Genomic DNA, 114,596 nt, shown 5'->3' with positions numbered 1-114,596 from the left:
ACAACGTCCTCGGCTCGGCCTCGGCTTCGGCGGGCTCGCGCCGCGAGGAGCCCGCGGCCCGGCCGAGCGAGCCCAGTCGTCCGTCCTTCGGCTCGCTGGGCAGCGTCAAGCCCAAGGAGGAGCCGGAGCCCGTGCCCGAGCCGGTGGCCGACATCCCGGCCGCCCCGCCGGTCCCCCCGGCACAGCGGACCGCCTACGCGGACAGCGCGGCCGAGGAGCTGGACGTCCCGGACTTCCTGAAGTGATAGGACGGCGCGAGAGCGTGAGCGGCGCGCACTTCGCCTTCACCGACCGGTGGGGCGGGGTGAGCGCCGCTCCGTATGAGGAGCTCAACCTCGGCGGCGCGGTCGGCGACGCCCCCGAGGCGGTACGGGCCAACCGGGACATCGTGGCCAAGTCGCTCGGCATCGACCCGGACCGGGTCGTCTGGATGAACCAGGTGCACGGCGCCGATGTGGCCGTGGTGGACGAGCCCTGGGGAGAGCTCCCGGTGCCGGAGGTCGACGCGATCGTCACCGCGCGCCGCGGACTCGCCCTCGCCGTCCTCACCGCCGACTGTGTGCCGGTGCTGCTCGCCGATCCCGTCGCCGGGGTCGCCGCGGCGGCGCACGCGGGCCGGCCCGGCATGGTCAAGGGGGTCGTCCCCGCCGCCGTACGGGCCATGGTCGAACTCGGCGCCGAGCCGGGCCGGATCCTCGCCCGCACCGGACCGGCCGTCTGCGGGCGCTGCTACGAGGTGCCGGAGGCGATGCGCGCCGAGGTGGCGGCCGTCGAGCCGGCGGCGCACGCTGAGACGAGCTGGGGTACGCCGGCGGTCGACGTGAGCGCCGGGGTGCACGCGCAGCTCGACCGGCTCGGGGTGTGCGACCGGGCGCAGTCGCCGGAGTGCACGCTGGAGTCGGGCGACCACTTCTCGTACCGCCGTGACCGCACCACCGGGCGGCTCGCGGGCTATGTCTGGCTGGACTGATGGGGCATGACGGACCGTAAGACCCAACTCGCCGCGAACCTGGCGAAAGTGGAGGAGCGCATCACCGCCGCGTGCGTGGCGGCCGGGCGCAAGCGGGAGGAGGTGACCCTGATCGTGGTCACCAAGACCTACCCGGCCGGTGATGTGCGGATTCTGTCGGAACTCGGTGTGCGTCACGTCGCCGAGAACCGCGACCAGGACGCCGCGCCGAAGGCCGCGGCTTGCGCCGATCTGCCGCTGAAATGGCATTTTGTCGGTCAATTGCAGACCAATAAAGTCCGTTCCGTGGTCGGTTACGCCGATGTCGTGCAGTCCGTGGATCGTTCCAAGCTCGTCACAGCTCTGTCGAAGGAGGCCGTGCGGGCCGGGCGCGAAGTCGGCTGTCTCGTTCAGGTCGCGCTGGACGCGGGAGAGAACGGCCGCGGCGAGCGCGGAGGCGTCGCGCCGGGCGGAATCGAAGAGTTGGCCGACCTCATCGGTGAAGCACCGGGACTGCGGCTCGACGGGCTGATGACGGTCGCTCCGCTCACCGGCGAGTACGCGGGACGCGAACGGGCGGCGTTTGAACGGCTCATGGATTTGTCGACCGACCTGCGCCGAGCCCATCCGGCTGCAACCATGGTGTCGGCAGGGATGAGTGCGGACCTCGAACAGGCCGTGGCCGCCGGGGCGACACATGTGCGCGTCGGCACTGCGGTACTCGGAGTCCGCCCCGGGCTCGGGTAACGTCGCCAGGAAGTCGGACCACAGCAGAAAATATGGTCAATGCCTGTGAAGACGGGCACAACGACCTCGTGGATCGCGGGCACTTGGCAGTCGTCAGTCGATCCACCACAGAGCGGAGGACTCAGAGCATGGCCGGCGCGATGCGCAAGATGGCGGTCTACCTCGGCCTCGTGGAGGACGATGGGTACGACGGCCGCGGATTCGACCCCGACGACGACTTCGAGCCCGAGTTGGACCCGGAGCCCGAGCGGGATCATCGACGGCACGAATCGTCACACCAATCGCACAGAGATCAGTCCCAAAGGGACGAAGAGGTGCGAATCGTGCAACCGCCCGCGCCGCGCGAGCCGGTGGTCCGATCGACTTCGCTCGCCGCGGAATCCGGGCGTCCGGCGCGCATCGCGCCCGTGGCGTCCATCACACCAGAACGTCAGTCCCTGGAGAAGAACGCACCGGTGATCATGCCCAAGGTTGTGTCCGAGCGAGAGCCTTACCGGATCACCACGCTGCACCCGCGGACTTACAACGAGGCCCGTACCATCGGGGAACACTTCCGTGAGGGCACCCCGGTGATCATGAATCTGACTGAGATGGATGACACAGACGCGAAGCGACTTGTCGACTTTGCGGCCGGTTTGGTGTTTGGTCTTCACGGCAGCATCGAGCGGGTGACGCAGAAGGTGTTCCTGTTGTCTCCTGCTAACGTCGATGTCACGGCGGAGGACAAGGCCCGCATCGCAGAGGGCGGGTTCTTCAACCAGAGCTGAGACACAGGCAACCGGATCGAGGCTCGGAAGAGCATGGAACAGGGGAGAGGGAAGCGCAGACCATGAGCGTGTTCGTCACGGTGGTCCACACCGCGCTGCTGGTGTTCCTCGCCGTGCTCATCTTCCGGCTCGTGATGGATTATGTGTTCCAGTTCGCCCGCTCGTGGCAACCCGGCAAGGCGATGGTGGTCGTACTGGAGGCCACCTACACTGTCACCGATCCACCGCTGAAGCTTCTGCGGCGGTTCATCCCGCCGTTGCGTCTCGGGGGCGTGGCGCTCGACCTGTCCTTCTTCGTACTGATGATCATCGTCTACATCCTCCTCTCCATCACGGGGAGCTTCATGTGATGAGGGTGGACGATACGGTCTTGCCGACTGCCGATGACTACGTTGAGGTGAAGAGATGCCGTTGACCCCCGAGGACGTGCGGAACAAGCAGTTCACGACCGTCCGCCTCCGAGAAGGCTATGACGAGGACGAGGTCGATGCCTTCCTCGACGAGGTCGAAGCCGAACTGACCCGCCTGCTCCGCGAGAACGAGGACCTGCGCGCCAAGCTGGCCGCGGCGACCCGTGCGGCCGCGCAGAACCAGCAGAACATGCGCAAGGGCCCGCCGGAGCAGGACCAGCAGCCGCACCCGCAGCAGCAGGGCATGCCCCAGCAGGGCATGCCTCAGCAGGGCATGCCTCAGCAGGGCATGCCTCAGCAGGGCATGCGAGGTCCCGGCGCTCCGGTGCCCGCCGGCATATCGGGCCCGCCGCAGCAGCAGATGGGTGGCCCCATGGGTGGCCCGCCCCAGCTGCCGAGCGGCGCCCCGCAGCTGCCCGCCGGTCCCGGCGGTCAGGGCGGCCCGCAGGGTCCCGGTCCGATGGGCCAGGGTCCGATGGGTCAGGGCCCGATGGGCGGCCAGCCGCCCATGCAGCAGATGGGTGGCCCGATGGGCGGCCCCATGGGCGGCCCCATGGGCGGCCCGATGGGCGGCCCCGGGCAGGGCCCGGGTGGCGACAGTGCCGCCCGTGTCCTCTCGCTGGCCCAGCAGACCGCCGACCAGGCGATCGCCGAGGCCCGCTCCGAGGCCAACAAGATCGTCGGCGAGGCCCGCAGCCGTGCCGAGGGTCTGGAGCGTGACGCCCGTGCCAAGGCCGACGCCCTGGAGCGGGACGCGCAGGAGAAGCACCGCGTCGCGATGGGCTCCCTGGAGTCCGCCCGCGCCACGCTGGAGCGCAAGGTCGAGGACCTGCGCGGCTTCGAGCGCGAGTACCGCACGCGCCTGAAGTCGTACCTCGAGTCCCAGCTGCGCCAGCTGGAGACCCAGGCCGACGACTCCCTGGCCCCGCCGCGCACCCCGGCGACCGCGTCGCTGCCGCCGTCCCCGGCGCCTTCCATGGCTCCGGCCGGCGCCCCGTCCTACGGTGGCAACCAGACGATGGGCGGCAACCCCGGTCCGTCCGCCCCGTCCTACGGCGGCCAGCAGCAGATGACCCCGGCCATGACCCAGCCCATGGCCCCGGTCCGCCCGCAGGGCCCGTCCCCGATGGGTCAGGCACCCTCGCCGATGCGCGGGTTCCTGATCGACGAGGACGACAACTGAGCATCGGGCACTAGTACGACAACGGCGTCGGCAGCGCTCAATAGGGCGGGCTCCCAGGACTTCGGTCCCGGGGGCCCGCCCTTTTTACGCGGGTTGAGTGAAGAAACAGCAGGGCCCGGCCTCCGAGACGGAGACCGGGCCCTTCGCAGCGGGTTCGGCGCTTACGCCTTCCGCAGCCGGAACGTGAGAGACAGCCCCTCGTCGGCGAACGGCTCACCAAAGCTGTCGTCGCCCTCGCCCTGCTGGAAGTCCGTCGACAGAACCTCCTCGGCGATCAGCTCACTGTGCTCGGCCAGCGCAGCGACCACCGCGGGGTCGGTCGACACCCAGCGCAGAGCGATCCGGTCGGCCACATCCAGGCCGCTGTTCTTCCGGGCCTCCTGGATCAGCCGGATCGCGTCACGGGCCAGGCCCGCCTGCCGCAGCTCCTCGGTGATCTCCAGGTCCAGCGCCACCGTGGCGCCCGAGTCGGAGGCCACGGACCAGCCCTCACGCGGGGTCTCGGTGATGATCACCTCGTCGGGAGCGAGGGTCACCGTCTCACCGTCGACCTCCACCGAGGCCGTGCCCTCCCGCAGCGCGAGGGAGAGCGCGGCCGCGTCGGCGGCGGCGATCGCCTTGGCCACGTCCTGCACCCGCTTGCCGAACCGCTTGCCCAGCGCGCGGAAGTTGGCCTTGGCGGTGGTGTCCACCAGGCTGCCGCCGACCTCGGACAGCGACGCCAGTGAGGAGACGTTCAGCTCCTCGGTGATCTGCGCGTGCAGCTCCGGGTCCAGGGACTCGAAGCCGGTCGCGGCGATCAGCGCGCGGGACAGCGGCTGACGCGTCTTGACGCCCGACTCCGCGCGCGTGGCCCGGCCCAGCTCCACCAGCCGGCGGACCAGGACCATCTGCTTCGACAGCTCCGGGTCGATCGCCGCCAGGTCCGCCTCCGGCCAGGAAGCCAGATGCACGGACTCCGGCGCGCCCGGGGTCACGGGCGCGATCAGGTCCTGCCACACCCGCTCGGTGATGAACGGCGTGATCGGCGCCAGCAGCTTGGTGACCGTCTCCAGCACCTCGTGCAGCGTGCGCAGCGCGGCCTTGTCGCCCTGCCAGAAGCGGCGGCGCGAACGGCGGACGTACCAGTTCGAGAGGTCGTCGACGAACGCGGACAGCAGCTTGCCGGCCCGCTGGGTGTCGTACGCCTCCAGGGACTGCGTCACCTGGTCGGTGAGCGCGTGCAGCTCGGACAGCAGCCAGCGGTCCAGCAGCGGGCGCTCGGCCGGGGCCGGGTCGGCCGCGCTGGGCGCCCAGTCCGACGTACGGGCGTACAGCGCCTGGAAGGCCACCGTGTTCCAGTACGTCAGCAGGGTCTTGCGGACGACTTCCTGGATGGTGCCGTGGCCGACACGCCGTGCCGCCCAGGGGGAGCCGCCCGCCGCCATGAACCAGCGCACAGCGTCCGCGCCGTGCTGGTCCATGAGCGGGATCGGCTGCAGGATGTTGCCCAGGTGCTTGGACATCTTGCGGCCGTCCTCGGCCAGGATGTGGCCCAGGCAGACGACGTTCTCGTACGACGACTTGTCGAAGACCAGCGTGCCGACGGCCATCAGCGTGTAGAACCAGCCGCGGGTCTGGTCGATCGCCTCGGAGATGAACTGCGCCGGGTAGCGGCTCTCGAACAGCTCCTTGTTCTTGTACGGGTAGCCCCACTGCGCGAACGGCATCGAGCCCGAGTCGTACCAGGCGTCGATGACCTCGGGCACGCGCGTGGCCCTCTTGCCGCAGCCGTCGTGGCGGCAGGCGAAGGTGACCTCGTCGATGTACGGCCGGTGCGGGTCCAGGCCCGACTGGTCGGTGCCCGTCAGCTCGGTCAGCTCCGCGCGGGAGCCGACGCAGGTGAGGTGGTCGTCCTCGCAGCGCCAGATCGGCAGCGGGGTGCCCCAGTAGCGGTTGCGGGACAGCGCCCAGTCGATGTTGTTGCTCAGCCAGTCGCCGTACCGGCCGTGCTTGACCGTGTCCGGGAACCAGTTGGTCTTCTCGTTCTCCTGGATCAGGCGGTCCTTGATCGCCGTCGTGCGGATGTACCAGGACGGCTGCGCGTAGTAGAGCAGCGCGGTGTGGCAGCGCCAGCAGTGCGGGTAGCTGTGCTCGTACGCGACGTGCTTGAAGAGGAGGCCGCGCTGCTGCAGGTCCGCGGTGAGCTTTTCGTCCGCCTTCTTGAAGAAGACGCCGCCGACCAGCGGGACATTCTCCTCGAAGGTGCCGTCCGGGCGGACCGGGTTCACGACGGGCAGGCCGTAGGCGCGGCAGACCTTGAGGTCGTCCTCACCGAAGGCGGGGGACTGGTGGACCAGACCCGTACCGTCCTCGGTGGTGACGTAGTCGGCGTTCACCACGTAGTGGGCCGGCTCCGGGAACTCCACGAGCTCGAACGGACGTTGATACGTCCAGCGCTCCATCTCGGCGCCGGTGAAGGTCTGGCCCGTGCTCTCCCAGCCCTCGCCGAGTGCCTTGGCGAGCAGCGGCTCGGCGACGACGAGCCTCTCCTCGCCGTCGGTGGCGACGACGTAGGTGACATCCGGGTGCGCGGCGACCGCCGTGTTGGACACCAGGGTCCAGGGGGTCGTCGTCCACACCAGGAGGGCGGCCTCGCCGGCGAGCGGACCGGAGGTGAGCGGGAAACGGACGTAGACGGACGGGTCGACGACCGTCTCGTAGCCCTGCGCCAGCTCGTGGTCCGACAGGCCGGTGCCGCAGCGCGGGCACCAGGGGGCGACGCGGTGGTCCTGGACCAGCAGGCCCTTGGTGAAGATCTCCTTCAGCGACCACCAGACCGACTCCACGTACTCGGGGTCCATGGTCCGGTACGCGTCGTCCAGGTCGACCCAGTAGCCCATGCGGGTCGTGAGCTCGGCGAAGGCGTCCGTGTGCCGGGTCACGGACTCACGGCACTTGGCGTTGAACTCGGCGATGCCGTACGCCTCGATGTCCTGCTTGCCGGAGAAGCCCAGCTCCTTCTCGACGGCCAGCTCCACGGGCAGGCCGTGGCAGTCCCAGCCGGCCTTGCGGGCCACGTGGTAGCCGCGCATGGTGCGGAAGCGCGGGAAGACGTCCTTGAAGACGCGCGCCTCGATGTGGTGGGCGCCGGGCATGCCGTTGGCGGTGGGCGGGCCTTCGTAGAACACCCATTCCGGGCGGCCCTCGGACTGCTCCAGGCTCTTGGCGAAGATCTTCTGCTCGCGCCAGAAGTCGAGCACGGCGTGCTCAAGAGCGGGCAGGTCGACCTGTGCGGGCACCTGGCGGTACGTCGGCGCTGTCATCTGCGAGCATCCTCCAACGGACTTGCTGCCTTCCGTCGGAGGGACGAGAGCCTTCGATCCTGCCTACGCCGTCTGCGGCGCGCTCCCGCGGTACCACCCTCCTTGGCCCTCCGCCACGCCCTACGCGTCGGTGAGCCCCCTCATTGGGGTCGCGAAGCCGGCTCTACTCGCCGTGGCCTGCTGGCTGCGGCTTTCTTCCGGCGGCTCCGGGGTGATCTTCACGTCGCGCTCGCCCCCGGGCTCTCACCGTCCCCGGGTCGCTCTGGGCTGCGTACGCCGCTACTCGTCCCCATCCACGCTTTTCGCTCCGCCCAGTGTACGGCGCCGCGCGGACAGCGGCCGACCGGTTTTCCGCGCGGTGCGGCCGCCGGCCGAGTGACGGTCCGGGATGACCCGAATGGCCAGGTGGCGGGCGCCCGGGTCCGGGCGGGCCCGGGCCGGCGGATTACCCGGCGGGGAGTTGGGCACAACGGATGCAGGCCCGCTGCGCGGGGAGTGCGGGCGGGCGAATCGGGCGGTGTGCCCCGTTGCCGCGGGACTCAAGTCGATTTATCGTCCCAGAACGATTCGCGAGCAACATCACAGTATGTGAAGGGGTCGCGGCCATGGTGGCGAAAAGGACCGCCGTACAGCAGCCGGCGACCGGCCGGCGCGGGGGCGCGATTGCCTCCGGCGGCGAGGCCAGGGCAGTGGACGGCAGGAAGCGGCCGACCGCGGAGAGGGGCGCGCAGCCGGCCGCGAGGAAGACGGCGCTGAGGGCGACGGCCGTGAAGGAGCCGGCCGCCGGGAAGACGGCCGCGCGGAAGACCGCGGCGAGGGATCCGGCCTCCGAGGAGAAGGCGCCCAGAAAGTCCGTGGACAAGGCGCTGACGGCCGAGGACGAGACCGCCGTCAAGAAGACGGCCGCCAGGAAAACTGCCGCCAAGAGGACGGCCGCCGAGAAGTTGGCCGCCGAGGAGTCGGCTGCCGAGAAGGGGGCCGCTGAGAAGGTGGCCGCCGGGAAGCCGGCGGGCAAGGAGGCGGCTGTCGAGAAGGTGGCTGCCGGAAAGTCGGCGGGCAAGGGGGCGGCTGTCGAGGAGGTGGCTGCCGGGAAGGCGGCTGCCGGGAAGTCCGCGGGCAAGGAGGTGGCTGCCGGAAAGTCGGCGGGCAAGGGGGCGGCTGTCGAGGAGGTGGCTGCCGGGAAGGCGGCGGGCAAGGAGGCGGCTGTCGAGGAGGTGGCTGCCAGGAGGTCCGCTGGCAAGGAGGCAGGCGCCAAGAAGGCGGCCGGGAAGATGGCGGCCGGGTCGGCCAAGAAGGCGACCGGAAAGGAGACCGCCGACAGGAAAACCGCCGCCAGGGAGAGGCCGGCCAAGAAGGCGGTTGGCAAGAAGGCCGGCGGCGAGAAGACGTCGGCCCGGAAGGCGGTCGCCGCAGACGGGGTGGCGGTGGCGGCCGAGGCGGCCCCGAAGAAGCCAGTGGCAGAGAAGTCCGGTGGAAAGAAGCCGGCGGCGAAGGGAGCGGCGCAGGAGACGGCCGTCAAGAAGGCGCCGGCCCGGAAGGCCGGCGGCAGGAAGGTGGCCGCGAAAGGCGTCTCCACGGAGGCGGCCGACACGAGCAGGGCCAAGAAAGCGGGCGCGGCGCGGGCCGCGGAGCAGACGGGAGCCACGACAGTGGTTGCGAAGAAGACTCCTGGCACGGCCACGGCGGAGACCGCCCTTCCGAAGGCGCGGGTCGGCGCGGCGGAGCCCGGCGAGCTGGCGGTGCGCCCCGGTGAGGACCCCTGGACCCCGGAAGAGGTCGCCGAGGCCCGTGCCGAGCTGCTGTCCGAGGTGGAGCGGTTGCGCACCGAGATCAGCTCCTCCGAGGCCTCCCTCGCGGGCCTGATGCGGGACTCCGGGGACGGCGCCGGAGACGATCAGGCCGACACCGGCACCAAGAACATCACCCGCGAGCACGAGCTGGCGCTCGCCGCCAACGCGCGCGAGATGCTGGTCCAGAACGAGCACGCCCTGGAGCGGCTGGACGCGGGCACCTACGGCCTGTGCGAGAACTGCGGCAACCCCATCGGCAAGGCCCGGATGCAGGCCTTCCCCCGGGCCACGCTGTGCGTCGAGTGCAAACAGAAGCAAGAACGCCGCTCCTGACTGTGCGGGGCCGTGCCGTAGTCTCGTCCTCAGTCAGGCACCTAGGTTGAGGGACTCACGTGGCAGAGGCGGAGCGCATCATCGGTACGCCGGACACCCCGGACGACGGCGGCGAGCGGACGGCTGCGGCCGGCTCCGGTGCGTCCACCCCGGCCGCCGCGTCCGGCGCGGGCGGGCAGGAGGCCCCGGCCGAGGCCCGGAGTGGTCGTGGGCGCCGGATCGCCCTCCTGTTCGCGGTGGCCGCGTTCGCGTACGCCCTCGATCTGATCAGCAAGCTGCTCGTGGTCGCCAAGCTGGAGGGCCATGAGCCGATCAGGCTGGTCGGGGACTGGCTGGAGCTGAACGCCACCCGCAACCCGGGTGCGGCCTTCGGCTTCGGCGCGGCCTTCACGATCATCTTCACCCTGATCGCCGCGGCCGTGATCGTGGTGATCATGCGCCTGGCCCGCAAGCTCTACAGCTATCCCTGGGCCATCGCGCTCGGCCTGCTGCTCGGCGGCGCCCTCGGCAACCTGACCGACCGGATCTTCCGGTCGCCCGGCGTCTTCGAGGGCAAGGTCGTGGACTTCATCGCGCCCAAGGGCTTCGCCGTGTTCAACCTGGCCGACTCGGCGATCGTGTGCGGCGGCATCCTGATCGTCCTGCTGTCCTTCCGGGGCCTGGACCCGGACGGCACCATCCACAAGGACTGAGGCCGGGGCGTCCGCAGGCGGTTTTCCACAGGCTCGTGCGGGCCGCTGCCACCCGTCCGGCATACTCGACGGGTGAGCACGATTCCCGAGATCCGCACCCTGCCCGTGCCCGACGGCCTGGAGGGCGAGCGCGTCGACGCCGCCATCTCCCGCATGTTCGGCTTCTCCCGCACCAAGGCGGCGGAGCTGGCCGCGGCCGGCAAGGTCCAGGTCGACGGCACGGTGGCCGGCAAGTCCGATCGGGTGAGCGGCGGCGCCTGGCTGGAGGTCGAGATGCCGCAGGCGCCCGCGCCGGTGCAGGTGGTCGCCGAGCCGGTCGAGGGCATGGAGATCGTGCACGACGACGAGGACGTGGTCGTGATCGTCAAGCCGGTCGGCGTGGCCGCGCATCCGTCGCCGGGCTGGAGCGGCCCGACCGTCATCGGCGGTCTCGCCGCCGCCGGGTATCGGATCTCCACCTCCGGCGCGGCCGAGCGCCAGGGCATCGTGCACCGCCTGGACGTGGGCACCTCGGGCCTGATGGTGGTCGCCAAGTCGGAGCGGGCGTACACCTCGCTCAAGCGCCAGTTCAAGGAGCGCACGGTCGACAAGCGCTACCACACCCTGGTCCAGGGCCACCCGGACCCGACGAGCGGCACGATCGACGCGCCCATCGGCCGCCACCCGAACCACGACTACAAGTGGGCGGTCACGGCCGACGGCAAGCCCTCGGTGACGCACTACGACCTCATCGAGGCCTTTCGCGCCGCCTCCCTGCTGGACGTGAAGCTGGAGACCGGCCGCACCCACCAGATCCGCGTCCACATGTCCGCCCACCGCCACCCCTGCGTCGGCGACCTCACCTACGGCGCCGACCCCACCCTGGCCAAGCGGCTGCACCTGACCCGCCAGTGGCTGCACGCCGTGCGCCTCGGCTTCGAGCACCCCGGGGACGGCCAGTGGGTGGAGTTCGAGAGCGTCTATCCCGCGGACCTGCAGAAGGCACTCGACCAGGTCCGCGAGGAGACGTACGCGTGAGCGCGCCGTACACCGTCCGGGTCGCCGAGGACCGCGCCGACCGCGAGGCCTGCTTCGCGGTCCGCAAGGAGGTCTTCGTCCGAGAGCAGGGCGTCGACGAGACCATCGAGTACGACGCCTACGACGCGGTCGCCGTGCATGTCCTCGCGGTCCGCGAGGACGGTGTGCCGCTCGGCACCGGGCGGCTGCTGCACGGCGAGGCCGCGGCGGCGAAGACCGGCGGGGATGCCTCGGTGGGCTCCCTGGGGCGGCTCGCAGTCGCCCGTGAGGCCCGCGGGCTGGGCGTCGGCGTGGCCCTGGTGCGGGCCATCGAGGAGGCGGCACGCGCGCGTGGCCTCACCGCGGTGGACCTGCACGCACAGACCCACGCGCTGGGCTTCTACGAGTGCCTCGGCTACGCGGCGTACGGCCCGGAGTTCCCCGACGCCGGCATCCCGCACCGGGCGATGCGCCGGGAGCTGTAGAAGCCCGCGCAGCGCCCTGCGGCGGCAGGCGTTCGGGCGGGTCGGATGGCAGGCTTGAGGCTTGCCGTGTGACCGTCGACCCCCGGAGCGCCGGCCGTGGACCAGTTGGCTCTGCTGTTCGTCCTGCTGCTCGGGGCCCTGGTGAGCGTCCCGGTGGGGGACCGGTTCGGGGTGCCGGCGCCGGTGCTGATGACCCTGTTCGGCGGCGTCCTCGCGGTGGCCGACTTCGTGCCGAACGTGAACATCCCGCCGGAGCTGATCCTGCCCGGGCTGCTTCCGCCGCTGCTCTACGCCGCGGTGCGGCGCACCTCCTGGCGGCAGTTCGCGGCCAACGTCCGCCCGATCCTCCTGCTGGCCGTCGCGCTGGTGTTCGTCACGATGGTGTGCGTGGCGTTCGTCGCCGGCGCGATCGTGCCGGGACTGCCCATCGCCGCCGCCTTCGCGCTCGGCGCGCTGATCGCCCCGCCCGACCCGGTCGCCGCGACCAGCGTCGCCGGGCAGCTCGGGCTGCCGCGCCGGCTGGTGTCGATCCTGGAGGGCGAGGGGCTCTTCAACGACGTCACCGCCATCGTGCTGTACCACGTGGCGATCGCCGCCGTCGTGAGCGGCTCGTTCTCGGCGTGGCGGGCCGGGGTGGACCTCGTGCTGTCCGCCGTCGTCGCGGTGGCCGTGGGCCTGGTGCTCGGCTGGGGCGCGAACAGGCTCATGGACCTGCTGGGTGATCCGACCCTGCAGATCGGCATGACCCTGCTGGTGCCGTACGCCTCCTACGTGCTCGCGGAGAAGCTGCACGGCTCCGGGGTGCTCGCGGTGCTCACCACCGCGCTGTTCCTCGCCGAGTACGCCACCGACGCCGACGACGTGATGACCCGGCTGGCCGGGCACACCTTCTGGGACATCATCGACACCCTGGTCACCGGTGTGGCGTTCGGGCTCATCGGCCTCGAACTGCACAACGCCATCCGCACGGCCCAGGGGCGCTGGGGCGAGCTGCTGGGCTGGGCCGCCGCCGTGGTGGGCGTGGTGATCGTCGTACGGCTGGTGTGGCTGCTGCCGGCGACCTGGCTGACCAAGCGGCTGCACGCGCGGCGGGACTACGACGAGGAGATCCCGGTCAGCTGGCGGGAGACCGTCGTGATGTGGTGGTCCGGAATGCGCGGGGTGGCCTCGGTGGCGCTGGCGCTGGCCATCCCGCTGAAGACCGACGCCGGCTCCCCGTTCCCCGACCGCGACGAGATCGTCTTCATCGCCTTCGGGGTCATCATCGTCACGCTGGTCCTGCAGGGGCTCACGCTGCCGTCCCTCGTGCGGTGGCTCGGGGTGCGGGCCGACTCCGAGCGGGAGAAGGAGTTCGAGAAGGAGCTGGCGGTGCGGGCCGCGAGGGCGGCCAAGCGCAGACTCCGGGAGATCGAACAGGTGGAGGACCTGCCCGAGGAGCTGTCCGAGCAGATGCTGCGGCGTGCCTTCGACATCGGGATCCGGATCAGTCCCGACATGGGGGAGGAGGAGCGGCGGGAGGCGCAGCACCAGCGGGCCAGGCGGCTGAGGCGGGTACGGAACATCCAGAACGAGATGCTGAGCGCGGCGCGGCACGAGGTGCTGGCGGCGCGGAGCGAGCCGGGGGCGGATCCGGAGATCGTGGACCGGGTGCTCAGGCATCTCGACGTGCGCAGTCTGCGGTGAGCTGAGCCCTGTGCAGGAAAAGTCATATGAACATGGCGTACCTGTGGATAAATACCGGCATCGTCGGCCGATCACTCCTACTCTCGGATCATGACTCGCAACATCGTGATCAGTGGTGGCGGTACGGGCATCGGGCTGGCGACGGCGCAGACGTTCGCGGCGGACGGCGACCGGGTGCTGTTGCTGGGGCGGCGCGCGGAGGTGCTGGAGAAGGCCGCGGTGCCCGGCTCCCTCACCTATGCGGCCGACCTGACGCAGCCGGCGGACGTACGGGGCGCAGCAGAGTTCGTCGCCCGGGAACTCGGCACCGTGGACGTGCTCGTGCACAGCGCCGGAGGCGCCGGGGGCCAGCATCCGCCGACCGGTGGTGAGGACCCTCTGGAGCGGGTGGCCCACGCCTGGACCGACAACTTCCGGCTCAATACCCTGACCGCCGCTCTGCTCACGGAAGCCCTGAAGGACCGGCTCGCCGAACCGGGCGGGCGGGTGCTGTTCATCTCGTCCATCGCCGCCTACCGGGGTTCGGGCAGCGGCGCCTACGCGGCGTCCAAGGCCGCGCTGCACCCGTACGCACACGATCTGGCCCGGCAGCTGGGACCGCACGGCATCACCGTGAACGTGGTCGCGCCGGGCTTTGTCGAGGACACCGAGTTCTTCGGTGACTCGATGGACGAGGCCCGGCGGGCGCAGCTCATCGCGGAGACCTCGACCGGACGTGCCGGGATACCGGGAGACGTGGCCGCGACGCTGCACTGGCTGGCCTCGCCCGGCGCCGCGCACGTCACCTCACAGGTCATCCAGGTCAACGGCGGTGCGGAACGCGGACACTGACGGGCTCCGTGGGAGGCCGCACCGCATCGGCGGTGTTGACCCGGGGCAGCGCGTAGGGGTGCTCCGCCGCCAGCCAGGTGATCATCTGCTCGCGGACCGTGACCCGCACCGTCCAGATGTCGTCGGCGTCCTTCGCGGTCATCAGGGCCCGCACCTGGACGGTGTTGGGCGTGCTGTCCGTCATCACGAGCCCGTAGGCGCGGCCGTCCCAGGCGGGGCTCTCACGCAGGATGTCGCGCAGCTTCTCGCGCATCGCCTCGATGGGCGCGCAGTGGTCCAGGTGCCAGAAGACGGTGCCGGTCATCTGCGGGGTGCCCCGCGACCAGTTCTCGAAGGGTTTGGAGGTGAAGTACGACACCGGCATGGTGATCCGGCGCTCGTCCCAGGTCCGTACCGTCAGAAAGGTCAGGGTGATCTCCTCGACCGTGCCCCACTCGCCGTCCACGACCACCGTGTCACCGATGCGCACCATGTCCCCGAAGGCGATCTGCAGTCCGGCGAACATGTTGGACAGGGTCGACTGGGCGGCGACACCGGCCACGATGCCGAGGAGACCCGCCGAGGCCAGCAGCGAGGCACCGGCCGCGCGCATCGCCGGGAAGGTCAGCAGCATGGCGGCGATCGCCACGACGATGACGATCGCCGACACCACCCGCATGATCAGCTCCACCTGCGTGCGCACGCGGCGCACCCGGGCCGGATCCCGGTGCGCGCGGGCGTAGCGGCTGTAGGTGGTCTCGACGATCGCCGCGGCGATGCGGATCACCAGCCAGGCGGCGGAGCCGATCAGCACCAGTGTCAGGGCCCGGCCGATGCCGACCTGGTGCCGCTCAAGCAGCTTCGCCTGGTCGTAGGACCCGCGGAGCAGGGCTGCGCAGAGCACGAGCTGGTAGGGGATGCGGCCGCGGCGCAGCAGCTCCCACAGCGGTGAGTCGTGGTCGCGTTCGTCGGCCTTGCGCAGCAGCCGGTCGGTGGCCCAGCCGACGGCCAGCGTGAGCAGCACCGAGCCGCCGATCACGATCACGGGGCGGACTAGGTTCTCCATGCCCCCGCTTCTAACCGGTGTCCGGCGGGCATGAACATGTGAGTTTGGCGTGTTCCCGGCTCCGGCGGCTCCGGCGATCTCGCACCGGCTGGCACCATGGCCTCATGAACATCATGCTTTTTCACTCGACCTACGGCCTCAGGCCCGCGGTGCGCGAGGCCGCGGACCGGCTGCGCGCGGCCGGCCACGAGGTGTGGACGCCGGACCTCTTCGAGGGGCGCACGTTCGACACCGTCGAGGAGGGCATGGAGTTCAAGGAGTCGCTCGGCAAGGAGGAAGTGCTGAAGCGGGCCGTGCTGGCGGCGGCCCCCTACTCGGACCGCGGACTGGTGTACGCCGGGTTCTCGCTCGGCGCCTCGATCGCCCAGACCCTCGCCCTCGGCGACGACAAGGCGCGCGGGCTGCTGCTTCTGCACGGCACGTCGGACATCGCGCCGACGGCGCAGGTGGACGAGCTGCCGGTGCAGCTGCATGTGGCCGAGCCGGATCCGTTCGAGACGGACGACTGGCTGACCGCCTGGTATCTGCAGATGGGCCGCGCCGGAGCCGACGTGGAGGTCTACCGCTACGCCGGCGCCGGGCACCTCTACACCGACCCCGGGCTGCCCGACTACGACGCCGAGGCCGCCGAGGCCACCTGGCGGGTGGCGCTCGGCTTCCTCGACGGCGTGCAGTCCGGATAGCCGCCCGCTACACCGGGTCGTAGGTCCGCTCGACCTTCTGCGTGCCGCTGCGGGTGCGGTAGGAGCGCACCCACTGGGAGGTCGCGTTCTGTTCGGTGCGGTCGGACAGGACGTAGTAGTCCATCTGCGCGCGGTCGGCGGTGATGTCCAGCACGCCGTAGCCGTGCCGGTCGGTGTCCACCCAGTGGACGTGCCGGTTGGCGACCTCGATGAGCGGCGCGGCGACGGCGGAGACCGTGCCCTCGCGGACCTTGACCATGTCGTCGAGGTTGTCGGAGGTCACCGAGGTGATCACGAACTCGGTGGCCGCCGACGGCGACAGCGGATAGGTGCCCGCGTCCACCGGCACGTCGTTGGCCCAGGACATGTGGATGTCACCGGTGAGGAAGACGGTGTTGCCGATGCCGTTCGAGCGCAGGTGGTCGAGGAGTTCGCGGCGGTCGTGGGTGTAGCCGTCCCACTGGTCGGTGTTGACGCCGATGCCGTCCTGCGGCAGATCGAGCAGCTTGGCGAGCGGCTTGAGGAGGTCGGCGGTGAGGGAGCCGATGACGAACGGCGCGATCATCACAGAGTTGCCGACCAGCCGCCACTTGGTGTCCGAGGCCTTCAGCCCGGCCTTCAGCCAGTCGAGTTGGGCGCGCCCGGTGATCGTGCGGTTCGGGTCGTCCACCGAGCCGCTGCCCGCGGACGCCTGCTGGGAGCGGAAGGAGCGCAGGTCCAGCAGGGACAGGTCGGCGAGCTTGCCGAAGCGCAGCCGCCGGTAGGTGGTGCCCTCGATCGCGGGGCGGACCGGCATCCACTCGAAGTAGGCCTGCTTGGCGGCCGCCTTGCGGGCGGTCCAGGTGCCCTCGGCGCCCTCGGTGTGGTTGACCGCGCCGCCCGACCAGGCGTTGTCGGCGAACTCGTGGTCGTCCCAGATGGCGACGACCGGCACCTTCAGATGCAGGGCCTGGAGGTCGGGGTCGGTCTTGTACTCCGCGTGCCGGATCCGGTAGTCGGCGAGCGTGATGATCTCGTTGACCGGTGCGTGCGGGCGGACGACCGTGCCGCGCGCCGCGTACTCGCCGGACTTGTACTCGTAGATGTAGTCGCCGAGGTGCAGCCAGGCGTCCAGGTCGCTCCGGGCCGCGAGGTGGCGGTAGGCGGCGAAGTAGCCGGCCTCCCAGTTGGCGCAGGTGACCACGCCGAAGCGGAGGTTCGCCACGGTCGCGTCCGTCGCCGGCGCGGTGCGGGTGCGCGCCACCGGGGAGTCGGTGCCGCCGGCCGAGAAGCGGAACCAGTAGTCGGTGGCCGGCTGCAGGCCGCGGACGTCGGCCTTCACGGTGTGGTCGGAGGCGGCGGTCGCGGTCACCGAGCCCTTGGCGACGATGCCGGTGAACGCCTTGTCCCTGGCGACGACCCAGCTCACCTCGGTGTCCGGGCCCACCCCGGAGCCGGGTACGGCGTCGGGGGTCGGGGTCACCCGGGTCCACAGCAGGACGCCGTCGGGCAGCGGGTCACCGGAGGCGACACCGTGCAGGAAGGCGGGGGCCTGGTCGGCGGCGCGCGCCGGAAGGGAGGCGGCGAGCGGGCCGGCCAGCACAGCGGTTGCCGCCGCGGCCTTGACGATTGTACGGCGGCGGGGCGAGAGGGAGTTGAGGCCTTCGGCGGCCGAAAGTGATCTTTTTCGACTGGTCACGACCGGTCAGGTTACTGACCGGTACGCACACAAGAGCGGGCGAACTCGAATGTTCGCCCGCTCTTCACGGGAAGGACGGATTCCGCCCGGGGTGTCAGCCCTTGAGCGCCGCGTCGACGGCCTTGTCGAATTCGGCCACGGTCATGGGCGGGTTCTTGCCGTCGGCGCCCGTCAGCGTCTTGCCGTCCATCTTCAGGGTCGGGGTGCCCTGGATGCCGTCCTTGTCGAAGATCTTGGACTCCTCCAGCGCCCACCGGTCGTAGGTGCCGTCCTTCACGGCCTTCTGGAACGCCGCGTTGCCCTTCAGGGCGGGGACCGTGTCGGCGATCTTGATCAGATAGGCGTCGTCCTTGAACTTGTCGTCGTTCTCGTCGGGGTGCCACTTCGTCGAGTACATGGCGGACTTGTACTCGAGGAACGCCTCCGGGCTGACGTTGAGCGCGGCGCCGAGGGCGCTGAGCCCGTTCTTGGAGCCCACACCGGGCAGGTTCTTGTCGAGGAAGGTGGCACCGACGTACCGGAGCTTGAACTTGCCGTCGTCTATGTCCTTCTTCACGGTCGAACCGACCGTCTGCTCGAACTGCGCGCAGACCGGGCAGCGCGGGTCCTCGTAGATGGTGAGGGTCTTCTGGGCGGTGCTCTTGCCGATGACGACGGTCGTGCCGTCCGCGCCCGAGGTGTTGGCCGGCTTCACGAGCGGCTTGGTCTTCGCGGCGTCCCACCCGGTGGGCGTGTTCGCCTGGACCACCGCATAGCCGATGCCGCCGGCCGCGGCCAGCACGGCCACGACCGAGGCGGCCACGATGACCTGCCGCTTCGCCTTGTCGCGCTTGGCCTGCCGCTCGCGCTCCTCGCGCAGCCGCTCCCGCGCCGCCGTCTTCGCCGACTGACTGTTCCGCTTGCTCATGTCGATGTTCTCCGTGTGGGACGCGCACATGCCGTACGCGGGATACGTGTGGGGGACTGGGTGTGCTCAGATGCCGTCGCGCGGACGCACTCGATGGGCGCTGCCCGGTCGGCGTCGCTCAGGTGGTGCCGCTCAGCCGGCGGCGAGAGCGGGCGAGCACGGCGGTCCACGCCGTCCCAGAGAGTGCACGAGAAGCCGGTCGCGGGCGGCGGCCCGGCGCGGGGCCGGGCGCGGCAGCCGGCGCGCCGGGGTCAGCCGGACGGCGACCGCGGCGACCGCGAGCAGCAGCGGCCGGAAGGTGGTGGCGGCGACCGCGCGCAGCAACTGCATCAGCGCCCGCTCGCCCCGGCGCAGCCAGGCGGCGGCGAGCAGACCCACGCCGACGTGCGCGGCGAGCAGCAGCCAGGCCGCCGCCGGGCTGGCGTGCGCGAGCAGCGCCGCGGGACGGCCGTGGGCCCCGGTCATCTGGGCCAGCGGGGAGCCGACGGCACCGCCCTGGCACAGCACGTCGAAGCCGAACGCGTGCAGGGGGCCGGTGACCGGGCCGCCCGCCCTGCCGTAACAGGTGTTCTGGCCGGTGGTGAACACCGTGTCGGCGGCCAGTTCCAGCGGGATCAGCAGGGCCGCGATCCGGCCGAAGCCGCGCTCGCGGCCCGCCAGCGCATACGCGGTGGCGAACACCGCGGTGGCGACCGCGAGCACGGTCGCCACCGGCAGCGGGGCCCGGGACAGCAGCACGTGCGACGCGGTGCTGAGCGTCACGACGACAGCCGTGAACAGCGCCGCGCGCACGGTTCTGAGCTGGATCCCGGATATGTCCATAGCGAGAGAAAGTCTGGCACGTAGCCGAGTAAGGGACCCTTAAAGGGTGCCTGTGAGTACGGGAAGGTTACAGCCCCGGAATCCGGCCGTTGCGGAACAGGTCGACGAAGATCTGGTGGTCGGCACGCGCGCGTGCGCCGTAGCCGTGCGCGAAGTCCACCAGGAGGGGCGCGAAGCCCTCCTCGTCGGCGGCGATGGCCGCGTCGATGGCCCGCTCGGTGGAGAACGGCACCAGGGACTCGCCGGAGGTGTCGTCCGCCGCCGCGTGCATCGTCGCCGTGGCCCGGCCCAGGTCGGCGACGACCTGCGCGATCTCCTCCAGGTCGTCGATGTCGCCCCAGTCCAGGTCGACGGCGTACGGTGAGACCTCGGCCACCAGCTGGCCCGCGCCGTCCAGCTCGGTCCAGCCCAGCCACGGGTCGGCGTGCGCCTGCAGGGCGCGCTGGGAGATCACCGTGCGGTGGCCCTCGTGCTGGAAGTAGCCGGCGATGACCGGGTCCGTGATGTGCCGGGAGACGGCCGGGGTCTGGGCCTGCTTGATGTAGATCACGACGTCGTTCTCCAGGGCGTCGCTGTGGCCCTCCAGCAGGATGTTGTACGACGGCAGGCCCGCCGAGCCGATGCCGATGCCGCGGCGGCCGACGACGTCCTTCACGCGGTAGGAGTCCGGGCGGGCCAGGGAGGAGTCCGGCAGCGTCTCCAGGTAGCCGTCGAAGGCCGCGAGGACCTTGTAGCGAGTGGCCGCGTCCAGCTCGATGGAGCCGCCGCCCGGCGCGAAACGGCGCTCGAAGTCCCGGATCTCCGTCATCGAGTCCAGCAGCTCGAAACGGGTCAGCGAGCGGGCGGCGCGCAGGGCGCCCAGCAGCGGGCCCTCGGCGGTGTCCAGGGTGAACGGCGGCACCTCGTCGCTCTTTGCGCCGGTGGCCAGGGCGTGGATCCGCTCGCGGTACGCGCCCGCGTAGACGCGCACCAGCTCGGTGATCTGTTCGTCGCTGAGCGCCTTCGCGTACCCGATGAGCGCGATCGACGCCGAGAAGCGCTTCAGGTCCCAGGTGAAGGGGCCGACGTAGGCCTCGTCGAAGTCGTTGACGTTGAAGACCAGGCGGCCGTTGGAGTCCATGTACGTGCCGAAGTTCTCCGCGTGCAGATCGCCGTGGATCCACACGCGCGAGGTGCGGTCGTCCAGGAATGGACCACCGCGCTTGTCGGCGTCCAGGTCGTGGTAGAAGAGGCACGCCGTGCCCCGGTAGAACGCGAACGCCGAGGCCGCCATCTTCCGGAACTTCACCCGGAACGCGGCCGGGTCGGCGGCCAGGAGCCGGCCGAAGGCGGTGTCGAAGACGGCGAGGATCTCCTCGCCGCGCTGCTCGTCGTTGAGCTGGGGGAACGACATCGCTGGGTGCCTCCTGGTGCTTTCCGTGCATACCTGTACGACAGCGTTTCTGCCGTCTCCAACGGGCGACGCCATGCAGGAGTGCCCGGTTCCCGCATGAAGGTACGCAGGGATCCCCCGCCTGTGTCAGTCCCGGGGCATAGACTTCGACGCTGACCCCAGAACTGTCCGCCCGCCCGCCACCCACCGTTTCCGTTGGAGGCCATACCGTGTCAAAGCCGCCCTTCACGCACCTGCACGTCCACACCCAGTACTCGCTGCTGGACGGTGCCGCGCGGCTCAAGGACATGTTCAACGCCTGCAACGAGATGGGCATGACGCACATCGCCATGTCCGACCACGGCAACCTGCACGGGGCGTACGATTTCTTCCATTCCGCGAAGAAGGCCGGAGTCACCCCGATCATCGGGATCGAGGCATATGTCGCCCCCGAGTCCCGGCGCAACAAGCGCAAGATCCTCTGGGGCCAGCCGCACCAGAAGCGGGACGACATCTCCGGTTCCGGTGGTTACACCCACAAGACGATGTGGGCCGTGAACAAGACCGGTCTGCACAACCTGTTCCGCCTCTCCTCCGACGCCTACGCCGAGGGCTGGCTGCAGAAGTGGCCCCGGATGGACAAGGAGACCATCGCCCAGTGGTCCGAGGGCATCGTCGCCTCCACCGGCTGCCCCTCCGGCGAAGTGCAGACCCGGCTGCGCCTCGGCCACTTCGACGAGGCCCTGAAGGCCGCCGCCGACTACCAGGACATCTTCGGCAAGGACCGGTACTTCCTGGAGCTGATGGACCACGGCATCGAGATCGAGCGCCGGGTCCGCGACGGCCTGCTGGAGATCGGCAAGAAGCTCGGCATCCCCCCGCTGGTCACCAACGACTCGCACTACACCTACGCGCACGAGGCGGGTGCCCACGACGCCCTGCTGTGCATCCAGACCGGCAAGAACCTCTCCGACCCGGACCGCTTCAAGTTCGACGGCACCGGCTACTACCTGAAGTCCACGGACGAGATGTACGCCATCGACTCCTCGGACGCCTGGCAGGAAGGCTGCGCCAACACGCTCCTCGTCGCCGAGATGGTCGACACGGACGGCATGTTCGAGAAGCGCGACCTCATGCCCAAGTTCGACATCCCGGAGGGCTACACCGAGGTCACCTGGTTCAAGGAGGAGGTCCGCCGCGGCATGGAGCGCCGCTACCCGGGCGGCATCCCCGAGGACCGCCAGAAGCAGGCCGACTACGAGATGGACGTCATCATCTCGATGGGCTTCCCCGGCTACTTCCTCGTGGTCGCCGACTTCATCATGTGGGCCAAGAACAACGGCATCGCCGTCGGCCCCGGCCGAGGCTCCGCGGCCGGCTCGATCGTCGCCTACGCCATGGGCATCACCGACCTCGACCCGATCCCGCACGGCCTGATCTTCGAGCGGTTCCTCAACCCCGAGCGCATCTCGATGCCCGATGTCGACATCGACTTCGACGAGCGCCGGCGCGTCGAGGTGATCCGGTACGTGACCGAGAAGTACGGCGCCGACAAGGTCGCCATGATCGGCACCTACGGCACCATCAAGGCCAAGAACGCGATCAAGGACTCCGCGCGCGTGCTGGGCTACCCGTACGCGATGGGCGACCGCATCACCAAGGCCATGCCCGCCGACGTCCTCGGCAAGGGCATCCCGCTGTCCGGCATCACCGACCCCAGCCACCCCCGCTACAGCGAGGCGGGCGAGGTCCGCGGGATGTACGAGAACGAGCCGGACGTGAAGAAGGTCATCGACACCGCGCGCGGCGTGGAGGGCCTGGTCCGGCAGATGGGTGTGCACGCCGCCGGCGTGATCATGTCCAGTGAGACCATCACCGAGCACGTCCCGGTGTGGGTCAGGCACACCGACGGCGTGACCATCACCCAGTGGGACTACCCGAGCTGTGAGTCGCTCGGCCTGCTGAAGATGGACTTCCTGGGCCTGCGCAACCTCACGATCATGGACGACGCGGTCAAGATGGTGAAGGCCAACAAGGGCCTCGACATCGACCTGCTGTCCCTGCCGCTCGACGATCCCACGACCTTCGACCTGCTCCAGCGCGGCGACACCCTCGGCGTCTTCCAGTTCGACGGCGGCCCCATGCGGTCCCTGCTGCGGCTGATGAAGCCCGACAACTTCGAAGACATCTCCGCCGTGTCGGCCCTGTACCGCCCGGGCCCGATGGGCATGAACTCCCACACCAACTACGCCCTGCGCAAGAACGGGCAGCAGGAGATCACGCCGATCCACCCCGAGCTGGAGGCGCCGCTCAAGGAGGTCCTGGACGTCACCTACGGCCTGATCGTCTACCAGGAGCAGGTGCAGAAGGCCGCCCAGATCATCGCGGGTTACTCGCTCGGCGAGGCCGACATCCTCCGCCGAGTGATGGGTAAGAAGAAGCCCGAGGAACTGGCGAAGAACTTCACCATCTTCCAGGCCGGCGCCCGCAAGAACGGCTACAGCGACGAGGCCATCCAGGCCCTGTGGGACGTGCTGGTCCCCTTCGCCGGCTACGCCTTCAACAAGGCGCACTCCGCCGCGTACGGCCTGGTCTCCTACTGGACCGCCTACCTCAAGGCGAACCACCCCGCCGAGTACATGGCCGCGCTCCTGACCTCCGTCAAGGACGACAAGGACAAGTCGGCGGTCTACCTGAACGAGTGCCGCCGCATGGGCATCCGCGTGCTGCCGCCGAACGTCAACGAGTCCGAGTCCAACTTCGCCGCCCAGGGCGACGACGTGATCCTCTTCGGCCTCTCCGCCGTCCGCAACGTCGGCACCAACGTCGTCGAGTCGATCATCAAGTGCCGCAAGGCGAAGGGGAAGTACGCCTCCTTCCCCGACTACCTCGACAAGGTGGAGGCGGTGGTCTGCAACAAGCGCACCACGGAATCGCTCATCAAGGCCGGCGCCTTCGACACCATGGGGCACACCCGCAAGGGCCTCATCGCGCAGTACGAGCCGATGATCGACAACGTGGTCGCGGTCAAACGCAAGGAGGCCGAGGGGCAGTTCGACCTCTTCGGCGGCATGGGGGAGGACACCAGCAGCGAGCCCGGCTTCGGACTCGACGTGGAGTTCGCCACCGACGAGTGGGACAAGACCTATCTGCTCGCCCAGGAGCGGGAGATGCTCGGTCTGTACGTCTCCGACCATCCGCTCTTCGGCCTGGAACACGTCCTCGCCGACAAGGCCGACGCGGGCATCGCCCAGCTCACCGGCGGCGAGCACGCCGACGGCGCGGTCGTCACCATCGGCGGCATCATCTCCGGTCTGCAGCGCAAGATGACCAAGCAGGGCAACGCCTGGGCGATCGCCACCGTCGAGGACCTCGCCGGCTCCATCGAGTGCATGTTCTTCCCGGCGACCTACCAGCTGGTGTCCACCCAACTCGTCGAGGACGCCGTGGTGTTCGTCAAGGGACGCCTCGACAAGCGCGAGGACGTGCCCCGGCTCGTCGCCATGGAGCTGATGGTCCCGGACCTGTCCAACGCGGGCACCAACGCGCCGGTGATCCTCACCATCCCGGCCGTGAAGGTCACTCCGCCCATGGTCAGCCGCCTCGGCGAGATCCTCAGCCACCACAAGGGCGACAGCGAGGTCCGCATCAAGCTCCAGGGCCCGCGCAAGACCACCGTGCTGCGCCTGGACCGGCACCGGGTCAAGCCCGACCCCGCGCTCTTCGGCGACTTGAAGGTGCTGCTCGGCCCCTCCTGCCTGGCCGGCTGACGCCGTACCCGACGCCGGCACGCACGAAGGGGCGCACCCGCCAAGGGTGCGCCCCTCCTGCGTGCCTGGGCTTCAACTGCCCTTTAGTTGTGGCCGAAGCTCTTTCGCTTCTTGCCTGCAACATCCGCGGGACTGCCCTGGATGTGCGACACCGGTGACTCGTGAGCCTCCGTCTGCCGCTGCGCGTGCTCCTGGCTCTGCTCGGCGTGCGACGCGCGGTTCTGCGGGCCGGCCTGCTTGCGGTTCTTGTTCTTGGCCATGGTGATCTGCCTCCTGTGGGGGATCTAGGGGCCAGGGCCGGGACCAGATTCACATACGCTGACATCAAGCGCATGTCGGATAATTACCGTGTGTGACAGGGCGGGTGGGCGAGCGGGATCCGGAAACGCCACGCCGAAGATCGAGTTCGGGCCGTTAACCCCCGCGCCGTCGGGCAGACTCGAAGGAAGTCCGAAGCAAAACCTCCCGGGAAGAGGGTGAGTCGCGTGGACCGCTGCATCGTCCTGGTGGACGCCGGGTACCTGCTGGGAGCCGCCGCCAGCCTCCTCGCCGGTGAGCCCTCGCGGTCCCGGATCACCGTCGATCACACCGCGCTGATCCAGGCCTTGCGGGTGCGCGCGGAGTCCGACACCGAGCGTCCCCTGCTGCGCATCTACTGGTTCGACGGCGCCCCCGACCGTGTCCCCCAACCGGAGCATCGCCGGCTGCGCGTGATGCCCCGGGTCACCGTCCGGCTCGGCGCCCTCACCCGCAGCGACGGGCGCTGGGCGCAGAAGGGCGTGGACGCGGCCATGCACGCCGAGCTGACCGAGCTGGCCCGCAACCGCGCCTGCTCCGACATCGTCCTCGTCACCGGTGACGGCGATCTGCTGCCCGGCATGATGGCCGCCAAGGAGCATGGCGTCGCCGTCCACCTGTGGGCCGTACAGGCCGCCGACGGCGACTACAACCAGTCCGAGGACCTGGTCGCCGAGGCCGACGAGCGGCGTGTGCTGGACCGTGCCTGGATCACCCAGGCCGTCCGCGCCAAGGAACTGACCGGCGTCTGCGCCCCGCCGCCCGTGCCCCGGCCCGAGATCGCCGCTATCCTCTCCGCGCCGCTGCCCGAGTCCGCGCTCGGCACGGCGGGCGAGCGGCCGGCCGAACAGGGCGCGCCCCAGTCGGCCGCCGCGGTGACGGAGAACGGCACCCAGGAGCGGGCCACCGGCCACAAGGGCGTCCCCACCCCGAAGGACCTCGCCGCGCTGCGCGCCCCCGGCGCCCCGTCCGCCCAGCACCCCGCGACCGCGACCCTGCGCTGGTCCTCCGACAAGGGCTGGGTGGACCGGCCGGGCGCGGTCGAGCCGCCCGAGGTCGCCGCCATGCCGACGCTCGCCCAGCTCACCACGGCCGAGCAGCGGTGGGCCGACCGTGAGGAGGACATCACCACCGTCGGCGGCGACCCCTACGAGGTGGGACAGGTCTTCGCCCGCCGCTGGATGTCCCGGCTCGGCGACCAGGGCCAGCTGCAGAGGCTCTCGCAGCTGTATCCGCGCATCCCCCACCGCATCGACGGCGAGCTGCTGCGGTACGCCGCGCGGTTCGGGCTGCTCGCCCACAAGGACGACCAGATCGACGAGCACGACCGTTACGCCATTCGGGCGGGGTTCTGGCGGGAGATCGATGTTCCGGCGGCGGCGGAGAGCGCGACGGGGGAGTGACGGCGGGGATTTCTTACCGGTCGCGTACGGAACCGGCCCCAAAGACGAGTAAAGCGGTCCGACCCCGTACTCTCGTCCCTTGTGAGTACGCGCGCGGCACAGGCACCTCCTCGGTATGACGAGGTCGTACGCGTGCGCGGGCTCGGCAAGACCTATCCGGCCGTGAAGGGCCGGCGGGGTGCGCCCGGCACCCCCGAGGTCCGGGCTACCGACGGGGTCGACCTGGACGTGCGGCGCGGCGAGGTGTTCGGGCTGCTCGGGCCGAACGGCGCCGGCAAGTCCACGCTCGTACGGCAGCTCACCGGGCTGCTCCGGCCGGACACCGGCAGCATCCAGATCCTCGGGCACGACATCGTCCGGCACCCCGAGCGGGCCGCGCGCCTCCTCGCCTACCTGGGGCAGGAGTCCTCCGCGCTGGACGAGCTGACCGTCTCCCTCGCCGCCGAGACCACCGGACGCCTGCGCGGCCTGGACGTGACACGGGCCCGGGCCGAGCGCGACGCCGTCCTGGAGGAGCTGGGGCTCACGCCGATCGCCGGGCGGGCGCTGAAGAAGCTGTCCGGCGGGCAGCGGCGGCTCGCCTGCCTCGCCGCCGCCCTCGTCGGCGAGCGCCCGCTGCTCGTGCTGGACGAGCCGACCACCGGCATGGACCCGGTGGCCCGGCGCGCGGTCTGGGCGGCCGTGGACCGGCGGCGCGCCGAGCGTGGTACGACCGTGCTGCTGGTCACCCACAACGTCATCGAGGCCGAGACCGTGCTGGACCGGGTCGCCGTCATCGACCAGGGCCGGGTGATCGCCTGTGACACCCCGGCCGGGCTGAAGGAACGGGTCGCCGGAGAGGTGCGGGTCGAGCTGGTGTGGCGGGACCGGGCGCCGCTCCAGGTGCCCGAGGTCGCCGCGCTGCGCGAGCGCGCCGTGGAGTCCGGCCGGCGCTGGACGCTGCGGCTCGCGCCCGAGGAGGCCCGGGCCGCCGTCGCCACCGTGACCGGTGGGGCCGCCTTCGCCGCCCTGGACGACTTCACGCTCGCCACGCCCAGCCTGGAGGACGTCTACCTGGCGCTCGGCGGCGCGGCCCGGAAGGGGTTGGTGAAGGCGTGAGCGCGGCGGACGTGCGGTGCGTATGGGTCTGTACGCCGGTCTACGCGACTGCGGTAGGGAAGAGGGGCAGCTCGACGTGAGTGTCGTACCCGCGGAGGTTCTGCCGGGCGGTGCCCCGGCCGTGCCGGAGACGGCACCGGGCGCGGCCGAACTCGGGCCGGCCGCCCGGCTGTGGCCGTCGCTGGCGGCCGTCTACCGGGCGCAGCTGTCCCGGGCCCGGGTGGCCCGGATTCCGCTGCTGTTCGTGGCGACCTTCCAGTCCGTCGGCATCACCGTGATGATGCGGGGCGTCGTCGACAGCGGCAGTGAGGCCCAGTCCGTGGTGGCGGGGTCGTCGGTGCTGGTCGTCGCGTATGTGGCGCTGAATCTGCTGGCGCAGTACTTCGGGCAGTTGCGGGCGAGTGGCGGGCTCGACCACTACGCGACCCTGCCGGTGCCACCCGCGGCCGTGGTGCTGGGCGCGGCGGCGGCGTACGCCTCCTTCACCGTGCCGGGGACGCTGGTGACGGCCGTCTTCGGGTGCGTCCTGTTCGGGCTGCCGCTGGGCAATCTGTGGATTCTCCTGGCCGTGATCCCGCTCGCCGGGGCCGCGCTGTCCGGACTCGGCGCCGCCTGCGGGCTGCTCGCGCCGCGGCCCGAGTTGGCCACGCTGCTCGGGCAACTGGGCATGTCGGCGGCGCTGCTGCTGGGTGTGCTGCCGGCCGACCGGATGCCGGAGGTCGTACGGCTGGCGCGGGACCTGTTGCCGTCGACGTACGGTGTGGAGGCGTACGCCCGCACCTTCGGGGCCCATCCGGATTGGGCCGTCGTGCTGATCGACCTGGGAGTGTGCGCCGGTGTCGGAGTCGTCTCGCTGGCCGTGGCGGCCCGGGCGTACCGCAGGGCCGCCGTCCGGTGACGCGGCGCACAGCGCGACCTGGCACGATGTCAGGGTGACCGCACCGTTGACTCCGCCTACGCCGCCGCACAACCAGTCCCCGGACGATGTCTGGCAGGCGCCGCCGCCTGCCGGGATGTCCGGGGGCGTGTACGAACAGGACGGCCCCGGGATGAAGACCGAACTGCGGGATGCCGCCGTGATCACGGTGGCGGTGGCGCTGGGCGGGGTGTTGCTGGGGCTGCTGTGGTGGTGGCTGGCGCCGCATGTGCCGCTGGTCGGCGATGTGGTCGACGGCAGCTGGGTCGTCTACCTCAAGGACAGCGAGGGCGAGCAGGCGGCCGGCGTGGACGGCACCTTCACCCTGCTGGGGCTGGGCTTCGGGCTCGTCAGCGCGGTGGTGGTCTTCCTGCTGCGGCGGCGTGGGGGTGTGCCGGTCGTGGTGGCGCTCGGGCTGGGCGCGCTGCTCGGGTCGGTGCTGGCGTGGCGGTTGGGGGTGTGGCTCGGGCCCATGTCCGACGTGCTCGCGCATGCCAAGGCGGTGGGGAAGGGCGTCACCTTCTCGGCGCCGCTGAAGCTGAACGCCAAGGGGGCGTTGCTGGCCTGGCCGCTGGGCGCGTTGCTGGTCCACCTTGGCCTCACGGCACTGTTCGGCCCCCGAGACCCCGAGTTCGGCCCCGGCGATCCCGAGTTCGGCCCCGGCGACCCCGGGACGCCGACCCCGTGACCAGGGGGGCTCCGCCCCCCGGGGCCGCCCGCTTCCCACCCAGCCGACTCGGTCGGCCCCCGGCAGACGGCGGAATTCCGCCCTCCGTCAGCCCCGCCCGATAGGTGCCAGCACCGCGTTCGTCAGTTCGGTCAGGGCCGCTGGGGACAGTTCCACCTCGAGGCCCCGGCGGCCTGCTGAGATGCAGATCGTTTCGTGGGTCCCGGCGGAGTCGTCCAGGACCGTCGGGAGTTTCTTGCGCTGGCCCAGGGGTGAGATGCCGCCGCGGACATAGCCCGTGGTGCGCTCCGCCAGGGTCGGGTCGGCCATCGTGGCTCGTTTGCCGCCGACCGCCGCCGCGAGCGCTTTCAGGTCCAGGGAGCCGGACACCGGGACCACCGCAACGGTCAGGGTGCCGTCGACGTCGGCCACCAGGGTCTTGAAGACGCGGTCGGGGGAGACGCCCATCGCCTCCGCCGCCTCCTCGCCGTAGGAGGGGTGGGAGGGGTCGTGGGCGTAGGAGTGGACCGTGAAGTCCACGCCGGCCGAGGACAGGGCGACCGTCGCGGGGGTGCCGCCGGACTGCTGCTGTTGCTTCTTCGACTTCTTCGCCATCCGTCCTGCTCCGCGGTTCTTCCTCGTCTCGGGCCCGTCCCGCCGTCGTCGTCAGTTCAAGCTCGTCGGCGCCCGCGTCAGCTCGAAGGCGGGCAGAGACGGAAGACTACGGATGATGGCCGTCTCGGCGCGAAGGAGTTTCAGCTCGTCGCGCAGGCGGGACGCGGTGTCGGGGGCCTGGAGCAGTCGCTGTTTCGTCGGCGTGTCGTGCACCATCGCCGCCGCCACCAGGTAGGACACCACCGAAGGGTCGTCCGGGAGCTCCGCGCCGGTCGACAGCGAGCGCTCCCGCGCGCCCGCCAGTCGCTTCTGGTACTGGCGGAAGGAGCGCAGCACCCCCTCGGCCAGCGCGCCCGCCTCGTCGCCCGGCTCCTCCGGCAGCTCCTCCAGCTCCGCCGTCAGGAACGGGCCCGACGCGTCGACGGAGAGCAGCCGCACGCGGGTCGTGCCCGTCGCCAGCACCTCGAACGTGCCGTCGGCCCGCTCCCGGACGGTCGCCGCGTCCGCCACACACCCCACCCCGTGGAAGGACTTCAGGGGGTCCGGGCCGAAGCCGGCGGCCGGCCCCCGGTCGGGCTGCGCCGTGGGGTCCGGCATGCCGGGGGCGCTCGGCGCCACCTCGTAGCCGTCGCGGATGGCCACGACGGCGAACCGGCGCGGCTCGTCCTCTGGTGTCTTGAGCAGCTCGCGCATCATGGCGCGATAGCGCTCCTCGAAGACGTTCAGCGGCAGCACGAGCCCCGGGAACAGCACCGTGTTCAGCGGGAAGAGCGGGAGACGGACGGTGGTCACGACGCCCCAGCCTAGTGGTCACCGGCGGGCGCGTGTCCGCCGCGCTCGTCGAGGGTGGCTTCAGACGCGCTCATCAGGGCCATGAGGCCGGCTGGGGCGGGGCGGGATCCCGCCGTCAGCAGGTGCTCGCGCAGCCGCAGGAAGTGGCCGAGCGGGTCCTCGGAGAACCGTTCCCAGGGGAAGGACGTGGCGTAGGGGCCGATCCGGCTGAGCTCGGCGCGCGCGTCCTCCCAGCGGTGCAGGCGCAGCAGGACGTACAAGAGCTTGTTGCGGACCTGTGCGGCCCACGGGTCGGCCGTGGGGAAGCGGGCGGAGAGCGTGAGCGCCCGGTCGGCAGCGGCGTTCAGCCGGGGGCGCGGGATCTCCTGGCCGCTGCCGTCGATCAGGTAGCCGAAGGCGGCCCGGGCCGGCAGGGCCTGGACGAGCGAGTCGGCCGGGGCGTCCTGCGCGGCCAGCTCGGCGAAGTCGAAGCAGGCGCCGTGGGAACCGCGCCGGAAGCTGGCCAGGTAGCGCAGGGCGGCCACGTGGCAGCCGTAGTGGTGCGGGGCGCGGCGGACGGCCGCCTCCCACAGCTCCTCGAAGTACCGGTGACCGGCCCGCGAGCCGCGGGCGTGGTCGAGCGCGATCCGCCAGGGCACCGGGTCTCGGTCGTCGGCGCGGGCGGCGGCGGTGATCAGCGGGCTCACCTCGCGCAGCAGCTCGGCGCGGGCCGGCGAGGGCCAGGCGCGGTCCACGGCCAGCTGTGCCTCGACCAGCAGCGCGTCGGGCTTCGCCGGGGCGGCCGCCCGCCAGGACTCGAACCACTCGGGACGCGAACGGGCGAAGGCGGCCAGATGCCGGACGTACCGGTCGCGGTTCTCCCACTCGCCGCCGGTGCGGGTGGTCGCGAGCAGTGCGGCCGCGGCCTGGTACTCGCCCCGGCCGGCCGCGACCAGCGCGGGCGAGAGACGGTCGTCGGGTGCGTCGAGTACGACCTCGTCCCCGGTCGGCGGTCGGCCGGCCGGGCGCGCGGAGCGTTTGGTCATCCGGGTGGGGCGGATGAACGAGGGGAGCAGAACCATGGTGCCGACCATTCAAAGACCGCAGGTCGGCCGCGCGCCAGAGGCTTTGGGCAAGTCATGGAAAGTTGTATGGGGGACGGTCAAGGACCGGTAAAGGTGATTGTTCAACCTTTGAGACGTGTGTGGCTTTCGCGTCACCCGCGAACCCTGGGAGGCCCGGCCCGCCGCCGTCGCACGCCCCGGGGCGGCAGTCCTCAGCGCTGCCCGCGCTCCGGGTGGCCGTCGTCTATGCGCCCCGCGCTCCTCGGGTGGCGGTCCTCTGTGTCGCACGCCCGACGGCAGGCGTTCACGCCCCGCGGGCAGCCCGCCTCAGCGCTGCCCGCGCAACCCGGTTGCTCGCCGCCGCGGCGCCCGCGCTCTTCGGATGGCCGTCCGCTGTGTCGCACGCCCGACGGCAGGCGTTCACGCCCCGCGGGCAGCCCGCCTCAGCGCTGCCCGCGCAACCCGGTTGCTCGCCGCCGCGGCGCCCGCGCTCTTCGGATGGCCGTCCGCTGTGTCGCGCGCCCCCGGCGGGCCGCCTCAGCGATGCCCGCGGATTCCCGGGTGGTCCGCCTTCGTCCGGCCTGCGCCCCGGCGGCCTCCTCTGCGGCGCCCGCGCTCGCTGGCGGCCTCCTCCGCGCCGTTCGTGCAGTCCCGGGTGGTCCGCCTTCGTCCCGCGCTCCGGGCGGCCTCCTCCGCGGCGCCCTGGGCGGCTGGCCTCCGCGCCGCGCCCCGTACCCCCGCGGCCTGCCTCCGCCCCAGCGGCCGTCCTCCGCGCGCCCCGGCGCTCAGCTGCGTCGCAGCAGCCGGGTCGCGCCCGCTGCCACCGTCGTCGCCAGGATCCAGCCGAGGAGGATCATCACGGACGCCAGCCACTGCCAGCCGCCCCGCAGTTGCCACTGGCCGACCTGGCCCAGGTCGATCACCGGCAGCAGCAGGTCCAGGGTGAACAGGGCCGGGCTCCAGTAGGGGTGAGCGTCGTGGCTCGTCGGCGGATGGTCCGCATGGGCGAACGCCAGCGTGCCCGCCGCCCACAGCACCGCCATCCACACCGCGGCCCGGCCGGGGCGGTAGCCGTAGGCGACGGTCCAGTCCTGGACGTACCCCCAGAACTTCCCGGCCAGCGGCAGCGTCTCGCGGCGCCGGCGCTGCTTGGCGAGCAGCACCTCGCGCGCGTCCTCGTCCTCCCCGGCCGCCCGCAGCACCGCCGCCAGCCGCTCGTACGGCTCCGGGGCGTACTCCGCGGTGGCCGCCGCCACCCAGTCCAGCCGGCCGGCCAGCGGGAACGGGCCGCGCGGGACGAGGTTCTCGTACACGAAGCCGCCCATGTGCAGATTGCCGGGCCCCGGCCAGCTCGCCGCCCGGTCCACCAGGCTGACGATCCGCGCGCCGGACAGCACCACCTTGCCGAGCTGCGGCCCGTCCCCGAGGAAGCGCAGCTCCGACGCGTGCACCCGGCGCAGCGACAGCTCCTGGTCGTCGGTCAGGGTGAACCGGGCCCGTTCGAAGTCGACGGCGTCCCCGAACCGCCCGTCGTCCAGCCGTATCCCGCCCCGGCAGTCGAAGCGCTGGATCCGCGTCCCGCGCGCCGGTGTCGTGCCGCTCAGCAGCGGGCTGCCGACGCCGGCCGGGGTCAGGTACAGGGTGCGCTCGACGGTCAGCTGAGGGGCGTTCAGGGCGTAGCGGGAGTACGGGTTGTCCAGGTTCGCGCCGCGCAGGCTGAGGGAGACGCCCACCTTGGCGCCGCGCAGCCGCAGCTCGCCGTGCGACTGCAGCATCTCCGCCTGGAGGTCCTGGCCGACGGTCATGCCGTCCGCCGAGATCGACCGCCCGCTGCGGTCGCGGTACACCACCGCCTCGTTGAGCATCAGATCGGTGCCGATGTGCGCGTCCGTCAGCCGGGCCCCGTTCTGGAACCGGCAGCGCGGCAGGTGCAGATCGCCCTCGGTGTGCACCCGGGCCGCCTCCAGCCGGGGCACCGCGCAGTCCACCATGCGCAGGGTCGTGAACCGGGCCTCCGGCAGCAGGACCTCCTCGTCGAAGCGGCAGCCGCGCAGCTCGACGTACGGCCGTACCGTGCCGCCCGAGAGGTCCAGCGTGCCGGTGATCCGCACGCCGGTCAGCTTCAGCGAGGACACCCGGCCCGCGAGCGCCGGCGGGCCGTCCAGCAGCAGCCACGCCACGATCCGCGCCCGCACCGTGCGCTCCGGACCCCAGGGGTGTCCGCCGTGCGGATCGTCCACCACGGTGTCCCCGCAGCTCAGGTCGTACACACTGCCGTTGCGGAAGCCCTGCCACATGCCCGCCTCGGCCGCGGTCAGCTCGTCCGGCAGGTCCCCGGCGACGACGCCGGTCCCCTCGGTCACCTTCGTCCTCTCCTGGTCCAGTGCTCGCGTACAGCCGTTCATGCCCGCTGAGTGACGCCCGGAACACTAGACGTGAAGACGATCTTCCAAGTTCCGCCACGTTCTGTATCAGCCATTGATACGCGTCCACGGCCCGCGACGGCGGTCTGAGAGAATTGGGGCTGTGATTTCCCGAATCGATCTGCGCGGCGACGCCCTTCCCGAGGGCCCCGCCCTGCGCGACCTGCTGCCCCGAGCCGACTTCGATGTTCAGGCCGCCCTGGAGAAGGTGCGTCCGATCTGCGAGGCCGTGCATCATCGTGGCGACGCGGCGCTGATCGACTTCGCCGAGAAGTTCGACGGAGTACGGCTGGAATCCGTCCGTGTTCCGGCAGAGGCGCTCACCGAAGCGTTGGACGCCCTCGACCCGGCCGTGCGCGCCGCGCTGGAGGAGTCCATCCGCCGCGCCCGCCTGGTCCACCGCGAGCAGCGCCGCAGCACCCACACCACCCAGGTGGTGCCGGGCGGCTCCGTGACCGAGAAGTGGGTGCCGGTCGAGCGCGTCGGGCTGTACGCGCCGGGCGGCCGGTCCGTCTACCCGTCCTCCGTGATCATGAACGCCGTGCCGGCCCAGGAGGCCGGGGTCGAGTCGATCGCGCTCGCTTCCCCGCCCCAGGCCGAGTTCGGCGGCCTCCCGCACCCGACGATCCTCGCCGCCTGCGCGCTGCTCGGCGTGGACGAGGTGTATGCGGCCGGTGGCGCCACCGCCGTCGCGATGTTCGCCTACGGCACCGAGTCCTGCCCGCCCGCCAACATGGTCACCGGGCCCGGCAACATCTGGGTCGCCGCCGCCAAGCGCTTCTTCACCGGCAGGATCGGCATCGACGCCGAGGCCGGCCCGACCGAGATCGCCATCCTCGCCGACGACACCGCCGACCCGGTGCACGTGGCCTCCGACCTGATCAGCCAGGCCGAGCACGACCCGCTCGCGGCGGCCGTCCTGGTCACCGACTCCGTCGAGCTGGCCGAGGCGGTGGAGAAGGAGCTTGAGCCACAGGTCGCGGCCACCCGGCACGTCCAGGACCGGATCGTGCCCGCCCTCAAGGGCCGGCAGTCCGCGATCGTGCTGGTCGACGGCATCGAGGAGGGCCTCAGGGTCGTCGACGCGTACGGCGCCGAGCACCTGGAGATCCAGACCGCTCGGGCTTCCGAGGTCGCCGACCGGGTCAAGAACGCGGGCGCGATCTTCATCGGCCCCTGGGCCCCGGTCTCGCTCGGCGACTACGCGGCCGGGTCCAACCACGTCCTGCCCACCGGCGGCTGCGCCTGCCACTCCTCGGGCCTGTCCGTCCAGTCCTTCCTGCGCGGTATCCACATCGTGGACTACACGAAGGACGCGCTCGCCGAGGTCGCCCATCACGTGGTGACGCTGGCGGAGGCGGAGGACCTGCCGGCGCACGGCGCGGCGATCAAGGCGAGGTTCGGCTGGAAGGTACCCGAGAGCAAGTGAGCGACGTGAGGATCGACGATCTTCCCGTACGGGACGAGCTGCGCGGCAAGTCCCCCTACGGCGCGCCCCAGTTGGACGTCCCCGTACGGCTGAACACCAACGAGAACCCCTACCCGCTGCCCGAGCCGCTGGTCGAGCGGATCGCGGAGCGGGTGCGGGATGCCGCCCGCGACCTGAACCGCTACCCGGACCGGGACGCGGTCCAGCTGCGCACCGAGCTGGCCAAGTACCTGACGAAGACGGGCAGGTACCCGCTCGGCATCGAGAACGTGTGGGCCGCCAACGGCTCCAACGAGGTCATCCAGCAGCTGCTGCAGACCTTCGGCGGGCCGGGCCGTACGGCGATCGGCTTCGAGCCGTCGTACTCGATGCACGCGCTCATCGCACGCGGCACCGGCACCGGCTGGATCTCGGGTCCGCGCAACGAGGACTTCACGATCGACGTCGCGGCGGCCGTCGAGGCGATCGCCGAGCACAAGCCGGACGTCGTCTTCATCACCACCCCCAACAACCCCACGGGCAACGCGGTCCCGCCCGAGACGGTCCTCGCGCTGTTCGAGGCGGCGCAGGCGGCCAAGCCGTCGATGGTGATCGTGGACGAGGCGTACATCGAGTTCAGCCACGGCGACTCGCTGCTGCCCCTGCTGGAGGGCCGCCCGCACCTCGTCGTCTCCCGCACGATGTCGAAGGCGTTCGGCGCGGCGGGCCTGCGCCTCGGCTATCTCGCCGCCGACCCGGCGGTCGTGGACGCCGTCCAGCTCGTCCGGCTGCCGTACCACCTGTCGGCGATCACCCAGGCGACCGCGCTGGCCGCCCTGGAGCACACCGACACCCTGCTCGGATACGTCGAGCAGCTGAAGGCGGAGCGGGACCGGCTGGTCGCCGAGCTGCGCGCGATCGGCTACGAGGTCACCGAGTCCGACGCGAACTTCGTGCAGTTCGGCCGGTTCGCGAGCGCCCACGAGGCCTGGCAGAAGATCCTCGACCGGGGCGTCCTGGTCCGGGACAACGGCGTACCGGGATGGCTGCGGGTGTCCGCCGGCACCCCGGAGGAGAACGACGCGTTCCTCGACGCGGTACGGGAACTGAAGAAGGAGCTTGAGGCATGAGCCGCGTTGGACGCGTGGAGCGCACCACCAAGGAGACCTCGGTCCTCGTCGAGATAGACCTCGACGGCACCGGCAGGACCGACATCGCCACCGGCGTCGGCTTCTACGACCACATGCTCGACCAGCTCGGCCGGCACGGGCTGTTCGACCTGACCGTGAAGACCGACGGCGACCTGCACATCGACTCCCACCACACCATCGAGGACACCGCCCTCGCGCTCGGCGCCGCCTTCAAGCAGGCGCTCGGCGACAAGGTGGGGATCTACCGCTTCGGCAACTGCACGGTGCCGCTGGACGAGTCCCTCGCCCAGGTGACCGTCGACCTGTCCGGCCGCCCCTACCTCGTGCACACCGAGCCCGAGAACATGGCGCCGATGATCGGCGAGTACGACACCACGATGACCCGGCACATCCTGGAGTCCTTCGTCGCCCAGGCGCAGATCGCGCTGCACGTGCACGTGCCGTACGGGCGCAACGCGCACCACATCGTGGAGTGCCAGTTCAAGGCGCTGGCCCGGGCGCTGCGTTACGCCTCCGAGCGCGACCCGCGCGCGGCCGGCATCCTCCCCTCCACGAAGGGCGCGCTGTAAACCCATGAACAGCCTCTCGTCCCTGCTGATCGTCGTCGGTCTGTTCCTGGTCGGCGGCATCGTCTCCTTCGTCAAGCAGAAGATGCCCGCGAGCCTGATCGTGCTGCTCTCCATCGGCGCGGGCCTGTGCCTGGTCGCGGGCGTCATGCGGCTGGGGGTGTGGAATTGACCGACTCCAAGAAGGTCGTGGTCTTCGACTACGGCTTCGGCAACGTCCGGTCCGCCGAGCGCGCCCTCGCGCGCGTGGGCGCCGATGTCGAGATCACGCGCGACTTCGACAAGGCGATGAACGCCGACGGACTGCTCGTGCCGGGCGTGGGCGCCTTCGCCGCCTGTATGCAGGGCCTGCGCGCCGCGCGCGGTGACTGGGTGGTGGACCGGCGGCTGTCCGGCGGACGACCCGTGATGGGCATCTGCGTCGGCATGCAGATCCTGTTCGCGCGCGGCATCGAGCACGGCGTGGAGGCCGAGGGCCTGGACGAGTGGCCCGGCACGGTCGCACCCCTCCAGGCCGAGATCGTGCCCCACATGGGCTGGAACACCGTCGACGCCCCCGCCGACTCCGAGCTGTTCGCCGGCCTCGACGCCGACGCCCGCTTCTACTTCGTGCACTCCTACGCCGTCCACGACTGGGCTCTGGAGTCGCACAACCCACTGATCGCCGCCCCCAAGGTGACCTGGTCGACGCACGGCAAGCCGTTCGTGGCCGCCGTGGAGAACGGCGCCCTGTGGGCCACCCAGTTCCACCCCGAGAAGTCCGGCGACGCCGGCGCCCAGCTCCTCACCAACTGGATCGGAACCCTGTAGACCATGGCCAAGCTCGAACTCCTCCCCGCCGTCGACGTCCGCGACGGCCAGGCCGTCCGCCTCGTGCACGGCGAGTCCGGGACCGAGACCTCCTACGGCTCCCCGCTGGAGGCCGCCCTCGCCTGGCAGCGCTCCGGCGCCGAGTGGCTGCACCTGGTCGACCTGGACGCGGCCTTCGGCACCGGCGACAACCGTGAGCTGATCGCCGAGGTCGCGGGGGCGATGGACATCAAGGTGGAGCTGTCGGGCGGCATCCGCGACGACGCCTCGCTGGCCGCCGCCCTGGCCACCGGCTGCACCCGGGTGAACCTCGGCACGGCCGCCCTGGAGACCCCCGAGTGGGTCGCCAAGGTCATCGCCGAGCACGGCGACAAGATCGCGGTCGGCCTGGACGTGCGCGGTACGACCCTGCGCGGCCGCGGCTGGACCCGTGACGGCGGCGACCTCTACGAGACGCTGGAGCGCCTCAACAAGGAGGGCTGCGCCCGCTACGTCGTCACCGACATCGCCAAGGACGGCACCCTCCAGGGCCCCAACCTGGAGCTGCTGAAGAACGTGTGCGCCGCGACGGACCGCCCGGTCGTGGCCTCCGGCGGCGTGTCGTCCCTGGACGACCTGCGCGCCATCGCCGGGCTGGTACCCCTCGGTGTCGAGGGCTCCATCGTCGGGAAGGCCCTGTACGCGAAGGCATTCACCCTGGAAGAGGCCTTGGAGGCTGTGTCGTCATGACGTCCGAAGCCGTGCGGCGTGTGCAGAGCGGAAGTCCCTGGGAAGAGAGTTTCGGTTTCGCACGTGCCGTCGCGGCGGGGGACCGCGTGCTGGTCGCCGGCACGACGGCCTTCCGGGGCGATGTCCTGTACGGCGAGGGCGACCCGTACGAACAGGCCAAGGTGGCGTTCACCAGCGCCATCGAGGCGATCGGCGAGTTCGGGCTCGGCATCGGGTCCGTGATCCGTACGCGGATGTACCTGACCCATGTGCGGGACGTGGACGCCGTCGGCCGGGCGCACAAGGAGCTGTTCGACTCCGTGCGCCCGGTGTCGACCCTGCTGGTCGTCGAGGGGTTCGTCGATCCGCGCATCCTGGTGGAAGTGGAACTTGAAGCATTCAGAGGAGCCTGAGCAGTCATGACCCTGGCGGTCCGAGTCATCCCCTGCCTGGACGTGGACAACGGCCGGGTCGTCAAGGGCGTCAACTTCCAGAACCTGCGCGACGCGGGCGACCCCGTCGAGATGGCCAAGGTGTACGACGCCGAGGGCGCCGACGAGCTGACGTTCCTGGACATCACCGCGTCCTCGGGCGACCGGGAGACGACGTACGACGTGGTGCGGCGCACCGCGGAGCAGGTGTTCATCCCGCTGACGGTCGGCGGCGGCGTCCGTACGGCCGAGGACGTGGACAAGCTGCTGCGGGCGGGCGCCGACAAGGTGGGCGTGAACACGGCGGCGATCGCGCGTCCCGACCTGATTAGGGAGATCGCGGAGCGCTTCGGCCGCCAGGTGCTGGTGCTGTCGGTGGACGCGCGCCGCTCCGAGTCGGGTTCCTTCGAGGTGACGACGCACGGCGGCCGGCGCGGCACCGGCATCGACGCCGTCGAATGGGCGCACCGGGCGGCCGAGCTGGGCGCCGGGGAGATCCTGCTGAACTCCATGGACGCGGACGGCACCAAGGACGGCTACGACCTGGAGATGATCGCGGCGGTGCGCAAGCACGTGACCGTCCCGGTGATCGCCTCGGGTGGCGCGGGCAGGCTGGCCGACTTCCCGCCGGCGATCGAGGCGGGCGCGGACGCCGTGCTGGCCGCGTCGGTGTTCCACTTCGGGGATCTGCGGATCGGCGAGGTGAAGGAGACGCTGCGGGCGGCGGGGCACCCCGTGCGCTGACGCTGCGCCGGGCTTGGGCAGATACGAAAGAGAGGTTGCGCAAAATCTGTTGTGCAACCTTTCTTTCGTATCTACGGTCGGGGTATGCCTCGTGAACAGGAGCGCCGGATCACGGACGTGGGCACGCTCAAGGCCCTCGCGCACCCGTTGCGCGCCCATCTGTACCGGCTGCTGTGTATGGAGCGGGTGGCCACCGCCTCCCAGTTGGCCGAACACGTCGATGAGGCGGTGTCCCTGGTCAGCTACCACCTGCGCAAGCTCGCCGACCACGGGCTGATCGAGGAGGCCGAGCCGCAGACGGCGGACGGGCGGGAGCGCTGGTGGCAGCCGGCGTCCGACGGGGTGCGCATCCGGGACGAGGACTTCCGGGGAGAGCCGGGAAAGGCCGCCGCACACCTCGCGGCCACGCGTCTCTTCCACGATCAGCGGGCCGACCAGTACCGCCGCTACCTGGACGAACGCCCCACCTGGGGGCCCGAGTGGAACACCGCGTCGGTGGACACCGAGTCCTGGATGCGGCTGACCCCGGCGGAGCTCACCGCGCTGAAGGACGAGCTGGATGCGGTCCTGCGCAAGTTCGACGAGCGGGGCCGGGCCGCCGAGGCCGCGGGCGAGACCGAGGGACGCGAGCACGTGGCGCTCTACCTGTACGGCTTCCCGTTCCGCATCTGAGAGGCCCCCTCTCCCGTGACCGCCACACTCACCCCGTCGGCGACCGCGCCACAGGCCCACCGCGACCCCGACGTCCTGCGCTGGCTCACCGCCTACACCTCCTCGATGCTCGGCGACAGCGTGTACTACCTCGCCCTGTCCTGGGCCGCCGTACAGGCCGGAACGCCCGCACAGGCCGGTCTCGTGATGTCCGCAAGCGCGCTGCCCAGGGCCGTACTGATGCTGGGCGGCGGAGTGATCGCCGACCGGTTCGGGCCGCGTCTCGTCGTCATCGGCAGCGACGCCGTGCGCTGCGCGGCCGTCCTCGCCGTGGCCGCCCTGCTGTTCCTCACCAGCCCGGGACTGTGGCCGCTCGCCGTGCTGGCACTGGTCTTCGGCACGGTCGACGCCGTGTTCATGCCCGCCGTGGGCGCCCTGCCCGCCCGCCTCACCGAGAAGGGCCAGCTCGCCCGGGTCCAGGGGATGCGCGGCCTCGCGATCCGGTTCGCCGGCGTGGCCGGGGCCCCGCTCGGCGGGCTCGGTGTGGCCGTCGGCGGTGCCGCGACCGCGTTCGCCCTCGCCGGGCTGCTCATCGCCGTCTCGGTGCCCCTGCTGCTCTCGGTGCGGGTACGGGACCTGCCGAAGGACGACAGGCCCGAGGCGTCGGGAAGCGCCTGGGGTGACCTCGGCGCCGGACTGCGCCACATCCGCCGCCACCGCGTCCTCGCCCCGCTGATGCTGGCCATCGCCCTCGGCGACCTCGGTTTCGTCGGCCCGCTGAACGTCGGGCTGACCCTGCTCGCCGAGCGGCGCGGCTGGGGTGCCTCCGGCATGGGCTGGGTGCTGGCCGGATTCGGGACCGGCGCGGGAGCGGCCTCGCTGCTGCTGGCGGTCCGGGGGCGGCTGCCGCGCGCCGGGCTGGTCACCGGGTGGGCGTGTGCCGTGGGGGCCGTGGCCGTGGGCGCCCTCGCGTTCGTACCCACCCTGGCCGCGGCCGTCGGTACGGCCCTGCTCGTCGGCCTGCTCACCGGGCTCAGCGGCGCCCTCTGCGGGGCCCTGCTGCAGACCCAGTCCGACCCCGCCCATCTGGGCCGGGTCACCGCCGTCTCCAGCATGATCAGCCTCGGCCTCACCCCGCTGTCCATGCCGCTCGCGGCGGCCGCGATCGGCGCCTTCGGGCTCGGGCCGGTCTACGCCGTCAGCGCCGGCGTCTGCGCCCTGGGCGGGGTCGTCGCCCTCGCCGTACCGTCCCTGCGCCGCGCGGAACTCCCGGGCTGAACTCCTTGAAGACGCTCAGATGCCCAGCTGCCTGGACTCGGTCAGCTTGGTGATCGCGTCCGTCTCGCCCTCGACCTCCACCTCGGCCGCGTTCTGCCGCCCGAACACGAACATCAGCAGCTCCGACGGCTCGCCGGTCACCGTGACCACCGGCGCGCCCCGGTGTGCCACGGCGGTCTGCCCGTCCGGGCGGCGCAGCACCAGGCCCGTCGGCACACCTCGGGCCACCAGCCGCGCGGTGCGCTCCAGCCGGGACCACAGGGCGTCCTGGAAGACGGGGTCCAGCTCGCGCGGGCTCCAGTCCGGCTGGGCCCTGCGGACGTCCTCGGTGTGGACGTAGAACTCGACGATGTTGGCCGCCTCGTCGACCTGCTTGAGCTGGAAGGGGGAGAAGCGCGGCGGGCCGGTACGGATCAGCTGGATCAGCTCCTCGTACGGCTTCGCGGCGTACTCGGCCATCACCTTCTCCAGGCGCGGCGCGAGCTGCTTGATCAGCGTGCCCCCGGCCGCGTCCGGGCGGCGCTCGCGCACGACGACATGCGCGGCCAGGTCCCGGGTCCGCCAGCCCTCGCAGAGGGTGTCGGCGTCCGGACCGACGGTTTCCAAGAGGTCCGCGAGCAGAAGCCGTTCACGCTTGGCGAAGGTCGACATGGAGTCAGCCTACGACCAGGTGCTCGGTCCGCGCAGTGGACACGGCACCGGCGTTGTCGTACCCGCGCGGCACAATGGCATCCATGACCAGTACGACCGGGACTCCCCGGCCCAGCAGCCTCGACCCGGAGATCGCCGCCCGCCTCAAGCGCAGCGCGGACGGTCTCCTGCCCGCCATCGCCCAGCAGTACGACACCGGTGAGGTGCTCATGCTCGGCTGGATGGACGACGAGGCGCTGCATCGCACCCTGACCACCGGCCGCTGCACCTACTGGTCCCGCAGCCGCCGCGAGTACTGGGTCAAGGGCGACACCTCGGGCCACGTCCAGTGGGTGAAGTCGGTCGCGCTGGACTGCGACGCCGACACCGTCCTGGTCAAGGTCGACCAGGTGGGCGCGGCCTGCCACACCGGGGCGCGCACCTGCTTCGACGAGGACGTGCTCCTCAAGGACGCCGATTCCGCCGCTCCGGCATCTGATCAGTAAGGTCGGCCGCCATGGACCTCGAGACCTTCCGCAAGCTCGCCACCGACCGGCGCGTCATCCCCGTGACGCGCAAGCTCCTCGCCGACGGCGACACCCCGGTCGCGCTGTACCGCAAACTGGCCGCCGAGCGCCCCGGCACCTTCCTTCTGGAGTCCGCGGAGAACGGCCGCTCCTGGTCCCGGTACTCCTTCGTCGGCGTCCGGTCCGCCGGGACGCTGACGGAGCGCGACGGACAGGCGCACTGGCTCGGCACGCCGCCGGTAGGCGTGCCCGCGGACGGCGACCCCCTGAAGGCCCTGCGCGCCACGATCCAGGCCCTGCACACCCCGCAGCAGGAAGGACTGCCGCCCTTCACCGGAGGCATGGTCGGCTATCTGGGCTACGACATCGTCCGCCGCCTGGAGAAGATCGGCCCCGGCGAGCGCGACGACCTGAAGCTGCCCGAGCTGACCATGCTTCTGACCAGCGACCTCGCCGTCATGGACCACTGGGAGGGCTCGGTCCTGCTGATCGCCAACGCGATCAACCACAACGACCTCGACACCGGTGTGGACGAGGCCTACGCCGACGCGGTGGCCCGGCTCGACGCCATGGAGGCCGACCTCACGCGCGCGGTCGCCCAGCCCCCTGCCGTGCTGCCGCCCTCCGAACTGCCCGAGTACACCGCGCTGTGGGGCGGCCCCGACTTCCAGGTGGCCGTCGAGGACGTCAAGGAGCGCATCCGCGCGGGCGAGGCCTTCCAGGTCGTGCCCTCGCAGCGCTTCGAGACCCCGTGCAGCGCGAGCGCCCTCGACGTCTACCGGGTGCTGCGGGCCACGAACCCCTCCCCGTACATGTACCTGTTCCGCTTCGAGGGCTTCGACGTCGTCGGCTCGTCCCCCGAGGCGCTGGTGAAGGTCGAGGACGGACGCGCGATGGTCCACCCCATCGCCGGCACCCGGCCCCGCGGGACCACCCCGCAGCAGGACCAGGCCCTCGCCGAGGAGCTGATGGCCGACCCCAAGGAGCGCGCCGAGCACCTGATGCTCGTCGACCTCGGGCGCAACGACCTCGGCCGGGTCTGCGAGCCCGGCTCCGTCGAGGTGGTCGACTTCATGTCCATCGAGCGCTACTCGCACGTCATGCACATCGTCTCGACCGTCACCGGCAGGGTGGCCGAGGGCCGCACGGCCTTCGACGTGCTCACCGCGTGCTTCCCGGCGGGCACCCTCTCCGGCGCCCCCAAGCCCCGCGCGATGCAGATCATCGACGAACTGGAGCCGTCCCGGCGCGGCCTGTACGGCGGCTGCGTCGGCTATCTGGACTTCGCGGGCGACTCCGACACCGCGATCGCCATCCGCACCGCCCTGCTGCGGGACGGCACGGCATATGTGCAGGCCGGAGCCGGCATCGTCGCCGACTCCGACCCGGTGGCGGAGGACCAGGAGTGCCGCAACAAGGCGGCGGCGGTCCTCCGCGCGGTGCACACGGCCAACAGGCTCAACTCATAGGAGAGTTCAGCCGGTGAACGCGGCGGTGCCGTTCGGGGTGCCGAGCCCGGTCGGCCCGTCGTACCCGGTGGTGCCGGTGCACAGGTACGAGCCGCCGCAGCTGCCGTTGGAGCCGCTGGTGACGTCGTTCAGCGCCGAGGTGTGCGCGTACGGGAAGGACGCCGGGGAGGAGCCGGCGGACGGGGCGCCGGCCAGCGCGTAGGTCGCCGCGATCAGCGGGGAGGAGGCGCTGGTGCCGCCGAAGACCATCCAGCCGCTGCCCTGCCCGTAGGTGTCGTACACCGCGACACCGGTGTTGGGGTCGGCGACCGCCGAGACGTCCGCGACCGTGCGGTTCGCACAGCCGGAGTCCTTCTGCCAGCTGGGCTTGGCGTCGTACGCGGAGCAGCCGGAGCCGGCCCCGCTCCACACCGTGTCCGTCCAGCCGCGCGAGTTGGAGGCCGTCTTCAGGGACGTACCGCCCACCGCCGTCACGTACTTCGACGCCGCCGGGTACTCGACGCCGTAGCCGTTGTCACCGGAGGAGACGGTGATGGCGACACCCGGGTGGTTGAAGTAGGAGGAGTCGTAGGTCGCGTCGCTGGCGGACTCGGAGCCGCCGTAGCTGTTGGAGACGAACTTCGCGCCCAGCCGGACCGCGGTGTTCACGCCCGTACCCAGGTTGGTCATGCTGGAGGAACTCGCCTCCACCAGCAGGATCTTGCAGTTCGGGCAGGCCGCGCTGACCATGTCGAGGTCGAGGGAGATTTCCTCGGCCCAGCCGGAGTTGCCGCGCGGGTACTTGGTGCCGCCGTTCTGGTCCACCTTCTGGAAGCAGCCGTTGGCGGTCGTGCAGGCGGACAGGCCGTACTGGGAGCGGTAGACGGCGAGGTCGGACTCGGCGCTCGGGTCGTCGTAGGCGTCGACGATCGCCACCGTCTGGCCCGAACCGCCGCTCGCGGAGGGCAGGTTGTACGCCGCCTGCAGCGAGGCCGGGCCGTAGCCGGAGGGCGCGGCGGCCGCGGTCAGATCGCTCTCGGCGTGCGCCGACTTCGGGGTGCCCGAGGTGACCTTGAGGGCGTTGCAGGCCATCTCGCCCTTCTGCGTCGGGGCGCCGCAGGCATGCGCGACGGCCACGCCGTGGGACGAGGAGGCGGTGGCCTGGGCGGCCTGGCCGACCGGGGCGGCCAGGGCGAGGGCGGCCGTGGCGAGTGTGGCCACGGCGGTGAGGGAAGCGGTTCTGCGCAACGTACGTCCTCCGCGAGGTGGGTGAACCGGGAAGGGCTGTGGGGGGTGCGCGAGTGCCACCACGGCGTGTGGTGTCGTGCCGTGGTGGCGCAGAACGTACGGATGGCGGGGCCACGTCAACAAGATGGATGTTGAACTGTGAACGTTCCTTTGCGGTTCCTGGGACGTTCATGTGCGGTTCGTGAGCGGATCATGGCCGAAACTCGACCCACCCATGGCTTGACGGACCCGGGTGACGGTTCGCGCGGGGTTCAGGCGATAGTGGAGTGCGTGACTGCTGTTCCTCACCCTCGTACCGAAGCCGCCGAGCCCGTCCGCTCCGGCCGGCGGAGCCTCGCCGTGGCCCTCCTGTGCGGTGCGCTCGGCGCGGCCGTGGCGCTGCTCGCCACCCGGCAGCGCTGGGCCGAGGGCACCGCGACGGTGGCCGGCGGCGCGTTCCCGCTGACCGCCAAGGGCAGCGACGTCACGGGCGTCCCCGCGGCCCTCGCCATAGTGGGCCTCGCCGCGCTCGTCGCCGTCTTCGCCGTCCGCAGGGCCGGCCGGCTGGTCGTCGCCGGGCTGCTCGCGCTGTCCGGCGCCGGCATCATGGCCGCCGCGCTCGTGTCCGCCTCCGACAGCTCGGCGCTGGACGAGAAGGCCGCACAGGCGAGCGGCGACACCTCCGCCACCGTCGCCGCGCTCAGCCACACCGGCTGGCCCTACGTCGCGGCCGCCGGCGGACTGCTGATCCTGCTGGCCGGCCTGCTGGCGCTGCGCTACGGCAACCTGTGGCCCGCCATGTCCGGCCGCTACGAGCGCGGCACCGACCGCCCGCGCCGCAAGGCCCGCCCGGTCGACCCGGAACGGCCCGAGGAGATCTGGAACGCCCTGGACCGGGGAGAGGACCCCACCGGGACCTGAACCGAGGGCCCGGGTGTGGCGAACCAGACGCCACCCCCGCGTCCGGCACGGGCGCGCGTACGGGACAATGGACGACGAGCGTCCGGCTCGGACAGTGACGGTCGGGCTCGGAGCCGTACGACACGTACGCCGCTCTTCTGGGACACGTACACAGCAACGAGGAGCACAGACATGGCGGGCAGCAGCCACGGCCACGGTCACACCCCGGCCGCCTGGACCGGTGTCATCATTTCCTTCATCGGTTTCTGCGTCGCGGGCGCCTTCATGGTGATGGCCCAGCCGGTCGGCTTCTGGGCCGGCATGGTGCTGATCCTCGGCGGCGCGGTGGTCGGCGGCATCATGCGCGCCATGGGCATGGGTCAGAAGCAGGTCCCTCTCCAGATGAGCGGCGCCCCCCTCGCGACCCGTGAGCCGGCCGGCGCGGAGAGCTGAAGCCCGGACACCGCTTCCCCGAGGGGCGGCCCGGCACCCGCGGAGGGTGCGGGCCGCCCCTCGCGGTGTCCAGGGGATTCCGGTGGCCGGACGCGCGTGCCGCCGGACCGCGGGGGACAATGATCGGGTGAACGCCGAGAGCCGTCCGTTCCCGCTCGTCGCCCGTACCGCGCCCGCCGGCCCGGTGTGGCGGCGCCTCGCCGTCCCGGCGGGGCTCCTCGCGGCCGTCGCCGGGGCCTTCGTCTACGTGGGCGCCGTCGACCCGAACGAGCCCGGCCACTACCCGGTCTGCCCGCTGTACCGGATCACCGGCCTGTACTGCCCCGGCTGCGGCGGACTGCGCAGCGCCCACGCCTTCGTCCACGGCGACCTGCTCACCGCGCTGCGGGACAACGCGCTGGGCGTGGCCGCCTACCTGGGCTTCGCGGTGCTGTGGACCGTATGGGTGGTGCACGCCGTGCGCGGCCGGCCGGTGCGGCTCGATCCGCGGCCGGCGCACCTGTGGGCGCTCGGTGCGCTGCTGCTGGTGTTCACGGCTGTCCGGAACCTGCCCTCGGGCGGCTGGCTGCACCCTTGATCACATAGTGGAGGTCCAGGTAGTGGGACCGGCGTCCACCGGATGCGAGGGCTCCGCGCTCCTGCGGATACCATCGCAATGACCACGGGTTTTCAAAACCTGAAGGAACCACCGTCTGAAAGGGGGCCGCTCGCGTGAGTGTGCTCGACGAGATCATCGACGGAGTCCGTGCCGACCTCGCGGAGCGGCAGGCACGCGTCAGCCTCGACGAGCTCAAGGAGCGCGCGGCCAAGGCTCCCGCCGCCAAGGACGGGGTGGCCGCGCTCAAGGGCGACGGCGTCAAGGTGATCTGCGAGGTCAAGCGCTCCAGCCCCTCCAAGGGCGCGTTGGCGGCGATCGCCGACCCGGCCGGGCTCGCCGCGGACTACGAGGCGGGCGGCGCGGCCGTCATCTCCGTCCTCACCGAACAGCGCCGCTTCGGCGGCTCGCTGGCCGACCTGGAGGCCGTCCGCGCGCGCGTGGACATCCCGGTGCTCCGCAAGGACTTCATCGTCACGTCGTACCAGCTGTGGGAGGCCCGGGCGTACGGCGCCGACCTCGCCCTGCTGATCGTGGCCGCCCTGGACCAGCCGGCCCTGGAGTCGCTGATCGAGCGCGCGGTGTCGATCGGGCTCACCCCGCTCGTCGAGGTGCACGACGAGGACGAGGTCGAGCGGGCCGTGGACGCGGGCGCCAAGGTCATCGGCGTCAACGCGCGCAACCTCAAGACCCTTGAGGTGGACCGCGGCACGTTCGAGCGGGTCGCGCCGGAGATCCCCGACCACATCGTCAAGGTCGCCGAATCCGGTGTCCGTGGCCCGCACGACCTGATCGCCTACGCCAACGCCGGCGCCGACGCGGTCCTGGTCGGCGAGTCCCTGGTCACCGGGCGCGACCCCAAGACCGCCGTCGCCGACCTGGTCGCGGCGGGGGAACACCCCGCGCTGCGGCACGGCCGGAGCTGATCATTCGGTAGGCTGACCCCGATGACTCTCACCGTGACGACCGTCGACCGGTACGCCCGCCTGGCGCGCGGCTGCCGCCCAAGGGGCTGCCGCGCCCCGGCGAGGCGCGTCCACGGCCGCAGGGTGCGGTACGTCATCGGCGATGAGCCCGGGCAGGTCAACGGCATGCGATGGCAGCAGCCAACCCAAGGGGCGCGGGGCTCTGTTTGATTTGCGGCTACCGCCGCGCGGGCGCGACAAGCCACTGGCGGCCCGCAGTCAAAGGACAAATCCCCGCCCCCACGGCGAATAGTGTCTTTTCACACGCACTCACCGTGAGGTTTCGGCATGCCCAGCAACTTCTTCTTCCCTGATCCACAGGGTCAAGTCCCCAGCGCCGAAGGCTACTTCGGCGCGTTCGGCGGCAAGTTCATCCCGGAGGCCCTCGTCGCCGCCGTGGACGAGGTCGCCGTGGAGTACGACAAGGCCAAGCACGACCCCGAGTTCGCCCGGGAACTCGACGACCTGATGGTCAACTACACCGGCCGCCCCAGCTCCCTCACCGAGGTCCCGCGTTTTGCCGCGGAAGCGGGTGGCGCTCGCGTGTTCCTCAAGCGCGAGGACCTCAACCACACCGGCTCCCACAAGATCAACAACGTCCTCGGTCAGGCGCTGCTCACCAAGCGGATGGGCAAGACGCGCGTGATCGCGGAGACCGGGGCCGGCCAGCACGGCGTCGCGACCGCGACCGCCTGCGCCCTGTTCGGCCTCGACTGCACCATCTACATGGGCGAGGTCGACACCAGGCGCCAGGCCCTGAACGTGGCCCGCATGCGCATGCTCGGCGCCGAGGTCGTCGCGGTGAAGTCCGGCAGCCGCACGCTCAAGGACGCCATCAACGAGGCGTTCCGCGACTGGGTGGCGAACGTCGACCACACCCACTACCTGTTCGGTACTGTCGCCGGCCCGCACCCCTTCCCGGCCATGGTCCGCGACTTCCACCGAGTGATCGGCGTGGAGGCCCGCCGCCAGCTCCTGGAGCGCGCCGGGCGCCTGCCCGACGCCGCGATCGCGTGCGTCGGCGGCGGCTCCAACGCCATCGGCCTCTTCCACGCCTTCATCCCCGACGAGGGGGTCCGGCTCATCGGCTGCGAACCGGCCGGGCACGGCATCGAGACCGGTGAGCACGCGGCCACCCTGACCGCCGGCGAGCCGGGCATCCTGCACGGTTCCCGCTCGTACGTCCTGCAGGACGACGAGGGCCAGATCACCGAGCCGTACTCCATCTCGGCCGGTCTGGACTACCCGGGCATCGGCCCGGAGCACTCCTACCTCAAGGACTCCGGCCGCGGCGAGTACCGCGCGATCACCGATGACGCGGCCATGCAGGCGCTGCGTCTGCTGTCCCGCACCGAGGGCATCATCCCGGCCATCGAGAGCGCCCACGCCCTCGCCGGCGCCCTGGAGGTAGGCAGGGAGTTGGGCAAGGACGGCCTGATCGTCGTCAACCTGTCCGGCCGCGGCGACAAGGACATGGACACCGCCGCCCGCTACTTCGGCCTGTACGACACCGACGCCGAGGTGGCCGCCGACGAAGCCGACACCGCCGAGATCGAGGGGGACGCCAAGTGAGCGGGAAGATCCAGCTGCTGTCGGACACCCTGGCCGCCGCCAAGGCCGAGGGCCGGTCCGCGCTCATCGCCTACCTCCCGGCCGGGTTCCCGACCGTGGACGGCGGCATCGAGGCGATCAAGGCCGTCTTCGGCGGCGGGGCGGACGTGGTGGAGGTGGGACTGCCGCACAGCGACCCCGTCCTCGACGGCCCGGTCATCCAGACCGCCGACGACATCGCCCTGCGCGGCGGCGTCAAGATCGCCGACGTCATGCGCACGGTCCGTGAGGCGTATGAGGCGACCGGGAAGCCGGTCCTCGTCATGACCTACTGGAACCCCATCGACCGCTACGGCGTCGAGCGGTTCACCGCCGAGCTGGGCGAGGCGGGCGGCGCGGGCTGCATCCTGCCCGACCTGCCCGTCCAGGAGTCGGCGCTGTGGCGGGAGCACGCCGAGAAGCACGGCCTCGCGACCGTGTTCGTCGTGGCGCCGAGCAGCAAGGACGAGCGGCTCGCCCAGATCACCGCGGCGGGCAGCGGCTTCGTCTACGCGGCCTCGCTGATGGGTGTCACCGGCACCCGCGAATCCGTCGGCGCGCAGGCCCAGAACCTGGTCGAGCGCACCCGCGCCACCGGCACCGGGCTGCCCGTCTGCGTCGGGCTCGGCGTCTCCAACGGCGCTCAGGCCGCCGAGGTCGCCGGCTTCGCCGACGGCGTCATCGTCGGCTCGGCCTTCGTGAAGCGGATGCTGGACGCCCCCGACCATGCGGCCGGCCTGGAGGGGGTCCGCGAGCTGGCCGGGGAGCTGGCGAAGGGCGTGCGCGGAGAGGCGTAACCGCAGGTCACTTTCCCTATCAGAACACCCCCGTCAGAACATTCGCTCACCCGAACGGGTGGACCTGGGACCGGGGAGGCGCGCTGCGCCTCCCCGGTTCGTTCTGGGGGTGTGAGCGAGAAGAACCGTGACGGAAAGCGCACCGCCCGGGAGCGGCTGGCGGTCGAGCGTGAGAAGCAGAAGGCCGCGGAGAAGCGGAGGCGCACGCTGATCGTGGGCGTGAGCATCGTCTGCGTCCTCGGCCTCGCGGCGGTGATCGGCGTGCTCGCCGCGAACGCCGGCAAGAACAAGAGCAGCGAGAAGGCGGGCCCGGTCGTGGCGCCCTCGGGCGCGCAGGGCAAGGACAGCCTCGCCGTCCCGGTCGGCAAGGACGGCGCCAAGTCGACGCTCACCGTCTGGGAGGACGTCCGCTGCCCGGCCTGCCAGGCCTTCGAGACCGCCTACCGCCCGACGCTCCACGAACTGGCCGACTCCGGCAAGCTCAGAATCGAGTACCACCTGGTCCGGCTGATCGACGGCAACCTCGGCGGCACCGGCTCCCTGCGCGGCGCCAACGCCGCGGCCTGCGCCCAGGACGCCGGAAAGTTCCGCGATTACCACGACGTGCTGTACGCGAACCAGCCCAAGGAGACCGACGACGCGTTCGCGGACAACGCCAAGCTGATCGACCTGGCCGGCAAGGTCGGTGGCCTGGACACCCCCGCGTTCCAGAAGTGCGTCAAGGACGGCACCCACGACAGCTGGGTCAACAAGTCCCACAAGGCCTTCCAGACCAGCGGTCTCAACTCCACGCCCACGGTCCTGCTCGACGGCAAGAGCATCTACCAGCAGCAGGGCATGACCCCGGCCAAGCTCAAGCAGATGGTGGAGGCGGCCAACCGGCGGTAAGGATCTTGCTTCCGCCGCCCGTTTTCTCACGCCCCCGTTATGGACCCGTAGCCGGGCTGCTTGCCGTCACCACGGCCCGGCACGGTAGCGTCGGACTTGCCATGGAACTTGCCTACATTCCCAGCCCGTCGCGCGGGGTGCTGTATCTCGGCCCCATCCCGCTGCGCGGCTACGCCTTCTGCATCATCATCGGCGTCTTCGTCGCCGTCTGGCTCGGCAACAAGCGCTGGATCGCCCGCGGCGGGCGGGCCGGTACCGTCGCCGACATCGCGGTCTGGGCTGTGCCGTTCGGTCTGGTCGGCGGCCGGCTCTACCACGTGATCACGGACTACGAGCTGTACTTCAGCCCGGGCCGTGACTGGGTGGACGCCTTCAAGGTGTGGCAGGGCGGCCTGGGCATCTGGGGCGCGATCGCGCTCGGCGCGCTCGGCGCGTGGATCGGCGCGCGGCGCCGGGGCATCCCGATGCCGGCGTACGCCGACGCCGTCGCCCCCGGCATCGCGTTCGCGCAGGCCATCGGCCGCTGGGGCAACTGGTTCAACCAGGAGCTGTACGGCCGTGAGACGCATGTTCCCTGGGCCCTGCACATCACCTCCTCCGAGGGCGGCCGGGTGCCGGGTTACTACCACCCGACCTTCCTGTACGAGTCGCTGTGGTGCATCGGCGTGGCTCTCCTGGTCATCTGGGCCGACCGCCGCTTCACGCTCGGCCATGGCCGCGCCTTCGCCCTCTACGTCGCGGCCTACTGCGTGGGCCGCGGCTGGATCGAGTACATGCGCGTGGACGACGCGCACCACATCCTGGGCCTCCGCCTGAACGACTGGACCGCGCTGATCGTGTTCCTGCTGGCGGTGACGTACATCGTGGTGTCGTCCAAGAAGCGGCCGGGCAGGGAAGCGGTGGTCGAGCCCGGTGTCGCCGAGGGTCCGGCCGACGGTACGGAAACTGCCGACGAGGCCGAGGACAAGGCTGAGAACAAGGCCGAGGACAAGCCCGAGGACAATGCCGAGCCGGAGGCCGTGGAAGCCGCGGAGGCCGCGGAGGCGAAGGGCGAGGCCGAGTCGGCGACCAAGAAGAGCTGACCGCTGGTCTTACGACGCCGAGGGCGCCCGGAGTTCGTTCCGGGCGCCCTCGGCGCGTGCGGGCGGAGGAAGAGGTCAGGCTCTCGCCGCCAGGGACAGGGTGCGGTGGGCCATCGCCACCACCGCCGCGTCGATGAATCTGCCGTCCGGGAGGGCCTGGGCGCCCTCTTTCGTCGCGGCTGCCTTCAGGACCGTCTCCGCGTGTTCGATCTCCGCCGGGGTGGGCAGGTAGGCCCGTTCGATCACCGGGAGCTGCCGGGGATGGATGGCCGCGCGGCCCAGGAAGCCGAGGGAGCGGCCATGGGCGCAGGAGGCGGCGAGGCCGTCCAGATCGCGGATGTCGGGGTGGACCGACTGCGGGGGTGGGGCGAGGCCGGCCGCGCGGGCGGCGACGATCACCCGGGAGCGCGGCCAGTCGAGGCCCGCGTCGGACCGTACCCCCAGGTCGGCCCGCAGATCCGCCTCGCCGAGGGCGATGCCCCGCAGGGCGGGGTGGGCGGTGGCGATGGCGTGTGCGTGCTCGATGCCGAGGGCCGACTCCAGCAGCGCGTACAGCGGCACAGGGGTGGCGGCGGCGACCTGCCTGATCTCGGCCGGACCGGTCACCTTCGGGAGCCGCAGGGCCGCCAGGCCGGGAAGCGCGGCGAGGGCCGCCAGATCGGCCGCGGCCCAGGGGCTGTCCGAGGCGTTGACCCGGACGTGGACCGGGACCGGCTGGGGGTCGGTGAGCAGCTCGGCCGTGGCCGCGCGGGCGTGCTCCTTGCGGTCCCGGGCGACCGCGTCCTCCAGGTCGATCACCACCACGTCGGCGCCCGCGGCCAGCGCCTTGGCCACCACGGGCGGGCGGTCGCCGGGGACGTAGAGCCAGGTGAGCGGGTGCGGGGTCACAGGGCGCCCTCCTCGCGCAGGGCGCGCAGCTCGGCGGGGGTGAGGCCCAGTTCGGTGAGCACGGCCTCGGTGTCCGCGCCGTGCGGGCGGCCGGCCCAGCGGATCGCGCCGGGCGTCGCGGAGAGCCGGAAGAGGACGTTCTGCATGCGCAGCGGGCCCAGCTCGGGGTCGTCGACGGTGGTGACCGTGCGCAGCGCCTGGTACTGGGGGTCGGCCAGGACGTCCCGGACGTCCTGGACGGGGGCCACCGCCGCCTGAGCCTTCTCGAAGGCCGCGAGGACCTCGGCGCGGGTGCGGGCGGCGATCCAGGAGCCGACCGCCTGGTCCAGGACGTCGGCGTGCGCGGCGCGGTCCGCGCCGGTGGCGAACCACGGTTCCTCGGTCAGCTCCGGGCGGCCCACCAGGCGCAGCACCCGCTCCGCGACCGACTGCGCGGAGGTGGAGACGGCGACCCAGTGGCCGTCGGCGGTGCGGTAGGTGTTGCGCGGGGCGTTGTTCGCGGACCGGTTGCCGGTGCGTTCCTGGACATGGCCGAGCTGGTCGTACCAGGTGAGATGGGGGCCGAGGACCGACAGGATCGGCTCGATGATCGCCATGTCGACGACCTGCCCGGCGCCGGTGCGCTCCCGTGCGGACAGCGCGGTGAGCACGGCGTAGGCGGTCGCCAGGCCCGCGACCGAGTCGGCGAGCCCGAAGGGCGGAAGCGTGGGCGGCGCGTCCGGCTCGCCGGTGATCGCGGCGAAGCCGCTCATCGCCTCGGCGAGGGTGCCGAAGCCGGGACGGTGCGCGTACGGCCCGAACTGTCCGAAGGCCGTCACCCGGGCGAGGACCAGCCGGGGGTTGGCGGCGGCCAGTTCCGCCCAGCCCAGATCCCACTTCTCCAGGGTGCCCGGGCGGAAGTTCTCGATCACGACGTCGGCGCTGGCGGCGAGCCGGAGCAGGGTGGCACGGCCGCCGGGCGTGGACAGGTCCAGGGTGATGGTCCGCTTGTTGCGGCCGAGCACCTTCCACCACAGGCCGACGCCGTGCTTGGCCGGGCCGTGCCCGCGGGAGGGGTCGGGCCGCTCCGGATGCTCGACCTTGATCACCTCGGCGCCGAAGTCGCCGAGCAGCGTGGCGGCCATGGGGCCCGCGAACAGGGTCGCCAGGTCCAGCACCCGCAGACCGGACAGGGGCGGGGGATTCGTCGTACTCATGCGTCGTCGTACCTCACGCCGTGAACTGGGCGTCGATCTCCGGGCGGTACGGCATCGACACCGACGCCCCGGCCCGCTGGACGGAGATCGCCGCGGCGGCCGCAGCCCAGGACAGGGCCTCCTGTACCGGTTTCTCCTCGGCGAGGGCCACCGCGAGCGCGCCGACGAAGGTGTCACCGGCGCCCGTGGGGTCGACGGCGGTCACCGTCGGCGCCGGCGTCACGAGCGGCTCGGTGCCCCGGGCCAGATACAGGCTGCCGGTGGCGCCCAGGGTGACGGCCACCTCCGGCACCAGGTCCAGCAGGGCGGCGGCGGCCTCGCGCGGGTCGGTGCGGCCGGTGAGGGTGACCGCCTCGTACTCGTTGGGCACCAACAGGTCGGTCGCGGCGAGGAGTTCGGGCGGCAGCGGCTGGGCGGGGGACGGGGTGAGCACCGTACGGACCCCGTGCCGGCGCGCCGCCTGCGCACCGGCGACGACCGCGCGCAGCGGGATCTCCAGCTGCAGCAGCAGGGCGTCGGCGGAGGCGATCACTCCCTCGTCGCCGGGGGAGAGGTGGTCGACGGTGCCGTTCGCGCCGGGGATGACGACGATGGAGTTGGTGCCCTCGTCGTCCACCACGATGTGCGCGGTGCCGGACGGTCCCTCGACCGTGCGCAGGGAGTCGGTGTCCACGCCGGAGTGTTCGAGGGTGTCGCGCAGCCGCAGCCCGAAGGCGTCGTTGCCGACCGCGCCGATCATCGAGACGGTGGCGCCGGCGCGGGCCGCGGCGATCGCCTGGTTGGACCCCTTGCCGCCGGGGATGGTGTGGAACTCGCGCCCCGTCACGGTCTCGCCGCGCTGCGGCGCCTTCGCGACATAGGTGACGAGGTCCATGTTCGTGCTGCCGAGGACGACGATGTGGGTCATGGGCGGGTCGCCTCCAGGTGGGTGAGATGGGCGAGGGTGTCGAAGCCGGTGCCGTCGAAGTCGGCGACGGTGGTGGCGAGCCGGTTCTTCAGCGGGGCCCGCCAGCGGTCGGGGAGCGCGGCGGGGTCGCCCGCGAGCAGTCCCGCGATGCTGCCGGCCGTGGCGCCGGCGGAATCGGTGTCCAGGCCCCCCGAGACCGCACGGCAGACGGAGCCGGTGAAGTCGCCGTCCGCGTGGGTGAGGGCGGCGGCGATCAGGGCGGTGTTGGGGATGGCGTGCACCCAGTGGTGGGCGGGGGAGTAGCGGGCGTGGAGCTCGTCGACGACGTCGTCGAAGTCCTCGTGGGACTCGGCCAGTCGGACGGCGTGGTCGATCGCCCGCGCGAGCCGGGAGCGGGGCGGGATCACCCGGCGGCCGGTGCGCAGACAGGTGTGGACGTCCTGGCTTCCGGTGGCGGCGGTGGCGATGACGGCGGCCGTGAACATCGCCGCGTAGACGCCGTTGGCGGTGTGGGTGAGGACCGCGTCGCGGTGCGCCTGTCCGGCGGCGGCGCCCGGGTCGCCGGGGTTGGCCCAGCCGTGCACATCGGCGCGGATCAGGGCGCCGATCCACTCGCGGAAGGGGTTGCGGTGGCGGGCGGTGTGCGGGGGCTCGATGCCGGTGAGGAGGTTGCGGCAGGCGACGCGTTCGGCCGTGAAGGTGCGGCCGGGCGGGAGTTCGTCCAGCCAGAGCCGGGCCACGTCGGCGGTGCTGAAGGTCCTGCCGTGACGACGGAGGAGCAGAAGGTTCAGGAGGGGGTAGTTGAGGTCGTCGTCCTCCGGCATGCCGTCGATGTTCTCGGCGAGGGAGGTGGGGGCGGAGCGGCGGTTCCAGGGGTACTGGGCGAGGAGGTCCTCGGGGACGCCGCGGGCCGTGAAGTACGTGGTGAGGGGCCAGTTGCCGGTGGCCTGGGCGAGGGCGCGGATGCCGTCGAGGGGGAGCTTTTCGACGGGCTTGCCGAGGAGGCACCCGATGGCCCGGCCGAGCCAGGCGGCTTCGAGGCCGGCCGGGGTGGGGGCCGGCCGGGGGTGGGTTTCGCTCGCCCGCGCCGGCGGGTCCGGCCAGTTGGGGCACAGGGACTTGATGCGGGCCAGGTCGGTCGGCTCGTCGTGGGACAAGCCGCTGGGAAGGTCGGCCAGTTCGTCCAGGAGGTCTTCGGCCAGGAGGCGCAGATACCGCGAGACGCCGTGGGCGGACGCGCCCGCCCGGGGCGGCGCGTCCGGGCCGCCCGCCGCTCGCCACCGTGCCTCGATCGCCGACGGCTCCCGCCCGTCCAGGCGGGCCTGGCGCAGCTCGTGGCCGAGCAGGTCCTCCGGCTGGACCCAGGTCAGTCGGAGCATGCGGAGCCTCCGAGGGCGGTGAACGCCCGCTCGTGCGCGCGCCGCCGGCGCACATCCCGTTCGAAGACCTGCCGCGCGACCCCGGCCAGCGTGCGGGCCGGCTCCCACAGGTCCAGCCGGCTGGCCTCCGCCACCGTCTTCGCCCAGTCCTCCGGGACGGGCGAGCCCAGGGCGCCCGCGAGGGCACCGGCCATCGTGGCGATCGAGTCGCAGTCGCGGCCGTAGTTGACGGCACCGAGGACGGCGTGCCGGTAGTCGCCGCCGGAGACCAGCACCATGCCCAGCGCGATGGGCAGTTCCTCGATCGCGTGCAGCCGGGAGGGACGGCGGGCGGCCAGGGAGGGGGCGCGGTAGTCCGGGCCGACGGTGTCGTACGGCGCCACCGCCGCGCGCAGCGGCCCCAGCGCCGACTCGAAGTCCCTGTGGCCGCGGGCCACTTCGCAGACCTTCTCGATCGCCTCGCGCGTGCCGTCCTTCGCCAGGGACAGACAGGCGGTGACGACCGAGTCCGGGGTCGCGCCCGGGGTCGCGGCGGCGGCGACGGCCGCGGCGAGGACACCGGCCGCCTCACGGCCGTACGACGACTGGTGCGCACCGGCGATGTCCAGTGCCTCGGCGTAGGCGGCGGCCGGGTTGGCGGCGTTGACCAGACCGACGGGGGCCATGTACATCGCCGCGCCGCAGTTGACGATGTTGCCGACGCCGGCCTCCCGGGGGTCGGCGTGACCGTAGGCCAGCCGGGCCACGAGCCATTTCTCGGCGAGGAAGAGGCGGTGCAGCGGCAGGGCCTCGGTCTCCAGCTCCGGGATCCAGCGCGGGTTCGTCATCAGGTCCGGGACCAGGTGGTCGGCGATCGCGTATGCGTCGAGGTGGTCGCGGACGCGGGCGTACACCCGGATCAGCGCATGCGTCATCAGGGTGTCGTCGGTGACGTGGCCGTCGCCCTTGTGGTAGGGCGCGATGGGGCGGGCGGTGCGCCAGTCGTCGCCGTGCCAGGGGCCGACGACGCCGTGGACGCGGCCGCCGTGGCGCTCGGCGATCTGGTCGGGGGAGTACCCCTCGACCGGGCCGCCGAGGGCGTCGCCGACGGCGGCTCCGACGAGGGCGCCGGTGATCCGGTCGTCCAGACCGGGCGGGCATGGTGGGCTGCTTTCTTCTTCTTTGAGTCCTTTGGACTCCATGGGCGTCATGCCCCGAATCATCCTCCTGGGCGGGCCGGTTGCGCGGCTTCCAGGAGTCCGGCGAGTTCCACCAGGTCGGTGCCGCTGAGACGGGGCAGGACGCAGCCGGACAGGGTGCGGCAGGCGTCCCGCCAGGTCTCCGGCACGGCCGCGCCACCCCCGAGGGCTCCGGTGAGGGCGCCCGCGAGGGCCGGGGCCGAGTCGGCGACCCGGGACAGGCAGGCGGCGGCGGGCACGGCCTCGGCGATACGGCCGCGGGCGGCGGTGGTCAGGGCGAGGGCGACCGGGACGGTCTCGGCGGCGGCGATGCCGTAGCTGTAGACGTGGTCGACGATCTGGTGCTCCAGGGGCGGGACGAGGGCGAAGGCGGAATCGCCGTCCTCGGCGAGGGCGAGCGCGTGGCGGGCGTTGCGGCCGATCTCGGTGTCGGGCGGGAGTTCGGCGAGTGCGGCGGTCACGCAGGTGTCCGTCCCGGCGTCGGCGAGGGCGAGCGCGAGGGCCGCGGCCATGGCACGGGCGCCGTGCACGCCGTCGCCGTCCTGGGTGTAGCGGGCGTCGAACTCGGCGAGCGCGGCGGCGCGTTCGGGGTCGCCGGGGTGGGCGACGGCGAGCACGCAGGCGCGGACGCAGGCGGCGTCGTCGAAGTAGTGCGGGTTGTCGTGGCCGGTCGCGGGCGGACGCAGGCCGGCGGCGAGGTTGCCGAGGCCGGAGCGGACGGAGATGCGGGCGCGCAGCGGGAGCACGGCGGACTCCACCTCGGGTGCGCGCTCCGCCGCGGCGGCGACCTCCGCGGCCACGGCGGTCCAGGTGAGGTCGATTGCTGCGCGGGTACGGCGCTCCCGGCTGAGGTCGCCGAGGGCGTCGTCGTCGCCGGCCCGCAGCACCGCCTCCGCGGCGAAGGCCGCCCACTCGGCGTCGTCGGAGGGGCCGAGGCGGAGGGGGGCGGGGGGTTGGTTGAGGGCGATCGGCACCGGAAGGGTGGTGGTGGCGTTCTGCTCGGCGAAGGTGTCCAGCTCGCGGGTGAGGCGACGGGTCCACTCGGGCATACGGCTGGCCCGGTGCCGTGCGGCCGGCCAGCCGGCGGCGTCGCCCGCGGCCAGGCCGAGCAGGAGTCCCTCGATACGGCGCGCTGTCATGACTGCACCTCGCTGTCCGGGTGCCCGGAGTTCCCCGCCCCAACCAGGGGGCTCCGCCCCCTGGCCCCCCGCTCGCCCGCCCGCCCGCCTGACTCCGGCAGCACCCCCGGAAGCACCACCCCCACCCCCCACTTCCCGCCCTCCCCCGGTACCAGCAGCTCCGCCACGTCCAGGATGTGGTGGCCCGCCATGGACGGCAGGCAGCGGCCCCGGGCCGGGCCGATGGCGGAGGACCAGGTGGGCGGGATCGCGGAGACGCCGTGGGTCGCGCCCGACAGGGCGCCGGCCACCGCAGCCGTCGTGTCCGCGTCGCGGCCCATGTTGACGGCCGTGAGGACCGCCTCCCCGAAGTCGCCGTCGGCCGCCGCGTACGCGCCGAAGGCGAGGGCGACCGCCTCGGGGGCCAGGTCGGTCCAGGGGTAGCCGCCGATGACGACCGCGGAGCGGACCGCGCGTTCGCCGCGGTGGGCGACGGCCACCGCCCGGCGCAGGGAGCGCGCCGTCCAGGAGTCCTCGGGGATCACCGCCAGGGCGGAGGCGATCACCACCGGAACCGGCGCGCCCGTCATCGCCGCCGCCACCCCCGCCGCGACCGCCTGGCCGCCGTAGATGCCCTCGCCCTCGTGACTCACCGAACCGTCGATCGCCACCAGCCGGGCCGCTTCGGCGGGGCGGCCCGCGGCGAAGACCCCGAAGGGGGCCGCCCGCATGGCCAGACCGTCGCTCCAGGCGTGCCGGTGCTGGGCCGAGATCGGGGCGGCGAGACCCCGGCGCAGGTTCTCCAGCGTGCCGCGCTCGCTGAAGCCCGCGCCCCGGAAGGGGCCCTCGGCCCGGTCGGCGATCCACTCGTGCCAGGCCGCCTCCACATGCGCCGGGGTCAGCGCCGAGCCGTGCCGGGCGAGCAGCAGGCCCGAGAAGATCGCGTACTCCGTGTCGTCCGTGCCGGACGGAACCTCGGCCACATAGCCCGTGATGCGGCCCCAGCGGGCCCGGATCTCGGACGGCTTCAGGTTCTCCGCCGGCGCTCCCAGCGCGTCCCCGACGGCCAGGCCGAGCAGTGCCCCGCGGGCCCTGTCCCGGAGACCGGCGGCGTCGTCGGGCGCCGAGGCCGGGGGAGTACAGGCGATCGATGCCATGGGCGGACTCCTTCGGGGCCAGGAAGGCGCTTTGCGGATGTGTGCCACGGCATGCGGCCGCACGAGCCCCCGCACTGCTCGAAGTCACCCGCTTGGCATCTGAGCAAGATCATGCACGGATGAGCAAAGATCGGTAAAGGTGCAGGTTAGCCCAGCCTTTCCTTGCTGGCGGGAGTGGAAGAAGGGGCGTAGGTTCAGTGTTGTCGAAAAGTAGAACTCGTCCAAAGTTAGCTTTGGCTAAGCTATCCGGGGGGCCCGCATGGCCGTCATCGAAACCCAGGCCGCGCTGCACGAAGCGCACCGCGACAACCACACGCACCGCGATGTCAACGGCGGCTGGCTGCGCCCCGCCATCTTCGGCGCCATGGACGGTCTTGTCTCCAACCTCGCCCTGATGACCGGCGTGGCCGGTGGGTCCGTGAGCCAGCAGACCATTGTCCTCACCGGCCTCGCGGGGCTGGCGGCGGGTGCCTTCTCCATGGCGGCGGGCGAGTACACCTCGGTGGCCTCCCAGCGGGAACTGGTCGAGGCCGAGCTCGATGTCGAACGCCGTGAGCTGCGCAAGCACCCCCAGGACGAGGAGGACGAGCTCGCGGCACTGTACGTCGCCCGGGGTGTGGAGCCCGCCCTGGCCCGGGAGGTCGCCCGCCAGCTGTCCAGGGATCCCGAGCAGGCCCTGGAGATCCATGCCCGCGAGGAGCTGGGCATCGACCCCGGTGACCTGCCCTCGCCGCTGGTCGCCGCCGTCTCCTCCTTCGGGTCCTTCGCCCTCGGTGCCCTGCTGCCCGTGCTGCCGTTCCTGCTCGGCGCGAGCGCGCTGTGGCCCACCGTGCTGCTCGCCCTCGCCGGACTCTTCGGCTGCGGTGCCGTGGTGGCCAAGGTGACCGCGCGCAGCTGGTGGTACAGCGGCCTCAGGCAGCTCGCGCTGGGCGGTGCGGCGGCCGGTGTGACGTACGCCCTGGGCACCCTGATCGGAACGGCCGTAGGATAGCACCGCCGGTACCTATGCGTTGGGCCGCATAGGTAGCCGCGAAGGCCCGTTACTCGCTGGTTTCGAGTGCGTGACCACCGGGCATGAGCCGTAAGCGCTGTGGGCAATGACGCCTGCCGCACCCCCGCGGGGTGAGTGACAACGCTCCCCCCGCCCCCCATCGGGCCGCCGGACGCCGATCCGACCGATCTCGTCCGTCCGGTCCCCCTCACACGTTCGCCGCCACCGCGCGGCACCCAGACCGTCATGTGCGGTCCCGCCGCCACGCGCGGCACCCCGCCGCCCCGGCGCGGCACCTACGCCACGGACCCCGTGGTGTCCGCATGTTGGAACGGTGTATCCGCTTCCTGGGAACCGCCCCATCATGTAACCTGCACGAAATTTTGAGATCACGCAGAGGGCCAACGTCGTCCCTCGGCACCTGCCACATGCCTGATGACGACGACGGGAGAGCCGATGCGTACGCCGCGCCAGCCGTCCCAGCACTCCGCGAATGGCCAGAACTGGTCGTTCATGGATGCTCGCCCTGCTGCGCAGGGTATGTACGACCCCCGCAACGAACACGACGCGTGCGGCGTCGGTTTCGTCGCCACCCTCACCGGCGAGGCGTCCCACACCCTGGTTGAACAGGCACTCACCGTGCTGCGCAACCTGGAGCACCGCGGTGCCACGGGCTCCGAGCCCGACTCGGGCGACGGCGCCGGCATCCTCTCCCAGGTGCCCGACGCCTTCTTCCGCGAGGTGGCCGGATTCGAACTGCCCGCCGCCGGCTCCTACGCCGTCGGTATCGCCTTCCTGCCGGTGGACGGCACCGCCGAGGCCGTCTCGCAGATCGAGACGATCGCCGACGAGGAGGGTCTCACGGTCCTCGGCTGGCGTGAGGTTCCGGTCGCCCCGGAGCTGCTGGGTGCCACCGCCCGCTCCACCATGCCGGTCTTCCGGCAGGTCTTCGTCGCCGACCACACCAGCGAGGGCATCGCGCTGGACCGCAAGGCCTTCGTGCTGCGCAAGCGCGCCGAGCGCGAGGCCGGTGTCTACTTCCCGTCGCTGTCCGCGCGCACGATCGTGTACAAGGGCATGCTGACCACCGGCCAGCTGGAGCCCTTCTTCCCGGACCTGTCCGACCGCCGCTTCGCCTCCGCGATCGCGCTCGTGCACTCCCGGTTCTCCACGAACACCTTCCCGTCGTGGCCGCTCGCGCACCCGTACCGCTTCGTCGCGCACAACGGTGAGATCAACACCGTCCAGGGCAACCGCAACTGGATGCGCGCCCGCGAGTCGCAGCTGGTCTCCGACCTGTTCGGCGACAAGGGCCTGGACCGCGTCTTCCCGGTCTGTACGCCGGACGCCTCCGACTCCGCCTCCTTCGACGAGGTGCTGGAGCTGCTGCACCTGGGCGGCCGTTCGCTGCCGCACTCGGTGCTGATGATGATCCCGGAGGCGTGGGAGAACCACGACTCCATGGACCCGGCCCGGCGCGCCTTCTACGGCTTCCACTCCACGATGATGGAGCCCTGGGACGGCCCCGCCTGCGTCACCTTCACCGACGGCACCCAGGTCGGCGCCGTGCTCGACCGCAACGGTCTGCGCCCCGGCCGCTACTGGGTCACCGACGACGGTCTCGTCGTCCTCGGCTCCGAGGTCGGCGTCCTCGACATCGACCCGGCCAAGGTCGTCCGCAAGGGCCGGCTGCAGCCCGGCAAGATGTTCCTCGTCGACACCGCCGAGCACCGCATCATCGAGGACGACGAGATCAAGGCCAACCTCGCCGCCGAGAAGCCGTACGCCGAGTGGCTGGAGGCCGGCGAGATCGAGCTGGTCGACCTGCCCGAGCGCGAGCACATCGTCCACACCCATGCCTCGGTCACCCGCCGCCAGCAGACCTTCGGTTACACCGAGGAGGAGCTGCGCGTCATCCTCGCGCCGATGGCCCGCACCGGCGCCGAGCCGATCGGCTCCATGGGCACGGACTCGCCGATCGCGGCCCTGTCCGAGCGCCCGCGGCTGCTCTTCGACTACTTTACCCAGCTGTTCGCGCAGGTCACCAACCCGCCGCTGGACGCGATCCGCGAGGAGCTGGTCACCTCCCTGCGCTCGTCGCTGGGCCCGGAGGGCAACCTGCTCGACCCGACGGCCGCCTCCTGCCGCTCGGTCACCCTGCCCTTCCCGGTGATCGACAACGACGAGCTGGCCAAGCTCATCCACATCAACGCCGACGGCGACATGCCCGGCTTCAAGGCCGCGACCCTGTCCGGCCTGTACCGGGTCTCCGGCGGCGGCGACTCCCTCGCCGCGCGCATCGAGGAGATCTGCGCCGAGGCCGACGCCGCCATCGAGAACGGTGCCCGTCTGATCGTCCTGTCGGACCGCCACTCGGACGCCGAGCACGCGCCGATCCCCTCGCTGCTGCTCACCGCGGCCGTCCACCACCACCTCATCCGCACCAAGCAGCGCACCCACGTGGGCCTGCTGGTCGAGGCCGGCGACGTCCGCGAGGTCCACCACGTCGCCCTGCTGATCGGCTACGGCGCCGCCGCCGTCAACCCGTACCTGGCGATGGAGTCGGTCGAGGACCTGCTGCGCGCCGGCACCTTCCTGAACGGCCTGGAGCCGGAGAAGGCCATCAAGAACCTGATCTACGCCCTGGGCAAGGGCGTGCTGAAGGTCATGTCGAAGATGGGCATCTCCACCGTCGCCTCCTACCGCGGCGCCCAGGTCTTCGAGGCCGTCGGCCTGGACGAGGCCTTCGTCGAGAAGTACTTCAACGGCACCGCCACCAAGATCGGCGGCGTCGGCATCGACGTCATCGCCAAGGAGGTCGCCGCCCGCCATGCCAAGGCCTACCCGGCCTCCGGCATCGCGCCGGCGCACCGCGCGCTGGAGATCGGCGGCGAGTACCAGTGGCGCCGCGAGGGCGAGCCGCACCTGTTCGACCCGGAGACGGTCTTCCGCCTCCAGCACTCCACGCGCACGGGTCGCTACGACATCTTCAAGAAGTACACGGACCGCGTGAACGAGCAGTCCGAGCGCCTGATGACGCTGCGCGGCCTGTTCGGTTTCAAGTCCGACCGGCAGCCGATCTCCATCGACGAGGTCGAGCCCGTGAGCGAGATCGTCAAGCGGTTCTCGACGGGCGCCATGTCGTACGGCTCCATCTCCAAGGAGGCGCACGAGACCCTCGCCATCGCCATGAACCAGCTGGGCGGCAAGTCCAACACCGGTGAGGGCGGCGAGGACCCGGAGCGCCTGTACGACCCGGCGCGCCGGTCCGCCATCAAGCAGGTCGCCTCCGGCCGCTTCGGTGTGACCTCGGAGTACCTGGTCAACGCGGACGACATCCAGATCAAGATGGCCCAGGGCGCCAAGCCCGGCGAGGGCGGCCAGCTGCCCGGCCACAAGGTCTACCCGTGGGTCGCGAAGACGCGTCACTCGACGCCGGGCGTCGGCCTGATCTCCCCGCCGCCGCACCACGACATCTACTCCATCGAGGACCTGGCCCAGCTGATCCACGACCTCAAGAACGCCAACCCGGCGGCACGTATCCACGTGAAGCTGGTGTCGGAGGTCGGCGTCGGCACGGTCGCCGCGGGTGTCTCCAAGGCGCACGCGGACGTGGTGCTCATCTCCGGCCACGACGGCGGTACGGGCGCCTCCCCGCTGACCTCGCTGAAGCACGCGGGCGGCCCCTGGGAGCTCGGCCTCGCCGAGACCCAGCAGACCCTGCTGCTCAACGGCCTGCGCGACCGGATCGTGGTCCAGACGGACGGCCAGCTGAAGACCGGCCGTGACGTGATCATCGCCGCGCTGCTCGGCGCCGAGGAGTTCGGTTTCGCGACCGCGCCGCTCGTCGTCTCCGGCTGCGTGATGATGCGCGTCTGCCACCTGGACACCTGCCCGGTCGGCATCGCCACCCAGAACCCGACGCTGCGCGACCGCTTCTCCGGCAAGGCCGAGTACGTGGTGAACTTCTTCCAGTTCATCGCCGAGGAGGTCCGCGAGCTGCTGGCCGAGCTGGGCTTCCGCTCCATCGAGGAGGCCGTCGGCCACGCCGAGGTGCTGGACGTCGAGCGCGCCGTCGACCACTGGAAGGCCCAGGGCCTGGACCTGGAGCCGCTGTTCCACGTGCCGTCGCTGCCCGAGGGCGGCGTGCGCCACCGGGTGGTCGAGCAGGACCACGGCCTGGAGAAGGCGCTGGACAACGAGCTGATCAAGCTCGCCGCCGACGCCCTGGCCGCGAACGACGCGACCGAGGCCCAGCCGGTGCGCGCCCAGGTCGCCATCCGCAACATCAACCGCACGGTCGGCACCATGCTCGGCCACGAGGTGACGAAGAAGTTCGGCGGCGCGGGTCTGCCCGACGACACCATAGACATCACCTTCACCGGTTCGGCCGGCCAGTCCTTCGGCGCGTTCCTGCCGCGCGGTGTCACGCTGCGCCTGGAGGGCGACGCCAACGACTACGTCGGCAAGGGCCTGTCCGGCGGCCGTATCGTCGTCCGCCCGGACCGGGCCGCCGACCACCTCGCCGAGTTCTCCACCATCGCGGGCAACACCATCGGCTACGGCGCCACCGGCGGCGAGCTGTTCCTGCGCGGTCGTACCGGTGAGCGGTTCTGTGTCCGCAACTCCGGTGCGCTGGTCGTCTCCGAGGGCGTGGGCGACCACGGCTGCGAGTACATGACCGGCGGTCGCGCGGTCGTCCTCGGCCCGACCGGCCGCAACTTCGCGGCGGGCATGTCCGGCGGTGTCGCCTACGTCATCGACCTCGACCGCGACAACGTCAACGCCGGCAATGCCGGGTCGGTCGAGGCGCTGGACGAGGCGGACCAGCAGTGGCTGCACGACGTGGTGCGCCGCCACGCCGAGGAGACCGGCTCGACGGTCGCCGAGAAGCTGCTCGCCGACTGGGAGCAGGCCGTGGCGCGGTTCAGCAAGATCATCCCCAGCACGTACAAGGCAGTGCTCGCCGCCAAGGACGCCGCCGAGCGAGCCGGTCTGACCGAGACCGAGATCACCGAGAAGATGATGGAGGCGGCGATCAATGGCTGACCCGAAGGGCTTCCTGAACCACGGCCGTGAGGTCGCCAAGAGCCGTCCCGTCGGTGAGCGCGTCAAGGACTGGAACGAGGTCTACGTCCCCGGTTCCCTGCTGCCGATCATCAGCAAGCAGGCCAGCCGGTGCATGGACTGCGGCATCCCGTTCTGTCACAACGGCTGCCCGCTGGGGAACCTGATCCCCGAGTGGAACGACTACGCCTACCGCGAGGACTGGTCGGCGGCTTCGGAGCGCCTGCACGCCACGAACAACTTCCCGGAGTTCACGGGCCGCCTCTGCCCGGCTCCCTGTGAGTCGGCGTGTGTGCTCGGCATCAACCAACCGCCGGTCACCATCAAGAACGTCGAGGTCTCCATCATCGACAAGGCGTGGGACTCGGGCACGGTCGCCCCGCAGATCCCCGAGCGCCTGTCCGGCAAGACGGTCGCGGTCATCGGCTCGGGCCCGTCGGGTCTCGCCGCCGCCCAGCAGCTGACCCGGGCCGGCCACACGGTCGCCGTCTACGAGCGCGCGGACCGCATCGGAGGCCTCCTCCGGTACGGCATCCCCGAGTTCAAGATGGAGAAGCGGCACATCAACCGCCGTATCGAGCAGATGCGCGCGGAGGGCACCCGCTTCCGCACCGGCGTCGAGGTCGGCCGCGACATCAACGCCCGCGACCTGAAGAAGCGCTACGACGCGATCGTGATCGCCGCCGGTGCGACCATGGCCCGCGACCTGCCGGTGCCGGGCCGCGAACTCAAGGGCATCCACCAGGCCATGGAGTACCTGCCCCTGGCCAACAAGGTCCAGGAGGGCGACTACGTCACCGCGCCGATCTCGGCCGAGGGCAAGCACGTCGTCGTCATCGGCGGCGGTGACACCGGCGCGGACTGCGTGGGCACCGCCCACCGGCAGGGCGCTGCCTCGGTCACCCAGCTGGAGATCATGCCCCGCCCGAACGACGAGCGGCACCCGACCAACCAGCCCTGGCCGACCTTCCCGATCCTGTACAAGGTCACCTCGGCCCACGAGGAGGGCGGCGAGCGGATCTACTCCGCCTCCACCACCCACTTCGAGGGCGACGAGGACGGCAACGTGCAGTGGCTGCACCTCGCCGAGGTCGAGTTCGTGGACGGCAAGCTGACCTCCAAGCCGGGCACCGAGCGCAAGATCCCCGCCCAGCTGGTCACCCTCGCCATGGGCTTCACCGGCACCGACCGGGAGAACGGCCTGGTGGAGCAGTTCGGCCTGGAGCTCGACGAACGCGGTAACATCGCCCGCGACGCCGACTTCCAGACCAACGTGCCGGGTGTGTTCGTCGCCGGTGACGCCGGCCGCGGCCAGTCCCTCATCGTGTGGGCGATCGCGGAGGGCCGCTCGGCCGCCCGCGGTGTCGACCGGTTCCTGACCGGTGCCAGCGACCTGCCGGCCCCGATCCGCCCGACCGACCGCGCCCTGGCGGTCTGACGGCACCACGAATAGACGTCCCGTACAACGGCGTACGGAACACCAGACGACGCCTGCCCTGTCCCCGACCGGACGCCTGGGCAGGCGTCGTTGCTTTTCCGCGGGCCGTGCCTACTCGTACCAGACGCCCGCGAGGGGCCCGCGCTCGGTGACGGCCCTCACCCCGGGCGGCAGAGCGGCCTTGCCCAGATCGCCGCGGATGTGCTGGTACAGCGTGGGCGTGGCAGGCCGACGGTCTGGATCCGGCCACGGCCGTGCACATGCCCGGCCGCGATCAGCTCCTCCGCCTGCCCCGGCGGCACCAGATCCTTGCGGTACAGCTGGCTGATCGTCCGGTCGTCGTCGGCGAAGGCGAACCGTGCCGCGTAGGCGTACCGGTCGGGGTTCAGCCATACGTACAGCACGACGGGCTTGTCCAGCACCGTCCGGAACCAGTGCGCCGACCGGTCGGCCGGCTCCTCGACCGTGCCGGTGGCCTCCAGGGCCCAGCTCGACGGGCGGTCGGTCAGGGTGAACAGCTGGTTGTGCAGACGGTCTCCGCGGACGCGGTCCCCGGTGAAGTGCATACCCGCGTAGAGCAGATGGAGCCGGCCCCCGGGATCGCTGAAGGACGGATGGGCCACCAGCGAATCCCACGCGTCCGTCCGCGCGAGTTCTCCGCCGACCCCTGCCGAGGCCCAACCGGCGGTGCGCTCCCGCAGCGCGGCCGCGAAGGCGCGTTCGTCGTCGGTGAACTCGAACTCTTCGTCGTCCTCCGGTTCGATGACGAACCACGGGTGCTCGGGCATGGCCGGAGGCGTACGGTCGGTTCGGTGGCCGGACACCTGGTTTTCCCGCGCGCGCTCAGGCCGTCAGCGAGGTCACCTTCATCCAGGTGAGCACCAGCAGCAGCGCCAGCAGGGCCACGCACACGCCCGCCTGGACCAGGGTGCGCCGGCCGTCCCGGGGCGCGTACGCGTAGGCCAGCGTCACCGCTCCGCCCGCGAGCAGGCCGCCGAGGTGGGCCTGCCAGGAGGTCAGCCAGGCGGAGATCACCAGCCAGGCCAGCAGCCCGCCCATGTACTGGTTGACCGCCCGCATGTCGTAGCCGAGGCGACGGCCCATCACGTAGTACGCCGCGCCCAGGCCGAAGATCGCGCCGGACGCGCCGACGGTGAAGGACGTGGGGGCGAGCAGCAGCACCAGCACCGAGCCGCCCAGCGCCGACAGCAGATACAGCGCGAGATAGCGGACCCGGCCCAGCTGTGCCTCGACCACCCGGCCGATGTTCCACAGCGCGAGCATGTTGAACAGGATGTGCGTGATGCCGAACGTGCCCTCGCCGGGCGTCAGATGCAGGAAGGCGCCGGTCAGCAGCCGGTACCACTCGCCGTGCGCGACGCCCTCCGGGAGATAGCCCGCGGGCACGGTGCCGAGCATGGCGAAGCGGTCCTCGATGGACGGCCGTGCCAACTCGGCGAGGTAGGCGAGCACATTGAGCCCGATGAGGACATAGGTCACCAGCGGTACCGTGCTGATCCGGCCGCCGAACGCCGTGCGCGCCTGCCGGACCGACCGCGCGCCCTCCTTCACGCACTCCACGCACTGGTGGCCCACGGCCGCCTCGCGCATGCAGTCCGGGCAGATGTAGCGGTCGCAGCGGGTGCAGCGGACGTGGGACTCCACCTTGGGGTGACGAAAGCAGGTGGTGACGGCGGACTCGGCGGTCACGGCCGGCTCCTTGGAGGAAGATCGGGACAGGGCGAGCCGGTGGGGACGGCGGCGAACAAAATAGCGAACTGGTGTGACGGGAGCGACAACAGGGCTCAGTGATCACATATGCTTCCCGGAAATCCGAGGGGGACCATGGCCGCGATCAGTCTGCGCAAGGTGGAGGAGACCGCGCCCGCGCTCGTCGGCGCCTACCGGTCCGCCGGGGTGTCGCTCACCAAGCACGGCCTGGACGGGCTGCGCGCCGCCGTCTACCTGGTGGTCGACTACTCCGGCTCGATGAAGCCGTACTACGCGGACGGCAGTGTGCAGACTCTCGCCGACCGGGTGCTGGGCCTGTCCGCGCACCTGGACGACGACGGCCGGGTGCCGGTCGTGTTCTTCTCCACGGACGTCGACGCGATCACCGACATTGCCCTCGACGACCACGAGGGCAGCGTCGAGCGGATCGTGGCCGGGCTCGGGCACATGGGCAGGACCAGCTACCACCTGGCGATGGACGCCGTCATCGACCACTACCTGGACAGCGGAGCCACCGACCCGGCCCTGGTCGTCTTCCAGACCGACGGCGGCCCGATCAACAAGCTCGCCGCCGAACGCTATCTGTGCAAGGCGGCGGGGCTCCCGCTGTTCTGGCAGTTCGTCGGCTTCGGCGACCCGGGCAGCCGGCAGTTCGAGTTCCTGCGGAAGCTGGACGAGCTGGCCGTACCGGACAAGCGGATCGTGGACAACGCCGGCTTCTTCCACGCCGGCCAGGACCCGCGGCGGGTCTCGGACGCCGAACTGTACGACCGGCTCGTCGGCGAGTTCCCGCGGTGGCTGGCGGCCGCACGCGCCGCGGGCATCGTCCGGTTTCCCTAACGACTGTTTGAAACAATCGGTGCGTGCCGACCAAGAAGAAGCCCCCGGTGACCGCCGCGGCAGCCCGGCGCGGTGAACTCCTCGGCATCGCCGCCGAGGTCTTCGCCGAGCACGGCTACAACGCCACCACCGTCCGCCGGATCGCCGACCACGCCGGGATGCTCGCGGGCAGCCTGTACTACCACTTCGACTCCAAGGAGTCGATGCTGGAGGAGATCCTGCGGACCTTCCTCGACGAGCTGTGGAACGGCTACGACACCGTCCTCGGCTCCGGGCTCGGGCCCCGCGAGACGCTGGAGGCGCTCGTCACCGAGTCCTTCCGGGAGATCGACCGGCACCGCGCCGCCGTAGCGATCTACCAGAAGGAGAGCAGGCAACTCGTCGCCCAGGAACGGTTCGCGTTCCTCGCCGAGTCGCAGGCCCGGTTCGAGAAGGCATGGCTCGGCACGCTGGAACGCGGGGTCGCCGAGCATGTCTTCCGCGCCGACCTCGACGTCCGCCTCACCTACCGCTTCGTGCGCGACACCGTCTGGGTGGCCGCCTCCTGGTACCGGCCCGGCGGCGGGCACAGCCCCGAGGAGATCGCCCGCCAGTATCTGTCGATGGTGCTGGACGGGATCGCCGTACGCGCATAGCGCGCCGCACGCTCAGCCGGTCAGGCGGGCCGCGGCGGTGCGCTGGCGCTCGCTCATGACGGACAGGAAGCGGATGACGGTCCGCAGCTCGTCCGTGCTGAACTCCTCGCAGGCCTCGACGACGTCCCGTGCCCAGTCCTCGAAGAACCCGGCGAGTTCGGCGATCTTCTCCTGGTTCAGCTCGACCAGCACCCGGCGCTTGTCCGTCGGGTGCTTGACCCGGTGGACGAAGCCCTTGCTCTCCAGCCGGTCGATCAGTCCGGTGACCGAGGCGGGGGCGAGTCCGGTCAGCTCGGCGAGGTCCTTCGCGGTGAGCGGGCCGTGCCGCTGGAGGAGGTCCAGGGTCTTCTCCTCCGTCGCGTTCAGCCCCTGCTTGGCGGCGACGGCCGAGTGGAACATCACCGTGACCCCGCTGTGGACCCGGCCCACCTCCATGAGCTGCGCCAGCGTCTCGGACCGCGCCGCCTCGTCCCGCTTCTCGTCTGCCTTGGCCATGCCCCCAGGCTAACAAAAATTTCGTTCGGTCGAACTAACGACTTGCGGAGAGGGTGGTGGCGGTGCAACTCTTTCGTTAGGTCGAACGAAATAAATTCGGCCTGTCGACATCCGCTGCCGAGGAGCTGAGGAGTCCTCCATGTCCGCAACGCTCACCGACCCCGCCGCCACCACGGCGCAACCCCATCCGCGACGCTGGGCCGCGGCCGTCGTGATGATGATCGCGGCGCTCATGGATCTGCTGGACACCACGATCGTCAACGTGGCCGTGCCGTCGATCAGCCGCGATCTGCACGCCTCGCCGAGCGACCTGCAGTGGACGGTCTCCGCCTACCTGCTGGGCTTCGCCGCCGCCCTGATCGTCTCCGGCCACCTCGGCGACCGCATCGGCCGCCGCCCGCTCTTCCTCGCCGGTACGGCCGGTTTCGGACTGGCCAGTCTCGCCTGCGGGATCGCCCAGTCGCCGGGACAGCTGATCGCGTCACGCGCGGTGCAGGGCGTGCTCGCCGCCGTGCTGGTGCCGCAGGTGATCGGCTCGTTCCGCACCCTGTTCCAGGGCAAGGAGCGCGGGGCCGCGTTCGGGATGTACGGCGCCGTCGCCGGGTTCGCTTCCGCCGTCGGGCTGCTGCTCGGCGGGGTGCTCACGGACGCCGATCTGTTCGGCTGGGGCTGGCGCTCGGTGTTCCTGGTGAACGTGCCGGTGGCCGTGGCGACCTTCGTCGCCGGGCTGCTGCTCGTCCCGGCCACCCGCGAGCGGTCGGCGGGCCGGCCGGACGTCCTGGGCAGCCTGCTGCTGGCCGGCGGCCTGGTCGCGATCGTGCTGCCCCTGGTCCAGGGCCGGGAGAACGGCTGGCCGCTGTGGGGCTGGTTGTGCCTCGGGGCAGGGGCGGCGGCGGTCGTGGGACTCGGGGTGTACGAGGCCCGGCGGCACCGCCCCGGAACGGTGCCCCTGCTGCCCGCCCGCGCCTTCCGGCTCCCCGCGTTCTCCGTGGGCGTGCTCGTCCAGCTGCTGTTCTCCATCGGCATGCAGGGCTTCTTCCTGGTCTTCGCGGTCTGGCTGCAGGCCGGTGAGCGGTACACGCCGATGCAGGCCGGCCTGGTGACGGTGGCCTTCTCGGTCGGCGGTTTCCTCAGCGCGCCCGCCGCGGACGGGCTCGCCGTACGGTACGGGCGGCTGGTGCTCGGCACCGGGGCGCTGCTGATGGCGGGCGGCTTCGGCTGGGTGTGGTCCGTGGTCGACGGCGCGCCGGCCGTGCATGCGGGGGCGTGGCCGCTGGTGCCGGGGCTGGTCGTCGCCGGTGCCGGGCTCGGGTTCCTGGTGGTGCCGCTGGTGAACGTGGTGCTGTCGGCGGTGCCGGGGGATCTGGCCGGCGGGGCGTCCGGGATCTTCTCGACGGCTCAGCAGTTCGGGGGAGCGGTGGGGGCCGCCGTGGTCGGCACGGTGTTCTTCGGCGCCGTCGGGAGGGGGATGACCGGGGCGTTGGGGGACGCGATGCCGTGGGTCGTGGGGGCGTTCGTGGTGTGCGGTGGGTTGTGCGCGGCGCTTCCTCGACGAGCGGCGGCCGAGAACCTCGGCTGACACACCGGGCCACCTGGGGGCTCCCGTCCCCAGACCCCCGCTTGCCCACCCGATCACCCGACCCGGTCGGCTGGAAGGCGAGGTCGAGCGCATCGGGCCCCCGCTGACCGCGCCCTGCGCCGAGCCTCTTGGCCGACCGAGTCGGGTGGTGGGTGGGCGAGGCCGGGGGTCTGGGGACCGGAGCCCCCAGTGGTGCCGTGAAGTTACGTGTCGCACTCCAGTACCGTCCGGCACAAACCGCACCGCGCCCGTACCCGCCCCTTCACCGGTATCCGGATCCGCTGGTGGCAGGTCGGGCAGGGGAAGGTCACACGGAGGTGGCCGGCGGGGTCGGGGGAGAAGGCGTAGGGGGCCGTCGGCTGGACGACGAAGGCGTGGCGGCGGTCGTGGGCATAGCGGCGCCGCCCCGCCCAGCCGGCCCCGGTCAGCGGCGGTTGCTGTTCGTCCCGGCGGGCCAGGGCCATGCCCTTGACGTAAGCGTCGTAGGCCTGCGGGCTGGTGAACCACACCGACGGGTCCTCCTGGAAGAGCAGCGCCCGCTTGGCCAGGACGTAACCGAACTCCTCCGGGGTGAGATAGCCGAGCTTCTGCGAGGAGACCGCGTCCTCCCGGAAGGCGTCCAGCAGCAGCCAGCCCGCGCCGAGATACGTCGTCACCGTGTCCGTCAGGATCTCGTTCTGCGGCGTCGCGGGGAAGGAGAGGTCCAGGCGATGCAGATACACGTGCGCCACCTCGTGCGCGAGCGCCGCGCCGATGTCCCGGCGATGGGTGCGGAAACGGTCGTTCAGCTCCACGAAGTACTCGGGGCCCGCCGTCAGTTCGACGTTCGCCGCGTGGGTCATCTCCCGGAAGCCGACGATCAGCCGCGCATCCGGCAGCCGGAAGTGCCGCACGATCTCGCGAGCCACCCGCTGCGCGCCCAGATGCAGGTCGTCGGTGTCGCAGAAGGCCACGTCGGCGGGGAGCACGCTGGTCGAGAAGGTCTGGACGGTGTCGTAGGACAGGCGCCTGTACAGCGCGGTGATGGCGGCCCGCACCGTCTCCAGGTGCGGGTAGCCGTGCTGGACCGGTCCGCCGTTCGCCACGTCCGCACCCCCAAAGACGCCGGAACCCCTCTCCACTGTAGGCGGGACGGGCCGCTGGTCACACGGGCAGGAGACGGGGTGCCGGGCGGTCCGGGTCCGTGTCCTGCAGTTCCAGGACCCAGACCGCGTTCTCGCCCTCCCGCAGCACGGGGCCGGGGACGTACAGGGACCGCTGGGGGCCCACCGACCAGTAGCGGCCCAGGTTGAAGCCGTTGATCCAGACGAACCCGCGGGTCCGGCCGGGCAGCTCCAGCCGGGCGTCCCCGGCCCCGTGGACCGCGAGGGTGCCCCGGTACAGCCCCGGTGCGCCCTCATCCGGCAGCGCGCCGAACCGCACCGCGTCCACACCGTCCTCGAACGCGCACAGATCCAGCCCACGCGCGCGTACCCCGTGCAGGAACTGCCGTTCGTGCAGGATCCCGCCGGTGATCCCCTTCGCCTCCCCGAACCGCGGCCCGTAGTTCACCCGCCCGAGGGACTCCACCCACAGCTCCACGCGCGCGGGGCCCGCGACGGGCTCCTTCAGCCGTGGCTCCTCCTCGGTGAGCACCCCGGCCCGCTCGCCGTCGACGTACACCACCGCGAGGTCCCGCAGCCCGCGCAGCGTCAGCGGATACGGCTGCCGGGGGCCGGGCACGTCCACCTCGTAGCGCACCAGGCCCCGGGTGACGTGCAGTTCCTCGAAGGTGGGCGGCAGGGGGGCGACCCTCTCCGCGCCGCCCAGCGCCTCCAGGACGTCGGCCAGGGGCGCCCAGGCGTCCAGCGTCACCTCCGCCGGGCGGCCCAACGGGGCGGGCATCGGCGGCAGTTCGGGCAGTGGCCCAAAGTGGTGCGTGGCCAGCACCTCGCGGAAGCGCCAGAACTTCTCGGTGGGGCGGCCGTACTCGTCCACGGGGGCGTCGTAGTCGTAGGAGGTCACGTCCGGCTCCAGCGGGCCCTCGTGCAGTTCGCCGCCGCCCCGGTTGGCACCCGCCCAGCCACCGAAACTCGTGCCGCCGTGCGCCATGTAGAGGTTCACCGACGCCCCGCACTCCAGGATCTCCCGCAGCGCCCCGGCGGCCTGCTCCGGGTCCCGTACGACATGCTCGCCGGCCCAGTGGTCGAACCAGCCGCACCAGAACTCCATGCACATCAGCGGGCCCTCGGGGCGGTGGCGGCGCAGCGTCTCGAAGGCCACGCGCGCGTGGGAGCCGAAATTCACCGTGGCGAGCACCCCGGGCAGCGAACCGCCGGTCAGCATGTGGTCCTCGGGGCCGTCGGAGGTGAACAGCGGCACCGTGACCCCCTTGGCGCGCAGCAGACCGGCCAGCGCCTCCAGATAGCCGGTGTCACTGCCGTAACTGCCGTACTCGTTCTCCACCTGCACCAGGATCACCGGGCCGCCGCGGTCGATCTGCCGGGGCGCGATCTCGTGCGTCACATGGTGGAACCAGTACTCCACGTGGGACAGATATCGCTCGTCACGCGTGCGCACGTGCGTGCCCGGCTCGCCCGTCACCCAGGGCGGCAGTCCGCCGTTCTCCCACTCGGCGCAGATGTAGGGGCCCGGCCGGACGATCGCCCACATCCCGGCCTCCCGGACCGCGTCCAGGAAGCGACCGAGCGCCTGCACGTCCCGGTAGCCGCCCCGGGCCGGCCGGTGCAGGTTCCAGGGAACGTACGTCTCCACGCAGTTAAGGCCCATCGCCCGGAGCATCGCCAGCCGGTGCCGCCAGTGACCCTCGTGCACCCGGAAGTAGTGCAGCGCCCCGGACAGCAGTCGCACCGGCCGCCCGTCCAGCAGGAAGTCGGATTCCCCCACCGTGAACTCGCTCATGCGCCCAAGCCTCATCTCTTCCGGCGGCCGGCGCCATGGACGAAGATCGGCGCTGCTTGGACAAATCGTCTGGCCGAGTCGTCTGGCCAATCGTCTGGACGAATCGTTTGGACAGAACTCCGCATCTCAGCACGCCCGGGAGGAGCACCGATGTACCAGACTTGGATGCGGTTCTTCAGCCCCGGCCCCGCTCATCACCGCCTCGGTCTGGTCTGCCTCGGCGTGGGCCTCCAGCACGGCGCGCTGCCCACGGTCGGCCCGCGCGCCCTCGATCACCACGTGGCCGTCGTGATCAGCGCGGGCCGTGGCTGGTACCGGGGCGCCGACGGCCGCCGTACGACCGTCATCGCGCCCGCGCTGCTCTGGCTCACCCCCGGCGTGACCCACCACTACGCGCCCGATCCGGACACCGGCTGGGACGAGGGCTTCGTCGACTTCGCCGGGCCCGCCACCACGACGTACACCGAGCTGGGCTACATCGAACCCGAGCGGCCCGTCGTCCCGCTCTCCGACGCCGCCGGGCCCCGGGCGGTGGTCGCCCGCATCGCCCGCGCCGCCCGCCGCGGCAACCCGCTGCTGGAGGTGGAGACCGGCGCCGCCGTGCACGAACTCCTCGTCGCCCTGCGTCGCGCCCGCGCCGACCTCGCCCCGGACGGCGACCAGGTGCTCCAGGCACTCGCGCGGGACGCCTGCACGCCGATGAGCGTCGCCGACCACGCGCGCGTGCACGGCATGACCGCCGCCGAGCTGCGCAGTGCCGTTCGCCGGGCCGCGGGCTGCAGCCCCAAGGACTACGTGCTCGGCATCCGCCTCGGCCGTGCCAAGGAACTCCTCGCCGCCACCGAACTGCCGGTCGCCGCCGTCGCGCGCCGCGTCGGCTACGAGGACCCCGCGTACTTCTCGCGGCTGTTCACCCGCCGGGTGGGCCTCGCTCCGGTCCGCTTCCGCGCCCAGCAGGGCCGCAGTGTGCCCGGCGGCTGGAGCGACCGCGTACCGGAACCGGACGATCCGCCTATGATCCACTCTCCGGACAGCCCGGAGGGCCGGCCCGGGGAACCCATAGGGTGACCTGCATGACCACCAGCAACACCGGAACCGGTGACGTGGACCCCGGGGTCCGCCAGGAACTGGAGCGGCTGCGCGACAGTATCGACAACATCGACGCGGCCGTCGTACACCTGCTCGCCGAGCGGTTCAAGGCCACCCAGCAGGTCGGCCGGCTGAAGGCCGTGCACCAACTGCCGCCCGCGGACCCGGCCCGCGAGGCCCGCCAGATCGCGCGACTGCGCCGCCTCGCCGAGAACGCCAAGCTCGACCCGGCCTTCGCCGAGAAGTTCCTTAACTTCATCATCGCGGAGGTGATCCGCCACCACGAGCGCATCGCCGAGGACACCGCCAACGGACAGCAGACGGACGACTGACCCCGGCCGGGGACCGGTCGGCGGGCGCGGAGGGTCGGGGCCCGCTGGCGGCACGGGCGGTCAGGAACGAGCCCGGAGCGGACAGGAATGGTCTGGAGTGCGCGGAGACCAGCCCAGCCCGGCCAGGGGGAGTCGGTGGCGGGAGGGCGAGGGGGCAGGCAGGGCAGCCGGGGCGCGGGCGCGGGGTGGAGAGCCGGACATATGTCGTGAACCCGCCCACCCCCTGTGCGCTGTCAGCGCGATCAGGCAGCATGGCCTGCATGTCCGTACTCACGCGCGATGAAGCGCAGCTCCGAGCACAGCTCCTCGACGTCCACCGCTACACGGTCGAACTGGACCTCACGACCGGGGACGAGACCTTCGACTCCCGCACTGTGATCCGGTTCACCGCGCGGTCCGCCGGGGACACGTTCGTGGAGCTGAAGCCCGCCGAGTTGCGCGCCGTCACGCTCGACGGGGACCCCCTCGACCCCGAGTCGCTCGACGACGGCCGGCTGGCGCTGAAGAACCTGTCCGCCGGGGAGCACGAGCTGCGCGTCGACGCGGCCATGCGCTACTCCCGCACCGGGGAGGGCATGCACCGCTTCACCGACCCCAGTGACGGCGAGACGTACGTCTACACCCAGATGTTCATGGACGACGTCCAGCGCGTCTTCGCCGCCTTCGACCAGCCCGACCTCAAGGCCGTCTTCGAGGTCTGCGTGAGGGCGCCCGAGGGCTGGACCGTGCTCGCCAACGGCATCACCGAACAGCGCGCCGACGGCGTCTGGCAGGCCGCGCCCACCCCGCTGATCTCCACCTACCTCGTGGCCGTAGCCGCCGGCCCCTGGCACTCGGTGCGCACCGAGCACCGCGGACTGCCCTTCGGCATCCACTGCCGCCGCTCCCTCGCGCCCCACCTGGAGGCCGACGCCGAGGAGATCCTCGACGTCACACGCGCGTGCTTCGACCGTTACCACGAGAAGTTCGAGGAGCCGTACCCCTTCGACTCCTACGACCAGGCGTTCGTCCCCGAGTTCAACGCGGGCGCCATGGAGAACCCGGGCCTGGTCACCTTCCGCGACGACTTCGTCTACCGCTCCGCCGTCACCGACGCCGAGCGGGAGACCCGCGCCATGGTCATCGCGCACGAGATGGCCCACATGTGGTTCGGCGACCTCGTCACCCTCAAGTGGTGGGACGACATCTGGCTGAACGAGTCCTTCGCCGAGTACATGGGCTACCAGACCACCGCCGAGGCCACCCGCTTCACCGGCCCCTGGACCGAGTTCGGCGTCACCCGCAAGGCCTGGGGCTACGACGCCGACCAGCGGCCCACCACCCACCCGGTCGCCCCCGAGAAGGTCGACGACACGGCCTCCGCGCTGCTCAACTTCGACGGCATCTCCTACGCCAAGGGCGCCTCCGCGCTGCGCCAACTCGCCGCCTGGCTCGGCGAGAAGGACTTCCTCGCCGGTATCAACACCCACTTCGCCCGGCACCGCTTCGGCAACGCCACCCTCGCCGACTTCATCGACTCCCTCGCCTCCGCCACCGAGCGCGACGTGCCCGCCTGGGCCGACAGCTGGCTGCGCACCACCGGCGTGGACCGGCTCACCCCCGTCGTCGCCGTCGCCGACGGAACCTGTGCGCTGACCGTCGACCGCACGGGCAGCCGCCCGCACCGCCTCACCGCCGGCCTGTACGACCACGACGTCGCCGACGAGGGCCGGCTGGTGCTGCGCGAGCGCCTCGACCTCGACGTCCCCCAGACCGCCCCGCAGCCCATCGGCAAGCGCCCCGCGCTGCTCGTGCTCAACGACGGCGACCTCACCTACGCCAAGGTCCGCTTCGACACCGAGTCCTTCGAGACGGTCCGCGCCGGCCTGTCGGGCCTGCCCGACCCGCTCACCCGCGCGGTCGTCTGGAACGCCCTCAGGGACGCCGTACGCGACGGCGAACTGGCGCCCGCCGCCTACCTGGAGACGGCCCGCGCCCACCTCCCGAGGGAGACCGACCTCGCCCTGGTCCAGGGTGTCCTCGCCTTCGCCTCCGGACAGATCGCCGACCAGTACCTCAGGCCCGAGGACCGCCCGGCCGCCCTCGCGACCCTCACCGCGCTCTGCCGCGACCTGCTGCGGCGCACCGAGGACGGCGATCACCCGGGCCTGCGCCTGATCGCGGTACGGCACCTGATCTCCGTGGCCGCCCACCCCGACACCATCGCCGCCTGGCTCGCCGACGGCACGGTGCCCGGCGGGCCGGAACTCGACCCCGAGCTGCGCTGGCGCATCCTCGGCCGGCTCGCCGTGCTCGGCGCCACCGACGAGGCCGCCATCGCCGCCGAGCTGGAGCGCGACCCGAGCGCCACCGGCCAGGAGGGCGCCGCCCGCTGCCGTGCCGCCCTGCCCGACCCCGAGGCCAAGCGGACGGCCTGGGAGGCGATGTTCGCCGGCGACGACCTGTCCAACTACCTCTTCACGGCCACCGCCCAGGGCTTCTGGCAGCCCGAACAGGCCGATCTGGTACGGCAGTACGTGCCGCGCTTCTACTCGGACGCGGTCGCCGTCAGCGCCCGCCGGGGCCCGGCCATCGCGCAGGCGGCCGGCCGCTGGGCCTTCCCCGCCCACGCCGTCGACGCCGAGAACGTGCGCCTCGGCGAGGCCTGTCTGCGCGACGCCGACCCCACCCCCGCCCTGCGCCGCACCCTCGCCGACCGCCTCGACGACCTGGCCCGCGCCCTGCGGGTGCGCGGCGCGCAGACGGAGGAGGCGCAGGCGGCACGGGCGGAGTAGGTCCGCCGGCGCAGGGCGCGGCTGGTACCCGCCGACGATGCCGCGGTCCGGATCGTCCCCCTAGGCTCGAGCTGTCAGGAACGATCAGCCGAGCCTTCGGAGGAACCTTCCGTGATCGTAGTGACCGGCGCAACCGGCAATGTCGGCCGTGCCCTCGTCGACCGTCTCCTCGCCGCGGGCCGGCCCGTGCGGGCGCTCACCCGCGACCCGCAGCGGGCCGCCCTGCCCGCCGGCGCCGAGGTGGTCCGGTTCCGGCCGGACGACCCTGCCGCCCTGTTCGGCGGGGCGACGGCCCTCTTCCTGTACGCACAGGCGGGCACGCCCGACCTCCTCGAGGCCGCCCGCGCCCACGGCGTACGGCACGTCGTGCTGCTCTCCAGCGGCATCGTCCAGGAGGGCGCCGACGAGACCCACCCCATCCACGTCATGCACGCCACCGCGGAACAGCAGATCCGCGCCAGTGGGCTCGACTGGACCTTCCTGCGGCCCAACGCCTTCGCCACCAACGCCCTGCAGTGGGCGCCGCAGATCCGCGCCGGGAACACCGTCCGGGGCGTGTTCGCGGACGGGCTGTCCGCACCCATCCACGAGGACGACATCGCGGCCGTGGCCGAGCGTGTGCTGCTCGACGGCGGACACGAGAACGCCGTGCACCGGCTGACCGGTCCCGCGGCGATCACCAACGCCGGACAGGTCGCGGCGATCGGCGCGGCCGTCGGCAAGGAGCTGACCTTCGTGGAGACCGACCCCCGCGAGGCCGGCCCCGAGCTGTTCCCGCACGTCCCGCCGCACATGCTCGAACGGCTCCTGCAGACCTTCGAGGAGACGGTGGGCGTACCGCCGGAGATCACCGACACGGTGGAGAAGCTGACCGGCGTTCCGGCCCGCACGTTCGCCCAGTGGGCGCGGGACCACGCGGAGGACTTCGGCGGAAAGGCCTGAGCACGTTCTTCCGCCGTACCCACTTTCGGGTTCCGATCGTTGAGCTTTCGGGACACACAGGGCGCTTCCGGTACAAGCTGAAAGCCCGAGGTCCCGTAAAGCCGGAAGCCAGGGTCGGTCCATGAGCGGAGGGACAGTCGATGAGCGATCAAGAACCTCTGCGCACGCCGCCCCTCGCCTCGGGCCCGCACGGCCCGGCCGCCCTGCGCCCCCTCCTCGGCACCGTCCTCGACGCGCTCGCGGCCGGCGCCCGGGCGCGGGGCGGGCCGTTGCCCGGCGGGGGACCGCAGGCCGTCGCCGCCCGTGTCGCCGACGTGCTCGGGGACGTGCTTCCCGACCACGGCGACCCCGCCGCCCTGCGCGCCCTCGTGCACGCCCTCGCGGAGGGCGCCGCCGACCCCGCCGACCCGCTGTGCGCGGCCCATCTGCACTGTCCGCCGCTCGCCGTGGCCACCGCCGCCGACCTCGCCGTGAGCGCCCTCAATCCCTCCCTGGACTCCTGGGACCAGGCCCCGGCCGCCTCCGCCCTGGAAGCCGCCGTCACCCGCGCCCTCGCCCACACCGCCGGGCTCGCCGACGCCCTCATGACCACCGGCGGCACCGAGTCCAACCAACTCGCCCTGCTGCTCGCCCGCGAGGCACACGGCGGCAGTGTGCAGGTGATCTGCGGGGCCAACGCCCACCACTCGCTGCCGCGCGCCGCCTGGCTCCTCGGCCTGCCCGACCCGGTCGTCGTCCCGGCGGCCGGCGGCACCCTCGACGTCGCCGCGCTCGACGAGGCCCTCACCACGCTCTCCGGCCCGCTGCTGGTCGCCGCCACCGCCGGCACCACCGACGCCGGCCTGATCGACCCGCTGCCCGAGATCGCCGGCCTGTGCGCCGCGCACGGCGCCCGCCTGCACATCGACGCGGCCTACGGCGGCGGCCTGCTCCTCAGCGACCGGCACCGGGAGAAACTCGCCGGTCTGGAAGCCGCCCACACCGTCACCCTCGACCTGCACAAGCTGGGCTGGCAGCCGGTCGCCGCCGGCCTCCTCGCCGTCGCCCGCCCCGCCGAACTCGCCGTCCTCCACCAGCGCGCCGACTACCTCAACGCCGACGACGACACCGAGGCCGGACTCCCCGACCTGCTCGACCGCTCCCTGCGCACCACCCGCCGCCCGGACGTCCTCAAGATCGCGGCCACCCTGAAGACCCTCGGCCGCACCGGACTGGGCGCACTCATCGACCAAGTCTGCGCCCACGCGAGCGGGTTCGCCGCACTGGTCGAGGAGCACCCCGGCTTCGAGCTGTACGACCAGCCCGTGATCAGCACCGTCCTGTTCCGGCCCACGGACGCCGCCGACGCCGCCGTGGCCGCCGTACGCCGCAGGCTGCTGCACGACGGCCGGGCCGTCCTCGGGCGCGCCCGGCTCGACGGCCGCCTCTGGCTCAAGGCCACCCTGCTCAACCCCCACACCCGGCCGGACGACCTGGCCCAGCTCCTGAAACTCGTCGAAGAAGGCACCCTCGCATGACCAACCCCCCACGCCACGAGCCCACGTCCCCCCGCGACCTGGTCGGCATCGGCATCGGTCCGTGCAACCTCTCGCTGGCCGCCCTCGCCCACCCGCTCGCCGAACTCGACGCCGTCTTCTACGAACAGCGCCCCGGCTTCGACTGGCACCCCGGTCTGCTCATCGAGGGCGCCACCATCCAGGTGCCGTTCCTGGCCGACCTGGTGACCCTCGCCGACCCGACCAGCCCATGGAGCTTCCTGAACTACCTCAGGACCCGCGAGCGGCTCTTCCCCTTCTACTTCGCCGAGCGCTTCCACATCCAGCGCGCCGAGTACGACGCCTACTGCCGCTGGGTCGCACAGAGCCTGCCCGGGCTGCACTTCCGCCACCAGGTCGACGCCGTGCGCTGGAACCCCGAACGGGACGCGTTCGAGGTCGACTTCACCCAGCTCGACGCCGAGGGCGAGGCCGAAGCCCTGGGCCGTACCTACACGCGCAATGTCGTCCTGGGCGTCGGCACCGCGCCCTATGTGCCCACTCCGCTCAGGCCGCTGGTGGACGCCCCCGGCGTGCCGGTCGTCCACGCCGCCGACTACCTGGACCACCGCTCCGACATCCTCGCCGCCGGGCACGTCACCGTCGTCGGCTCCGGACAGTCCGGTGCCGAGGTCTTCCTCGACCTGCTCCGGCACCGCCCCGCCGGACGGGAGAAGCTGCACTGGATCGGCCGCAGCGAGGCGTTCGCGCCGATGGAGTACTCCAAGCTGGGCCTGGAGCACTTCACCCCCGACTACACCCGCTACTTCCACGCCCTCGCCGAGCCCGTCCGGGACCGGCTGGTCGCCGCCCAGTGGCAGCTCCACAAGGGCATTGACGCCGGCACCCTCGCCACCATCCACGACGAGCTGTACCGGCGCACCCTGGACGGCGGCTGGCCCGACACCGTCCTCACCCCGGGCGTCCGGGTCCGCACGGCGGGCCGCGTCGCCAACTCCAAGATCGAGCTGCACCTGGAACACCTCCAGCAGGACAGCCGCTCCCGGCTGACGACCGACGCCGTCGTCCTCGCCACCGGCTACCGCGAACGCCCGCTCGGCCGCCTCCTCGCCGGGCTCGACCCCTACCTCCGCCGCGACAGCAGCGATCGCCTGCGCATCGACGAGGACTTCCGGCTCGTCCTCGACCCGTCCGTGACCGGCTCGGTGTACGTCCAGAACGCCGAACTGCACACCCACGGCGTGGGCGCGCCCGACCTCGGCCTCACCGCCTGGCGCAGCGCCACCATCCTCAACTCGCTCACCGGAAAGGAGCCGTACCCGCCGGCCCCCCGAACGGCCTTCACCACCTTCGGCCTCCAGGAGGACCGGCACCGAGTGCCACAGTCCCGGCACGGGCAGCACCTCACTCCCCTGATCGAGGGAAGGTGACCGCACGGGTGGAATTCGCTCATCGGAGCGAGTGGTCGCACAATTCAACACTTGTCAATGACCCTTTACTCAAAGGTTGTTGAGTGGTCATGTGGGGCCGATTCTCTACCCACGGGTAAGGCCTAGGCTCGACGTATGCGCCGAGCAAAGATCGTCTGTACTCTGGGGCCCGCCACCGACTCGTACGACCAGATCAAGGCACTGGTCGACGCTGGAATGGACGTGGCCCGGTTCAATCTCAGCCACGGCACCCACGCCGAACACGAGGAGCGCTACCGGCGAGTGCGCAAGGCGGCCGACGAAACCGGTCGCAGCGTCGGCATTCTCGCCGACCTTCAAGGCCCGAAGATCCGGCTCGGCCGTTTCGCCGAAGGGCCGGTACTCCTTGAACGCGGCGACACCTTCACCATCACCGTCGAGGAGGGCGTCGAGGGCGACCGCCACCAGTGCGGCACCACCTACGCCGGCCTCGCCGCCGACATCACCCCCGGCGAGCGCGTCCTCGTCGACGACGGCAACGTCTGCCTGGAGGTCACCGCCGTCGACGGCCCGCGCGTCCACACCCTCGTGGTCGAGGGCGGCGTGATCTCCGACCACAAGGGCCTGAACCTCCCCGGCGTCGCCGTCTCCGTCCCCGCCCTGTCCGAGAAGGACGAGGAGGACCTGCGCTGGGCGCTGCGCACCGGCTTCGACGTCATCGCGCTCTCCTTCGTCCGCAGCGGCGACGACGCCAAGGGCGTGCACCGGATCATGGCCGAGGAGGGCCGCCGCCTCCCGGTGATCGCCAAGGTCGAGAAGCCGCAGGCCGTGGCCAACCTCGACGACATCGTCGCCGCCTTCGACGGACTCATGGTCGCGCGCGGCGACCTGGGCGTGGAGATGCCCCTGGAGCAGGTGCCGATCGTGCAGAAGCGCGCGGTCAAGCTCGCCAAGCGCAACGCCAAGCCGGTCATCGTCGCCACCCAGATGCTCGACTCCATGGTCGACAACTCCCGGCCCACCCGCGCCGAGGCCTCCGACGTGGCCAACGCGGTCCTCGACGGCACCGACGCGGTGATGCTCTCCGGCGAGACCAGCGTCGGCAAGTACCCGGTCGAGACCGTGCGCACCATGGCGAAGATCGTCGCGGCGGCTGAGGAGGACATGCTCGCCAAGGGCCTGCCCCCGCTGACCGAGCGGAACAAGCCGCGCACCCAGGGCGGCGCGGTCGCCCGCGCGGCCGCCGAGATGGGCGACTTCCTGGGCGCCAAGTTCCTCGTGGCCTTCACCCAGTCGGGCGACACCGCCCGCCGTCTCTCCCGCTACCGCTCCCCGATCCCCCTCCTGGCCTTCACCCCCGAACCGGCCACCCGCTCCCAGCTCAGCCTCACCTGGGGCGCCGAGACCTTCCTCGGCCCGCACGTCGACTCCACCGACGCCATGGTCGACCAGGTGGACGAACTGCTGCTCAAGTACGGCCGCTGCGAGAAGGGCGACGTGGTGGTGATCACGGCCGGCTCCCCGCCCGGCGTCTCCGGCTCGACCAACATGGTCCGGGTGCATCACATCGGGGAGGACGACAGCCCGAAGGCATGAGAAGAGAGCCTGAAGGCATGAAAAAGAGCCCCTCATCCTGAGGGGCCCACCGGAAGCCTGACCTTGGAATCCAAGGAAAAGTGCCCCGGGTCGGACTCGAACCGACACTGTACGGGTTTTGAATCCGTTGCCTGCTGCCAATTGGGCTACCGGGGCTCGCAGAATCCAAGGTTTCCCCCGACCCTCCGCGCGTCCACCATACCGTAGCTAGGTAGGCTCTTGTCAGCAGTACCCCTGCCCTGAACGAGGAGCCCCCGTGACCGCCGAGTCGCCCCAGCCCGTAGACGCGCCCGACGACGACAAGTCGCACGTGCCTCCGCTGACGACCCGTGTCGTCATCGCCGAGGACGAGGCCCTGATCCGGCTCGACCTCAAGGAGATGCTGGAGGAGGAGGGGTACACCGTCGTCGGCGAGGCCGGGGACGGTGAGCAGGCCGTGGAGCTGGCCCGTGAGCACCGGCCGGACCTGGTCATCCTGGACGTGAAGATGCCGAAGCTCGACGGCATCTCCGCGGCCGAGAAGATCGCCGAGGAGTCCATCGCGCCGGTGCTGATGCTCACCGCCTTCTCGCAGCGCGACCTCGTCGAGCGCGCCCGGGACGCCGGCGCCATGGCCTACCTGGTCAAGCCGTTCAGCAAGAGCGATGTCGTCCCGGCCATCGAGATGGCCGTCTCGCGCTTCACCGAGCTGAAGCAGCTGGAGCAGGAGGTCGCCGACCTCACCCAGCGCCTGGAGACCCGCAAGCTGGTCGACCGCGCGAAGTCGATCCTCCAGACGGAGTACGGCCTGACCGAACCGGCCGCGTTCCGCTGGATCCAGAAGACCTCCATGGACCGGCGGATGTCGATGCAGCAGGTCGCCGAGGCGGTCATCACGGACAACCAGGAGAAGAAGGCGGCCAAGAAGGGCTGACCTGTACGGCAAAGGCCCGTGCCCCGGAGAAGGGGGCGCGGGCCTTTGCCGTCGTACGGGTCAGTCCTCGCCCAGATAGGCCTTGCGGACGGACTCGTCGTGCAGCAGGTCCTGCCCCGTGCCGGACAGGACGATGTTGCCGATCTCCATGACATGGCCCTGGTCGGCGAGCGAGAGCGCCGCCTGGGCGTTCTGCTCGACCAGCAGGATCGTCGTGCCCTGGGACTTCAGCTCGGCGATCGTCGCCATGATCTTCTGCATCATGATCGGCGACAGGCCCATCGACGGCTCGTCCAGCATGAGCAGCTTCGGCTGGGACATCAGGGCGCGCCCCATCGCCAGCATCTGCTGCTCACCGCCGGAGAGGGTGCCCGCGGCCTGCTTGCGCCGCTCGCCGAGGATGGGGAAGAGGTCGTAGGCGCGCTGGATGTCCTTCTCGATGCCGGGTTTGTCGCTGCGCAGGAACGCGCCGAGGCGCAGATTGTCCTCGATGGTCATGCGCGGGAAGATGTGCCGCCCCTCGGGGGAGTGGGCGAGGCCCAGGGAGACCACCTGGTGGGCCGGGACCTTCTTCAGCGACTTGCCGTTGAACCGGATCTGTCCGCCGACCGGCTTCAGCAGGCCGGAGAGCGTGCGCAGGGTGGTGGTCTTGCCGGCGCCGTTGGTGCCGATGAGGGTGACCACCTGACCGGCCTCGACCTTGAAGGAGATGCCCTTGACGGCTTCGATCTTGCCGTAGGCGACCCTCAGGTCCTCCACTTCGAGCAGTGCGGTCATCGGTCGTTCTCCTTGCCGGGCGCGGCGTCGGTCGTGGTCTCGGCGTCCGCCTCAACAGACTCGGCAGACTCGGCTGCCTCACCGGCCTCGGCGTTGGCCTCGGCGGCCTCCACCTCGGCCACCTCTTCGTCGCCGGGCGCGTTCTCGAAGGGCTCGCCGAGGTAGGCCGCGATGACGCGTTCGTCGCCCTGGACGGTGGCGCTGTCGCCCTCGACCAGTTTCTCGCCCTGCACCAGGACGGCCACGCGGTCGCAGAGGTTGAAGATGAAGCGCATGTCGTGCTCGATGACGAGGACGGCGATTCCCTTGTCCCGGATGGCGAAGACCAGTTCCTCGGTGGCCCGGGTCTCCTGCGGGTTCATGCCGGCCGTCGGTTCGTCGAGCAGCAGCAGACCGGGCTCGCTGGCGAGCGCGCGGGCGATCTCCAGCTTGCGCTGCTCGCCGTAGGGGAGGTTGCGGGCGAGGTGCTCGGCCTTCTTCTCCAGGCCCACGAACTCCAGGAGTTCCATGGCGCGTTCGCGGGAGGCCTGCTCGGCGCGGTGGAATCCGGGGCCGCGCAGCAGCGCGGACCACAGGCCTTCCTTGGTGCGGGTGTGCCGGCCGACGAGGACGTTCTCCAGGACCGTCATGTTCGCGAACAGCCGGATGTTCTGGAAGGTGCGGGCGATGCCGGCCGCGGTGACCTTGAAGGACTGCGGCGGCAGTACCTGGCCCTTGTAGCGGACCTCGCCCTCGGTGGGCACGTACAGGCCGGTCAGGCAGTTGAAGAAGGTCGTCTTGCCGGCGCCGTTGGGGCCGATCAGACCGACGATCTCGCCGCTGTGGACGGTGAAGTCGACGTTGCGTACGGCGGTGAGGCCACCGAAGCGCATGGTCACGCCGCGGGCGTCGAGCACGACCTCGCCGGGCGCGGAGGCGCCGGGGACGGCGTCCGTGGTGGTGGTGTCGGTAGTCATCGTGGTCAGGCCCCTGCCTTGGTGAGGACGGCGGGTGCTTCGGCTTCTTCGTGGAATTCGAGCTGGCGGCGCCGGTTGGGGATGAGACCCTCCGGACGGAAGCGCATCAGCAGGATCAGGGTGACGCCGAAGGCGAAGAGCTGGTAGTCGCCCAGGAACTGCAGCTTGGCCGGGATCAGGTACAGCAGGGACGCGCCGACCAGCGGACCGGCGATGGTGCCCATGCCGCCGAGGACCACCGCGGCCAGCAGGAAGGCCGAGTTGGGCGGTACGGCGTAGGCGAACTGGTACTGCTCCGGGGTCACGGTGTAGGTGACGTGGCCCTGGACGGAGCCGGAGAGACCGGCCAGGCAGGCGCCCAGCGCGAAGGCGATGAGTTTGACCCGGAAGCCGTTGATGCCCATGGCGAGCGCCGCGGTCTCGTCCTCGCGGATGGCGATCCAGGCGCGGCCGATGCGGGAGTCGCTGCTGCGCCGGAACACCACGACCACGATGAGCGTGATGATCAGCATGAGCAGCAGGTAGTTGGCGAACCGGCCGATGGTGGTGCCCAGGATCTGGTGCTCCTGGCCGAAGTCGAAGCCGAGGATGTTCAGGTTCGGGATCGAGGAGATGCCGTTGGAGCCGTTGGTGACGTCGGGGCCCGAGGTGCCGTCCATGTTGAGGACGGTGATGCGGAAGATCTCACCGAAGCCGAGGGTGACGATGGCCAGGTAGTCGCCGCGCAGTCGCAGGGTCGGGGCGCCGATGATGACGCCGAAGATCATGGCGACGACCGCGCCGAGCAGCGCCGCGGCCCAGAACGGCCACTGCACGTGCAGCGGTGAGGACGGCGAGCCGGAGACCAGGGCGGCGGTGTAGGCGCCGACGCCGAGGAAGGCGACGTAACCGAGGTCGAGGAGGCCGGCGAGGCCGACGACGATGTTCAGGCCCAGCGCGACGGTCGCGAAGATCAGGATGTAGACGCCGATCGTCGCGTACTGGTCGTTGGACTGGGTGAAGGGGAAGGCCGCGGCGGCGACGAAGGCGCCGATCATGGTGACGGTGCGGTGCTTCGCGGTGATCGCCGAGACCCGGGCCACGAGCCCGGCCTTGGAGAGGGCGGCGAAGCCGAAGCCGGCGGTGATGAGGAAGCCGATGAACAGCTCGTCGTACGGTGTGCTGACGCCGTAGCTGAAGACCCACAGGCCCACGGCCATGGCCGCGACGATGACGAGGATCTCGGCGTAGGCCGGCAGTGTGCGCGCCGGCTCCGGGGCCTTGGCGACGAAGGCCGCCTTGAAGATGTTCCATTTCTGCCGGGAGTTGTGGCGGAACAGGTCCCAGCCGCGGTCGTCCGGGTCGGCGAGGTCCGGCTCCGGCCGCTCGAACGGCAGGGCCAGCGCGCCGAGCAGGGCGGCCAGGGTGGCGACGGCCACGACGAAGCCGCCGGGCTCCAGGTTCACCAGGCCGCCGAGCTCGTCGCTGATGGCGATGACGGTGTACCAGGCGGTGGCGAAGGTACCGAGCGCGGTCAGCTTCAGGGCCGCGTCGGCACTTCCGGGCGTCAGCCACCCGAGGCCTTTGACGCCGTAGGAGGCGAGGCCGAACAGGGTGGTGAGGATGCCTCCGATCAGCACCAGGACCTGCAGGCCGCCCGGGTAGCCGTAGACGGTGAGGTCACCGGGGAAGTCGGCGGTCCAGGTCCAGGAGAGGAACGTGGAGACGATCGCGAGGGCGCCGCCGCCGGTGGCGAGGGCCCTGCCGAGCGGGGCCGGCAGACCGATGAGGCCGGATGGGGCGGCGGGGGGTGCGCTCGGGGTGTCGGGCGTCTCGGGGGTCTCGGATGCGGTGGTCTGTGTGGTCATCGGTGTCACGCCCTGTCCGCGACGCGTTCGCCGAGCAGGCCCTGCGGCCTGAACAGCAGTACGAGGATGAGGAGTACGAAGGCCCAGACGTCTGCCCAGGACTGGCTGCCGAACTTGTCCATGCCGGGGATGTCCGCGATGTAGGCGGTGGACAGGGCCTCGGCCACACCGAGGACGAGACCGCCGAGCATGGCGCCGTAGATGTTTCCGATGCCGCCGAGGACGGCCGCGGTGAAGGCCTTCAGACCGAGGAGGAAGCCCATCTTGAAGTCGATCTGGCCGTACTTGAGGCCGTAGGCGACGCCTCCGACGGCCGCGAAGGCGGCGCCGAGGGCGAACGCGATCACGATGATCCGGTCGGTGTTGACACCCATCAGCTTCGCGGTGTCCGGATCCTGGGCGGTGGCCTGCATGCCACGGCCGGTTCGGGTGCGCATCACGAAGTAGGCGAGGAAGGCCATGCTGAGCGGGGCCGCGATCACCAGGAAGATGTCACCGGTCTGGATCGTGACGTTGCCGATGTCGAAGGGCCCGCCCGGAATCGTCGGGAAGGTGCGGGCGGACTTCGCCTGGGGGTACCAGGCCCACACCGCCTGCTGCAGGGCCAGGGAGAGGCCGATCGCGGTGATGAGGGGGGCGAGACGGGGGGCGGTGCGCAGGGGGCGGTAGGCGAACCGTTCCGCTCCGACGGCGACCAGGACGGCGACCAGGACCGCGCCCACCAGCATGAGGGGCAGGGCGACCCACATCGAGGTGCCGTCCGGCAGTATGTACGCGTAGACCGTGAGCGCGCCGAAGGCGCCGGTCATGAAGATCTCGCCGTGGGCGAAGTTGATGAGCTGGACGATGCCATAGACCATCGTGTAGCCGATGGCGACCAGCCCGTACATGGATCCCAGTAGCAGGCCGTTGACCAGCTGCTGCGGCAGTTCGTTCACCGCATGTCCTCCGAGAGGTTCGGAAAGCTTCGACGGATGGGGCCGGATGCGAGGACGCGCGGGGCGCCAGTGGAACAGCGCCCCGCGCGGCTCTGTGGATGCGGGTGTGGGTCAGCTGCTGGGGGTGTAGGTGCCGGACTGGGCAGCCTTCCAGGCGCCGCCGTCGACCTTGTAGACGGTGAGCTGCTTGTTGGTCGCGTCACCGAACTCGTCGAAGGAGACCTTGCCGGTCACACCGTCGAAGGAGACGTTCTGCATCGCGGCGGTGACCTTCGCGCGGGCGTCGGACGGCAGCTTGCCGCCGTTGTCGTCGACGACCTTCTTCACGGCCTCGATGATCGACCAGGCCGAGTCGTAGGAGTAGCCGCCGTAGGCCGCGTAGTCCTCCTTGTAGCCCCCCGCCTTGTAGTCGGCGACGAACTGCTTGGCGGAGGCCAGGGTCTCGACCGGGGCGCCGACCGAGGTGGCGAGGTCGCCGGTGGCGGCGCTGCCCGCGAGCTTGATGAAGGTGGGGTCGTAGATACCGTCACCGCCGACCAGCGGGACGTTGGCGCCCGCCGACTTGATCTGCTTGCTGAGCGGACCGGCCTGCGGGTACTCGCCGCCGTAGTAGACCACGTCGGCGCCCGAGGACTTCACCTTGGTGGCGACCGCGGAGTAGTCCTTGGTGTCGGGGTTGATGTGCTCGGTGCCGACGATCTTGCCGCCGAGCTTCTTGAACTCGTCGGTGAAGGTGGCGGCGAGGCCGGCGCCGTAGGTCTTCTTGTCGTCGATGACGAAGACCTTGGTCTTCTTGGCCGTGTTGTAGACGTACTGGGCGGCGAAGGGGCCCTGGATGGCGTCCGTGGTCGCCGTGCGGAAGTACGACTTGTACGGACGCGACTTCGACGTCTGCCAGTTGGTGCCCTGGGTCAGGGCGGGGTTGGTGTTGGCCGGCGAGACCTCGACCAGCTTGGCGTCGTCGAAGACCTTCTGCATCGACTGGGCCACGGACGAGTTCAGCGGGCCGACCACGCCGAGGACGCTGTTGTCGCCGACGAACGCGGTGGCGTTCGACTGGCCCGAGGAGGGCTGCGCCTGGTCGTCCTTGGCCTCGATCTTGAAGGTGACGCCCTTGACGTAGTTCTTCTTGTTGGCGGTGTTGACCGCGAGGTCCACCGAGTTCTTGATGCCCAGGCCCAGCGCGGACAGGTCGCCGGTCAGCGGGGCGTCGACGCCGATGGTGACGGTGGTGCCACCGCCCTTGCCGGAGTCCGAGCCCTTTCCGCCGCTGTCGCGCGAACCGCAGGCCGTGAGGGTGAGTGCTCCCGCTGCCAGCGCGGCGGTGATGGCGATGAGCGAACGTTGACGCACGATCAGTCCTTTCCCCAGGACGACCGTTCCCCCCTGGAAACGGTCGAGCCGCGCGCCTGCCCGAATTGACGAGCCCAAGAGGCGATCCGAGGGCGCGGTGACTGGCCGTGACTCTAAGCGCGTGCGGGGAACGTGGAGGAGGGTCTGACCAAGGCTGTGACGCTCTTGTTATGACACGACGTAATGCAGAGCGGTGCGCGGTGGGGGATAGGGCGGAATTACGGCCGATTCGCGCCGTCCGCAATGTGAGAACCCGCAGGACTCACCATGATCAATTCAGGCGTCTCAAGGGTTTTGGTGATGACGTGGCACTGTTGCTGCAGGCGACTTTCAAAGCCTGGGAGAGGTGTTGCGCGTAGCGCGGACCGAGGATGTAGCTCTGTATCTGCATTGCGCGCGTATTACGCAGAGTTACATTCAGGAAAGGAAGTCCGGCGTCCACAGGTAGTTTTCCGCACCGTGTCACGTGCATGGTTATCGTGATCTTGCGGTCGTAACCTGCCTTTGTCCGGAACGGCGTTCGCGGGTCCGTCACCAGCGAAAGTCCCGCGTAAGGCTGGCTCACCCGGGCCACCGTGACCGGCGGCCCCGACTCCACGCTCAGTAGCACAGCGAAGCTGAAACTGCGGGGCGGGGCGCCCGCCGGAGTCGCCCGGCCGCCCACATATTCCACCACCACCGCCTGGGCGGGGTAGGGCGCCGGGGGTGGTGGCGGCTTCTGTGGCCGGGTGACGTAGAGATAGCCGCCGGCGGCCAAAAGGACGGCCGTCGCGGTGAACGCGAGGGCGGCGCGCCGGTGGCGGACGCAACGGGTTGCCAGGACCGAGCGAATCCGGCGTCCAAGAGCGGGAGTCGGGGCTGCCGGGTGCCGGGCGTCCCACGCATGTGTGCCCTCGCCGGGCTCCACGGGACCGATGCCGCTCATTGCCAGGGGCTTTCGGTCGGAGCGCCATGGCGATAGCGCTCGGCGCAGGCCGCGCGCGCCTGACGGTCGATCAACTTGTCTGCGGACGCGTCGCCTTGTCGCCCCCTCACGGCGCGCGCCGCTTCCACGACGTCCCGCAGGATCTCGTACTCCCCGTTGGACAAACCCATCGACTGGTAGTCGCCGTAGGTGCCGCCGTCGAGCACCTCGCGGGACCAGTGCGTGACGAGGCGGGTGCACAGGTCGGCGGCGGAGGTCTTCGAAGGAGAGGGGGAGGAGGTCTCCGAGGGGGAGGAGCGGGCAGCTGCTCCCGGGGCGGCGGGCCCGTCGCACGCCGCCGTCCACAGAAGTGCCGGCAGCACCGGCCCGAGCACCAGGAACCTCACCCCCAGCCGGGGGTCCCCTCGCCGTCCCATGAGCAGAAGCTAAGGGGAGGGGCGGCGGGGGGCAACGGTCCGGTGCCGGCTGTTCGGCCGGCGGGGGCAGTGGACCGGTGCCGGCCGGTCAGTACGCGCCTGGGCAGCGGTCCCGTGGGAGCCGGTCAGTCCGCCGTGGGCGGTACCTGCGCCGCGTCGCCCGGCCGGGCCTCCCGCAGCAGGCAGGTCAGCCGGGCGCTGCACACCCGGCGGCCCTCCTCGTCGCTGATCACGATCTCGTACGTCGCCGTCGAACGGCCCCGGTGCACCGGCGTGGCCACACCCGTCACCAGTCCCGAGCGGGCCCCGCGGTGGTGCGTGCAGTTCAGGTCCACGCCGACCGCGATCTTCGAGCTGCCGCCGTGCAGCATGGAGCCGACCGAGCCGAGCGTCTCCGCCAGCACCGCGGAGGCGCCGCCGTGCAGCAGGCCGTACGGCTGGGTGTTGCCCTCCACCGGCATGGTCCCGACGACCCGCTCCGCCGAGGCCTCCAGGATCTGCACACCCATCCGTGTGCCCAGATGCCCGGCCGAGAACAGGGCGGGCAGGTCGACACCGAGCGCGGCGTACTCGTCGATGACCTCCTGCGGGAATCTCACCTGCTGCTGCTCGCCCATGGGCCCGGCTCCGTTCGTCGTACAGCTGGCTGCTGCGGCTGTCTGCTGGCTGAGCAAACGCTCAGTCGGTCGCCGATTGTTCCAGACGGGCCTCCGCCTGCGCGGTGTGACCTTCGAGACGTACGACCACGGACTTGCTGGCCGGGGTGTTGCTGGTGTCGGCGGTCGCGTCGAGCGGGACCAGGACGTTCGTCTCCGGGTAGTACGCCGCCGCGCAGCCCCGGGTCGTCGGGTAGTGCACGATGCGGAAACCGGGCGCCCGCCGCTCCACGCCGTCCTTCCACTCGCTCACCAGGTCGACGTACGACCCCTCGGCGAACCCGAGCGCCCGCGCGTCCTCGGGGTGCACCAGCACCACCCGGCGGCCGCCCGTGATGCCCCGGTAGCGGTCGTCCAGGCCGTAGATCGTGGTGTTGTACTGGTCGTGCGAGCGCAGGGTCTGCAGCAGCAGCCGGCCCTCGGGCAGTTCGGGGTACTCCACCGGCGCCGCCGTGAAGTTGGCCTTGCCGGTGGCGGTCGGGAAGCGGCGCTCGTCGCGCGGGGCGTGCGGCAGGGCGAAGCCGCCCGGCCGGGCCACGCGCGCGTTGAAGTCCTGGAAGCCGGGGACCACGCGCGCGATGCGGTCACGGATCGTGGCGTAGTCCTTCTCGAACTCCTCCCACGGCACGACGCTGCTCTCGCCGAGCACGCGGCGCGCGAGGCCGCAGATGATCGCGGGCTCGGACCTCAGCCGCGGGCTCGCCGGCGCCAGCCGCCCGCGCGAGGCGTGCACCATGCCCATCGAGTCCTCGACGGTCACGAACTGCTCGCCGCTCGCCTGCAGGTCCCGCTCGGTGCGGCCCAGCGTGGGCAGGATCAGCGCCCGCGCGCCCGTGACGGCGTGCGAGCGGTTGAGCTTGGTCGACACGTGCACCGTCAGCCGCGCCCGGCGCATCGCGGCCTCGGTGACCTCGGTGTCGGGGGAGGCGGAGACGAAGTTGCCGCCCATGGCGAAGAACACCTTCGCCTCGCCGTCGCGCAGCGCGCGGATGGCCCGTACGACGTCGAAGCCGTGCTCGCGCGGCGATGCGAACCCGAACTCCTTCTCCAGCGCGTCCAGGAAGGCGGGCGCGGGCCGCTCGAAGATGCCCATCGTGCGGTCGCCCTGGACGTTGCTGTGTCCGCGCACCGGGCACACGCCCGCGCCCGGCCGGCCGATGTTGCCGCGCAGCAGCAGGAAGTTGACCACCTCGCGGATGGTCGGGACGGCGTGCTTGTGCTGGGTGAGGCCCATGGCCCAGCAGACGATGGTGCGCTTCGAGGCGAGCGCCATGCCGAGGGCCTGCTCGATCTCCGCGCGCGTGAGGCCCGTCGCCTTCAGGGTCTCGTCCCAGTCGGCGGCGCGCGCGACCTCGGCGAACTCCTCGAAGCCGTGGGTGTGCTCACGGACGAAGTCCTCGTCGACCGCGCCCTCCGTCTCCAGGATGAGCTTGTTGAGGAGGCGGAAGAGGGCCTGGTCGCCGCCGATGCGGATCTGCAGGAACAGATCGGTGAGGGCGGCGCCCTTCAGCAGGCCCTGCGGGGTCTGCGGGTTCTTGAACCGCTCCAGGCCGGCCTCGGGCAGCGGATTGACGCTGATGATCCTCGCGCCGTTCGCCTTGGCCTTCTCCAGGGCGGAGAGCATGCGCGGATGGTTCGTCCCCGGGTTCTGCCCCGCGACGATGATCAGGTCGGCCTTGTGGAGGTCCTCCAGCAGGACGCTGCCCTTGCCGATGCCGATGGTCTCGCTGAGCGCCGACCCGGACGACTCGTGGCACATGTTGGAGCAGTCCGGGAGGTTGTTCGTGCCCAACTCGCGGGCGAAGAGCTGGTACAGGAACGCGGCCTCGTTGCTGGTGCGGCCCGAGGTGTAGAAGACGGCCTCGTCGGGGGAGGAGAGGGCGGTGATCTCCTCGGCGACGATGTCGAAGGCGCGCTCCCAGCCGACCGGCTCGTAGTGCGTGCCGCCCTCGGCGAGATACATGGGGTGTGTCAGCCGGCCCTGCTGCCCCAGCCAGTACCCGCTCCTCGTCGCCAGGTCGGCCACGGAGTGCGCGGCGAAGAACTCCGGGGTGACCCGGCGCAGGGTGGCCTCCTCGGCCACCGCCTTCGCGCCGTTCTCGCAGAACTCCGCCTTGTGCCGGTGCTCGGGCTCCGGCCAGGCGCAGCCCGGGCAGTCGAAGCCGTCCTTCTGGTTCACCCGCAGCAGGGTCAGCGCCGTGCGCCGCACGCCCATCTGCTGCTGGGCGATGCGCAGCGTGTGCCCGATGGCGGGCAGCCCCGCCGCCGCGTGCTTCGGCTCCGCGACCTGCGGCGCGTCCTGAACCGGATCACCCTTGGGCGGCTTCGTCGCCATCGCACGCTCCCCTTCGACTGCGTGTGAGAAGTACGGTGCCGATCCTCCCACGGGCCACCGACAACCGTCCCCGAGGGCATACGAGAACACCGGCACTCCCGGTGACCGAGGGCAACCCTGCGCAGCCCTCCACTCGGTCCCGGACCGGAGTGTCAGTGCGGCGTGGCAGGATCGGGGACGTGGCAGAGACAGCATCGAAGAAGACCGACCAGACCCCCGGCGGTACCCGTCCCCGGCTGATGCTCATGGACGGGCACTCGCTGGCCTACCGCGCGTTCTTCGCGCTGCCCGCGGAGAACTTCACGACCGCGACCGGCCAGCCGACGAACGCGATCTACGGCTTCGCGTCGATGCTGGCCAACACCCTGCGTGACGAGGCACCCACGCACTTCGCCGTGGCCTTCGACGTCTCGCGCAAGACCTGGCGCTCCGAGCGGTTCACCGAGTACAAGGCGAACCGCTCCAAGACCCCGGACGAGTTCAAGGGCCAGGTGGAGCTGATCGGCGAGCTCCTCGACGCGATGCAAGCGCCCCGCTTCGCCGTGGAGGGGTATGAGGCGGACGACGTCATCGCCACCCTCGCCACCCAGGCCGAGGCCGAGGGCTTCGAGGTGCTGATCGTCACGGGCGACCGCGACTCCTTCCAGCTGGTCACCGACCACATCACCGTGCTCTACCCGACCAAGGGCGTCTCGGAGCTGACCCGGTTCACCCCGGAGAAGGTTTTCGAGAAGTACGGTTTGACGCCCGCCCAGTACCCGGACTTCGCGGCCCTGCGCGGCGACCCGTCCGACAACCTCCCCGGCATCCCCGGCGTCGGCGAGAAGACCGCGGCGAAGTGGATCAACCAGTTCGGTTCGTTCGCGGAGCTGGTCGAGCGGGTCGACGAGGTCAAGGGCAAGGCCGGGCAGAACCTCCGCGACCACCTGGAGTCGGTCAAGCTCAACCGCGTCCTCACCGAGCTGGAGCGGGAGGTCGAGCTGCCCAAGGCGGTCGCCGACCTGGAGCGGGCCGCGTACGACCGCAAGGCCGTCACGATGGTCCTGGACACCCTGGAGATCCGCAACCCGTCCCTGCGCGAGCGTCTCTTCGCCGTCGACCCCGGCGCCGAGGAGGCCGAGGTCACGCCGATCACCACCGACGGCGTGGAGCTGGACGGCAAGATCCTGCGCACCGGCGAGCTGGCCCCCTGGCTCGCCGAGCACGGCGCCGAGACCCTGGGCGTCGCCACCGTCGACACCTGGGCGCTGGGCACCGGCTCGGTCGCCGAGATCGCCCTGGCGGCGGCCGGGGGAGCGGCGGCCTGGTTCGACCCGGCCGAGCTGGACGAGGCCGACGAGAACGCGTTCGCGGCCTGGCTGGCCGACGCCGGCCGCTCCAAGGTGTTCCACAACGCCAAGGGCGCCATGCGCGTCCTCGCCGAGCACGGCTGGTCCGTCGAGGGCGTGACCATGGACACCGCGCTCGCCGCCTACCTGGTCAAGCCGGGCCGTCGCTCCTTCGACCTGGACGCGCTGTCCCTGGAGTATCTGCACCGCGAGCTGGCGCCCGCCGCCGCGGCCGACGGCCAGCTCGCCTTCGGCGCGGACGACGGCGCCGAGGCCGAGGCCCTGATGATCCAGGCCCGCGCGGTCCTCGACCTCGGTGAGGCCTTCGGCACCCGCCTGGAGGAGGTCGGCGCGGCCGACCTCCTGCGCGACATGGAGCTGCCCACCTCCGCCCTGCTCGCCCGCATGGAGCGCCACGGCATCGCGGCGGACCGCGCGCACCTGGAGGCGATGGAGCAGACGTTCGCGGGCGCCGTGCAGCAGGCCGTGAAGGAGGCGCACGCGGCCGCCGGCCACGAGTTCAACCTGGGCTCGCCCAAGCAGCTCCAGGAGGTCCTCTTCGGCGAGCTGGCCCTGCCGAAGACGAAGAAGACCAAGACCGGCTACACCACGGACGCCGACGCGCTGGCCTGGCTCGCCGCCCAGACCGACAACGAACTGCCGGTGATCATGCTCCGCCACCGCGAGCAGGCGAAGCTGCGGGTCACGGTCGAGGGCCTGATCAAGACGATCGCGGGCGACGGCCGTATCCACACCACGTTCAACCAGACGGTGGCCGCGACCGGCCGCCTGTCCTCCACGGACCCGAACCTCCAGAACATCCCGGTCCGCACCGACGAGGGCAGGGCGATCCGCCGCGGCTTCGTGGTCGGCGAGGGCTTCGAGTCCCTGATGACCGCCGACTACAGCCAGATCGAGCTGCGCGTGATGGCCCACCTCTCCGAGGACGAGGGCCTGATCCGGGCGTTCACCTCCGGCGAGGACCTGCACACCACGGCCGCCTCCCAGGTGTTCGGCGTCGAGCCGACCGCGGTGGACGCGGAGATGCGCCGCAAGATCAAGGCGATGTCGTACGGCCTGGCCTACGGCCTCTCCGCCTTCGGCCTCTCCCAGCAGCTGAACATCGAGGCGGCCGAGGCGCGCGCCCTGATGGACGCCTACTTCGAGCGCTTCGGCGGCGTCCGGGACTACCTCCGCCGGGCGGTCGACGAGGCGCGGGCGACGGGCTACACGGCGACCCTCTTCGGCCGCCGCCGCTACCTCCCCGACCTCAACAGCGACAACCGTCAGCGCCGGGAGGCCGCCGAGCGCATGGCCCTCAACGCACCCATCCAGGGCACGGCCGCCGACATCGTCAAGATCGCCATGCTGAAGGTGGACAGCGCCCTGCGGGCAGCGGACCTGAAGTCCCGCATGCTCCTGCAGGTCCACGACGAAATCGTCCTGGAGATCGCCCCCGGCGAGCGCGCGGCGGCCGAGCGGATCGTCCGCCACGAGATGTCCAACGCCGTCGACCTCCGAGCCCCGCTGGACGTCTCGGTCGGCGTCGGCCCGGACTGGGAGTCGGCAGCGCACTAGCCTGCGGCGCCCGGGCGGAGGGGCATCAGCCTGCGCCGCCCGGGCGGAGGGGGGGCGTTGCAGCCAAGACCCGGCCGCAACGCCCCCTCCGCCACCGCAACGGCGCCCAGCCCCACCGGCACGCTCCGGCGGTGCCGAACCCACCGCAGTCCACGCCGCGCCCCGCCTCACCAGCACAGGAACCCGGCACCCACACAGAGCACGTCGGCAGAACCCCCGCAGGGCTCCGTCACTCACGTGGCCCCTGCCAAAACGCCCCCCACCCCCACAGCCGCAAAACTGCGGGCATGGGTATACGCATGCTTCACCGCCGGACGCCCGAGGCAGACACCCGGGCCTGGGCGGACGCCGCCTCGGCGCAGGCCATGCCCGCCTCGCCGGTCCCGGCCTTCGCGGCCGACGCAAGCACCGCCCGCATCCCCGTCGAGCTGACCGCGACCGTCCACAGGGCCGCCACGAACCTCCGGTACAGACTCACCGCCCTGACCGCCCCCGTGGACCGCGCCCCCGACTGGCGCCAGTGGGCCGACCTCGCCCGCGGCTATCTCGCCCTCGCGCTCACCGCGATCCCGAGACCGCGCCCCCGGCGCACCCTCACCGTCTTCGTCGCGTCCCTCACCGACCGGCCGGCCGCTCCCGGCCCGCACCGGCCATCCCATCGGGATCACCTGGATCACCGCGATCAACGCGATCACCGAGACGCCCAGGGCCGTCCGGAACCGGACCCCGACGCCGGCCCCTGATCGCGACGGCTTACGGACCGGCCCGGCGCCCGTCGAAGCCGCACGGTGGGCGCCGGATCCCACGGCCGCTCCGGCGCACCCATGAGCGCCCAGCGGCGCGCCGCCTCGGCCAGTGCACAGCCCCCGCCGGCCGGAACCAGCCGCGTCCGCGGAGACGTACCTCCGCACCACCGTGACCCCGCGTGCACGCGTGCGTGCCACACCGCAGCGTGGCACCACGGCCGGCCGTCCGTGCCGACCCCGGGGCAGCAGCGCGAGGAGCGGTTGGCGGACGTGCCCTTCCCTGCCACCCGACAGGACACTCGTCGCTTGGCAGGGCATGTCGGGCGCGTGGCACGAACGGCCGCCGCATGGCCGAGCGTGACCGGTACCCGCTTGTGGGGCGTACGCGACAACAGGAGTTGGCCAACCGGTGAAAACGGGCGGGAACGGGTCCCGACCTCAAGCAAGTTGTCGTAGGGTCACCTGCGGTGTGCCTGGCAGGCACACCGCCGAACACCGTCGCACGGATGGAAGGACGCCACAGGGGCAACCGGAACACCGGGTCAACCGTCACACCAGTGCGAGGCAGACAGACGGAGAAGGACTCACGCAGTCCACAGGAGGGGTTCACTCGATGGCGGCGCATTTCGGAAGGCGGCTGCGCAAGGGGGCGGCGACCACCGCCGTGGCCGCGGCGGCGGTCGCGGCTCTGTCCGCGTCCCAGGCTCCGGGAGTGCCCGGCGAGGACCACGGCAGACAGTCGACGGCCGGCGCCTCCGCCCCCGTGCCCGAGGCGACCTCCGACGGCAACGCCACCGGCAACTCGCCGTACTACACGGACCTGCCGCCGCTGAACAGCCCGAATCCCAGCCCCTCGCCGAGCGCCACCGGCACCCCGGTCGCCCAGGGCGACGCCGAGGCCGGCATCCCGGCGACGGTCCTCGACGCCTACAAGAAGGCCGAGGCCGAACTGCGGTCCGCCAAGCCCGGCTGCAATCTGCCCTGGCAGCTGCTCGCCGCGATCGGCAAGGTCGAGTCGGGCCAGGCCAGCGGCGGCCGGGTCGACGCCGACGGCACCACGATCGGCCGGATCCTGGGCCCGGCGCTCGACGGCAACGGCTTCGCGCTCATCAAGGACACCGACCACGGCCTCTACGACGGCAACACCGAGTACGACCAGGCCGTCGGCCCCATGCAGTTCATCCCGTCGACCTGGGCCTGGGCAGGCCGCGACGGCAACGGCGACGGCAAGAAGGACCCCAACAACGTCTACGACGCCGCCCTCGCCGCCGGCCACTACCTGTGCCGCAACGGCTGGGATCTCTCGCGCGAGGACGACCTGCACAGCGCGATCCTCAGCTACAACAACTCGCAGGACTATCTGAACACCGTCCTGTCGTGGCTGGAGTACTACCGCAAGGGCACCCACTCCGTGCCCGACGGCACCGGCAGTGTGCCCACCCACCGCAGCGACGACGGCACCCCGCGCGCCAACTCCCCGAAGCACTCGAAGGCGCCGAAGACCAAGCCCGCCCCGAAGCCCAGCACGCCCGGGCAGGGGAGCCCCAGCCCGACCCCGCCGAAGCCGCCGGCCCCGCCGAAGCCCCCGCAGACCCCCACCGACACCGTGGACCACCTGCAGGACGCGGGCACCGCCAAGCTCACCGCGATGGCCGGGCATGCCTTCACCGACCAGATCGGCACCCGCGCCGAGACCAAGGCCGGCAAGGCCGTCGCCAAGGTCAGGATCCGGTTCACCATCACCGGTGACACCGACGCCACCTTCGCCGGCGGCGAGACCGTGGCCACGGTCGCCACCGACGCCAAGGGCGTCGCCCTCGCACCGGCCCTCCAAGCGGGCGAGAAGACCGGCGACTTCAGGGTCATGGCCACCGTCGTAGGCCGCACCGTCACGGGCCTCGGCTACTCGGCCACCGTCACCGAGCGCGCCGCCGACACCCTGGCCCGCACCAGCGACACTCCGCTGACCTGCACTCCGGGCGGCGAGTTCGCCGACCAGGTCCAGCTGAAGGCGACGTACAAAGGCTCCGTCGCGGACAAGGTCGCGGCCACCGCCACCCTCATCAAGTCCGACACCGACGCCACCGAGAACGACAAGGGCCCGTACTTCAAGGACGCCGACGGCAAGCCCATTCGCACCCTCACCGGCCTCCAGACGGATGACAAGGGCCTGCTGACCCTGCCGAAGCTGTACGCGGACGACACCACCGGCACCTTCCTGCTCCGCATCACCACCGCCGGTGGAGCGACGCTCACCGTCGAACTGAAGGTCGCCGCCGCCGACTCCTCGCCGAGCCCGTCCCCGAGCCCGTCCGCCTCTTCCTGAGTACGACCGGCATCACGCGAGGGCGCCCTCTCCGCACAGGCGGGGAGGGCGCCCTCGTTCGTGCGTGCACCGCTGTTCTCATCTCACCCGCCCGTTGCTACGGTGCCGAACCTGACGCCCCATCAGGAACCCATGGGGACACGACCGTCCGCCGGGAGGCCCGTATGCGCGCCCTGATCGCCGCCGCGACCGGTCTGGCCCTCGCGCTCGCCCTGGTCCTGGCGATGACCGCCATGGGTACGCCGACGGGCCGGACATCCCCCAAGCCGCTGCTGACGACGGTGCCCTCGCACCCCTAGCCGCGCCCGTCCGGGAGGGAGGCCTTCCATGCGCCGCAAGGCAAGCCTGGTCCTGCTCGCCTGCGCCGTCTTCTGCGCGGCGCTGTCCCCGCTCATGCGCTGGTACGCCTTCCCGCGCCTGGCCAGGATCCCCGCGAACCAGTACCAGGACATGGTCCTGGAGGCCAAGGGCGCCACCCTCCTCGACTACGGCACCATGCGCGCGAGGAAGGTCTCCCAGGTCACCATCGTGCAGACCCTCAAGGGCGACGTGGCGGCCGCGAAGAAGATCGAGAGGACGGCGGGCCGGCCGGTCGTCGTCTGGGACAGCCTCTCCTACGTCCAGGGCCCCGACGGCAGGATGGTCTCCAAGGTCCCCGAGCGCTACATCTTCGACGCCCACAGCCAGGACCCCGTGCACGCCACCGGCGAGATGGTCGACGGCGACCCCGTCACCCGCCAGGGCATCGAGTTCAAGTGGCCCTTCCTGACCGAGAAACGCGACTACGAGTACTTCGACGCCCAGACCCGCACCACCAGCCCCATCCACTACAAGGGCACCCGGACCTTCCGCGGCCTGAAGGTCTACTACTTCGAGCAGACCATCCCCTGGACCAAGGTCCCCATGCCGAAGACCATGCCCGTCCAGGGCATCACGCCGGAGTCGGTCGCCAAGACGGGCACCACCCGCTGGTACAGCACGGTCCGCAGGTTCTGGGTCGAACCCGTCACCGGCGCGCCCGTCTACGGCGAGGAACTCCACAAGGAGGAACTGCGCGGCGGCACCCTGCTCGGCGGCCGGGACAGGGTCACCGCGTTCGCCGGGGACGTGAAGATGCGCGAGGACTACATCGAGCACACGGTCGCCCTGGTCAAGCACAACCGCACCCTGGTGCTGACGCTCACCTCGTACGTCCCCTGGGGCTCCCTGGCCGCGGGAGTCCTGCTCCTGGCCCTGTCCCTCTGCCTGGAGGCCAGGGCCCGCCGCCCCCAGGACCCGGCGCCCACCGAACCGGCCGAACCCGAACCGGTCAGCGCCTGAGCCGCGCGTTGGTGTGCCGGGTGGGCTCGGCGGTCGCCGGGTCCTCGGGCCACGGATGCTTCGGATACCGCCCGCGCAGCTCGGCCCGGACGCCCCGGTAGCCGTCCCGCCAGAAGGAGGCGAGGTCGGCCGTGACGGCGGCGGGCCGCCCGGCGGGGGAGAGCAGATGCACGAGCAGCGGCACCCCGGCGACGGCCGGCGTCTCGCGCAGGCCGAACATCTCCTGCAGCTTCACGGCGAGGACGGGCCGCTCCGGATCCCGATAGTCGATCCGGATTCTGGACCCACTCGGCACGGTGATCCGCTCCGGTGCCAGCTCCTCCAGCCGTGCCGCTTCGCCGGTCGCCCACGGCAGCAGTCGCGTCAGCGCCTGCCCGGCGTCGATCCGGCCGAGATCGGCCCGCCGCCGGGCCCGGCTCAGCTCCGGCTCCAGCCAGTCGTCCACGCGCGCGTGCAGCGAGTCGCCGGACACGTCCGGCCATGGCTCACCGAGATGCGCCCGCAAGAACGCGAGCCGCTGCCGAAGCGATTCGGCGTCGGGCGTCCACCGCAGCACCCCGAGCCCTTCCTGCCGCAGTCCTTCGAGCAGGGCCCCGCGTACGAGTGCCGGATCGGCGTCCTTCAGCGGCCGTACGGCCAGCTCGATGGCGCCGATCCGCTCGACACGCCGGGCTACGACGTCGCCGTCGGCCCAGTGGACCTCGTCCCGCTCGGCGCGCAGAGTCCCGGCGGCGGCGAGTGCCACACCCTCGTCGACGGCGGCTCCGAGCCGCACGCGCGCGTGGCCCGTACCGGAGGGCCGATCGGCCACGGCGACGACGATCCAGGATGCTCCCCGCAACGCCGACCCATCGCTCAACTCGGCCCGCGTGCCGGATGCCATCAGATACGACCCACCGTCGCGCTTGGCCACCCGCTCGGGAAAGGCGAGCGCGGCGACGACCCCGGCGAGCCGCTCATCACCGGTACCCGGTCCGACCTCAAGGGCACCTTCCGCCTGACGGCCACGGGCGAGGGGGTCGGAAAACTCCTGTGAGACGGCCCGCAGCCGCCGTACCTCCGCAGCCCACCGCCCCGCATAGGCGTCACCCGCACGCCGCGCACGACGCAACGCAACGGCGAGATCCTCCCCGTAATCCCGCGGCACCTCTTCGGAGAGCAGCGCGACGACCTCCGCACCCCCGCCACCGGTGTCCACCAGTGCCCGCCCCAACCGAGGGTGCACCCCCAGCCGAGCCAGCCGCACACCCACCGACGTGGCCCGGCCGACGGAGTCCACCGCGCCCACCGCCGTCAACGCGGAGCGGGCCGCCGCCATCGCGCCACCCGGCGGAGGATCGAGCAACGCGAGACCGGAGGCGTCCGGATCGCCCCAGCAGGCCGCTTGCAGGGCGAACGCGGTCAGGTCGGCCACCCTGATCTCCGGCGCCGGAAACGCCGGCAGACGCCCGTCCTCGGCCTCGGACCAGCACCGGTACACCGCCCCCGGCGCCTCCCGTCCGGCCCGCCCCGCCCGCTGCCGGCCGGCCGCCCGCGACGCCCGTACCGTCGTCAGCCCGCTCAGCCCGCGCGCGTGGTCCACCCGCGGCTCCCGCGCCAGCCCCGAGTCCACCACCACGCGCACCCCGGGCACCGTCAGCGAGGACTCCGCCACCGAGGTCGCCAGCACCACCCGGCGCCGCCCCGCGGGCGACAGCACCGCGTCCTGCACGGCGGCCGGCGCCCGCCCGTGCACCTGGAGCACGTCCACGTCCCCGACATCGCCCAGTTGCCCCGCCACGCGCGCGATCTCCCCCACACCGGGCAGGAAGCACAGCACGTCCCCGTCCCGCTCGGCCAGCGCCCGCCGCACCACCGAGGCCACATGCGCCGGCAACGCCGGATCGACCCGCATCCCGTGCGGCGGCCGTACCGGACGCACCGGAGGCGCCCACACGATCTCCACCGGATGCGCGGTGCCCTCCGCCTCGACCACGGGCGCTCCGCCCAGCAGCCGCGCCCAGCCCTCGGCGTCGGTCGTCGCCGACGCGGCCACCAGCCGCAGCTCCGGTCGCAGGGTCTGCCGTACGTCCCACAGGAACGCGGCCACCGTGTCGGCGTCCAGATGCCGCTCGTGGCACTCGTCCAGCACGACGACGTCGACGCCGGCCAGCTCCTGATCGCGCTGCAGTCGCTGCAGCAGCACACCGGTCGTCACGACCTCCACGCGCGTGTGCCGCCCCACGAGGCGCTCGCCGCGCACCGTGAAGCCGACGCTGTCGCCCGGCTTCTCGCCCAGCAGCCACGCCATCCGCCGGGCCGCCGCCCGTGCCGCGATCCGGCGCGGTTCCGCCACCACGACCCGCCGCGCGGGCCCGCCCCCGACCAGCCCCGCCAGCACGAGCGGCACCAGCGTCGTCTTGCCGGTGCCGGGCGGCGCCACGAGCACGGCGGTGCCGCCGTCCTCCAGGGCCTCGGCCAGGGCGGGCAGAGCCGAGCGCACGGGCAGCGCGTCCAGGGCGTCGTAACGGATCACGACCCCAGTGTCGTACGCCGCCCGAAACGCTCTTCACACGCGCGTGCGTTAGGCGATCCCGCCGAGCGCCTGGTCCCGCTCGCACACGAAGATCGCCGTCCCCGGGATCAGACGGCCCCGCAGCGGGGACCAGCCGCCCCACTCCGCGGTGTTCCAGGCCGGCCACTCCGGCTCCACCAGGTCCACCAGGCGGAAACCGGAGGCCACGATGTCCCGGACCCGGTCGCCGAGCGTCCTGTGGTGCTCGACGTAGACCGCGCTGCCCTGCTCGTCCTGCTCCACGTAGGGCGTGCGGTCGAAGTAGGAGGACGACACGGACAGACCCTCGGGGCCCGGCTCGTCCGGGAACGCCCAGCGGATCGGGTGCGTCACCGAGAAGACGAACCGGCCGCCCGGCCGCAGCACCCGGTGCACCTCGCGCAGCACCAGCCGCGGGTCGGCGACGAAGGGCAGCGCCCCGTAGGCGGAGCAGGCCAGATCGAAGGAGCCGTCCGCGAAGGGCAGCGCGCCGGCGTCGGCACAGACCAGCGGAAACGATCCGCCGATGCGCAGCGCGTGCTGCAGCTGGCGGTGCGAGAGGTCCAGGGCCACCGGGCGGGCCCCCTGCGCGGCCAGCCAGCGCGCGCACTGCGCCGCGCCCGCGCCGATCTCCAGGACCTCCTTGCCCTTCAGCTCCTCCGGCGGGCCGAGCAGCTCGGCCTCCACCTCGTCCAGGCCCTCCGGACCCCACACGAAGCGGTCGTCGCCGAGGAACGTGCCGTGCTCGACCTGGTACTCGTCCGCGTTGCGGTCCCACCAGCCCCGATTGGCCCGTGCGCTCTCCGCGACACCCGCGTCACGGCGTGTCGCCTCCGGCTCGAACCCCTCGGGTCCCTCGGGCTCATACGCTTCCGGCTCTTGGATGATCGGCTCCCTCGTCGTACTCTTCCGTCCAACCCGCCAGGGTCCGACACGGAGGCGGTCCCACAGGCCTGCCTCGCCTCAAAGGACGCTTCTTCTGCCGGTTATGCGGCGATCCGCCCCGGGTGTGCGCCTTCGCGCATTGACCATGTCCGGCTGCCCCCGTATGCTACAAGTTGCGCTGCGGGCCTGCGCTCCTCAGACGTAGCAGGCTGCGCTCGCATCTGTTGTATGTCCCCTCGGTTGTCGAGGCGCCGTCACCAGTATCTGGTGGGGCGCTTCCTTGGCTGTCCGGCTTCTGCAGAGCGAAACGGGCTCCCGGCGTAAGCAGTACCTACGACTTCAATGTCCGTACCGGAGCCCTTTCCCACATGACGAGCAGCACCGAGACCACCGCCACCACCCCGCAGGTAGCGGTCAACGACATCGGTAACGAGGAAGCCTTCCTCGCAGCGATCGACGAGACGATCAAGTACTTCAACGACGGCGACATCGTCGACGGCGTCATCGTGAAGGTCGACCGGGACGAGGTCCTGCTCGACATCGGTTACAAGACCGAAGGTGTCATCCCGAGCCGCGAGCTCTCGATCAAGCACGACGTCGACCCGAACGAGGTCGTGGCCGTCGGCGACGAGATCGAGGCCCTGGTCCTCCAGAAGGAGGACAAGGAAGGCCGCCTGATCCTCTCGAAGAAGCGCGCCCAGTACGAGCGTGCCTGGGGCACCATCGAGAAGATCAAGGAAGAGGACGGCATCGTCACCGGTACCGTCATCGAGGTCGTCAAGGGTGGTCTCATCCTCGACATCGGCCTCCGCGGCTTCCTCCCGGCCTCGCTGGTCGAGATGCGCCGCGTCCGCGACCTCCAGCCGTACGTCGGCAAGGAGCTCGAGGCGAAGATCATCGAGCTGGACAAGAACCGCAACAACGTGGTCCTGTCCCGCCGCGCCTGGCTCGAGCAGACCCAGTCCGAGGTCCGCCAGACGTTCCTCACGACCCTTCAGAAGGGTCAGGTCCGCTCCGGTGTGGTCTCCTCGATCGTCAACTTCGGTGCCTTCGTGGACCTGGGTGGCGTCGACGGTCTGGTCCACGTCTCCGAGCTGTCCTGGAAGCACATCGACCACCCGTCCGAGGTCGTCGAGGTCGGCCAGGAGGTCACCGTCGAGGTTCTCGACGTCGACATGGACCGCGAGCGCGTCTCCCTGTCGCTGAAGGCGACCCAGGAAGACCCGTGGCAGCAGTTCGCCCGCACCCACCAGATCGGCCAGGTCGTGCCCGGTAAGGTCACGAAGCTGGTTCCGTTCGGTGCGTTCGTCCGCGTGGACGAGGGCATCGAGGGTCTGGTCCACATCTCCGAGCTGGCCGAGCGCCACGTGGAGATCCCGGAGCAGGTCGTCCAGGTCAACGACGAGATCTTCGTCAAGGTCATCGACATCGACCTCGAGCGTCGCCGGATCTCGCTGTCCCTGAAGCAGGCCAACGAGTCCTTCGGTGCCGACCCGGCGTCGGTCGAGTTCGACCCGACCCTGTACGGCATGGCCGCGTCCTACGACGACCAGGGCAACTACATCTACCCCGAGGGCTTCGACCCGGAGACCAACGACTGGCTGCCGGGCTACGAGAAGCAGCGCGAGGAGTGGGAGCGCCAGTACGCCGAGGCGCAGGCCCGCTTCGAGCAGCACCAGCAGCAGGTCATCAAGTCCCGCGAGGCCGACGCCGCTGCCGCGGCCGAGGGCGGCGAGGCTGCGGCTCCGGCCGCGACCGGCGGTTCGTACTCCTCCGAGGGCGCGGACACCTCCGGTGCGCTGGCCTCGGACGAGGCGCTGGCCGCGCTGCGCGAGAAGCTCGCCGGCGGCCAGAGCTGAACGCCAGCCGCTGGGCTTAGCCGATAGCCGGCTCTGAGGGGCCGCACCTTTCGAGGTGCGGCCCCTCAGGCGTTTTTGGGTGGCTGTCCGTTCGCTCTTCGCGTGCGGGTTCCTCGTGGCTTGCCGTCCGTGAGATCGCTGATCAGCGGCGTGTCGCGGGAATGACCGCGTTCCAGGGGGCGTTGACCCTGAGGAACACGAGGAGGAGCGGTCACAGTGCTTGATCCGCAGGGTTTGTACGCATGGGAGCCGAAGGGCCTCGCCGTCGTCGACATGGCGCTCGCCCAGGAGTCGGCCGGCCTTGTCATGCTCTACCACTTCGACGGATACATCGACGCGGGCGAGACCGGCGACCAGATCGTCGACCGGCTGCTCGACTCACTGCCCCACCAGCTCGTCGCCCGTTTCGACCACGACCGGCTCGTGGACTACCGGGCCCGCCGGCCCCTGCTGACCTTCAAGCGGGACCGCTGGACCGACTACGAGGTCCCGGCCATCGAGGTCCGCCTCGTCCAGGACACCACGGGTGCCCCCTTCCTGCTGCTCTCCGGGCCCGAGCCGGACGTGGAGTGGGAGCGGTTCGCGGCGGCCGTACGGCAGATCGTGGAGCGGCTCGGCGTCCGCCTCTCCGTGAACTTCCACGGCATCCCCATGGGCGTCCCGCACACCCGCCCGGTGGATCTCACCCCGCACGGCAACCGCACCGACCTCGTCCCGGGCCACCGCAGCCCCTTCGAGGAGGCGCAGGTGCCCGGCAGCGCCGAGTCGCTGGTGGAGTACCGCCTGATGGAGGCCGGGCACGACGTCCTGGGCGTCGCCGCGCACGTCCCGCACTACATCGCGCGCTCGCCGTACCCGGACGCCGCCCTGACCGTCCTGGAGGCCGTCACGGCCGCCACCGGGCTGGTGCTCCCGGGCGTCGCGCACTCGCTGCGCACGGACGCGTACCGCACCCAGACGGAGATCGACCGGCAGATCCAGGAGGGCGACGAGGAACTCACCGCGCTCGTCCATGGCCTGGAGCACCAGTACGACGCCGCCGCGGGCGCGGAGACCCGGGGCAACATGCTCGCCGAGTCGGTGGACATCCCGTCCGCCGACGAGATCGGGCGCGAGTTCGAGCGGTTCCTGGCGGAGCGGGAAGGCGAGAACTGACCTCCGCCGGGCCCGCTGTCAGTGGCAGGGCCTAAGCTTCCGGACATGCTGAAGGTGGGCCTGACCGGTGGGATCGGCGCCGGCAAGAGCGAGGTGTCACGGCTGCTCGTGGAGCACGGTGCCGTGCTGATCGACGCGGACCGCATCGCGCGCGAGGTCGTGGCGCCGGGCACCCCCGGCCTCGCCGCCGTGGTCGACGCCTTCGGCGAGGGCGTCCTCACCGCGGACGGCAGCCTGGACCGGCCCAGACTGGGCTCGATCGTCTTCTCCGACCCGGAGAAACTCGCCGTCCTCAACTCGATCGTGCACCCCTTGGTGGGCGCCCGCTCCCGCGAGCTGGAGGAGACCGCGGCCGCCGACGCCGTGGTGATCCACGACGTCCCCCTCCTCACGGAGAACGGCCTGGCGCCGCTGTACGACCTCGTGGTCGTCGTGGACGCGAGCACCGAGACCCAGCTCGACCGGCTGGTCCGGCTGCGCGGGATGACCGAGGAGGACGCACGCGCGCGTATGGCCGCGCAGGCGACCCGCGAGCAGCGCAGACAGATCGCGGACATCGTGATCGACAACGACGTCCCGCTGGACGCGCTGCGCAAGCGCGTCGCCGAGGTGTGGGAGGACCTCGTACGGCGGGCGCGCGAGGGCACCGCGGAGTAGCGCCGGAATAGCGGCCCTCCCGCGGGCGTTGAAAGCGTGCAGTGAGGGAAGGACTCTGCCGTGCCCGAGACCAGCGGTTCCACCGGACGTACGCCGGAGACGCATGTCATCGACTTCCGTGCAGCCGAGCATCTGCTCAACTCACGGGACCCCCGGGGCGCGGTGAAGCTGCTCGACCCGGTCATCGCCGCGCACCCGGAGAACACCGCGGCCCGGCTGCTGCGCGCGCGTGCGTTCTTCGCCGCGGCACAACTGCGGCCCGCCGAGCTGGAGTTCACGATCGTGCTGGAGCGCGAGCCGGACAACGCGTTCGCGCACTTCGCCCTGGCCCGCACCTACGAACGCCAGGGCCGCCCCGACCAGGCCAAACGCCATTTCCGTCTCGCCGCCGCGCTGGATCCGAACCCGCAGTACCTGAAGGCGGCACGCTTCGACGACTGACCCTTCGGCCACCGAGTGACCGGGGGCCGACCGCGCCTGGTCGATCACGGATGCCGGTGCCTCTGCGGGCCCGGGAACGGCGGTCCGTTGTCCGGCGGCCGGTACGGCGGCACATCACGCCCCGGCTGGTAGTGCGGGCCCTGCCGGATGTGTCTGACGATCATGGCCATGTCGATGGTGACCACCAGCCACAGCACCCCGCAGGCCGCCGCCCAGCCGGGGCGCCCGAGGAGCGTGAACGCCACCGTGCCGAAGACCGCCCAGACCAGCCCCCACACGGACAGCCAGAACCGCGCCCGCAGAGCACTGCGCGCGGTCACCGGTTCACTGCCCGTACGCATCGGAACACCACTCCTGCTTGCAACGTACTCTTCAGCGACGACGTACACCAACGGCGCTCGACCGTCGCTCGCCGAAGGGGGATCCCGTGCTGCCGGACGCCGACGACCTGCCCGGACTGCTCCTCGACCTGGCCATACCGCACGAGGACATCAACGGTCTGGTGGCCGGGCGGCGCCGGGTGACCGGTGACCCGGGAGTGCTCAGACTCCTGGAGGAGTGCGTCGAGGAGCTGTTCCGCGGCCCCGAGGGGAGCGGCCACCCACCCGATCTCGGCGAACTCTTCGACGCGGCGCCGACCGAGCTGACCGGTGTCTTCCCCGTGTACGTCTTCGTCGCCGCGGTCCCGCACACCCTCGCCCGACACCGGGAACGCGGCATCCCGCCCGAGGTCTCCCGGCGCACCCTGGCCGACCTGGGCCGTCAGATGGCCGTGCACCGCAGACGGCACGGCACGACCGGCGTGCAGTCGCGGAGCTGGCTCGTCCGTCACTTCCGGGGCGAGCTCTACCAGCTGGGCCGGCTGCAGTTCGAGCGGGCTCGGCTCGGACAGCGCTCGGCTCCCGTGCTCGCGGCGGCCGGACTGGACGCCGTCCCCGGCACGCCCTGCTTGAACCTGCACATCCCCGACTTCCACGGCCCGCTGACCCCGTCCGCCTGCGATCGCTCACTGACCTGGGCCCGCGAGTTCTTCGCCGTCCACTTCCCCGAGGAGCGGCCGGTGGCCGCACTGTGCCACTCCTGGCTGCTCGACTCGCAGTTGAAGCGGTACCTGCCGGCCGATTCCAACATCGTCCGCTTCCAGGACCGGTTCCGCACCGTTCGCGTGGACACCGAGCCGGCCGACACCGAACCCGTCCAGTTCGTCTTCGGCGACCCCGACCTGCCGGCCGCGGAGCTGCCCGCCCGCACGTCCGTGGAGCGGGCCGTGGGGGACCATCTGCGGGCGGGCGGCCACTGGTACATCGGGCGCGGGTGGTTTCCGTTGCCGGCCGGACAGTGGGGCTGAGCTCAGGGTCGAACAGCGCGAAGCAACTCGAACGGGTGAACTGTCGGCGAACGGGAACGGCCGTGCGAGGGCGGCCCGTTGTTCGGGCATGACGGTCGAAATGCGTGAGGGATACGAGGGCACGGGACCCGGTGCGATCACCCCGGACGGCTGCGCGGTCGAGCTGTACGAGCGGCTGCCGGTGGGCGACGAGCCGGACATCATCGCCGGGGCCGTACCGGCCGGGGCGCACATCCTGGAGCTGGGCAGCGGAGTGGGCCGGATGACCCACCCCCTGCTCGAGCGCGGCTTCACGGTCACGGCGGTGGACGAGTCCGCCGACATGCTGAGCCGGATCCGCGGGGCGCGCACGATATGCGGCCCCATCGAGCAACTGGACCTGGGCGGCGAGACGTTCGACGTGGTGATGCTCGCGTCGTTCCTCGTGCACGCCGGTGACGAGGGGGTGCGCCGAGGCCTGCTGCGCACCTGCGCCCGGCATGTGGCAAAGGACGGCTGCGTGCTGATCCAGCGGGAGGGCGAGGACTACCACACGAACGTGCCCAGGGAGCGGGTCGACCCGAGCGGCTTCACCGTACGGATCGTCTCCTCGGAGCCGGTCGGGAACGGCGCGAACTCGGTCCATGTCGAGTACGACTTCCCGGACGCGCACTGGACCCACACGTTCCTGGCCCGGCCGCTGACCAAGGAGCAGTTCGAATCGGCACTGGAGGAAGCGGGGCTGGAGGTGGACACGTATCTGACACCGGACGGCATTTGGGTGCGGGCGGTGCCGAAGGCATAGCGGGCACTCGGGCGGACGGGGCGGCCCGAGAGCGATGAGTTCCCGGACCCTGTCCGGTCTACCTCGGTGAAGGCAATCGGCACCGCTTCCCCAGGAGACCCTCATGTCCGAGACCACCGCTCCGGTCACCTCCACCGGCTCCCTCAGCGGCCGCAGGCGCGCGGCCCGGGTCGCGCTGCGGACCGTGCAGGTGCTGCTCGCGTTGTTCTACGGCATCGCGAGCGCGCTGCCCAAGCTCATCGCGCACCCCTCGGCCGTCGAGGCCTTCGACAAGATCGGCTGGGGCAGCGGGGCCATGTACACCATCGGCGCGCTCGAACTCGCCGGAGCCGTCGCGCTGTTGGTCCCCGTGCTGCAGTCCCTGGCGGCGATCGCGCTCAGCGCCCTGATGGTGGGCGCGTTCATCGTCCAGCTCACGGTCTTCGACGGCCAGAACGCGGCGACCCCGCTGATCCTGATGGTGCCGCTCATCCTGATCGCCTGGGCCCGGCGCGAGCACAACGGGGAGCTGCTGCGGTTGCTGCGACGGCGGTGACCCGGGCACGGCACCGACGCCGTCGGCCGGCCACGGGGGTCGGCCGACGGCGCGGACCGGTTTTTGTGGTGTGCGGCTTTCGGGTCACCGTTCCCGGTGGCGCCTGTCGGTCGCGTGGGGTGCGGATCCGTGTCGGCTGGGTGTGGGGTTCGGGGCGGCGGTGCGGATCGGTTCGTGTGGGGTGGGGCTTGCGGGTCGCTGTTCCCGGTGGCGCCTGTCGGTCGCGTGGGGTGCGGATCCGTGTCGGCTGGGTGTGGGGTTCGGGGCGGCGGTGCGGATCGGTTCGTGTGGGGTGG

General features: G+C 71.4%; 102 protein-coding genes and 1 tRNA gene (1 of these 103 running past the window's edge). 65 read left to right on the top strand and 38 right to left on the bottom strand.

The annotated features are described in order from the left end of the window. The 6 genes from ftsZ to ACFYOH_RS05420 all read left to right on the top strand — a co-directional run. On the top strand, window positions 1-245 hold the 3' portion of the coding sequence (gene ftsZ, locus ACFYOH_RS05445; RefSeq protein ID WP_388621438.1) for a cell division protein FtsZ. Its footprint begins 964 nt before the window's first position; 245 of the gene's 1,209 nt are visible here — the last part of the coding sequence; its start codon lies beyond the left edge, outside the window; the stop codon is at window positions 243-245. Further along, the gene (gene pgeF, locus ACFYOH_RS05440) at window positions 242-970 is read left to right on the top strand and encodes a peptidoglycan editing factor PgeF (RefSeq protein ID WP_388621436.1); all 729 of its coding nucleotides are present in this window, start codon (window positions 242-244) and stop codon (window positions 968-970) included. The genes ftsZ and pgeF overlap by 4 nt, the downstream gene beginning before the upstream one ends. 6 nt (window positions 971-976) lie before the next feature. Continuing rightward, complete coding sequence (locus tag ACFYOH_RS05435) at window positions 977-1,696, top strand: YggS family pyridoxal phosphate-dependent enzyme (protein ID WP_388621434.1); 720 nt, start codon at window positions 977-979, stop codon at window positions 1,694-1,696. A gap of 128 nt (window positions 1,697-1,824) precedes the next feature. After that, a complete protein-coding gene (locus ACFYOH_RS05430) occupies window positions 1,825-2,463 on the top strand; it encodes a cell division protein SepF (protein ID WP_388621432.1) in 639 nt (212 codons plus the stop codon). A gap of 62 nt (window positions 2,464-2,525) precedes the next feature. Continuing rightward, entirely contained in the window at window positions 2,526-2,813 is a 288-nt protein-coding gene (locus ACFYOH_RS05425) for a YggT family protein (protein WP_055707297.1), read from the top strand. Window positions 2,814-2,868: 55 nt separating this feature from the next. After that, a complete protein-coding gene (locus ACFYOH_RS05420; RefSeq protein ID WP_388621430.1) occupies window positions 2,869-4,056 on the top strand; it encodes a DivIVA domain-containing protein in 1,188 nt (395 codons plus the stop codon). 161 nt (window positions 4,057-4,217) lie between these two features. Here ACFYOH_RS05420 and ileS read toward each other — a convergent pair whose 3' ends face one another. Then, window positions 4,218-7,361, bottom strand: coding sequence for an isoleucine--tRNA ligase (gene ileS, locus ACFYOH_RS05415; RefSeq protein WP_388621428.1), 3,144 nt, complete (start codon window positions 7,359-7,361; stop codon window positions 4,218-4,220). A 605-nt stretch (window positions 7,362-7,966) separates the two neighbouring features. Here ileS and ACFYOH_RS05410 point away from each other — a divergent pair. The 6 genes from ACFYOH_RS05410 to ACFYOH_RS05385 all read left to right on the top strand — a co-directional run bounded on the left by ACFYOH_RS05410 (window position 7,967) and on the right by ACFYOH_RS05385 (window position 14,171). After that, window positions 7,967-9,484 carry a histone H1-like repetitive region-containing protein gene (locus tag ACFYOH_RS05410; RefSeq protein ID WP_388621426.1) on the top strand — a complete coding sequence of 506 codons (1,518 nt, stop codon included), beginning with the start codon at window positions 7,967-7,969 and terminating at the stop codon, window positions 9,482-9,484. Window positions 9,485-9,543: 59 nt separating this feature from the next. Further along, window positions 9,544-10,176: a signal peptidase II gene (gene lspA / locus ACFYOH_RS05405; protein WP_388621424.1), complete on the top strand. Its 633-nt coding sequence runs from the start codon at window positions 9,544-9,546 to the stop codon at window positions 10,174-10,176. Between the two features lie 72 nt (window positions 10,177-10,248). Beyond that, window positions 10,249-11,193 (top strand): RluA family pseudouridine synthase, encoded by a 945-nt coding sequence (locus tag ACFYOH_RS05400; protein ID WP_388621422.1) that lies wholly within the window; start codon window positions 10,249-10,251, stop codon window positions 11,191-11,193. Further along, entirely contained in the window at window positions 11,190-11,657 is a 468-nt protein-coding gene (locus ACFYOH_RS05395; RefSeq protein ID WP_388621420.1) for a GNAT family N-acetyltransferase, read from the top strand. The genes ACFYOH_RS05400 and ACFYOH_RS05395 overlap by 4 nt, the downstream gene beginning before the upstream one ends. Before the next feature lie 96 nt (window positions 11,658-11,753). Next, window positions 11,754-13,340, top strand: a complete 1,587-nt coding sequence (locus ACFYOH_RS05390; protein ID WP_388621418.1) for a Na+/H+ antiporter — start codon at window positions 11,754-11,756, stop codon at window positions 13,338-13,340. A 90-nt stretch (window positions 13,341-13,430) separates the two neighbouring features. Then, window positions 13,431-14,171: an SDR family NAD(P)-dependent oxidoreductase gene (locus ACFYOH_RS05385; RefSeq protein WP_388621416.1), complete on the top strand. Its 741-nt coding sequence runs from the start codon at window positions 13,431-13,433 to the stop codon at window positions 14,169-14,171. Here the strand turns inward: ACFYOH_RS05385 and ACFYOH_RS05380 are convergent. After that, window positions 14,143-15,216 (bottom strand): mechanosensitive ion channel family protein, encoded by a 1,074-nt coding sequence (locus ACFYOH_RS05380; protein WP_388621414.1) that lies wholly within the window; start codon window positions 15,214-15,216, stop codon window positions 14,143-14,145. The genes ACFYOH_RS05385 and ACFYOH_RS05380 overlap by 29 nt on opposite strands. A gap of 104 nt (window positions 15,217-15,320) precedes the next feature. Between ACFYOH_RS05380 and ACFYOH_RS05375 the strand changes: the two genes are divergently transcribed. Next, window positions 15,321-15,899: a dienelactone hydrolase family protein gene (locus ACFYOH_RS05375; RefSeq protein ID WP_388621412.1), complete on the top strand. Its 579-nt coding sequence runs from the start codon at window positions 15,321-15,323 to the stop codon at window positions 15,897-15,899. Between the two features lie 7 nt (window positions 15,900-15,906). Here the strand turns inward: ACFYOH_RS05375 and ACFYOH_RS05370 are convergent, their stop codons facing one another. From ACFYOH_RS05370 to ACFYOH_RS05355, 4 genes are all read right to left on the bottom strand, one after another. Continuing rightward, window positions 15,907-17,577 carry an alkaline phosphatase D family protein gene (locus ACFYOH_RS05370; protein WP_388621410.1) on the bottom strand — a complete coding sequence of 557 codons (1,671 nt, stop codon included), beginning with the start codon at window positions 17,575-17,577 and terminating at the stop codon, window positions 15,907-15,909. Between the two features lie 94 nt (window positions 17,578-17,671). Further along, window positions 17,672-18,484: a DsbA family protein gene (locus ACFYOH_RS05365; protein WP_388621408.1), complete on the bottom strand. Its 813-nt coding sequence runs from the start codon at window positions 18,482-18,484 to the stop codon at window positions 17,672-17,674. A 132-nt stretch (window positions 18,485-18,616) separates the two neighbouring features. Continuing rightward, the gene (locus tag ACFYOH_RS05360) at window positions 18,617-19,306 is read right to left on the bottom strand and encodes a hypothetical protein (protein WP_388621406.1); all 690 of its coding nucleotides are present in this window, start codon (window positions 19,304-19,306) and stop codon (window positions 18,617-18,619) included. Window positions 19,307-19,373: 67 nt separating this feature from the next. Then, window positions 19,374-20,699: a DUF2252 domain-containing protein gene (locus ACFYOH_RS05355; RefSeq protein ID WP_388621404.1), complete on the bottom strand. Its 1,326-nt coding sequence runs from the start codon at window positions 20,697-20,699 to the stop codon at window positions 19,374-19,376. Between the two features lie 209 nt (window positions 20,700-20,908). On the opposite strand from ACFYOH_RS05355, the gene dnaE reads away from it, so the two are divergent. Next, entirely contained in the window at window positions 20,909-24,448 is a 3,540-nt protein-coding gene (gene dnaE / locus ACFYOH_RS05350; protein WP_388621402.1) for a DNA polymerase III subunit alpha, read from the top strand. Between the two features lie 83 nt (window positions 24,449-24,531). Here the strand turns inward: dnaE and ACFYOH_RS05345 are convergent, their stop codons facing one another. Next, a complete protein-coding gene (locus ACFYOH_RS05345) occupies window positions 24,532-24,708 on the bottom strand; it encodes a hypothetical protein (protein ID WP_228622693.1) in 177 nt (58 codons plus the stop codon). Between the two features lie 225 nt (window positions 24,709-24,933). Here ACFYOH_RS05345 and ACFYOH_RS05340 point away from each other — a divergent pair, with 225 nt between their 5' ends. The 4 genes from ACFYOH_RS05340 to ACFYOH_RS05325 all read left to right on the top strand — a co-directional run bounded on the left by ACFYOH_RS05340 (window position 24,934) and on the right by ACFYOH_RS05325 (window position 28,850). Then, window positions 24,934-26,148, top strand: a complete 1,215-nt coding sequence (locus ACFYOH_RS05340) for an NYN domain-containing protein (RefSeq protein ID WP_388621399.1) — start codon at window positions 24,934-24,936, stop codon at window positions 26,146-26,148. 81 nt (window positions 26,149-26,229) lie between these two features. Further along, complete coding sequence (locus ACFYOH_RS05335) at window positions 26,230-27,246, top strand: ABC transporter ATP-binding protein (RefSeq protein ID WP_388621397.1); 1,017 nt, start codon at window positions 26,230-26,232, stop codon at window positions 27,244-27,246. Window positions 27,247-27,322: 76 nt separating this feature from the next. After that, window positions 27,323-28,144: an ABC transporter permease gene (locus ACFYOH_RS05330; RefSeq protein WP_388621395.1), complete on the top strand. Its 822-nt coding sequence runs from the start codon at window positions 27,323-27,325 to the stop codon at window positions 28,142-28,144. Between the two features lie 34 nt (window positions 28,145-28,178). Next, on the top strand, window positions 28,179-28,850 hold the full coding sequence (locus ACFYOH_RS05325) for an AAA family ATPase (protein ID WP_388621393.1): 672 nt from the start codon (window positions 28,179-28,181) through the stop codon (window positions 28,848-28,850). Between the two features lie 87 nt (window positions 28,851-28,937). Here ACFYOH_RS05325 and ybaK read toward each other — a convergent pair whose 3' ends face one another. The 4 genes from ybaK to ACFYOH_RS05305 form a co-directional block, all read right to left on the bottom strand. Beyond that, window positions 28,938-29,444, bottom strand: a complete 507-nt coding sequence (gene ybaK, locus ACFYOH_RS05320; RefSeq protein ID WP_388621391.1) for a Cys-tRNA(Pro) deacylase — start codon at window positions 29,442-29,444, stop codon at window positions 28,938-28,940. A gap of 51 nt (window positions 29,445-29,495) precedes the next feature. Continuing rightward, the gene (locus tag ACFYOH_RS05315; RefSeq protein ID WP_388621389.1) at window positions 29,496-30,236 is read right to left on the bottom strand and encodes an LON peptidase substrate-binding domain-containing protein; all 741 of its coding nucleotides are present in this window, start codon (window positions 30,234-30,236) and stop codon (window positions 29,496-29,498) included. An 11-nt stretch (window positions 30,237-30,247) separates the two neighbouring features. Further along, window positions 30,248-31,309 carry a hypothetical protein gene (locus tag ACFYOH_RS05310; protein ID WP_388621387.1) on the bottom strand — a complete coding sequence of 354 codons (1,062 nt, stop codon included), beginning with the start codon at window positions 31,307-31,309 and terminating at the stop codon, window positions 30,248-30,250. Between the two features lie 755 nt (window positions 31,310-32,064). Then, window positions 32,065-33,642, bottom strand: coding sequence for an oxidoreductase (locus tag ACFYOH_RS05305; protein ID WP_388621385.1), 1,578 nt, complete (start codon window positions 33,640-33,642; stop codon window positions 32,065-32,067). Between the two features lie 163 nt (window positions 33,643-33,805). Between ACFYOH_RS05305 and hisD the strand changes: the two genes are divergently transcribed. The 10 genes from hisD to ACFYOH_RS05255 all read left to right on the top strand — a co-directional run bounded on the left by hisD (window position 33,806) and on the right by ACFYOH_RS05255 (window position 41,449). Next, window positions 33,806-35,131, top strand: a complete 1,326-nt coding sequence (gene hisD, locus ACFYOH_RS05300; protein ID WP_388621383.1) for a histidinol dehydrogenase — start codon at window positions 33,806-33,808, stop codon at window positions 35,129-35,131. After that, entirely contained in the window at window positions 35,128-36,240 is a 1,113-nt protein-coding gene (locus ACFYOH_RS05295) for a histidinol-phosphate transaminase (RefSeq protein ID WP_388621381.1), read from the top strand. Before hisD ends, ACFYOH_RS05295 begins: the two co-directional genes overlap by 4 nt. Continuing rightward, window positions 36,237-36,830 carry an imidazoleglycerol-phosphate dehydratase HisB gene (gene hisB / locus ACFYOH_RS05290; RefSeq protein WP_030783530.1) on the top strand — a complete coding sequence of 198 codons (594 nt, stop codon included), beginning with the start codon at window positions 36,237-36,239 and terminating at the stop codon, window positions 36,828-36,830. The genes ACFYOH_RS05295 and hisB overlap by 4 nt, the downstream gene beginning before the upstream one ends. A 4-nt stretch (window positions 36,831-36,834) precedes the next feature. After that, window positions 36,835-36,999, top strand: coding sequence for a hypothetical protein (locus ACFYOH_RS05285; RefSeq protein ID WP_362112798.1), 165 nt, complete (start codon window positions 36,835-36,837; stop codon window positions 36,997-36,999). Next, window positions 36,990-37,637, top strand: a complete 648-nt coding sequence (gene hisH / locus ACFYOH_RS05280) for an imidazole glycerol phosphate synthase subunit HisH (protein ID WP_388621379.1) — start codon at window positions 36,990-36,992, stop codon at window positions 37,635-37,637. The genes ACFYOH_RS05285 and hisH overlap by 10 nt, the downstream gene beginning before the upstream one ends. Window positions 37,638-37,640: 3 nt before the next feature. Beyond that, window positions 37,641-38,366 carry a bifunctional 1-(5-phosphoribosyl)-5-((5-phosphoribosylamino)methylideneamino)imidazole-4-carboxamide isomerase/phosphoribosylanthranilate isomerase PriA gene (gene priA, locus ACFYOH_RS05275; protein WP_388621377.1) on the top strand — a complete coding sequence of 242 codons (726 nt, stop codon included), beginning with the start codon at window positions 37,641-37,643 and terminating at the stop codon, window positions 38,364-38,366. Beyond that, a complete protein-coding gene (locus ACFYOH_RS05270; protein ID WP_388621375.1) occupies window positions 38,363-38,758 on the top strand; it encodes a RidA family protein in 396 nt (131 codons plus the stop codon). Before priA ends, ACFYOH_RS05270 begins: the two co-directional genes overlap by 4 nt. Window positions 38,759-38,764: 6 nt before the next feature. Further along, entirely contained in the window at window positions 38,765-39,520 is a 756-nt protein-coding gene (gene hisF, locus ACFYOH_RS05265; RefSeq protein ID WP_388621373.1) for an imidazole glycerol phosphate synthase subunit HisF, read from the top strand. Window positions 39,521-39,604: 84 nt separating this feature from the next. Continuing rightward, entirely contained in the window at window positions 39,605-40,192 is a 588-nt protein-coding gene (locus ACFYOH_RS05260; RefSeq protein ID WP_388621371.1) for an ArsR/SmtB family transcription factor, read from the top strand. Window positions 40,193-40,207: 15 nt separating this feature from the next. Then, a complete protein-coding gene (locus ACFYOH_RS05255; protein WP_388621369.1) occupies window positions 40,208-41,449 on the top strand; it encodes an MFS transporter in 1,242 nt (413 codons plus the stop codon). A 15-nt stretch (window positions 41,450-41,464) separates the two neighbouring features. On the opposite strand, the gene ACFYOH_RS05250 is transcribed toward ACFYOH_RS05255, so the two are convergent. Further along, window positions 41,465-42,100, bottom strand: coding sequence for a TIGR03085 family metal-binding protein (locus ACFYOH_RS05250; RefSeq protein ID WP_388621367.1), 636 nt, complete (start codon window positions 42,098-42,100; stop codon window positions 41,465-41,467). 83 nt (window positions 42,101-42,183) lie between these two features. Here ACFYOH_RS05250 and hisI point away from each other — a divergent pair, with 83 nt between their 5' ends. Continuing rightward, window positions 42,184-42,585 (top strand): phosphoribosyl-AMP cyclohydrolase, encoded by a 402-nt coding sequence (gene hisI / locus ACFYOH_RS05245; protein ID WP_388621365.1) that lies wholly within the window; start codon window positions 42,184-42,186, stop codon window positions 42,583-42,585. Window positions 42,586-42,596: 11 nt separating this feature from the next. Beyond that, complete coding sequence (locus ACFYOH_RS05240) at window positions 42,597-44,075, top strand: anthranilate synthase component I (RefSeq protein WP_388621363.1); 1,479 nt, start codon at window positions 42,597-42,599, stop codon at window positions 44,073-44,075. 6 nt (window positions 44,076-44,081) lie between these two features. On the opposite strand, the gene ACFYOH_RS05235 is transcribed toward ACFYOH_RS05240, so the two are convergent. Then, complete coding sequence (locus tag ACFYOH_RS05235) at window positions 44,082-45,275, bottom strand: peptidase S8 (RefSeq protein ID WP_388621361.1); 1,194 nt, start codon at window positions 45,273-45,275, stop codon at window positions 44,082-44,084. A 288-nt stretch (window positions 45,276-45,563) separates the two neighbouring features. On the opposite strand from ACFYOH_RS05235, the gene ACFYOH_RS05230 reads away from it, so the two are divergent. From ACFYOH_RS05230 to lgt, 9 genes are all read left to right on the top strand, one after another. Continuing rightward, a complete protein-coding gene (locus tag ACFYOH_RS05230; RefSeq protein ID WP_388622317.1) occupies window positions 45,564-46,202 on the top strand; it encodes a TIGR02234 family membrane protein in 639 nt (212 codons plus the stop codon). Window positions 46,203-46,373: 171 nt separating this feature from the next. Beyond that, window positions 46,374-46,634 carry an HGxxPAAW family protein gene (locus tag ACFYOH_RS05225; protein WP_388621359.1) on the top strand — a complete coding sequence of 87 codons (261 nt, stop codon included), beginning with the start codon at window positions 46,374-46,376 and terminating at the stop codon, window positions 46,632-46,634. 127 nt (window positions 46,635-46,761) lie between these two features. Continuing rightward, a complete protein-coding gene (locus ACFYOH_RS05220) occupies window positions 46,762-47,211 on the top strand; it encodes a DUF2752 domain-containing protein (RefSeq protein WP_388621357.1) in 450 nt (149 codons plus the stop codon). Window positions 47,212-47,345: 134 nt separating this feature from the next. Further along, window positions 47,346-48,155: an indole-3-glycerol phosphate synthase TrpC gene (gene trpC, locus ACFYOH_RS05215; protein ID WP_055708900.1), complete on the top strand. Its 810-nt coding sequence runs from the start codon at window positions 47,346-47,348 to the stop codon at window positions 48,153-48,155. 21 nt (window positions 48,156-48,176) lie between these two features. After that, window positions 48,177-48,365 (top strand): tryptophan biosynthesis modulator TrpM, encoded by a 189-nt coding sequence (gene trpM, locus ACFYOH_RS05210; RefSeq protein ID WP_388621355.1) that lies wholly within the window; start codon window positions 48,177-48,179, stop codon window positions 48,363-48,365. A gap of 117 nt (window positions 48,366-48,482) precedes the next feature. Further along, window positions 48,483-49,766, top strand: a complete 1,284-nt coding sequence (gene trpB, locus ACFYOH_RS05205; protein WP_388621353.1) for a tryptophan synthase subunit beta — start codon at window positions 48,483-48,485, stop codon at window positions 49,764-49,766. Continuing rightward, on the top strand, window positions 49,763-50,581 hold the full coding sequence (gene trpA, locus ACFYOH_RS05200) for a tryptophan synthase subunit alpha (RefSeq protein WP_388621351.1): 819 nt from the start codon (window positions 49,763-49,765) through the stop codon (window positions 50,579-50,581). Before trpB ends, trpA begins: the two co-directional genes overlap by 4 nt. A gap of 111 nt (window positions 50,582-50,692) precedes the next feature. Beyond that, window positions 50,693-51,469, top strand: a complete 777-nt coding sequence (locus ACFYOH_RS05195; protein ID WP_388621349.1) for a DsbA family protein — start codon at window positions 50,693-50,695, stop codon at window positions 51,467-51,469. Window positions 51,470-51,570: 101 nt separating this feature from the next. Beyond that, window positions 51,571-52,551, top strand: a complete 981-nt coding sequence (lgt, locus tag ACFYOH_RS05190; protein WP_388621348.1) for a prolipoprotein diacylglyceryl transferase — start codon at window positions 51,571-51,573, stop codon at window positions 52,549-52,551. 75 nt (window positions 52,552-52,626) lie between these two features. On the opposite strand, the gene ACFYOH_RS05185 is transcribed toward lgt, so the two are convergent. Genes ACFYOH_RS05185 through ACFYOH_RS05155 form a run of 7 tightly spaced genes read right to left on the bottom strand, consistent with a single transcriptional unit; the run spans window position 52,627 to window position 60,374 of the window. Next, the gene (locus ACFYOH_RS05185) at window positions 52,627-53,439 is read right to left on the bottom strand and encodes an HpcH/HpaI aldolase/citrate lyase family protein (protein ID WP_388621346.1); all 813 of its coding nucleotides are present in this window, start codon (window positions 53,437-53,439) and stop codon (window positions 52,627-52,629) included. Next, window positions 53,436-54,635 carry a CaiB/BaiF CoA transferase family protein gene (locus ACFYOH_RS05180; protein ID WP_388621345.1) on the bottom strand — a complete coding sequence of 400 codons (1,200 nt, stop codon included), beginning with the start codon at window positions 54,633-54,635 and terminating at the stop codon, window positions 53,436-53,438. The genes ACFYOH_RS05185 and ACFYOH_RS05180 overlap by 4 nt, the downstream gene beginning before the upstream one ends. Before the next feature lie 13 nt (window positions 54,636-54,648). After that, a complete protein-coding gene (gene rbsK, locus ACFYOH_RS05175) occupies window positions 54,649-55,542 on the bottom strand; it encodes a ribokinase (RefSeq protein ID WP_388621343.1) in 894 nt (297 codons plus the stop codon). Next, window positions 55,539-56,921 (bottom strand): ADP-ribosylglycohydrolase family protein, encoded by a 1,383-nt coding sequence (locus tag ACFYOH_RS05170; protein ID WP_388621341.1) that lies wholly within the window; start codon window positions 56,919-56,921, stop codon window positions 55,539-55,541. Before ACFYOH_RS05170 ends, rbsK begins: the two co-directional genes overlap by 4 nt. Beyond that, entirely contained in the window at window positions 56,909-58,102 is a 1,194-nt protein-coding gene (locus ACFYOH_RS05165; RefSeq protein ID WP_388622316.1) for an ADP-ribosylglycohydrolase family protein, read from the bottom strand. Before ACFYOH_RS05165 ends, ACFYOH_RS05170 begins: the two co-directional genes overlap by 13 nt. A gap of 17 nt (window positions 58,103-58,119) precedes the next feature. Next, window positions 58,120-59,238 (bottom strand): ADP-ribosylglycohydrolase family protein, encoded by a 1,119-nt coding sequence (locus ACFYOH_RS05160; RefSeq protein ID WP_388621339.1) that lies wholly within the window; start codon window positions 59,236-59,238, stop codon window positions 58,120-58,122. Continuing rightward, window positions 59,235-60,374, bottom strand: a complete 1,140-nt coding sequence (locus tag ACFYOH_RS05155; protein WP_388621337.1) for an ADP-ribosylglycohydrolase family protein — start codon at window positions 60,372-60,374, stop codon at window positions 59,235-59,237. Before ACFYOH_RS05155 ends, ACFYOH_RS05160 begins: the two co-directional genes overlap by 4 nt. 259 nt (window positions 60,375-60,633) lie before the next feature. Between ACFYOH_RS05155 and ACFYOH_RS05150 the strand changes: the two genes are divergently transcribed. From ACFYOH_RS05150 to ACFYOH_RS05140, 3 genes are all read left to right on the top strand, one after another. Next, complete coding sequence (locus ACFYOH_RS05150; RefSeq protein WP_388621335.1) at window positions 60,634-61,365, top strand: VIT1/CCC1 transporter family protein; 732 nt, start codon at window positions 60,634-60,636, stop codon at window positions 61,363-61,365. Window positions 61,366-61,821: 456 nt separating this feature from the next. Beyond that, a complete protein-coding gene (gene gltB, locus ACFYOH_RS05145) occupies window positions 61,822-66,414 on the top strand; it encodes a glutamate synthase large subunit (RefSeq protein ID WP_388621333.1) in 4,593 nt (1,530 codons plus the stop codon). Next, the gene (locus ACFYOH_RS05140; protein ID WP_388621331.1) at window positions 66,407-67,870 is read left to right on the top strand and encodes a glutamate synthase subunit beta; all 1,464 of its coding nucleotides are present in this window, start codon (window positions 66,407-66,409) and stop codon (window positions 67,868-67,870) included. The genes gltB and ACFYOH_RS05140 overlap by 8 nt, the downstream gene beginning before the upstream one ends. 158 nt (window positions 67,871-68,028) lie before the next feature. Here the strand turns inward: ACFYOH_RS05140 and ACFYOH_RS05135 are convergent, their stop codons facing one another. Together ACFYOH_RS05135 and ACFYOH_RS05130 are read right to left on the bottom strand one after the other, a co-directional pair. Further along, entirely contained in the window at window positions 68,029-68,658 is a 630-nt protein-coding gene (locus tag ACFYOH_RS05135; RefSeq protein WP_388621329.1) for a hypothetical protein, read from the bottom strand. A 55-nt stretch (window positions 68,659-68,713) separates the two neighbouring features. Then, window positions 68,714-69,580, bottom strand: a complete 867-nt coding sequence (locus tag ACFYOH_RS05130; RefSeq protein ID WP_388621327.1) for a rhomboid family intramembrane serine protease — start codon at window positions 69,578-69,580, stop codon at window positions 68,714-68,716. Window positions 69,581-69,715: 135 nt separating this feature from the next. On the opposite strand from ACFYOH_RS05130, the gene ACFYOH_RS05125 reads away from it, so the two are divergent. Further along, window positions 69,716-70,441 (top strand): vWA domain-containing protein, encoded by a 726-nt coding sequence (locus ACFYOH_RS05125; protein WP_388621325.1) that lies wholly within the window; start codon window positions 69,716-69,718, stop codon window positions 70,439-70,441. Window positions 70,442-70,464: 23 nt separating this feature from the next. Further along, window positions 70,465-71,076, top strand: coding sequence for a TetR/AcrR family transcriptional regulator (locus tag ACFYOH_RS05120; RefSeq protein WP_388621324.1), 612 nt, complete (start codon window positions 70,465-70,467; stop codon window positions 71,074-71,076). 12 nt (window positions 71,077-71,088) lie between these two features. On the opposite strand, the gene ACFYOH_RS05115 is transcribed toward ACFYOH_RS05120, so the two are convergent. Continuing rightward, window positions 71,089-71,571, bottom strand: coding sequence for a MarR family winged helix-turn-helix transcriptional regulator (locus tag ACFYOH_RS05115; RefSeq protein ID WP_388621323.1), 483 nt, complete (start codon window positions 71,569-71,571; stop codon window positions 71,089-71,091). 139 nt (window positions 71,572-71,710) lie between these two features. Between ACFYOH_RS05115 and ACFYOH_RS05110 the strand changes: the two genes are divergently transcribed. Then, the gene (locus tag ACFYOH_RS05110; protein ID WP_388621321.1) at window positions 71,711-73,150 is read left to right on the top strand and encodes an MFS transporter; all 1,440 of its coding nucleotides are present in this window, start codon (window positions 71,711-71,713) and stop codon (window positions 73,148-73,150) included. A 203-nt stretch (window positions 73,151-73,353) separates the two neighbouring features. On the opposite strand, the gene ACFYOH_RS05105 is transcribed toward ACFYOH_RS05110, so the two are convergent. Next, window positions 73,354-74,235, bottom strand: coding sequence for a hypothetical protein (locus tag ACFYOH_RS05105; protein WP_388621320.1), 882 nt, complete (start codon window positions 74,233-74,235; stop codon window positions 73,354-73,356). Between the two features lie 58 nt (window positions 74,236-74,293). Next, window positions 74,294-76,051 (bottom strand): beta-galactosidase family protein, encoded by a 1,758-nt coding sequence (locus ACFYOH_RS05100; RefSeq protein ID WP_388621318.1) that lies wholly within the window; start codon window positions 76,049-76,051, stop codon window positions 74,294-74,296. A 150-nt stretch (window positions 76,052-76,201) separates the two neighbouring features. On the opposite strand from ACFYOH_RS05100, the gene ACFYOH_RS05095 reads away from it, so the two are divergent. From ACFYOH_RS05095 to pyk, 7 genes are all read left to right on the top strand, one after another. After that, window positions 76,202-77,119 (top strand): helix-turn-helix domain-containing protein, encoded by a 918-nt coding sequence (locus ACFYOH_RS05095; protein WP_388621317.1) that lies wholly within the window; start codon window positions 76,202-76,204, stop codon window positions 77,117-77,119. Window positions 77,120-77,124: 5 nt separating this feature from the next. Next, window positions 77,125-77,472 carry a chorismate mutase gene (locus ACFYOH_RS05090; RefSeq protein WP_388621315.1) on the top strand — a complete coding sequence of 116 codons (348 nt, stop codon included), beginning with the start codon at window positions 77,125-77,127 and terminating at the stop codon, window positions 77,470-77,472. Between the two features lie 260 nt (window positions 77,473-77,732). Beyond that, window positions 77,733-80,246, top strand: a complete 2,514-nt coding sequence (gene pepN / locus ACFYOH_RS05085; protein WP_388621313.1) for an aminopeptidase N — start codon at window positions 77,733-77,735, stop codon at window positions 80,244-80,246. 111 nt (window positions 80,247-80,357) lie between these two features. After that, on the top strand, window positions 80,358-81,188 hold the full coding sequence (locus ACFYOH_RS05080) for an NAD(P)H-binding protein (protein WP_388621311.1): 831 nt from the start codon (window positions 80,358-80,360) through the stop codon (window positions 81,186-81,188). A gap of 140 nt (window positions 81,189-81,328) precedes the next feature. After that, window positions 81,329-82,705: a pyridoxal phosphate-dependent decarboxylase family protein gene (locus tag ACFYOH_RS05075; protein ID WP_388621309.1), complete on the top strand. Its 1,377-nt coding sequence runs from the start codon at window positions 81,329-81,331 to the stop codon at window positions 82,703-82,705. Then, complete coding sequence (locus tag ACFYOH_RS05070; RefSeq protein WP_388621308.1) at window positions 82,702-84,114, top strand: lysine N(6)-hydroxylase/L-ornithine N(5)-oxygenase family protein; 1,413 nt, start codon at window positions 82,702-82,704, stop codon at window positions 84,112-84,114. The genes ACFYOH_RS05075 and ACFYOH_RS05070 overlap by 4 nt, the downstream gene beginning before the upstream one ends. Window positions 84,115-84,249: 135 nt before the next feature. Then, on the top strand, window positions 84,250-85,689 hold the full coding sequence (gene pyk / locus ACFYOH_RS05065; RefSeq protein WP_388621306.1) for a pyruvate kinase: 1,440 nt from the start codon (window positions 84,250-84,252) through the stop codon (window positions 85,687-85,689). An 81-nt stretch (window positions 85,690-85,770) separates the two neighbouring features. Here the strand turns inward: pyk and ACFYOH_RS05060 are convergent. Then, a tRNA-Leu gene (locus ACFYOH_RS05060) sits at window positions 85,771-85,845 on the bottom strand. A gap of 100 nt (window positions 85,846-85,945) precedes the next feature. Between ACFYOH_RS05060 and ACFYOH_RS05055 the strand changes: the two genes are divergently transcribed. Further along, window positions 85,946-86,602 (top strand): ANTAR domain-containing response regulator, encoded by a 657-nt coding sequence (locus ACFYOH_RS05055; RefSeq protein WP_388621305.1) that lies wholly within the window; start codon window positions 85,946-85,948, stop codon window positions 86,600-86,602. Window positions 86,603-86,662: 60 nt separating this feature from the next. Here ACFYOH_RS05055 and ACFYOH_RS05050 read toward each other — a convergent pair whose 3' ends face one another. The 9 genes from ACFYOH_RS05050 to ACFYOH_RS05010 form a co-directional block, all read right to left on the bottom strand. Beyond that, entirely contained in the window at window positions 86,663-87,379 is a 717-nt protein-coding gene (locus ACFYOH_RS05050; RefSeq protein WP_388621304.1) for an ABC transporter ATP-binding protein, read from the bottom strand. Next, window positions 87,376-88,335 carry an ABC transporter ATP-binding protein gene (locus ACFYOH_RS05045; protein WP_388621303.1) on the bottom strand — a complete coding sequence of 320 codons (960 nt, stop codon included), beginning with the start codon at window positions 88,333-88,335 and terminating at the stop codon, window positions 87,376-87,378. Before ACFYOH_RS05045 ends, ACFYOH_RS05050 begins: the two co-directional genes overlap by 4 nt. Window positions 88,336-88,340: 5 nt before the next feature. Further along, a complete protein-coding gene (locus ACFYOH_RS05040) occupies window positions 88,341-90,182 on the bottom strand; it encodes a branched-chain amino acid ABC transporter permease (RefSeq protein WP_388621301.1) in 1,842 nt (613 codons plus the stop codon). A gap of 5 nt (window positions 90,183-90,187) precedes the next feature. Next, a complete protein-coding gene (locus ACFYOH_RS05035) occupies window positions 90,188-91,120 on the bottom strand; it encodes a branched-chain amino acid ABC transporter permease (RefSeq protein WP_388621299.1) in 933 nt (310 codons plus the stop codon). 111 nt (window positions 91,121-91,231) lie between these two features. Beyond that, the gene (locus ACFYOH_RS05030; protein ID WP_388621298.1) at window positions 91,232-92,473 is read right to left on the bottom strand and encodes a branched-chain amino acid ABC transporter substrate-binding protein; all 1,242 of its coding nucleotides are present in this window, start codon (window positions 92,471-92,473) and stop codon (window positions 91,232-91,234) included. 271 nt (window positions 92,474-92,744) lie between these two features. Beyond that, window positions 92,745-93,398: a Tat pathway signal sequence domain protein gene (locus ACFYOH_RS05025; RefSeq protein ID WP_388621296.1), complete on the bottom strand. Its 654-nt coding sequence runs from the start codon at window positions 93,396-93,398 to the stop codon at window positions 92,745-92,747. Then, the gene (locus ACFYOH_RS05020) at window positions 93,395-93,814 is read right to left on the bottom strand and encodes a hypothetical protein (protein WP_388621295.1); all 420 of its coding nucleotides are present in this window, start codon (window positions 93,812-93,814) and stop codon (window positions 93,395-93,397) included. The genes ACFYOH_RS05025 and ACFYOH_RS05020 overlap by 4 nt, the downstream gene beginning before the upstream one ends. Window positions 93,815-93,939: 125 nt before the next feature. After that, a complete protein-coding gene (locus ACFYOH_RS05015; RefSeq protein WP_388621294.1) occupies window positions 93,940-94,431 on the bottom strand; it encodes a PaaI family thioesterase in 492 nt (163 codons plus the stop codon). Window positions 94,432-94,492: 61 nt separating this feature from the next. Further along, a complete protein-coding gene (locus tag ACFYOH_RS05010; RefSeq protein WP_388621292.1) occupies window positions 94,493-96,805 on the bottom strand; it encodes an FdhF/YdeP family oxidoreductase in 2,313 nt (770 codons plus the stop codon). Between the two features lie 179 nt (window positions 96,806-96,984). On the opposite strand from ACFYOH_RS05010, the gene polA reads away from it, so the two are divergent. From polA to ACFYOH_RS04985, 5 genes are all read left to right on the top strand, one after another. After that, a complete protein-coding gene (gene polA, locus ACFYOH_RS05005; protein WP_388621291.1) occupies window positions 96,985-99,711 on the top strand; it encodes a DNA polymerase I in 2,727 nt (908 codons plus the stop codon). Window positions 99,712-99,998: 287 nt separating this feature from the next. Continuing rightward, a complete protein-coding gene (locus ACFYOH_RS05000) occupies window positions 99,999-100,454 on the top strand; it encodes a hypothetical protein (protein WP_388621289.1) in 456 nt (151 codons plus the stop codon). A gap of 616 nt (window positions 100,455-101,070) precedes the next feature. After that, window positions 101,071-102,783 (top strand): lytic murein transglycosylase, encoded by a 1,713-nt coding sequence (locus tag ACFYOH_RS04995; protein WP_388621288.1) that lies wholly within the window; start codon window positions 101,071-101,073, stop codon window positions 102,781-102,783. Window positions 102,784-102,947: 164 nt separating this feature from the next. Next, the gene (locus ACFYOH_RS04990; RefSeq protein ID WP_153535049.1) at window positions 102,948-103,082 is read left to right on the top strand and encodes an SPW_0924 family protein; all 135 of its coding nucleotides are present in this window, start codon (window positions 102,948-102,950) and stop codon (window positions 103,080-103,082) included. 28 nt (window positions 103,083-103,110) lie between these two features. Beyond that, entirely contained in the window at window positions 103,111-104,103 is a 993-nt protein-coding gene (locus ACFYOH_RS04985; RefSeq protein WP_388621286.1) for a DUF3068 domain-containing protein, read from the top strand. Here the strand turns inward: ACFYOH_RS04985 and hrpB are convergent. Further along, a complete protein-coding gene (gene hrpB, locus ACFYOH_RS04980) occupies window positions 104,093-106,618 on the bottom strand; it encodes an ATP-dependent helicase HrpB (RefSeq protein WP_388621284.1) in 2,526 nt (841 codons plus the stop codon). The genes ACFYOH_RS04985 and hrpB overlap by 11 nt on opposite strands. 48 nt (window positions 106,619-106,666) lie before the next feature. Continuing rightward, window positions 106,667-107,524 (bottom strand): class I SAM-dependent methyltransferase, encoded by an 858-nt coding sequence (locus ACFYOH_RS04975; RefSeq protein ID WP_388622314.1) that lies wholly within the window; start codon window positions 107,522-107,524, stop codon window positions 106,667-106,669. Window positions 107,525-107,889: 365 nt separating this feature from the next. On the opposite strand from ACFYOH_RS04975, the gene rpsA reads away from it, so the two are divergent. From rpsA to ACFYOH_RS04955, 4 genes are all read left to right on the top strand, one after another. After that, window positions 107,890-109,380 (top strand): 30S ribosomal protein S1, encoded by a 1,491-nt coding sequence (rpsA, locus tag ACFYOH_RS04970; protein WP_023551529.1) that lies wholly within the window; start codon window positions 107,890-107,892, stop codon window positions 109,378-109,380. 216 nt (window positions 109,381-109,596) lie between these two features. Continuing rightward, a complete protein-coding gene (locus tag ACFYOH_RS04965; protein ID WP_388621282.1) occupies window positions 109,597-110,535 on the top strand; it encodes a PAC2 family protein in 939 nt (312 codons plus the stop codon). 45 nt (window positions 110,536-110,580) lie between these two features. Next, window positions 110,581-111,192 carry a dephospho-CoA kinase gene (gene coaE / locus ACFYOH_RS04960; protein ID WP_388621280.1) on the top strand — a complete coding sequence of 204 codons (612 nt, stop codon included), beginning with the start codon at window positions 110,581-110,583 and terminating at the stop codon, window positions 111,190-111,192. A gap of 60 nt (window positions 111,193-111,252) precedes the next feature. Further along, window positions 111,253-111,633, top strand: a complete 381-nt coding sequence (locus ACFYOH_RS04955; RefSeq protein WP_351800663.1) for a tetratricopeptide repeat protein — start codon at window positions 111,253-111,255, stop codon at window positions 111,631-111,633. A gap of 44 nt (window positions 111,634-111,677) precedes the next feature. Here ACFYOH_RS04955 and ACFYOH_RS04950 read toward each other — a convergent pair whose 3' ends face one another. Continuing rightward, window positions 111,678-111,974 (bottom strand): DUF6343 family protein, encoded by a 297-nt coding sequence (locus ACFYOH_RS04950; protein ID WP_388621278.1) that lies wholly within the window; start codon window positions 111,972-111,974, stop codon window positions 111,678-111,680. Between the two features lie 86 nt (window positions 111,975-112,060). Between ACFYOH_RS04950 and ACFYOH_RS04945 the strand changes: the two genes are divergently transcribed. The 3 genes from ACFYOH_RS04945 (at window position 112,061) to ACFYOH_RS04935 (ending at window position 114,300) form a co-directional block, all read left to right on the top strand. Next, on the top strand, window positions 112,061-112,981 hold the full coding sequence (locus ACFYOH_RS04945; protein WP_388621276.1) for an acyltransferase domain-containing protein: 921 nt from the start codon (window positions 112,061-112,063) through the stop codon (window positions 112,979-112,981). Between the two features lie 88 nt (window positions 112,982-113,069). Further along, complete coding sequence (locus tag ACFYOH_RS04940; RefSeq protein WP_388621274.1) at window positions 113,070-113,765, top strand: class I SAM-dependent methyltransferase; 696 nt, start codon at window positions 113,070-113,072, stop codon at window positions 113,763-113,765. 103 nt (window positions 113,766-113,868) lie between these two features. Continuing rightward, window positions 113,869-114,300: a DoxX family protein gene (locus tag ACFYOH_RS04935; RefSeq protein ID WP_388621273.1), complete on the top strand. Its 432-nt coding sequence runs from the start codon at window positions 113,869-113,871 to the stop codon at window positions 114,298-114,300. Window positions 114,301-114,596: the final 296 nt, after the last annotated feature.

It is taken from the genome of Streptomyces sp. NPDC007856, assembly GCF_042868225.1.
Classification (GTDB): domain Bacteria; phylum Actinomycetota; class Actinomycetes; order Streptomycetales; family Streptomycetaceae; genus Streptomyces.
Note: the sequence above shows the minus strand (reverse complement) of the source record. Positions and strands in the feature narration are given on the sequence as shown.

Excerpts from the sequence above, each read along its gene's own strand:
- ACFYOH_RS05435 (WP_388621434.1), top strand. The coding sequence starts at position 977 with ATGACGGACCGTAAGACCCAACTCGCCGCGAACCTGGCGAAAGTGGAG.
- ACFYOH_RS05430 (WP_388621432.1), top strand. The coding sequence starts at position 1,825 with ATGGCCGGCGCGATGCGCAAGATGGCGGTCTACCTCGGCCTCGTGGAG.
- ACFYOH_RS05425 (WP_055707297.1), top strand. The coding sequence starts at position 2,526 with ATGAGCGTGTTCGTCACGGTGGTCCACACCGCGCTGCTGGTGTTCCTC.
- ACFYOH_RS05420 (WP_388621430.1), top strand. The coding sequence starts at position 2,869 with ATGCCGTTGACCCCCGAGGACGTGCGGAACAAGCAGTTCACGACCGTC.
- ileS (WP_388621428.1), bottom strand. The coding sequence starts at position 7,361 with ATGACAGCGCCGACGTACCGCCAGGTGCCCGCACAGGTCGACCTGCCC.
- ACFYOH_RS05410 (WP_388621426.1), top strand. The coding sequence starts at position 7,967 with ATGGTGGCGAAAAGGACCGCCGTACAGCAGCCGGCGACCGGCCGGCGC.
- ACFYOH_RS05385 (WP_388621416.1), top strand. The coding sequence starts at position 13,431 with ATGACTCGCAACATCGTGATCAGTGGTGGCGGTACGGGCATCGGGCTG.
- ACFYOH_RS05380 (WP_388621414.1), bottom strand. The coding sequence starts at position 15,216 with ATGGAGAACCTAGTCCGCCCCGTGATCGTGATCGGCGGCTCGGTGCTG.
- ACFYOH_RS05375 (WP_388621412.1), top strand. The coding sequence starts at position 15,321 with ATGAACATCATGCTTTTTCACTCGACCTACGGCCTCAGGCCCGCGGTG.
- ACFYOH_RS05365 (WP_388621408.1), bottom strand. The coding sequence starts at position 18,484 with ATGAGCAAGCGGAACAGTCAGTCGGCGAAGACGGCGGCGCGGGAGCGG.
- ACFYOH_RS05360 (WP_388621406.1), bottom strand. The coding sequence starts at position 19,306 with ATGGACATATCCGGGATCCAGCTCAGAACCGTGCGCGCGGCGCTGTTC.
- ACFYOH_RS05355 (WP_388621404.1), bottom strand. The coding sequence starts at position 20,699 with ATGTCGTTCCCCCAGCTCAACGACGAGCAGCGCGGCGAGGAGATCCTC.
- ACFYOH_RS05345 (WP_228622693.1), bottom strand. The coding sequence starts at position 24,708 with ATGGCCAAGAACAAGAACCGCAAGCAGGCCGGCCCGCAGAACCGCGCG.
- ybaK (WP_388621391.1), bottom strand. The coding sequence starts at position 29,444 with ATGGCGAAGAAGTCGAAGAAGCAACAGCAGCAGTCCGGCGGCACCCCC.
- ACFYOH_RS05310 (WP_388621387.1), bottom strand. The coding sequence starts at position 31,309 with ATGGTCGGCACCATGGTTCTGCTCCCCTCGTTCATCCGCCCCACCCGG.
- hisB (WP_030783530.1), top strand. The coding sequence starts at position 36,237 with ATGAGCCGCGTTGGACGCGTGGAGCGCACCACCAAGGAGACCTCGGTC.
- ACFYOH_RS05285 (WP_362112798.1), top strand. The coding sequence starts at position 36,835 with ATGAACAGCCTCTCGTCCCTGCTGATCGTCGTCGGTCTGTTCCTGGTC.
- priA (WP_388621377.1), top strand. The coding sequence starts at position 37,641 with ATGGCCAAGCTCGAACTCCTCCCCGCCGTCGACGTCCGCGACGGCCAG.
- ACFYOH_RS05270 (WP_388621375.1), top strand. The coding sequence starts at position 38,363 with ATGACGTCCGAAGCCGTGCGGCGTGTGCAGAGCGGAAGTCCCTGGGAA.
- hisF (WP_388621373.1), top strand. The coding sequence starts at position 38,765 with ATGACCCTGGCGGTCCGAGTCATCCCCTGCCTGGACGTGGACAACGGC.
- ACFYOH_RS05260 (WP_388621371.1), top strand. The coding sequence starts at position 39,605 with ATGCCTCGTGAACAGGAGCGCCGGATCACGGACGTGGGCACGCTCAAG.
- ACFYOH_RS05250 (WP_388621367.1), bottom strand. The coding sequence starts at position 42,100 with ATGTCGACCTTCGCCAAGCGTGAACGGCTTCTGCTCGCGGACCTCTTG.
- hisI (WP_388621365.1), top strand. The coding sequence starts at position 42,184 with ATGACCAGTACGACCGGGACTCCCCGGCCCAGCAGCCTCGACCCGGAG.
- ACFYOH_RS05240 (WP_388621363.1), top strand. The coding sequence starts at position 42,597 with ATGGACCTCGAGACCTTCCGCAAGCTCGCCACCGACCGGCGCGTCATC.
- ACFYOH_RS05225 (WP_388621359.1), top strand. The coding sequence starts at position 46,374 with ATGGCGGGCAGCAGCCACGGCCACGGTCACACCCCGGCCGCCTGGACC.
- trpM (WP_388621355.1), top strand. The coding sequence starts at position 48,177 with ATGACTCTCACCGTGACGACCGTCGACCGGTACGCCCGCCTGGCGCGC.
- trpB (WP_388621353.1), top strand. The coding sequence starts at position 48,483 with ATGCCCAGCAACTTCTTCTTCCCTGATCCACAGGGTCAAGTCCCCAGC.
- lgt (WP_388621348.1), top strand. The coding sequence starts at position 51,571 with ATGGAACTTGCCTACATTCCCAGCCCGTCGCGCGGGGTGCTGTATCTC.
- ACFYOH_RS05180 (WP_388621345.1), bottom strand. The coding sequence starts at position 54,635 with ATGAGTACGACGAATCCCCCGCCCCTGTCCGGTCTGCGGGTGCTGGAC.
- rbsK (WP_388621343.1), bottom strand. The coding sequence starts at position 55,542 with ATGACCCACATCGTCGTCCTCGGCAGCACGAACATGGACCTCGTCACC.
- ACFYOH_RS05170 (WP_388621341.1), bottom strand. The coding sequence starts at position 56,921 with ATGCTCCGACTGACCTGGGTCCAGCCGGAGGACCTGCTCGGCCACGAG.
- ACFYOH_RS05165 (WP_388622316.1), bottom strand. The coding sequence starts at position 58,102 with ATGGAGTCCAAAGGACTCAAAGAAGAAGAAAGCAGCCCACCATGCCCG.
- ACFYOH_RS05160 (WP_388621339.1), bottom strand. The coding sequence starts at position 59,238 with ATGACAGCGCGCCGTATCGAGGGACTCCTGCTCGGCCTGGCCGCGGGC.
- ACFYOH_RS05155 (WP_388621337.1), bottom strand. The coding sequence starts at position 60,374 with ATGGCATCGATCGCCTGTACTCCCCCGGCCTCGGCGCCCGACGACGCC.
- ACFYOH_RS05150 (WP_388621335.1), top strand. The coding sequence starts at position 60,634 with ATGGCCGTCATCGAAACCCAGGCCGCGCTGCACGAAGCGCACCGCGAC.
- gltB (WP_388621333.1), top strand. The coding sequence starts at position 61,822 with ATGCGTACGCCGCGCCAGCCGTCCCAGCACTCCGCGAATGGCCAGAAC.
- ACFYOH_RS05140 (WP_388621331.1), top strand. The coding sequence starts at position 66,407 with ATGGCTGACCCGAAGGGCTTCCTGAACCACGGCCGTGAGGTCGCCAAG.
- ACFYOH_RS05135 (WP_388621329.1), bottom strand. The coding sequence starts at position 68,658 with ATGCCCGAGCACCCGTGGTTCGTCATCGAACCGGAGGACGACGAAGAG.
- ACFYOH_RS05125 (WP_388621325.1), top strand. The coding sequence starts at position 69,716 with ATGGCCGCGATCAGTCTGCGCAAGGTGGAGGAGACCGCGCCCGCGCTC.
- ACFYOH_RS05115 (WP_388621323.1), bottom strand. The coding sequence starts at position 71,571 with ATGGCCAAGGCAGACGAGAAGCGGGACGAGGCGGCGCGGTCCGAGACG.
- ACFYOH_RS05110 (WP_388621321.1), top strand. The coding sequence starts at position 71,711 with ATGTCCGCAACGCTCACCGACCCCGCCGCCACCACGGCGCAACCCCAT.
- ACFYOH_RS05100 (WP_388621318.1), bottom strand. The coding sequence starts at position 76,051 with ATGAGCGAGTTCACGGTGGGGGAATCCGACTTCCTGCTGGACGGGCGG.
- ACFYOH_RS05095 (WP_388621317.1), top strand. The coding sequence starts at position 76,202 with ATGTACCAGACTTGGATGCGGTTCTTCAGCCCCGGCCCCGCTCATCAC.
- ACFYOH_RS05090 (WP_388621315.1), top strand. The coding sequence starts at position 77,125 with ATGACCACCAGCAACACCGGAACCGGTGACGTGGACCCCGGGGTCCGC.
- pepN (WP_388621313.1), top strand. The coding sequence starts at position 77,733 with ATGTCCGTACTCACGCGCGATGAAGCGCAGCTCCGAGCACAGCTCCTC.
- ACFYOH_RS05075 (WP_388621309.1), top strand. The coding sequence starts at position 81,329 with ATGAGCGATCAAGAACCTCTGCGCACGCCGCCCCTCGCCTCGGGCCCG.
- ACFYOH_RS05070 (WP_388621308.1), top strand. The coding sequence starts at position 82,702 with ATGACCAACCCCCCACGCCACGAGCCCACGTCCCCCCGCGACCTGGTC.
- pyk (WP_388621306.1), top strand. The coding sequence starts at position 84,250 with ATGCGCCGAGCAAAGATCGTCTGTACTCTGGGGCCCGCCACCGACTCG.
- ACFYOH_RS05050 (WP_388621304.1), bottom strand. The coding sequence starts at position 87,379 with ATGACCGCACTGCTCGAAGTGGAGGACCTGAGGGTCGCCTACGGCAAG.
- ACFYOH_RS05045 (WP_388621303.1), bottom strand. The coding sequence starts at position 88,335 with ATGACTACCGACACCACCACCACGGACGCCGTCCCCGGCGCCTCCGCG.
- ACFYOH_RS05040 (WP_388621301.1), bottom strand. The coding sequence starts at position 90,182 with ATGACCACACAGACCACCGCATCCGAGACCCCCGAGACGCCCGACACC.
- ACFYOH_RS05025 (WP_388621296.1), bottom strand. The coding sequence starts at position 93,398 with ATGAGCGGCATCGGTCCCGTGGAGCCCGGCGAGGGCACACATGCGTGG.
- ACFYOH_RS05020 (WP_388621295.1), bottom strand. The coding sequence starts at position 93,814 with ATGGGACGGCGAGGGGACCCCCGGCTGGGGGTGAGGTTCCTGGTGCTC.
- ACFYOH_RS05015 (WP_388621294.1), bottom strand. The coding sequence starts at position 94,431 with ATGGGCGAGCAGCAGCAGGTGAGATTCCCGCAGGAGGTCATCGACGAG.
- ACFYOH_RS05010 (WP_388621292.1), bottom strand. The coding sequence starts at position 96,805 with ATGGCGACGAAGCCGCCCAAGGGTGATCCGGTTCAGGACGCGCCGCAG.
- ACFYOH_RS05000 (WP_388621289.1), top strand. The coding sequence starts at position 99,999 with ATGGGTATACGCATGCTTCACCGCCGGACGCCCGAGGCAGACACCCGG.
- ACFYOH_RS04995 (WP_388621288.1), top strand. The coding sequence starts at position 101,071 with ATGGCGGCGCATTTCGGAAGGCGGCTGCGCAAGGGGGCGGCGACCACC.
- ACFYOH_RS04990 (WP_153535049.1), top strand. The coding sequence starts at position 102,948 with ATGCGCGCCCTGATCGCCGCCGCGACCGGTCTGGCCCTCGCGCTCGCC.
- ACFYOH_RS04985 (WP_388621286.1), top strand. The coding sequence starts at position 103,111 with ATGCGCCGCAAGGCAAGCCTGGTCCTGCTCGCCTGCGCCGTCTTCTGC.
- rpsA (WP_023551529.1), top strand. The coding sequence starts at position 107,890 with ATGACGAGCAGCACCGAGACCACCGCCACCACCCCGCAGGTAGCGGTC.
- coaE (WP_388621280.1), top strand. The coding sequence starts at position 110,581 with ATGCTGAAGGTGGGCCTGACCGGTGGGATCGGCGCCGGCAAGAGCGAG.
- ACFYOH_RS04950 (WP_388621278.1), bottom strand. The coding sequence starts at position 111,974 with ATGCGTACGGGCAGTGAACCGGTGACCGCGCGCAGTGCTCTGCGGGCG.
- ACFYOH_RS04940 (WP_388621274.1), top strand. The coding sequence starts at position 113,070 with ATGACGGTCGAAATGCGTGAGGGATACGAGGGCACGGGACCCGGTGCG.
- ACFYOH_RS04935 (WP_388621273.1), top strand. The coding sequence starts at position 113,869 with ATGTCCGAGACCACCGCTCCGGTCACCTCCACCGGCTCCCTCAGCGGC.